We start from the raw sequence: 94,878 nt of genomic DNA on the forward strand, positions 1-94,878 counted from the left end.
ATCAAGCTGATCGACCTCGTCCTGGCCGCGCTGGGCCTGCGATGACGGCGTCCTATCGTGCTCGCGAAGGAGCGTGACGTATGCGGCGTCAGATCTATCCGTCGATCATGATGACCATCCTCTCGACCGTGTTGTTCGGATTGATCTACCCGCTCGCGATCACCGGGGTCGCGCAGGTGCTCTTTCCGAAGCAGGCCAACGGCAGCCTCATCGTCGACGGCGGCAGGGTCGCCGGTTCGACCTTGATCGGCCAGCCGTTTTCCGACCCGAAATACTTCTGGGGACGTCTGTCCGCGACGTCGCCCTTTCCATATAGCGCCGCGGCCTCCAGCGGCTCCAACCTGGGGCCGACGAACCAGGCGCTGATCGACGCGGTCAAACAGCGGATCGACGACCTCCGCAAGGCCGACCCGGGCAACGCGGCGCCGATTCCGGTGGACCTTGTAACCGCCTCGGCGAGCGGATTGGATCCTCACATCAGCCCCGCGGCGGCGCGGTATCAGGCCGCCCGCGTCGCGCGGGTACGCCGGCTTCCGCCGGACACGGTCGACCGTCTGATCCGGGAGCATACCGAGGGCCGGCAGTTCGCCATCCTCGGTGAGCCGCGCGTGAATGTGCTAGAGTTGAACCGAGCGCTGGATCAAACGAGGTGACCTTGTATCGGATACGCCGGCGAGGCGGAACGCCCGCGTCCTGAGGCCTTTCTAAAGGAAGCCGAGACCGAAGAGCGCCGGCACCGCCGAGGCAAGCTCCGGATCTTTCTCGGGTACGCCGCCGGCGTCGGCAAGACGTACGCGATGCTGCTTGCGGCCCGCGAGGCGCAGGCCGAGGGGCGGCGCGTCGCGCTCGCCTACGTGGAAATCCATGGGCGGGCCGAGACCGAGGCGCTCGTCGCCGGCTTCACGGTCATCCCCCGCTGGAAGATCGCCTATCGCGGCGTGACGCTCGAGGAGATGGACCTCGACACCGTCCTCAGCGAGCATCCCGACCTTGCCGTCGTCGACGAGCTGGCCCACACCAACGCGCCGGGGTGCCGGCACGCCCGGCGGTCCCAGGACGTCGACGAGCTCCTCGAAGCCGGGATCGACGTCTACACGACGCTCAACGTCCAGCACATCGAGAGCCTCAACGACGTCGTCGCCCAGATCACCGGCATCACCGTCCGCGAAACGGTCCCCGACCAGATCCTCGAGCAGGCGGACGAGGTCGGCCTGGTCGACCTGCCCCCGGACGAGCTGATCCAGCGCCTGCATGAAGGCAAAGTCTACATCCCCGAGCAGGCGAGCCGGGCGATCGACAAGTTCTTCCGCCCCGGCAACCTGACCGCGCTGCGCGAGATCGCGCTCCGGTATCTCGCCGGCCAGGTCGATCATCAGATGCGGGCCTACATGGAGAGCCACGCGATCCCGGGCCCGTGGCCGGCCGGGGAGCGGGTGCTGGTCTGCATCGACGCGGATCCGCTGGCGGAGCGTCTCGTCCGGACGGGTCGGCGCATGGCCACCGGCCTGGACGCCGAGTGGATCGTGCTCCACGTCGAGACGCCCGAGTACGCCACGCTGCCCGAGGCGGCGCGCGATCGTATCGCGCGGACGCTGCGTCTCGCGGAGGAGCTCGGAGCCAGGACGGTCAGCCTGCCCGGGACGAAAGCCTCCGAGGAGATCATCCGGTACGCGCGCGCCCAGAACGTGTCGAAGATTCTGGTCGGGGTGTCGCACCATCCCCGGTGGATCCAGCTGATCCACGGCTCGGTGGTCGACCGCATCATGCGGGCGGCCGGCAACATCGACGTGTACGTGATCAGCGCGGCCCGCGAGCGGCAGCGCGCTTCCGAACCCGCCGCTCCGGAATGGCCGGGGCTCTTCAGCAAACCCTATCTCTACGGCGCGGCGGTCGTCGCCCTGGCCGTCGTCATCGGCGCGCTGGTGCACGGGGTCTGGGCCCAGGCGAACGTGACGATGCTCTTTCTGCTTGCGGTCGTCGTGACCGCGCTGCAGTGGGGGCGCGGCCCCGCGACGCTCGCGGCGGGCGTGAGCCTCGCGGCGTTCGCGTTCTTCTTCGGGCCGCCGTCGTTCACGTATACCATGGCCGACACCCAGTATCTCGTCACCGTGGCGGCGCTGCTCTTCGTCGGTCTCGTGATCGGCACCCTGGCCAGCCGCACGCGTGAGCAGGCCCAGGCGGCGCGCAGCCGCGAAGCGTACATGGCCGCGCTGCACGCCCTGAGCGGAGAGCTCGCCGCGACCAACGACCTCGACGCGATTCTCCAGGCGGTGGGCCGCCACATCGCGGCGACGTTCGGACGCAGTGTCGCGATCTTCCTGCCGAAAGGCGAGACGCTCGAGCCCCGGCTCATGACGCCCGGGTTCCCGCTGACGGAGAACGAACGGGCGGTTGCCGACTGGGTGTTCCGGCGCGGCCACTCGGCCGGGTACGGCACCGACACGGTGCCGGCGGCCGCCGCGCGGTACATGCCGCTCAAGACCGCGCAGCGGATCGTCGGCGTGCTCGGCGTGCAGCCGCCGGCGTCGGGCCCGCGGCTCAATCCCGAGCAGCGCCGGCTCCTCGACGCGTTCGCCAGCCAGGCGGCGCTCGCGATCGAGCGCGTGGAGCTGGCGGAAGAGGCGCGCCGCGGCGACATCGCCCGCGAGACGGAGCGGTTGCAGACCGCGCTCCTGAACTCGATCTCGCACGATCTCCGCACGCCGCTCGCCTCGATCACCGGGGCGCTGACGACGCTCGGCGATCACCCGCCCGCGGACGAGGCCGTGCGCCGCGAACTGCTGCAGAACGCGAGGGAGCAGGCCGAACGGCTGAACCACCTCGTCGGGAGCCTGCTCGACATGAACCGGCTCGAGGCCGGGACGCTGCGGCTCCGCATGGAGCCCGGCGACGTGGAGGACCTGATCGGCGCGGCGATCGCGCAGCTCGGCGACACGGCGCAGCACCGTGACATCCGGGTCTCGGTCGACCCGAAACTGCCGCTCGTGCCGATGGACTTCGCGCTCATCACCCAGGCGCTCGTCAACGTGCTCGACAACGCGCTGCGCTACTCGCCGCCGGACGCTCCCATCGAGGCCGGCGCGCGTCTCGTGGGAAACGAGGTGCAGATCCGCGTCGAGGACCGCGGGCCCGGCGTGCCGCCCGGCGACGTCACGCGCATCTTCGACAAGTTCTACCGCATCCAGCACGACGGCGCGGGGCACGGCGCGGGTCTCGGCCTCGCGATCAGCCACGGCATCATTGACGCGCACGGGGGCCGGATCTGGGCGGCCAACCGCCCCGACGGCGGCGCCATCGTCGCCTTCGCGCTGCCGGTTCGGCCGCCGGAACCTTCCGGAGGTCTGTCCCCGCAAGCGGAAGACTCACACTCGCGCGGGCCAAGCGGGCGGACGGCCGGCGGGGATCGCGCGTCGCAATGGGCGACACCGGGCCGCGCGTCCTAGTCGTCGACGACGAGCTCGCGATCCGCCGGTTCCTGCGGGCGTCGCTGTCGGCGCAGGGGTACCAGATGTTCGAGGCCCCGTCCGCGCGCGAGGGGCTGGACGCGGCGGCGACCGTGCGTCCGGATCTCATCATTCTCGATCTCGGCCTGCCGGATCTCGACGGCGTGGAGGTCACGCGGCGGCTTCGCGAATGGTCGAAGGTGCCGGTGCTGATCCTGTCTGTGCGTGGGCGGGACGAAGAGAAGATCGCGGCACTCGACGCCGGCGCGGACGACTACCTGACGAAGCCGTTCAGCATCGGTGAACTGCTGGCCCGGATGCGCGTCGCCATGCGGCATGTCGCGCAGCCGGCCGACGAGCCGGTCGTGACCGCGGGCGACCTGACGGTCGACGTGGCGCGCCGCCTCGTCACGGTCGGCGAACGCGAGATCACCCTGACGCCCGTCGAGTACACGCTGCTCAAGACCCTGGCGCTCCACGCGGGACGTGTGATGACCCACGGCCAGCTGCTCCGCGAGGTGTGGGGGCCGGGCTACAATCAGGGCGGCAACCTGCTCCGCGTCAATATCAGCAAGCTCCGCCACAAGGTCGAACCGGACCCGGCCCGGCCGCACTACATCGTGACCGAGCCCGGCGTCGGCTACCGGCTGCGGATGGCGACCTGATCGTCGCCGGCCGACCCATGGCCGGCCGCTTACTTTTTCGGGTCGAGCTTCAACGCCGCGGAGTTGATGCAGTAGCGGAGTCCGGTCGGCACCGGGCCATCGTCGAATACATGCCCGAGGTGGGCGTCGCAGCGCGCGCACAACACTTCGGTCCGGATCATGCCGTGGCTCCGGTCGGTCTCCTCCGCAATCGCGGCGTCCTGGGCCGGACGTGTGAAGCTCGGCCATCCGCATCCCGCGTCGAACTTGGCGTCCGACTCGAAGAGCTCCGCACCGCAGCACACGCACCGGTAGGTGCCGGGCGTCGTCGTCTTCTCGTACTCGCCGCTGAACGGCCGCTCCGTCGCTTTGCGCCGCGTGACGGCGTACTGCTCCGGGCTCAGCAGCCGGCGCCATTCCGCGTCGCTCTTTGTCACCCTCTCGGAGGCGGGACCTCCCCTGTCTGACGCAGGACCTCCGGCCGCGTCTGAGCCTGCGGCGCGGACCAAAGATGCGCCTCCTGCGGGCGCGTCTGAGCCTGCGGCGCGGGCCAAAGATGCGTCTCCTGCCTTCTCGCCTTGCTGTGCCATCGAGGCTCCCTCACCTATGCTTCAACCGAAGTTTCTGTCGCTTCCACGATATCTCCGCGGCGGATTGTCCGCAAGCCGGCCGCCGGCCGCGGCGTCCGGTCTTCACAACTTCCCGCTCAAGTTCCCCGGTCTTGGGCATCACAACACACAAGACTCGGGGCACGTTGCGGTAAGGGCGGCCGACGAAATCCCGAGACACCGGCCGCCTGAGAGGATGTTTCATATCATGCCGCGTCTTGCGGGGCAGGGGGAGCCGCAGCGCGTCGCGGAGACGCAGGAAATTCACCGGGACGCGAACGTCGAACTGCGCGCGACGCTGATGGCGCGCTTGGTGGCCGTCAGCGAAACCCTGCGCGGAAGTGCGTCGACGGAGGCCGCCGCCGCGGCGGTCGGACGGGCCCTGCTCATGTTGACCGGTGCGGCGCGCAGCGCCGTCTTTCTCCGCTCGCAGAACGGCATCGTCACGTGTCCCTGGTCGCACAACCTGTCGGAAGAATACGTCGCGCGGCTGCGGACGCCGGACGGCGCCAATCCCTGGGCGCATCTCTCCCGCCATCCCGAACTCGCGTGCATGGACCTGCCGGCGCGCGGCCGCATCAAGGCCGCCGTGCCCGCGATCGTCGAAGACGTTCGAACGCTGCCGGCCGGCAACGAGATCCGCCGCGCCGCGGAGCGCGAGCGCATCCGCGCGTTCTGCTCGTGGCCGCTCAGCCGCGGCGGGCGCGTGTTCGCAGCGGTCGCGTACTATTTCGAGGCGCCGCACGCGTGCGCGGCCGCCGAGCGCGAGGTCGTCCTGGCTTTTGCGCTGCAGGCGACCGCGACACTCGAGCAGGCGATCGCCGCGGAGGCGCGCGGGGAGGGGGCCGCGGAAGCCGAGGCCGCCGGGGCCGAGGCGGAGGCCCGGCTCGAGATCGAGGCGGCTCGACTCGCGGCGCTGCAGCGCGCGCTGGATGCCGAAAGCGCGCGTCTCTCCGCGGAGCGAACGGAGCTCGCGGTGGAGGACGAGCGGCTCGGCGGCGCGCGGCGTGAGCTCGACGCCGACCGCGAACGGCTGGTCGAGACGCGGCGCGCACTCGAGAACGAATCCGAGCGGTTTGCCGCCACGCGCGGCGAGTTGGAGGCGGACCGGAAGCGGCTCTCGGACCTCCGTCGCGAGGCGGAGGCGGAGCAGGCGCGGCTGGAGGCGTTCCGCCGCGAACTCGACCTGGAGCGGTACCAGATCGACCGGCTCCGCGAGGAGATGGACGGCGCGCGCAAGCTGCTCACGAAGGATCAGGCGGAGCTCGATGCTGCGCGTGCGGATGTCACCAAGCACCGGACGGAGCTCGAGGCCAAGCGTGCGGCCATCGCCAACGACCGGGCGGATCTCGACGCGGATCGCGCCGGGGTCGTCAAGGCGCGGGCGGATATCGAGGTCGAGCAGGCGCACGCTGCCGAGGACCGAGTGGATCTCGACGCGCGGCAGGCGGCCGTCGCCAAAGCCGGGGCCGATCTCGAGGCCGGGCAGGCGGCCGTCACCAAAGCCCGGGCCGAGCTCGAGGTCGAGCAGGCGGCCGTCACCAAAGCCCGAGCCGAGCTCGAGGCCGGGCAGGCGGCCGTCACCAAAGCCCGAGCCGAGCTCGAGGCCGAGCAGGCGGCCGTCACCAAAGCCCGAGCCGATCTCGAGGTCGAGCGCGCCAAGCTCACCGAGGCTCGGCGGGCGTTGGAGGCCGAGCGGCTGCGGTCTGCGGAGTCCACAGGGGCCGCGCCCGACAGCGACGCGGCGGAGCGCGCGCGGGCCGCCGCCGAGCTGGAGCAGGAGAAGAACCGCCTGATCGAGGCGCACGGCGAGCTCACGGCCGCGGAAACCGAGCTGGCCCGGACGAGGGCCGCACTGGAAGCCGAGACCGCGCGGCTCGCGGAGGCGCGGCGAGAACTCGAAGGGGATCGCGCGCGTCTCACGGAGGTCCAGCGTGTCGTCGAGGAGGATCGGGCACGTCTCTCGGACGTCCAGCGGGCGCTTGAGACAGACCGCGCGCAGTTGGCGGAGATGCGGGCGGCCTTCGACGCGTCCAGCGCACGGCTCGCCGACGCGCAACGAGGGTTCGGGGTCGAGCGGGAACGCCTCGCGGACGTCTGCCGCGCGCTCGACGGCGAGAAAGCTGAGCTGAAGGCCGCTCAGGGCGGCCTCACCGCGGAGTGCGCGCGCCTATCGGCCGCCGTCGCCGCGCTCACCGACCCGGCGCCTGCCTACTCCCCGGCCGTTGCCGGGCCGGCGACCGAGGCCGCGCGGCCTGTCCGCACCGCCCCGTCCGGCCCGGCGAATGGCAAGCAGGGCCCCACCAAAGACGTCAGAGCGGGGAAGCCTGTCGTGCCGCCGGTTCCGTCCGCGCCTTCGTCACAACTCCCGAGCGCTACCGGCGGACCTGCCGCCGGTCCTCAGCCGGGACCGGTCAACTCGGTCATCGGCCGGCAGACGACGCCGGAGAAGTATCGCGAGCGTCTCGCCGGATGGGCCGAGGTCGCTGCGAAGGCGCTCGGCTGCAAAGAGCCCGAGGTGCTCGACCTGCGCCGGGCCGCGCTGCTTCAGGGGGTCTCCGCGCCCGCCGGAGGCGCCTTGCCCCGGGGCGTCGCGGTGATCCTCAAGCACCGCGAGGAGCGCTGGGACGGGACGGGGACGCCCGACCATCTGAAAGAGGACGCGATCCCGCTCGGCGCGCGGATTCTCGCCGTGGCCACCGCCTACGCGGACATGGTCACCGGCGGGCCCGGCTCCCCGATGCTCTACTACCTGGACGCGAAAGCGCATCTGCGGCGGAACGCCGGCGCCGCGTTCGATCCAAAGATCGTGGAGGTGTTCTGCCGCGTCGTCGATCGCGGCTGACGTTCGAGCAGGCATTCCCCGATCCTCCATGGAAACCGGCGAGGCATCATGGCGCCGCTCCTCTCCATCGAAGGGGTGACCAAGGAGTTTCTGGTTCGCGGGACGCGGATCGCGGCGCTCGATGCGATCAGCCTTGCCGTCGATGAGCGCGAGTTCGTCACCGTCATCGGTCCCTCCGGCTGCGGCAAATCCACCCTGCTCAACCTCGTGGTCGGCCTCGCGGCGCCCACCGCCGGCCGCATTGTCTTTCGCGGCCGCCCGATCGCCGGGATTACGCCGGCGATCGGCTACGTCACCCAGCGCGACAATCTGCTGCCGTGGCGAACGCTGGTCGGGAACGTCGAGATCGCGCTCGAGATCCGAGGCGTGGCCCGCGGCGAGCGCCGCCGGCGCGCCGCGGGCCTCATCGCCCAGGTCGGGCTGGCCGGCTTCGAGTCGCACTATCCCCACGAGCTCTCCGGCGGGATGCGCCAGCGCGCCAACATCGTGCGCACGCTGATCTACGAGCCGGACCTGATTCTGATGGACGAGCCGTTCGGCCCGCTCGACGCGCAGACCCGGATCGTCCTGCAGGACCAGCTTCTCCGGCTGTGGGCCTCCACCGCCAAGACGATCATCTTCATCACGCACGACCTCGTCGAGGCGGTGGCGCTCGCCGACCGCGTCGTCGTCATGAGCTCGCGTCCCGGGCGGATCAAGTGCGTGGCGGACGTGCCGATTCCGCGGCCGCGGGACCTCTACCGAATTCACGAGCACCCCGGCTTCGCGCCGGTCTACGGCGCGCTGTGGAACGAGCTGCGGCCCGAAGTGACGGTCGCGCAGGCCTGAGAGGAGGGATCGCGATGGTCCGGCGGGTGGCGGGGGCGTTTCTCGTCCTGGTGTGCGGGCTGCTGCTCGTCCCGGGCGCCGCATCACCGCAAGGCCTCAAGAAGATCAGCATCACGATGCCGGTCACGGCCCTCTCCATGCTGCCGGTCTATCTCGCCAAGGCGAACGGCTACTTCGCCGCCGGTGGCCTTGACGTGGAGATGATCATGACCAGCGGCGCGGGGCCCGACGTGAAGGCGCTGATCTCCGGGGACGTGGACTTCGCGTTCACGCCCGGCGACAACGTCATGCTGGCGTACCAGGAAGGCAAGCGCGTGGTGATCGTGATGAACGGCTTCCGCCGGCTGCTGATCAACTGGGCGATGCGGACCGACGTGGCGCGCGCCCACGGCATCACCGAGGCGACGCCGCTCGCGCAGAAGATCAAGGCCCTCAAGGGACTCACGATCGGCGTCACGCAGGCCGGCGCGCTGACCGCACACCTCGCGACGTTCGTCGTGCGCCGCGCCGGCTACTCGCCGCAGCAGGACGTGACGCTGGTCCCGATCGGCGCCGGCCCGACTTGGCTCGCGGCCCTGCAGAACCACAAGGTGGACGTGGCCCTCACGGCCACGCCGGTCCCCGAAACCGCGATCAGCCAGGGCTACGCGATGATGTTCATCAACAACGCCAAGGGCGAGGACCCGTCGGTGCCGGAGTTCCTGATGGAGTGCCTGATCACGCGCCCCGACGTGGTGCAGAAGAACCCCGATCTCGTCCGCCGGATGGCCCGGGCCCTCATGCAGTCCAACATCTGGGCGCTGCGCCACCAGCCCCAGGAGATCGCCGACGCGGTCAAGCCGTTCCTCGGCCAGACGCCCCCCGCGGTGCTGCTCGCCGGCGTCGAGTCGACCCTGCCGGCCCTCAGCCGCGACGGGCGGGCGACGGAACGCGCCGTGCAGATCACGCAGGACGTCCTCCAGCAGGCCGGGATCCTCAAGACCCGTCCGGCGTACGCGGACGTCGTGGACAACGACTTCCTGCGATGACCCGCGGGCGGCTCCTCGCCTACCGCGCGCTCTTCGGCCTGGCGCTGCTCGCGGCGTGGCAGGCCGCGTCCGGGCGGCTGATCGATCCGTTCTGGATCTCGAGCCCCGACAAGGTCGGCGCGTTTCTGTGGCAGCTGATCCGCGACGGCTCGATCTGGGGCCACCTGTCGGTGACGCTCTACGAGACCGCGACCGGCTTCGTCATCGGCGCCGCGGCCGGGATCGCGACCGGTTTCCTCCTCGCCCCCCAGCGCACGCTCGCGCAGATCCTGGATCCGTACATCGTGGCGTTCAACGGCGTTCCGCGGATCGCGCTCGCGCCGCTGTTCATCATCTGGTTCGGCATCGGCCCGAACTCCAAGGTCGTGCTCGTCGTGACCGTGGTGTTCTTCCTGACCTTCTTCAACACGTACTCCGGCGTGCGCGGCGTGGAGCACGAGTACGTCAACGTGCTGCGCATCATGGGCGCGAGCCCGCGGCAGATCCTCTGGAAGGTCACCGTGCCCGCGACGGTACCCTGGATCACGACCGGCCTCAAGATCAGCGTGCCCTACGCGATCGTCGCGGCCATCGTAGGGGAGTTCATCGCGGCGAGCCGCGGCCTCGGGTATCTCATCAACTACTACACCGGTCTGTTCTCGACGACCGGCGCGCTTGCGGGAATCATCATTGTAGCGTTGATCGTCGTACTGTCCAGCGAGGCGATCAACTGGGCGGAGGCGTATCTTCTCCGCTGGCGCCCCACCGCGGAGACGCGTCCGGCAGCAGGCGCCGCAGCCGCCGGAGGTCCTGTGTCAGCCGCCGAAGGTCCTGCCCGCGGACCCGCCGCGGGCCACGATCTCATCTAGGCACGAGGCGGGGAGCGCGAAGTCTATTCACCAGGAGGCAGGTCATGCCCGACACGCCAGAAGTCGCGACACCATCCGCGGCACCACAGCCATCCTCGACGCCTTCCGCGGCGGCACTGACGCCGCTCGAACAGCAGGCGCTCGAACACATCTGGATCCACACCGCGCGGTGGCTCGATCTCGCCGAGCGCGACGGCCTGCGTGTGCTGGTCCGCGGCAAGGGCTGCAACCTGTGGGACGCGCGCGGCCGCCAGTATCTCGACAGCCTCGCGGGACTCTACGTGGTGAACGTGGGGCACGGCCGGGCGGAGATCGGCGAAGCCATGGCCCGCCAGGCCGGGGAGCTCGCCTACGTCTCGGCCGCCTCCTACACGAGCCTGCCGGCGGTGCAGCTGGGGGACGTGCTGGCGGGGCTGACGCCGGGCGATCTCAACCGGTTCTTCTTCTGCTCCGGGGGATCGGAAGCGGTCGAGACCGCGATGAAGATCGCCAAGCAGATCCAGGCGATGCGGGGCTTCCCGAAGCGGTACAAGATCATCGCGCGGGTCGGCGGCTACCACGGGGCGACGTTCGGCGCCCTGAGCATCACGTCGTCGCGCAACGAGACCTACTTCGGGCCGTTCATGCACGGCGTGTCGTTCGTGCCCTCGCCGGACCGCTATCGCGCGCGGTTCGGCCTCGGCGGCGAAGCCGAGGACCTGGCGTGCGCGGACGCCATTGACTACGAGATCCGCGCGCAGGGACCGGAGACGGTCGCCGCCGTGATCGGCGAGCCGGTGTCGGCCGCCAACGCCACGCACGTGCCGTCTCCCCGGTACTGGCAGCGCGTGCGGGAGATCTGCGACAGGCACGGTGTGCTCTTGATTCTCGACGAGGTCATCAACGGCTTCGGCCGCACGGGCACGATGTTTGCGACCGAGCAGTTCGGCATCGCGCCGGACCTCATGACCATGGCCAAGGGGCTGTCGTCGGGCTACGCGCCGATCGGCGCGGTGGCCGTCACCGACCGTCTCTACACAGAGTTCAAGCAGAAGGACGTCGGCTTGGCGCACCTCCTGACGTTCGGCGGACAGGCGGTGTCGTGCGCGGCGGCGCTGGCGAACCTCGACATCATCCGCCGCGAGGATCTACCGCGCCGGTGCGCGGAACAGAGCGGGTATCTCGACGCGCAGCTGCGGCGCCTCGGTGCCCATCCGACGGTCGGCGACGTGCGCGGCATCGGCCTGCTCTACGCGGTGGAGCTCGTCCAGAACAAGGAGACGAAGGAGCCGTTCGGCTGGGGCCCGGCCGCGGCCGCGCATCCGTTCAGCCGGCGCCTCATGGCGGCGATGGATGAGCGCGGGCTGTTTGGGCGCGTGTTCATGTCAATCCAGATCTCCCCGCCGCTGATCATCACCCGCGAGGAAATCGACCGCATGGTGTCGATCATCGACGAGAGCCTGACCGTGACGGAGCGTGAGTTCGGCTTCGCCTAAACGGTCCGCCGGACGCTACGCCGGCCGGTAGCGGCCGACAATCCGCCGCACCTCGTCGAGCGGCATCGCCTCGACGGTGCCGTGGAGCCCCGTCATGGTTTCCGCCGCGGTCAGGGCGTTCAGGATCGACTCCTCGGTGGCCTCCGCCACGGCCTCGAAGAACGGGTCGATGTGCTCGTGCGGGATCATCGCGAGCGCGTACGGCTTCGTCGGCGGCGCCGCAAGCTCGTTCCCGGTCGCGAACGCGAGGAACAGGTCGCCGCTCGTATTGAACCCGTGGCCCCCGACGCGCGCCAGGCCGACCGTCGCGCGGCGCGCCAAGCGGGTGCACTGGATCGGAAGGAGCGGCGCGTCCGTGGCGACGATCACGATAATCGAGCCTTTCGGCTCGGGGCCGCCGCGACTCGTCTCGATCTCGCGTCCCACCGGCACGCCGTCGACGCGCAGGTGCGGCATCCGGCCGTAGTTCGCCTGCACCAGCACCCCGACGGCGTAGCGGCCGCCGAGCACCTCGACGACGCGCGACGAGGTGCCGATGCCGCCTTTGAAGCCGTGACACCGCATGCCCGTCCCGCCGCCCACGTTGCCCTCCGGCACCGGGCCGCCCGCGGCCGCCGCCAGCGCCTCATAGACGTGCTCGCGCGTTACAGGGAACGCGTCGATGTCGTTGAGGAAGCCGTCGTACGTCTCCGAGACGACGGGCAGATGGAACCGGTGGCTGTAGCCGTGCTCCACGGCGTAGCCGATCAGCGCGTCTCGGACGATGCCGACGGCGTAGGTGTTGGTGATGGCGATCGGCGAGCCCAGCAGCCCGGATTCTTCCAGCCACGGCAGCCCCGTCATCTCGCCGTTTCCATTGAACGAAAAGGCCCCGGCGAACGCGTAGTTGCTCCAGATCGCGCCGCTGCGGGGCACGATCACGGTGACCCCGGTGCGCGTCACGTGGGGCGCGTCGGCTATCAAGGTGCGGTGGCCGACCAGCACGCCGCCCACATCGGTGATGCCGTTGAGCGGCCCGGTGGGCAGTCGCCCGATCGTGACGCCGAGGTCTCGCACACGCGCGCGTCCCATACCGATCCCTCCAGTCAAGGCGGGTGAATCGAGCGGATTCGATACGTGCTTCGTGTTCGACGCGGGGGTCTCCCCAACCGTCCGGCGAGCGTCCCTAGGAACGCCGGGTGTTTGCGGAATGTTGCCCCGCCTTGGAGCCGTTGATATAAGATAGCGAGAACGGCCGCCGCGCGCGCGGCGCGCCGGCCCGAGCGTGGCGGGCGATCGAACCCGGCGGATGGTGATCGATGCGGATTGACCGGCTGCTCCACGGACGTCTGTACTACGGATGGATCGTCGCCGGCGTGACGTTTCTCACGCTGCTTGCGGCCGCCGGCGTGCGGTCGACGCCGGGCGTCCTGATCGTCCCGCTCGAGCACGAGTTCGGCTGGAACCGCGAGGTCGTCCCGGCGGCGGTGTCGATCAGTCTGCTCCTGTACGGTTTCTCCGGGCCCTTTGCCGCGGCGCTGATGGACCGGTTCGGCGTGCGGCGGATCGTGCTGTTCTCGCTCGTCTCTGTGGCGGCCGGCGTGGGCCTCACGACGGTCATGCGCAACTCCTGGCAGCTCGATCTGCTGTGGGGCCTGGTCGTCGGTCTCGGCACCGGGTCGATGGCCATGACCCTCGGCGCCTACATCGCGACCCGGTGGTTCGTGGAGCGCCGCGGACTGGTTATGGGCCTGTTCAGCGCGAGCAGCGCGACCGGTCAGCTCATCTTTCTGCCGCTGCTGGCCTCGCTCGTGGTGCTGCACGGCTGGCGCGCCGCGTCCATCACCGTGTCGGCGGTCGCGCTCGCGATGATCCCGATCGCCGCGCTGTTGATGCGCAACGATCCGGCGGAGATCGGCCTCCGTCCGTTCGGCGCGCCCGCCGGCGCCGGCCCCGTCCCGGACGTGCCGCGATTCGCGGCGGCGGAGCAGGGGCCGGCCCAGGCGGCCGCGGAGGCGCCGCGCGCGGTCCGGCCCATCAATCCGGCGGTCGCGGCCGTCAGGGCGCTCACGGACAGCATGGGGGTGCGCAATTTCTGGCTGCTCGCCGGGTCGTTCTTCGTATGCGGCGCCAGCACGAACGGCCTGATCGGCACGCATCTCATTCCCGCGTCGATGGAGCACGGCATTCCGGAGGTGACGGCCGCCGGCATGCTCGCGACGATCGGCGTGTTCGATCTCATCGGCACCGTGTGCTCCGGCTGGTTGACCGACCGCTGGGACAGCCGGTACCTGCTGTGCTGGTACTACGGGCTGCGCGGGTTATCGCTGCTGTTCCTCCCCTATGCGCTGGGAACGTCGTTCGCTCCCATGGCCGCGTTCGCCGTCTTCTACGGGCTCGACTGGGTGGCCACGGTGCCGCCCACCGTGCGGTTGACGGCGGACATCTTTGGCAGGCAGCGCGTCGGCGTCGTGTTCGGATGGATCTTTGCGTCGCACCAGCTCGGCGCGGCGACCGCCGCGTTCGGCGCGGGGGCGCTGCGCACGTGGTTTGGCACCTATCAGGGCGCCTTCATGGGCGCCGGGCTGCTCTGCCTGATCGCGTCGGGATTGGTGATGCGCATCACGTCGCCGTCCCGGGGTGTGACGGCGCCGCTGCGGCCGGCTGAGGCGGGGGCGGTATAAACCGGCCGCAGGGCCCGCGGGTTCGCGCCCTCCCCGCCGCGACGGCCGCGCCCCCCGTGTTCGGTGCAGGGCGGCCGGCCGCGGCACTTGCCGTCATCGCCCTCTGCGTGCTGCTCGGGCGGCTCCCCGTCGTATCGGCGCACGCTGTTCTCCTCCGCGCAGAGCCTACAGATTTGTGCCTCCTGCCGGGCGGCGAGAGCCTGCCGTCCGATTCACCGATCTGTCGCGCGGGCGCGGTGCTGTCGCAGCCGCCGCGCGCGGTGCGTCTGGTCTTCAACGAGCCGGTGCAGCCGATCGGCCGGGGTCTGCGCGTCATCGGACCGGACGGGCGGCGTGTGGACCAGGGGCCGGTCGGCGTCGCCGGCGCCACGGTGGCGGTGAACGTGGACGCGCGCGCGCCCGGAACCTACCGGGTCGTCTGGTCCGTGATTTCTCCCGACACGCATCCCGACTTTGGCACGATGGCCTTCAGCGTGCTGCGTCCAGGCGGTGTGCTCGCGGAAGGAACGCCGGCCGGCGGAGGCGCCGCCGTTTGGGGAACTATCCTTGGAGCGCTTGCGCATCTCTTGCATTTTGCCGGTTACGCGCTCGGGTTCGGAACCCTTGCGGCGGTGTGGCTCGCGGGCCGGGCCGATCCGCCATCCCGCGTCTCCGGCGCGCCGGAGCTTCTGTGGCGTCTCACCGGTGTCGGCATCGCGCTGCTGCTGTTTGCCGAGCCGATCGGGTTTGCGGCGGAGTCCGTCGCCCTCGGCGCGGCGGGAGGCGGTGCCGACCCCGCGGTCGTCGGAGCCGTGCTCGATTCGAGTTTCGGCCGCGTGCTCGCGCAGCGCCTCGCGGCCGCGATTTTGTTATGGGTCCTCGCGGGGGCGCTCCAAAGCGGCGCGCTGCGCGCCGCCTGGACGGTGCCGCTGCTCGGCGCCGGGCTCGCGTTTATCGACGGGCAGGCCGCGCACGCGAGCGCCGTGCGCCCGGTCTGGTGGGGCCTAGGGATCAACGCCGTTCACGTGGGCGCGATGGGACTGTGGGGCGGCACCCTGGCGTTGGCCCTGCTGTCCCGTCCCGCGGCCGCGAGCCGGCCGCCAACCGTGACGGTGCGGCCGGTGGCTTCGGTGGGGCGGCTCGCGCTGGCCGCCGGTATTGCCGCCGTCGCGAGCGGGGTCGTGATGGCGTTCCAGCACCTGGCCGGGTTCCGGGATTTTGTCGCGAATCCGTACGGGCGGACGCTTGCGGTGAAGATCTGCGCGGTTGCGGCGGCGGCGGGACTGGGATGGTTCGGCGTCCGCCGGCAGACGGCGCGGCGGCTCCTCACGTGGGAGGCGGCGGCGATGCTGGTGGTCTTCGCCCTGGCGGGAATACTGGTGCTGCTGCGGCCGCCCGTACCGTGAGCGTGCCCGCGCGCATGTGGGGGTGGCCGTCGTGCGGTTGATCGTCAGCCTGGCCGGAATATGCCTGATCGTCTCGATGCTCTGGGACGCCTTCGAAACCGTCGTCCTGCCGAGACGGGTGTCCCGCCGCGTCCGCGTGGCTTTCTACATTGGGTACCTGTGGCGCGCGTGGGTCGGGATCGTCGGCCGCATACAGCGAAGAAGCCGGCGCGAAGCCTACCTCGCGTATTTCGGACCCCTCGTGACGCTGAGCCTGCTGGCCGTGTGGGCCCTGGGTCTGATCCTCGGGTTCGCGATGCTGCACTGGGGCCTCGGCTCGCAAATGAGCGCGCCGGAAAGCCATCCCGGGTTCGGTACGGACGTGTACCTCAGCGGGACGACATTCTTCACGCTGGGGCTCGGGGATGTCGTGCCGAAGTCCGTGCCCGCGCGGATTGTCCTCGTGGTGGAGGGCGGAGTCGGATTTTCGTTCCTGGCCTTGATCATTTCGTACCTGCCGGTAATCTACCAGGCGTTCTCCCGCCGGGAGTCGCGGATCTCGGTTCTCGATGCCTGGGCCGGGTCTCCGCCGAGCGCCGGGGAACTGCTGCGGCGCGCCGGGGGCGACCGCGCGCTGCTCGAGCCGTTCCTGCGCGAGTGGGAGGGATGGGCGGCCGAGTTGCTCGAGAGCCATATCTCGTACCCGGTGCTGGTGTACTTTCGGTCCCAGCACGACAACGAATCCTGGCTCTCCGCGCTGACGGCGATCCTGGACACGTGCGCGCTGGTCATCGGCGCGGTCGAAGGAGCGCCGCGGCGGGTGGCGGAGCTCACCTTCGCCATGGCGCGCCACGCCGTCGTCGACATCAGCATCATGTTCAACCAGCCGCCCGATCCGCCGCGGCAGGACCGCCTGCCGGAGGCCGACCGGGCCGCGCTCACGGCGATGCTGCGGGTCAACGGGTGCAAGCTCCGCGATGACGCGGAGGCGACGGCGCGCGTCGACGAACTGCGCCGGATGTACGAGCCGTACGTCAACGCGCTCTCGCGCCGCCTCGCGATGCCGCTGCCGGCCTGGCTCGGGGTGCAGGGTGCGCGCGACAATTGGCAGAAGAGCAGGTGGCGGTGATCGTCCTGGCCTCCGCTTCGCCGAGGCGCGCCGAACTGCTGGCGTCGGCGGGGCTGCCGTTCGTCGTCGTTCCAAGCAGCGTCGTTGAGGAACGCCTGCCCGATGAGCCGCCGGACGCCTTCGTCCGCCGGCTGGCCGCGGCGAAGGCGCGAGACGTCGCCGCCGCGCGGTCCCGCTCCACGCGGGACTTCGTGCTCGCGGCGGACACGGACGTCGTGCTCGACGGCGACGTCCTCGGCAAGCCGCGCGACGAGGACGACGCACGGGCGATGCTCGCGCGGCTGTCCGGACGCGTCCACGACGTGGTGACGGGATACGAAGTGTACGATGCCGCGGCCGGCCGGGCGGACGGCGCCGTCGTGCGAACGCGCGTGGAGTTCGCGGCGCTCGGCCGCGGAGAGATCGACGCCTACGTGGCGACGGGCGAGCCGATGGGCAAGGCGGGCGGATACGCGATCCAGGGGAGGGCGGCGGGAATGATCCGGCGGATCGAAGGATCCTACACGAACGTCGTGGGGCTTCCACTTCGCGAGGTGCTGGAGACGCTGGCGCGGATGGGAGCGCTGTGACGGCCGCGCAGCCGCATGCGGCAGGTGCGGCGCGGACGGTCCCGGTGCTCATCGCGTCGTACCTCGAACCCGAGCTCGTCGAACGGATTCGCGCCGTCCCGGGCGTCGAGGTGATGTACGAGCCGGATCTGCTTGCGAAACCCACCTATCAAGGACAGCACCACGGGCAGCCCTTTTCGCGGGGCGCGCAGGATGAGGCGCGGTGGCGCGCGCTGCTCGCGCGCGCGGAAGTCCTCTTCGACTTCGACTTCACGAATCTCGACCGCATCCCGGCGCTCGCGCCGCGCGTCCGCTGGATCCAGGCGTCGAGCGCCGGCATCGGCGAGATGCTGGTCCGTACCCGGCTGATCGACTCCCCGATCGCTTTTACGACGGCGGCCGGCGTCCACGCGAGCGCGCTCGCCGAATTCTGCGTCATGGGGATGCTCGTCTTCGTCAAGGACCTCTTCCGCTTGAAGGCCGAACAGGCCGCGCATCACTGGGAACGCTACTGCGCCCGCGAGGTGCGCGGCATGACGCTCGGCATCATCGGTCTCGGCAGCGTGGGCCGGGAGGTCGCGCGCATGGGCCACGCGCTCGGCATGCGGGTCATCGGGACGAAGCGCACCATCCCGCCGGACGGCGTGCCGCACGTCGAGCGCGTCCTCCCCCCGGACCGGACCGAGGAGGTCGTGCGGGAGGCGGACGTTCTCGTCCTCATCGTGCCGCAGACGTCCGGGACGCGCCGGCTGTTGGGCGAGCAGGAACTGCGGAGCATGAAGCGGGGCGCGATTCTCGTCAACATCGCCCGCGGCGCGATCGTCGACGAGCGGGCGATGATCGCGGCGCTGCACGACGGACACCTGGGCGGCGCGGTGCTCGATGTGTTCGCCAAGGAGCCGCTGCCCGAGGACAGCACGTTATGGGATCTGCCCAACGTGATCGTGAGCCCGCACTCGGCCAGCACCGTTCCGGGCGAGAACTCCCGGCTGACCGACCTGTTTTGCGAGAATCTGCGCCGCTATCGGGAGGACAGGCCCCTACTCAACCTCTTTGACCGGGAGCGGCTGTATTGAGCGGGGCCGGAGGTCCGGGCCGCCCGCCCGAACCACCGGCCCATGACGCCTTACAGGACCGGGACCTGAAGCGTTTCTTCGACGCTCGAGGTTCCCACCGCGCCGGCCGGCAGGTTGACGTTACCGCCGTGGATCAAAGCGCCCGCCGCGAGTCCCACCGGACCGAGGAGGATCGCGCCGGTCAGGCTCGTCGCCCCCGCGGCGCCGACATCTCCGACCTGCCTGACCGAGCTGGGAGTCACGTCCAGCGGGGCCAACCGCACCGGCCTTCCATCCACCGCGTTGGCCTGGATGTAGGCGATGTGCACCCGCGCGTTCTTGCCGAAGATGCCGGGTTTGGAGACGTCCGTCACGATGCCTTGGGCCGGCGTCCCCTGCCTGAATGCCACCGCCCGTCCGATCAGAACGTCCGTGGCGACCGTGAACTTGACCGCGGCGCCCTCGGTGACGGTGCTGGAATCGACCGGGGTCTCGAACCGGAGCAGCACTTTCGTCCCGGCCGGAACCGTGAGGACGGACGCGGCGTGGGCGGGCACCAGGGCGAGGGCGGTGACGAGAATCGCGACGACGGAAATGCCAATGCGCATAGGCGGCCTCCTTTTTGTCGTTCGTGAGTTCGACGTAAGGTCCGTTCGGTAGTTCCGCGAGTGAGGCAGCGCCGGCCGGGTCCTGAGCCTGCGGCTCGAGCCGCAGCGTACCGGCCATGATGAGCCGGGAGAGTGATTCGCCGTCCGCACGGGGATTCCCGCCCACCGCGAGCGAGCGTGGCGGCTCACGCGGTGGCCGCCGAGACGTCCGTACCCGTGTCGGGGACAATCGCGTGAAAAACCCATCAAAATAAGGGCTCGAACGCGTAACTCCTGAAGGAAACCACTCAAGCCCCACGAACCCCTATGGGCCGAGTGCAACGACGACAAATGGGAGGGAGACATGACGAAGGCTCAGTTCACGGCGAGGCTCGCCGACAAACTCAAACTAAAGAAGGCCGAGACCGGCCGGATTGTCGACGAGTTCACCGATCTGATTATCGGCACGATGAAGAAAGGCGACCGGGTCCGGTTCCCCGGGTTCGGGACGTTCAAGATCTCCAAGCGGAAGGCGCGAGTCGCCCGCAACCCCCAGACCGGCGAGCCGGTGAAGGTGCCGGCGCGGACCGTTCCAAGGTTTACGGCTGCCAAGGAACTCAAGGAGGCCGTGAAGCGCGCGTAGCTCGCGTACGGTAGGAATCATTTCGGGCCCGCGGGGCGCACGCCCCGCGGGCCCCTGTGTCTGTTAAGGGGCATCCTGGCGCTTTGGCGGGAGACCTGCTACTATATACTGCCGGTGGTAATTAAAGCACGGTCATAACGAACTCGAGCCGCGACGCTCGGGGGAGACGGAATCCTCGCGCCTCGCCCACCGCCTTCGGCTCCGGTGGAGGCAACTGTCACCGATGCAGATCAACCGAATGAAGCTGCTCGTCGGCGGTGTGCAGCTTCGCGACGGCGTCTCGACGATTACCGACATCCTGGGGCGCCTGCTGACCCGATCCGGGCTCCACGTTTGGGCCGTAGAACGCGGATTTGCCTCGACGATCTACGGCGCGCACCAATACGACCCGCTCGTCATCTCGACCGAACCCCCGGTCTCCTGGGGCGACGCGCGGGTCGATATTCTTGTCGGCCTCGAATACGACGCCAACCCCGATTCGAAAATCCAGCCCAACCGCGACACGCTGCTGCGGCACGCCGGTGAGCTCAACGACGGCGGCGTCTGCCTCTACGACAGTTCGACCGGCGTCGTTCCGACGGACGATCTGGAAGCCCGCGGGGTGCGGGTGTTCCCGATCCCCGCCCGGCAGATCGCTCAGCGCGACCTGAAGAAGGAAGTCGTTAAGAACGTCGTGATGACCGGCGCCCTGTTCCGGCTTCTCGAGTTCGACCAGGACGAGACGCGGCTGCGGCAGCTGCTCGAAGAGCGGTTCGCCAAGCGCGGCGGCGGGCTCGTCGATCTGAACCTCGAGGCGGCCCGGCGCGGCCGGGCGGCGGCGGAGGCGATCCTCAAGGAGCGCGGATGGCGCGACATCGGCTACCGGCTCGAACCGGTCGCCGGCCGCCCGCCCGCGGTGTACATCGGCGGCAACGAAGCGTTGGCGATCGGCGCGATTCAGGCCGGCGTGCGGTTCTACGCCGGGTACCCGATCACGCCGGCCACGTCCATCCTCGAGTTCATGCAGCGCCACCTGCCGCGGTACGGCGGCCGCGCGCTCCAGGGCGCGAACGAGCGCGAGTCGATCCGCGCGGCGCTCGGGTCGGCCGCGGCCGGCGTGCTCAGCATGGTCGGGACCAGCGGTCCCGGCCTGTCGCTCAAAGTGGAAGAGATCGGCGTCTCCGGTATCACCGAGACGCCGCTCGTCATCGTCGACACGATGCGCGCCGGCCCGTCCACGGGGATGCCCACCAAGCCCGAACAGGGCGATCTCTGGCTGGTGACCGGCGGGGGGCACGGGGAAATTCCGCGCATTGTCCTGGCGCCGTCGACGATCGAAGAGTGCTGCTCGATGATGCGCGACGCGGTGCGGCTGTCGGACAGATATCAATGTCCGGTGTTCTTCATGACCGACCTCAACCTGAGCGAAGGCCGCGCCACGGTGCGGGAGGACGCCTTCCGCGACGGCCGCCGGGTCGAGCGCGAGCTGATGAGCGACACCGACGTGCACGGCGAACGGTATCTCCGCTACCGCCTCACCGACTCCGGGATTTCGCCGCGTCTCGTGCCCGGCACCCGCGGCGTCACCGCCAAGGTGAACAGCACCGAGCACGACGAGGCCGGCTTCGTCTCGACGGACCGGCCGATGCGCGTCGCGCAGATGGACAAGCGCATGCGCAAGATGACGGAATACTTGAATCACGACGCCAAGCCGCCCCAGGTGTACGGGACGCTGGGCAAGGGGCCGATCCTGGTGGGGTGGGGGTCGACCAAAGCGGTCCTGCTGGACGCGCGCGAGCGGCTGCGCGCCGAGGGCGTCGACGCCGCGGTCGTGCACTTCACGCACCTGTGGCCGTTCCCGACCCACCTCGCGAAGCCGCTGCTCGATCGCGGCGTGCCGGTGGTCGTCTGCGAGCACAATTACCTGGGGCAGTTCGCCGGGTTGATCCAGGCGCACTGCATCATCCCGACGCGGCGCGTGCTCAAGTACAACGGGCGCCCGCTGCATCCGTCCGAGGTCGTCCGCGCCGTGCACGAGGTCACGCGCAACGGCGCCGGCACGATTCGCCTCGGTGGCAAGGATGCGGTGAAGGTCGAGGTGATGCTCGATGTCTGACACGAAGCCGGCGCAGCCGGTGAAGTCGGTCTGGGAGCAGAACGCGGCGCCGCGGCACCGGATTCAGTGGTGTCCCGGCTGCGGCGACTACGCCGTCCTGAACGCGCTCAAGGCGGCGCTGACGAGCCTCGAACTGACTCCGTCGGAAGTGTTTCTCGTCGGCGGGATCGGCTGCTCCGGTCAGATCCGCAACTACTTGAACGGCAATACCTTTTACGGGACTCACGGTGGAGCGCTCGCCTACGCCCTCGGCGCGAAGATGGCCAATCCGGACCTGAAGGTCATCACGCTTGCCGGCGACGGCGACACGCTGGCGATCGGCGTGGAGAATTTCGTGCACATCTGCCGGCGCGATCCGGATATCACCCTCGTGATCATGGACAACGGCGTCTACGGCCTGACGAAGGGGCAGGATTCCCCGTCGTGGGGCCTCGGGCAGCCCGAGATGAAGGTCTCCGAGGAGCACCCGCCGTTTCTGGACCCGCTGAAGCTCGCGCTGGCGTCCGACGCGACCTTTGTCGCGCAGTCGTTCTCGGGCGATCCGAAGATGACGACCCAACTGATCGTCGAAGCGGTCCGGCACCCCGGCTTCGCGATGCTCAACGATTTTTCTCCCTGCGTGACCTACAACAAGCTCAACACATACGACTGGTTTCGGGATCATGTCGAGCCGGTGCCGGACGGCCACGATGTCACCAGCCAGGAGGCCGCGGAGCGGCTCATCCACGACTTCGACCGCCGGCAGAAGCTTCCGGTGGGCATCATTTACCGTCATCCGCGCGCGAAGCTGCCGGCCAAACGTCTGCCGCTGTGGCCCGCCGAGCTCGCGAACGTCGATGCCGAGCCGATGCTCCAGGGATTCAGGTAAGGAGCGCCGGTTCGGGACGATCGCGTGAGCACGAACGCGACGCCGGACCCGCCGGCGGAGGGCTTTGACACCGGGGCGCTTCTGGCGGATCGTGACTACATCAAGGTCACCACGCAGGCATTCCCCGCGGCGCTGACCCGGCAGGTTCTGCAGGCACTGAACGAGCGGCGCCGTGCCCGCCGGTTGGCCCCGGAAGACTCCACGGAACTGCCGGAAATGAGCCTGGCCGAGATGCAGCGCGAAATCGCCTGGCGGGCCGGCACACTGCCGCCTGAGGACGCGCGGGCAATTGCCGCCCTCGTTCGTCGCCTGGCGTCCGCAAGCTCGGAACGGTCAGGTTCTCGTCCGGGCTGAGCGCAATCTTCGGAAAAACCTCCATCAAATGTCGACCCATGGAGAACGGAAACCGCGTCGCCCGTCTGGGGGCGTCAATTTCGCGGGCATGATATAGTCCATGATATAGCCAATGCAGGGCCGTCAATTCGGGGGGATCGCGGAAGGAATGGGGCAAGGGTTATTGAACTTATCTACGGTATGGTCTGGGCGGGTGGGAGCATGGCGGTCTACCATACCGCAGATCCCCGGGGTGCCCATTGGGCAGCGGAGGGGAGGACATCGAAGTCGCCGCACGAGCGGCGAACGATTGTTTCTCGAGTGGGTGGGGTGCACAGCGAACGCACTCTGTTCCACACACTCGCAAGTGATGTCATGCACGGCGACGGCGGCTGCTAGTTACGTAATTCCGCCTACGCGGCACTCACCGAGGTGGGTGCCGTGAGTACTAACCCACCCGACCCCAGACCGGGTTCCCTCGGCTCACCGTCCGGCGCGTTCGCGATGCTCCGCACCTGGATGCGGACGGTCGTGGAATTGAACAAGCGGCCGGACGATGTGCATGAGGAATTTACCAACCCTCCGAACTGGCTGCGCCGCGCCCTCCTCGTCGCTCTGGCGCTCGAACTCTACGCGCTCACGCGGCTCTCCCTACGGGATCTCCCCGTGATCATCGCACTGACAATTGTGTACGTGCTCACGATGCTCATCCCGCCGGTTCCAAGTCCGCTCGGATACATCCGCACCCCTCGAGTCGCGTTCATCGTCACGTTGATCCTGTTGTGGTCGCCGCTGCACGTGCTGCTCGTCGTGGCCTTCGGAACATTGCTCGGCGTCGTCCTCCTCCGGCTCTACGAGCCGTGGAGGGCGCTCATCAACACCGTGCTCTGGGCGTTCCCCGCCGCGCTGGCTTCTTGGATCGGCCACGCGATCCTGGGCGCGATCCCGGGACGCCTGATCGGTCTCACGGTGGCGAGCCTGACGATTTTGGTGGTCTATCTGGTCGTCAACTTCGCGCTGCTGGCGCTCTACAATCACTTTCGGCGGGGCGTCGCCTTTTTTCCCTATTGGTGGAGCTGCGTGACGGAGAACCCGCTCTCGCAGGTGCTCGCCGCTCCGCTGCCGATACTGCTCGGCGCCGTCGCGCTCGGTGTCGACCGGGGGCCGTGGATGGCGCTGCTTCTCACCGCCCTCTCCGCCGTCACGATGCCGGCGAGCCGCGCCCAACTCGCGGTGTTCCTCGCGTCGCAGCGAACGGTCCAGGATATCGTTGGCGCCCTGATGATCGGGCTGGAACGCTCCGTGCCGGGGGCGCACGCCCACGCTCGGCGCGTCAGCGATCTCGTGGACGGGATGGGCCGGCGCATGCGGATCCCTCCGGCCACCCTCGAATCGTGGCGTACGGCCGCGCTGCTGCACGACATCGGCCTCATCGACGCGGACAGCCGGACGGCATCCCCGATGAGCCACGCGATCGCCGGCGCGCGGATCCTGGCGTCCTACCCGGACGCGATCGTCGCCGACATGGTCCGCGAACATCACACCCCGTGGTCCGCGGTGACGCCGCGGCTGCGCGGGGCGGGGGGGCTCGGGGCGCGCGTGCTTGCCGCGGCCGAGTGCTATGACGAACTGCGCCACGGCACGCCGGCGACCCCCGGCCGGGTCACCCACGCGGCGACCGCGGCCGCGCTTCGGCCGCTGATCGGGTCCCAGCTCGACCCCCGGATCACATCGGTTCTCCTCGAGACGGCCGAGCGACTCGAACGGAAGGCGGCGTCATGACGCTGGGCGGGCGCACCGTCGGTCCCGCGGCGGTCTTTTTGGCGATGTCCGCGGCGGCGCTGGCCGTGTTTGGACTTCACCCGCGCGCGACGCCGGCCGATCTGACATTGCTCGCGGCGACCGGGGCCGCCGTGGCCTGGCTCGCCGCGTACCCCCTGCGGATCTCGCCGAGCGACGATTTTCCGCTTGTCGTTGTTCCCGTCGTCGTCGCGCTGGGCGTCGGCCAGCCGAGCGTCGCGCTGGCCGGCGCCGCCGCCGGCCTCGCGCTGGCGGCGGGGTTGGAACCGGAGCGGTGGGGCGGAGTACGCGCGATCGAGGAAGCCACGGCGCTGGCCGGCTCCGTGCTGGCCGCGGCGCTGCTCCCGTTCCCCGACGGGCCCCACCGGCTGGGGGGCCTCGCGCTGGCGGCGGCCGTCTACGCGGCCATCCGGACGCCGCTGGTCGCGACGCGGATCGCGCGCAGCGAGGGCATGAACTGGACCAGGTCTTTCCTCGTCGTGGGCAACGTGGGCGCGACGCCCTTCGCCATTTCGACGCTGCTCGCGCTCATCACGGTGGCCGTGGCGCGCATTTGCCTTCCGGAAACCGGCCCCGTCGCGCTGAGCGCGCTGCCCCTCTTGGCCGGCGGAGTCGTGCTCCACGTATTTCACCCGCTGTCCATGAGCGGCCGCGAGGAGCGCCGCGTGCTCGCCACGACGGCGGTGCTGGCGGACGCGATGGACGTCAAGGACTCCTTGACCGGCCTGCATTCACAGGCCGTCGCGCAGCTCTCGAAGCGAATCGCCCGCGCCGTCGGCGTCAGTGAGCGCTTCGCGCACGACGCCTTCCTGACGGGTCTCCTGCACGACATCGGCAAGGTCGCGGTCCCCGATGCGATTCTCCAGAAGCCCGGCCAGCTGCGGCCTGAAGAGTGGGACGTCATGCGGTCTCACGTTATCGACAGCGCGGCCATGGTCGCGTCGATCGCGGGCCTCTCCCGGATCGCGCCGATGGTGCGCGCGAGCCACGAACACTTCGACGGCACGGGCTACCCGGACGGGCTCAACGGCCGCGAGATCCCGATCGCGGCGCGAATCGTCGCGATCGCGGACGCGTATCACGCGCTGACGAGCGACCGCGTCTATCGATCGCGGCGGGGTCCGGAGGCGGCCCTCGCCGAGCTCGACCGCTGCAGCGGCACTCAATTCGATCCCGTCCTTGTGCGGGCGCTGCGACAGCTCGTCGGACGAGCGGCGCAGACCCGCGCGCCGGCCGAGGTCCGGGCGGTTCCGACGTGGCTGACCGTCCTGCGCCGTCCGGCCTTCGCCCTCTTGTGGATGGGCGAGATGGTGTCGTTTCTCGGCGACGAGGTGTTCTTCATCGCGATCACGCTGTGGGTGTACGCGCTGACCGGATCGGCGATGACCCTGGCGGCGGCCCTCTCGGCAGGGTACGTGGCCCAGGCGGTGTTCAGCTTCCTCGCCGGCGCGATCGCCGACCGCGTCGACCGCCGGGCCGTCGTAGCCTTCTCCGATGTCGGCCGGGCGATCGTCGTGGCGGCGCTCCCGTTTGTCCTGCCGAAGTCGCTGCCGCTCGGGCTGATCCTGCTCGGGGTTTTGAATGTGGGGTCCGTCTTTTTCCGGGCGGCGGTCAACGCGCTGCTGCCGTCGATCGCGGACGCCGACGAACTGCCGACGGTCAACGCGCTCTTCCAGACGACCGAGCGAATCGCCGAGATCGCCGGCGGCGTGCTCGGCGCCGCGGCCGTGCTGGTGCTCGGGTATGTCGGCGTGATGTTCGCGGACGCCGCGTCCTTCCTCGTGAGTGCGGCCTGCATTCTGCTGATGCCGCTGGCGTGGGGCGCCGGGCTGGGCGCGAAACGGGGCGCCACGATCACCGCGGACCTGGTATCCGGGCTCCGGTACCTGTGGCAAACGCCGTTCCAGCGCTACTTCGCGCTGCTCATTCTGCCCGGCTACCTGACCCTGGCCTTCGAGGTTCTGCGCGCGCCGATGGTCATCCACACGGCGCACCTGTCACCGGCCGCCTACGGCGTCGTGAACAGCACGCTGGGTGTCGGGAAACTGGCCACGGCCCTCGTCCTGGCGGGCCTGACGAAACGGTGGGCGACGCCGGGCCTGGCGGTCTTCGCATATCTGCTGGCCGGGTTCGGGGTCGCCGTCTTCGCGTCGGTGCCGTGGTATCTCGGATTGGTCGTGGGCGCGTTCATTTTCTCGGTCGGCAACATGCTCTCGAATATCGTGAACGCCACGCTCGTGATGCAGGTGACGCCGCAGGCGCTCCTCGGGCGCGTCCTCGGAAACCGTCAGATGCTTCTTCAGGGAACGCGGCTAATCGGCGCCCTCGCCCTCGGACGCGTGGCCGACGCCGCTTCACCGCCGGTCGCGCTGTGGCTGATGGCCGGCGCGTGTATCTTCGGCGTTCTGTTGATGTGGGTGCTGACCGGCCGGTTCCTGGCCGCGCCCTCCGTGCCGGCGCCGGCGCTGGCCTCGGGCGCCGCCCGGCCCGTCGCCGAACCGGAGCCGCTTCGGGTCAATCAAGTCGTCTGAGGCGGGGAGACGCATGCCGCTCCGGCTCACCCTGTTGCTCGCCGCCGTCGCGGCCGGTCTGCTCGTCGCGTTGGCGGCCGTTCCGCATCTCGTGCCCACGGACTCGCCCTTCGCGCTCGGCGCCTTTACCCTCGTGGCGTTCGCGGCGGCGATCTGGATGGCCCGCGCGCGCGCCGGGTGGGGGCGGCGCCGCGACGTCGAGCAATTGCACACCCTACTCGCCTCGGTGGTCGAGGCGTCGGACGATGCCATCTTCAGCCAAGCTCCGGACGGGACGATCCAGACCTGGAACGGCGGAGCGGAGCGGCTCTACGGATACTCGGGGGCCGAGGCGATCGGCCGGTCTGTGGCGATGCTCATACCGGCGGAGCGAGCGCAAGAGACCGGGATTCTCGCGGACGGACAGCGGCGCGGACAATCGTACCGGTACGAGACGGTCCGCATACGAAAGGACGGCAGCCGCGTCGATGTCGCGCTGACCGTCTCGCCGGTCAAAGACGGGTCCGGGCGCGTGGTCGGCTCGTCCACGATCGCGCGCGACATCACGGCGCGCAACCAAGCCGATGCGCAGCTCCGCGAGCACGGCGAGCTTCTCGACCTGTCCTACGATGCGATCTTCGCGTGGGAGCTTGACGGCGGCATCATTTCGTGGAACCGCGGCGCGGAGGCGCTGTACGGATTCTCGCAGGCCGAGGCGGTCGGGCGTGTCACCAACGACTTGCTCCGGACGGTCCGGCCGGCCGGCCCCGGCGGCGTCCTGGAGACGATGCTGCGCACGGGCCGCTGGGAAGGCGAACTCCGCCATTGGACGAAGGACGGCCGCGAACTGGTCGTGGACAGCCGCCATCAGTTGATCGAGCGCGGCTCGCAGCGTCTCGTCCTGGAGATCACGCGCGACGTCACCGCGCGCCGGCACGCGGAGGAGCGCCAGCGGGTGCTCGCGGAGGCGAGCGCGCGGCTTGCCGGCTCGTTGGACGTGACGGCGACGCTCGACGCCGTGGCGGGCATCGCCGTCACGACCGTCGCCCACGTATGCGGTGTCCACGTGATTCGGGACGGGACGGTGCTTCGCCGGTTCGCCGCCGCCGCCGCTGATCCGGTGAAGGCCGCCGTGGTGCGCGAGTTGGAAGAACACTACCCGGACGGCATCGACGCGCCGCACGGCATCCCCAGTGTGCTCCGCACGGGCAAGGCCGCGCTGTACCCCGAGATCACCGAGGAGATGCTGGCCGCGGCCGCGCCGGAGGGCGGGCTGCTGGCCGCCGTGCGCCGGGCCGGCTTCCGATCGGGAATTTTTGTGCCGCTGATCGCCCGCGGACGCACGCTCGGGGCGATGAGCCTCATCACGACCGGACCCGGGCGGCGGTACGGTGCCGACGATCTCGCGCTGGCCGAGGACCTGGCGCACCGCGCGGCGCTCGCCCTCGACAACGCGCTGCTGCACGAGGCGGAGCAGGCCGCCCGGCGCGAGGCCGAGCGCGCCGCGGACCGCATCACCCGGCTGCAGAGCGTGACCGCGGCGCTCTCCCGGGCGCTGACCCCGCACGAGGTGGCCGGGGTGATCCTGGCGCAGGGCATCGCCGTCCTCGGCGCGGACGCGGGCGCGGTCTATCTCCTCGACGCCGAGAGCACGTCGCTCGAGATGATCCGGAGCGTGGACTATCCGGAGGAGGTCCTGCGCGACCACCAGGTGACGCCGCTTTCCGCCGCCACCCCGCTCACCGAATCCGTCAAGGCGGGCTCGGCGTTCTATCTGGAATCTTCGGGCGAGGTGCTGCGGCGGTACCCGGCGGCCCGGGGCCGGCTCCATCCGTACTCCGGGGCACGCGCGATTGTGCCGATGATCGTTCGCGGACGGCCGGCGGGCACGGTCGTGTTCATCTTTCGCGCCCCCGGCCGGTTCGCCGCCGCGGACCGGGAGTTCGTCGAGGCGCTGGCCGCGCAGTGCGGCCAGGCGTTCGAACGCTCGGCGCTGTACGCGCACGAACATGAGGTCGCGGCGACCTTGCAGCATGCGCTGCTGCCGGCCGCTCTCCCGTACGTCCCCGGCGTCGTGATCGACGCGGCGCACCGCGCCGGTACCCCCGGCGCCGAGGTCGGCGGAGATTGGTACGACGCGTTTCGGCTGCCGGACGGACGGATCGTCGTGGCCATCGGCGACGTGGTCGGCCGGGGGCTGGAGGCGGCGGTGACGATGGGTCAGGTCCGCCAGGCGGTTCGCGCCGCGGCGCTGGAAGGCCACGCACCTGCGGACGTGTTGGCGCTGGTGGGCCGGATGCTGCCGCTCGCGGCCACGGGGCGGGATATGACGACGGCGATCGTGGGCGTGTTGGATTCCCTCGTCGGACGGTTCACGTACGCCGCGGCCGGGCACCCGGCGCCGCTGCTGGCAACGCCGGGGCGCGTCGAGACGCTGCCGTCCGGCGGACTCCCGCTCGGCTTCACCGACCGGCGCCCGCCCCCGTCGTGGACCGTCGAGCTCCCCCCGGGGGCGCTCCTGGTCCTCTACACCGACGGTGTCATCGAGTCACGGCGCGATGCGACGGCCGGGCTCGCCGCGCTCTGCGCCGCCGTCGAGCAGCAGCGGGGGGAGCGGGGGCCGGCGCCCGCCCGCGCGATTCTGGACCGGCTCGACGTGCGCGACGCGCCGGACGACGTTGCGCTGGTCGCCGTGGCCGTGGACGCGGATCCGGTGGACCGGCTGGATCTCACCGTACCGGCCGAACCCGACAGTCTTGCGGTCATCCGCCATGCGCTGCAGCATGTGGTCCGCGGACTGGCGCTCGATGAGCAGCGGGCGTTTGCCTTGACGATCGCCGTCGGCGAGGCGGTGAACAACGTCATCGAGCACGCCTACGTTATCGCGGCCGGCTCGGTGTCGGTGCGGGCATGGCGCGACGGCGCGATGCTGCGGGTGGAGGTCGCCGACCGGGGCCGCTGGCGGCCGGTGCGCCCACGAAGCGAGGGCGGACGCGGCCTCATCGTGATGCGGGCGCTCGTCGACACCGTGGACGTGGAGACCACAGACGCCGGCACCGCGGTCCGGCTCGCCGTCGCCCTCGCGGCCGAGACAGCGGGGCCGTCCTCGCCGGCGCGCGCCGCGCACGATGACGCCCTGACCGCGCTGCGGACGCCTGCCGCTGCCGTGACCGCCCTGGACAGTCCCGCGCCCGTGTTGCCGGACGGGCAGTTCCCAATGCGCGTCGTGGGAAGCGCTTGCCTTGTGGAGATCGGCGGTGAGGTCGACATGAGGACGGTCGGTCGCTTCTCGGCGGCGCTCGAGCACGCGGCGGCGCAGGTCTCAGGACCGTTGATCGTCTCGCTCGCGGGGGCGACGTATCTCGACAGCCACGGCGTGGCGGCGCTGTTTCACGCGGCGACGCGCCTGCGGATCAACCGGCGCGCCCTGTTCCTTGTCGTGTCCCCGGGCTCGCCCCTGCGCGACATTCTGAGCGCGGTGGACCTCGCGGCCCTCTGCCCGGTCTTTGGGTCCGTGGACGCCGCCGTCAGCGCGGTCTCGGAACCGGCGACGTAGCTCGCTCGCCGGCTGCGCCCGGCCACGCGCCCCGGCGGGCGTCGAGCACGGCGTGGACCTCTGCGCGGCTCGTCTGCGGATGCGTGTCGATCACCGTCACGGCACGGATCTCATAGCCGTCCGCGGCCGCGGCGCCGAGGACTTCGGCAAGCCGCCCCGGAGAGCTTGCCAGCAGCACCAGCCGCTCGACGCCGGCGCGGTGGAGTGCCTCGAACGGCACGGCGTCCTGCGTCACGGGCACGAGCGCGCGCTGGATCGGCTCGTGCGCGCGGAGAATCCGGCGGAGCGTCTGGGCGGCCCGGTTCACGAACACGGCGTTTGACGCGCGGTTCCACGCCGCGTTGTGTCGGGCCGTGTCGAGGTGTCCGGCGGCGGTCCGCCCGACGACCAGGCGCGCCTTCGCCGCCGCGGGAAGCGTGTAGGCGCCGATTCCCGCGTCCATCTCGAGCAGCGTCGTCCGGTCGTCGAGGGCAAGGGCCTCGATCGCCGTGGTGATCGCGCCGGCGGCCGCGCGGCCCGTCACCGGGAACGGGGCGAAGACGGGCACGTGATACCATCGATCCAGAATCGCCTCGACCACCCCGCGGCGGCCCCACCGCAACCCGCTCAATGACCCGCCCGCCCGCGGCAGCGACCGGGCGGGCTTGCCTGTGATCTCAACGACGCGCGCGACGCGGGTGCTGATGACGTCGACGATGGCGTCACGCGCGGGCTGCGTGAGCGGGCCGTCGTGGATCAGGCCGACCGCGACTTCGCGCGACGCGTCCCCGACCCTGATGCGAATCTGCCGGCACGACAGCGCGCGCATGCCGGCGTCTTCCAGCCTCGAGGCCAGCGCGCGCCAGGCCTGCCGCATCTCTTCGAAGGCGGCCGCGAGCGCCGGGGCCTGAACGAGGCAGGTGTGAATCGGAACAGGCAGCGGCCCGGCCGCCGCGTGGAGGCCGAGGGCCGGCCCGCCCTCATCGACCGCCGGCACGTAGGTGCCGGCGGTGCGGTATCTCCACGCCGCGGCCGCGGGCACGATGCCCACCGGAACCGCGCCGAAGCCGATCGCGGCGAGTGCGCGCCGCACGAGCGCGCCTTTGTAGTCGGCGTGGGCGCCGCCGTCGAGCCGCTGCCACTGGCATCCGCCGCACCGCTCGAAGTGGGGACACAGGGGAGCCACCCGGCGCGGCGAGGGGCGGACGAGCGAGACCATGCGTCCGCGATACGCCCCGTCGCGGTGCTCGCGCAGCTCGATGTCCGCGAGATCGCCCGGAACCGCGTCCGCGACGCCGACGGTCCACGGACCCACGCGGGCGAGCGCCCGGCGCCCGTCCGACATCTCCGTGAACTCTGCCCGGACGCGGGTGCCCGGCGCCGGCCGGGGTGCGCTGTGCGAAGTCGTCCCGATCGATGCACCCTCCCGGCGACTCCATACGCGTCGCGCGTTCTCCTCGCGTATGCGTTCCTTCGTTACAAGGTGGGGGCGGGAATTCCTCGCGTCATCGCCCCGGCGTTTCCCGCAACGGCGCGAGTGCTCGCCGCGATCGGGCGGGGCGGGAATGGCAGGCGGAGGGTGGAGGGAACGAAGGCGAGGTCAATCGTACATTCGTTCGGTAGGTATTTGTACAAGCAATGCTCAACTTGCCTGAGGATGCGCAGGAGCTGCTTGCCGCACGACATCGGACCCACATCTGTACCTCGGAATTCCTTCGACGGTTCGACAAGCGCTCGACGTGGCCGTCCGGCCGAACTTACTGGGGGGTGTTACGGGATGCGGACGATCTTCGCGATTATTGCGGTTCTCGCAGTGTTGACGCTCGGGGGCATCAGCGGGGCAGGGTTCCAGGTGGGCCATTCTTACAACGCCGATCAGATCGCAGCCGACGGCGAAAATGGGGGCGGCGGTTAGCTCGGCCCGACGGAAAAGCACGACGTTATCGGTAGGTCGATGCCGGCCGGACGGCCACCTACCGGCGATGAAGGAGTGGCGGGTCCTCCCGCCCAATAGTCAAGGGCGCGTTGACGCCCCGGGGGGACCGTGCAATGCCTCAGTTGACCTTCGGGCAACTGCTGAAACAAGCCCGCACTGCGCGCGGCCTCAGCCAATCCGAGGTCGCGGCTCCGGTTCTCACCAAAGCGTTTATCAGCCTTCTCGAACGTGACGGCGCTCGGCCGTCGCTCGGCACCCTCCGGCACCTCGCGGAACGGCTCGATCGGCCGCTCGTGTACTTCCTCGACGGACTCGATCCGCGCACGCTCGAGCGCGCGCTCCGCGAACTCGACGAGCGCGGCCAGTTGGCGCTCCGCCAGCACCGCTGCACCGCCGCGCAGGCGGTCTTTGAAGAGCTGCGCGACCTCGCCGCGAGGACGGGGGTGTCTTCCGCGGCCGCCGGCGCGACGCTCGGAGCCGGCGAGGCGCTGCTGGAGCTCCACCGCCTGCCGGAGGCCGAGCCGCTGCTGCGGGACGCGCTCGAGGAGGCGCGCCGGCGCGGAGACCGGCTGATGGAATGCCGGGCGCTCCGCGGCCTTGGGCTCGTCGCGCATCGAGCCGGCCGGCTGCACGACGCCGTCACGATCTATCGAACGGCCCTGGCGCTGATCCCGGCGCTGCCGAAGCCCGCGCCGGCGCTCCATGGAGAGCTGCTTCTGTACCTCAGCACGATGCAGTTCCGCCTCGGTCAATACGACGAATCCCACGCCAGCGCGATGGAATCCCTCGCGCTGCTGCAGGCATCGGCGCCGGCCCGCACCGCCGAAGTGCGGATGAACCTCGGCGTGGTCCATTACCGGACCGGCGATTATCCCAAGGCGCTCGACGAGTATCATCAGGCCTTGCGGACGGCGGAGCAGTACGAAGACCTGCAGACCACGTTCCGCGTGCGCAACAACCTGGCGATGGTGCTGATCGAGTCGGGCCAGCCGGACGGCGCGTTGGAGCATCTGACGCTCGCGGTGACGATGGCGCGGCGGCTGTCGGACGTGCTCGGCGAATGCCGCGCGCTCACGGAGCTGGCGCGGTGCTATCTGGCGCTCGGCACGCTCCCCGAGGCGCGGGAGGCGGCGGAACAGGCGGTGGGCCGCAGCCACGCCTGCGGGCTCGCGGACGAAGTCGCGCGTGCGAGCATCGTGCTCGGCGTGGTGTCCGTCGCCGAGCGGCGGATTCAGAAGGGGCTGCGGTATCTCACGAACGCGTATCAGCACTGCACGCAGGCCGGCATGACGACCGAGGTCATCACGGCGGGCCACGCGCTCGCGCACGTGTTGGCGCGCTGGGGCAAGTCCGCCGACGCGTACCGGGTGCACAACGAGGTGTTTGCCGCGCTCGGCCGCCTGTCGTCGCAGGACGCCTACGGCGTCATGCGGATAACGAAAACGCTCGACGGCGCGCTCGATCGCGCGCCGTCGGCATCGGCTGTTCGCGTCGGCTAGACCGGCCGCCCCTCCGCTTCACGGTCCGCCCGGCCGGCTTTGCGGCCGGTTGCCATCACGCCCGTTCGGACGGGCGATCCTGTCTAGTGGTACCAGGCCGTCAGCCAGCTCCGCAGCGTGGCCGCGTCCCTGGCGTCTGCCGCCGCGGCGTTCGCCGCGAACGCGCGCAGTTCCGGACGGTCGGCTCTCTGCGCCGCGAGCCTCGACAGCGCGACGCTCCGGTCGAGGTGTTGGGTCATCATCGTGATATACGTTCGCTCGAGCGCGGCCCCGCGCAGCGACCGCAGCTTCTTCACCGGCGCGGTGGCCACGCCTTCGTTCCGCTGCCCCGGCTGCGCGCCGAGGTTCCCGAGCAGTGCGACCATTTTCTGAATCTGTGCGTGTTCCCGTTCGGTGAAGTCCTGGTTCCAATGGAGTAGGTCCGGATGGTCGGCGTACAGCGTGGCGGTCATCGCCATTTCCACGGACTCGTCGTCCACCGGAATGACGTCCCGGAGATAGGCCACGTCGAAGGCGTGGCCGTGCAGGATGGAGACTTGGGCGACCACGGGATCGGCCGACGCGCCGGCGGTCGCGAACGACGCCGCCGCGGGCACCAGCATCGCCAGCATGACGAAAGCTACTACGCGTGCGCTGCGCATGGGGCACCTCTCAACAACGGTCTGCCCGCGGCCGGATGACGCCCCGGCGCGGTCATACGCCCTTATGCCCAGCGGGTGCGGCGGACAGACCGCGGGTCGGCGCTCGTCTCATGACGGCCGGCCGGCTATCGCCGAAACATCGCCCGGCCGTCCTCGTATACGTCGCCGCCGTGGCAGTCGTTCGCGACGACGACCGGGAACCGCTCCACCACCAGCCGGTAGACGGCTTCCGCGCCGAGGTCGGGAAAGGCGACGACTTCCGCGCTGCGCACACAGCGCCCCAGCAGGGCGGCGGTTCCTTCCACCGCCGCGAAGTACACCGCGCCGAAACGCCGGATCGCGTCCTTGACCGCGGCCGAGCGGCGGCCTTTTCCAATCATCCCGCACACACCGTGCTCGAGCAGCGCCGGCGTATAAGGATCCATGCGGGAGGCCGTCGTCGGTCCGGCGGAGCCGATCGGCCGCCCCGGACGGGCCGGGGTGGGGCCGCAGTAGTAGATGATCTCGCCGCCGAGGTCGACCGGCAGGGGATCGCCCGCGGCGAGCAGGCGGGTCAGACGCTCGTGGGCCGCGTCGCGCGCGGTGTAGATGACGCCCGACAGCAGCACCTCGTCGCCGGCGTGAAGACGCTCGATCTCGGCGCGTGCAAGCGGCGTCGCGAGTGCCCTGGGAGTCGCATCCCCGGCTTCGCGGGGCGGGACTGCCGGCGCGGCGCTCACAAGACCGCCTGTCCGGCCCGGTGAGAATGGCAGTCGAGGTTTACGGCGACGGGCAGGCTCGCAATGTGGGTGGGATGCTGCTCCACGTGCACGGCGAGGGCCGTGATGCGGCCCCCGAACCCGCCGGGGCCGATCCCGAGGTCGTTGATGCGCCGGAGCAGTTCGGCTTCCAGCGCGGCGGCGTCCGGCTCGGGCGACGGGTCGCCGACGCGCCGCAGCAGCGCCCGCTTCGCGAGGAGCGCCGCCTGCTCGAACGTGCCGCCCAATCCGACGCCGACGATGAGCGGCGGGCTCGGATTGGGCCCGGCCTCGGCGATCGTGCGCGTGACAAACTCGACGACGCCCTCGCGCCCCTCCGCGGGCGTGAGCATCGCGAGCCGGCTCATATTGTCGCATCCCGCGCCCTTTGCGAGGACCGACAATGTGATCCGGTCGCCCGGCACGATGCGCGTGTACACGATCGCCGGCGTGTTGTCGCCGGTGTTCTGCCGGGTGAGCGGCCCGCGCACCATCGAGGCGCGGAGATAGCCCTCGCGGTACCCGCGGCGGACGCCTTCGTCGATCGCCTTGTCCAAGTCTCCGCCGTCCACGTGGACGTCCTGCCCGAGGTCCAGGAACACGACCACGGTGCCGGTGTCCTGACAGATCGGGAACCATTCCTCGCGCGCCACCCGCGCGTTCTCGAGCAGACGCGCGAGCACCGCGCGGCCGATCTCGGATTCCTCGGCGGCCCGGGCGCGCTCGAGGGCCGCGAGCATGTCGGCGCCCATCCGGTGGTTCACGGTGATGCAGAGATCGCGCAGCGCCGCGGTGATCGCGCCGGCCGGCACGGTTCGCACGGTCAGACGACCCCGTCGGCGCGGAGCCGTTCGATCTCCGCGGCGTCGAGCCCGAGCCGGCCGCCGTAGACCTCACCGTTGTGCGCGCCGAGCGCCGGACCGGTGTGCCGCACCGCCCCGGGGGTGTCCGAGAACTTCGGCACCACGCCGGGCATGCGAAGCTCTCCCGCGTCGGGGTCGTGCACCGTCGCGATGTCCTCGCGCGCGGCGTAGTGGGGGTCGTCGACAATCCGCGGCACGTCGTACACCGGGCCCGCGACCGCGCCGGCATATTCGAGCTGCGCGAGAGCCTCCGCTTCGGGATGGGCGCCGAACCATTCGGCGAGGATCGCGTCCAGGGCTTCGTGGTGGCGGACGCGGGCGGGGTTGTCGCGAAACCGCGGATCGTCGACCAGCCCCGGCCGGCCGATCGCCGCGGCCAGCCGTTCGAAGACCCGCTGACTGGTGGCGGAGATCGCGATCCAGCCGCCGTCGGCCGTGCGGTAGAGATTGCGGGGCGCGGCGTCCGGAAAGTGGTTGCCGGTGCGCCGGGCCACGATCCCGAGCGCGGTGTACTGTGTGACGTGCGGAATGAGCAGACGGAAGAGGGGTTCGTAGAGGCTGACGTCGATGACTTGGCCGGCGCCGCGATCGTCCCGCGCGCGCAGCGCGGCGAGGATCGCGAAGGCCCCCATCAGGCCGGCCACTTCGTCGGCCAGCGGCATCGGCGGCGCGAGCGGCGGCGAATCGGGGAATCCGCTGATGGCGACGACCCCGCTCATGGCCTCGGCCACGGTGCCGAAGCCCGGCCGGTGGCGGTAGGGGCCGGTCTGCCCGAACCCGGAGACACGCAGCACGATCAGGTTCGGATTCGCGGCGTGAAGACGGTCCGGCCCGAGGTTCCACCGCTCGAGCGTGCCCGGGCGGAAATTCTCGACCAGCACATCGGCGTGTTTCACGAGATCGAGCAGCAGCTGCCCGCCGCGGGGCCGGCTCAGGTCGAGTGTCACCGATTTCTTGTTGCGGGCCATGATCTTCCACCAGACGGACTGGCCCGCGACGAACGGCCCCCACGTGCGCAGCGGATCGCCGCCCCGCGGGTGCTCCACCTTGACGACGTCGGCGCCGAAGTCGGCCAGCATCGATGTCACGGTGCCGCCGGAAACGATCGTCGACAGATCGAGGACGGTGAGGCCGGTGAGCGGCCCGGCGTTCGGAGGCATCGTGGCGGATGGATTCCGCGCGCCCGCGCACGCGTCCCTGCCGGAATCAGACCTGCGCCCGTCAGCGCCGTCAGACCCGGGCCCGATGGAAGCCGCGGCGAGCCGGCGATATGGTGGAGGTGAAAGGGAGGCCCGTGCGATGAAGCATCGTCTGCAGCGTGCCCTCACGTGGTCCGCCGTGACGGTGGCGCTTGCCGGCACCGCGTACGGAATGCGGGCCTGGAGCCGGACGGCCCAGATGGCGCATGAGTAACGCGCGCGCGCGATTTCTGAGCGAAGTTGCGCGCGCGGGCCTGCCGTCACATCCCGGGCCGGCCGCCGTGGTCACGGACGCAGAACTGGCCCGCCTACCCGAACCGGCCCAGCGCTACCTGCGATTCATGGGAGCCGTCGGCCGGCCGCGAGACTGGTCCTTTCGTCTCGAGTTTGCCGGGCGATTTCGGTTGAAGCCGGGTCAAGCCTGGATGGCGTGCCGGACGTGGCAGTATAACAGCAGACCCGCGATCGCGCGGATCTTCCAGATCCGCATCCGTATGGCCGGCGTGATTCCCGTCGTGGGACGGGACACGTACGTGGACGGCCGCGGCCGCATGCAGGTGCGGTTGCTCGACGTGCTCACGGTCGTCGACGGCCGCGGCCCCGAGTATGATCTCGGAGAGCTGGTCACCTATCTGAACGATGGCGTTCTAATCGCACCATCGATGCTGCTCGTTCCCGCGGTGACCTGGCAGTCTGTCGATGCCGATTGCTTCGATATCGCGCTGACTGATCACGGCCGGACTGTGACCGCGCGGGTGACCGTGGACAACAAGGGCGCCGCGACCGACTTCAGCACCACCGATCGCTTCTGCGTCGACCCGGACGACCCGAAGCGGTCGACGCGGACGCGGTGGACGACGCCCGTCACGGGATGGCAGACCGTCGACCGCCGGCAGGTCCCGGTGCAGGGTCGGGCCACGTGGCACCTGCCCAAGGAAGATTTCACGTACGCCGACTTCCGCCTCATCCCCGAAGCCGTCGCGTTTAACGTGGAGCCCGGCAAGTAGCGGCCGTTCTCGTTCCCCGCTCCCTACTCAACCGGTGTGCGCAAGATGGCCTCTCGCCCGACCCGCGCGGCCGCGGCCAGCGGCGAGTCCGGCACGTCTTCGATCTGCATCAGGATCTCGGCGGCCTGCCACGCGAGCCGCTGCAGGTCGCCTTCGGCAATCTCAAACGTGCGCGTCACCTCTGCCCAGGCGCGCCCGGACGCCCACGCGGCGACAACCGCGGCGCGCCAAACGGCGGCCGGCGGCTCGTGGCCCTCTCCGGCGAATTCGGCCTCGAGCGGATCGAGGGGCAGGTTCGCTTCCTTGAAGTCTTCGTTGAACCGCGCGACGATCCGGCGCAGCGTCATGAGCGCGCCCCGCGAGGCCGGGGGAACCTGAACCCCCGACGGGCGACGATCCGCATGGAAGGCGGGAGGACGGCGGTAGCGATCACCGCGGCGATGGAACCCCGAATCGACCCGGCCGATACGCGTTCGGACGGGTGCCGGACGCTCCGTGCCGAGCGCGCCGCCGACCGCGGCGAGTGCCGCCGGATCGTCGGGAAGGGCCCCGGCGCGCAGCGCTTCCGCGAGCACGATCATGCGAGGGTGGCGGATGCGCGCCGCGACGCGGCCCCAGGCCGTGGGCCGGTATTCCGCGTCGAGATATCCGTGCGCCCGCAGAACGCCGGCGCGCCGCCGAAACGGCTCGACTTCCCGATCCTTCAGCGCCGCGAGTTCCCGTTCGAGCGCCTGCCGCTCGTGCTCGACGGCGCGCAGGTCGGGCAGACTCGCAAGGCAGCGTTCCGTCACGCGGCAGCCCGTGCACGGCATGGTGACGAGCTCCTCGCCTAGCCGGGTGAGCTCGGCCGTCGCGTCGGGACCGTGCCGCGCGCGCCGAAGGCGCCGCAGCAGATCCTCGAACCGGTGCCGCGTCGCGAGTCGATCGCCGCACGGCCGTTCCGTCAGCGGGTCTTGGGGAAAGGCGGCGAGGTGCCGCCGGATCGCGTCCACTTCCGGGGCGCGCGCGTACGCGGCGAACGACCGGCGCACAATGCCCTCGGCCTTCGGCAGGCTGGACCGCGAGAGCAGGTTGAGGACCTGCGCGTCGCTCGCCGCAAACGCCGAGCGGATCGGCTCGGGCGCGGCGTCCGAAAGTACAAGACCTTCCTCCGCGTCGTCGGGGATCGGGGCGACGATGACCGTGATCCCGAGCGTGTCACGGCCGCGCCGGCCCGCGCGGCCCGTCATCTGATGAAACTCCGTCGCGGTGAGCGATTCCGGCCCGGCCGGCCCGTGGCGGTGGAGGGTGGAGAGCACGACGGTGCGGGCGGGAACGTCGAGACCGGCCGCGAGGGTGGTGGTCGCGCAGACGAAGCGCACAAGCCCCGCTTCGAGGAGCTCTTCCACGCACATTCGCCACCCGGTGAGGTGTCCGGCGTGGTGGGCGGCGACCCCGCTTCGCCGCAGGCCTGGAAGGAGCGGGTGGCCCGCCAGTTGCGGCACGCGCCGGACCCACTGCTCGATACGCCGGGCGCGCTCGGGCTCGCCGGGCGTGACGTGCGTGCCGAGCCGGCGCGCCGATTCGTCGCATTCGCGGCGGCTGGGAAAGAAAAGGATCGCCGGTGTGAGCCGGTTCCGGACCAGTCCGTCGGTGACGGTCGCAAGCCACTGCGGGTGCCGCCGGCGAGTGCGGATCCGGGCCGGATCGGGTGGATGAAGCCGCCCGTCGCCGTCGGCGAGCAGATATTCGAGCGGCACCGGGCGCGTCTCCAGCGTGATGACCTCGGGCCGCCGCCCGCGGACCGTGGCCATCCAGTCGGCCAGCTGCGCGGCGTTCGGAATAGTCGCCGAAAGCAGCAAGAGGCGCGTCGCGGGCGCGGCCAGCAGCAGGATCTCCTCCCACGCGGTGCCGCGCTCGGGATCGGCGAGATAGTGCGCCTCGTCGAGTACGACGACGTCGGAGAGGCCGCGGTCGTCCCCGTAGAGCGCGTTCCTCAAGATCTCCGTCGTGGCGACGAGGACGGGCGCGCGCGCGTTCAGCCGGCGCTCGCCGGTGAGGAGCCCGACGCGGTCCTCGCCGTACATTGCCTGGAACCGGCGAAATTTTTGGTTGGACAGCGCCTTGAGCGGCGTCGTGTACCAAACCCGCGGCGTCCCGGTCCCGGACGGGTCGAGCAGCCGGGCGATTTCCTGTTCCGCGATCCAGGTCTTGCCGCTGCCGGTCGGCGCGGACACGAGGACGTCGCCGCGCCCCAACGCGTCGAGCGCGGCTTGTTGGAAGGGCGCCGGTGCAAAGGGCGCGGCCGGCGGCTCGCCCAGGTCGCGGAGAATCTCCGCGATTCCCCTCACTGTCGGGCGCCCGGCACAGGAGGGCGATTTTGCGGCGTCGAAACGCAGGCACGCGCGTTCATCGCAGGGAAACCCGCGGAGTCCGCCGCACGGCGGTCCACGGGACACGGGGTTCCGCTCGAGAGGATACAGTGGCCAGGCAGACCGGCTTTTCCGCCGACGAAAAACGTTTTCTGGCAAGCCTGATACGCCAGGTCTGGCGCGCCTGTCAGGGATTCGTGGCGGTGGTGGTTGAGCGCGGCCCGGGCGAAGCCGTCTACGTTCTCGATAATCTCGTCGACTGGTCCAGCGCGCAAACCGCGCGGCTGCGCGCCGCCTCGTGCCGGTCGAAGGTCATCGGGCCGGAGGCGCGCCACGTCTCCGTCGAGCTGCTCCGCGACGTTCGCGCGTTCTGCAGCGGCATCGGCGACCATCTGGGTAACGTGCATCAGACGCTCGACCCCGATGAGGTCGAAGACGAAGCCCTGATGATGATCGAGGGATTCCTCTCCTGGACGACATTGATGGCGGGTCAGCTCGGCATCTCCCGCAACCTGAAGCCCCAAACCCTCTGGCACGAGCGTTGACCGCGCGCCCCCTGGGCGGGCGGCGCCGCGATGTCTTGCGCGGATCGGAGCGGCGGCATGTGCCGCTCCTTGGCGCGTATTCTAACAGACAGGAAGAACGCCGACAAAGAAACAATAGTCCAATTGTTGCGTAAGAGGAGCGGCTCCGGCTCAAAGAGCGGCACGGCGCCCGCGAACCACCGTCCCACACCGAGGAGGTAAGGCGTTTGGGCACGTTCATCGACCTTTCAAGCGACACCGCGACCAGACCGTCCGAAGGGATGCGCGAGTTCATGCTGCGCGCCCCCGTGGGCGACGAGCAGAAACTCGAAGACCCATCGGTCAACGCGCTTCAGGAGCGCGTCGCGGCGCTCCTCGGCAAGGAGCAGGCCTGGTATCTCCCGTCGGCGACGATGGCGAACGAGATCGCGGTCAAGGTCCACACCAAGCCCGGCGACGAGGTGGTCATCGACCGGACCGCGCACATCGTGAACGCCGAAGCCGGCGGTCCGGCGCTGCTTTCCGGCGTCATGATCTATACGGTCACCGGCGAGCGCGGCGTGTTTGCCGGCCGCGACGTCGAGGAGGCGATCCGCAAGGACGACCCGCACTGCCAGCGCACCCGGCTCGTTTCGGTCGAGCAAACCTCCAACGGCGGCGGCGGCACGGTGTGGCCGGTCGCACGGCTCCGCGAGGTCGCCGAGGCGGCGCGGCGGCACAACCTCCGCACGCACATGGACGGGGCCCGGCTCATGAACGCGGTCGCGGCGTCCGGCGTGCCGGCCGCCGAGCAGACGAAAGGGTACGATTCGGTGACGTTCTGCCTCACGAAGGGCCTCGGCTGTCCCGTCGGCGCGCTCGTGGCGGGCGACCGCGAGTTCGCCAAGGAGGCGAGGCGCTACAAGCATCTCTTCGGCGGCGCGATGCGGCAGGCCGGGATCATCGCCGCGGCCGGGCTGTACGCCCTCGACCACAACGTCGACCGGCTTGCCGAGGACCACGCCAACGCCAAGATCCTGGCGCGCGGGCTCGCGGAGATCCCGGGCATCCGCATCGACGTCGAGCATACCGAGACCAACCTCGTGTTTTTCGACGTCACGGGCCTCGGGATGACGGCGCCCGAGGTGGCGAAGCGCCTCGCCGACGCCGGCGTGCGGATGGGCGCGACCTCGAAGACGCGGATCCGCGCGGTCACGCATCTCGACGTCTCGCGCGCGGACGTGGAGCGCGCGGTTGCGATCGCGCAGGCGACGCTCGGCAAGGTGAAGGCGGGAGCGCCCGGCGGCTAAGGGCGTCCGGCATCGGCGGAAACGGTTCGGGCCCGGCGGCTGTGGCCGCCGGGCCCGCGTCGTTCAGCCGCCCGGAGAGATTTAGGGGTTGCGGCCGTGCTTGGCCGCGAACTCTTCCTTGCTCATCTTGAAATAGTCGGCGTTGATCTCGTTGAAGTTCTTCCACTGGTCGGGTACGTCCGCTTCGGCGAAGATCGCCGTCACCGGACACACCGACTCGCACGCCCCGCAGTCGATGCACTCGTCCGGGTGGATGTAGAGCATCACTTCGCCCTGATCCTCGTCCGTCTTGGGGTGGATGCAGTCCACCGGGCAGACTTCCACGCACGAACGGTCTTTGACGTTGATGCAGGGCTCGGTGATCGTGTAGGTCATCCTACGTGCCTCCTTCTCTCCCTCGGGGACTCCCGTTGCCGACCCCAATTATACCCCGAGGTTTCCGCAATGTCCTCCAGGGTTGCCGGGAGGTAGTGAGTCAGTTGGAATGGATTCCTGCCGGCCGGGCCCAAGGGTTCATCCGTGTTGCGTCGAACAAGGGGAGCCAACGCTCTTCCGATGCGGCGGGAAACAGACAAACCCACATGACTTCGGATTCCGCCAAGAGCCGCGACCTCATGCCAGGATCCGACAACTCCCGTGTCACCGACGCAATGTTTGATGCCGGGTCCGACAATCGGGCCATCCCGGAGCAAATCCCACGCACGCGGGTGCCGGCGCTCGACGCGATCCTCGGCCGGCCATTCAAAGTTCTCGATGACGGCTTCGTCCGCGTGCTCGACTACATGGGCGACGATACCGCGGTTGTGCAGGCCGCGCGCATCTCCTACGGCGCCGGGACTAAGCAGATCCATCAGGACCGCGGTCTGATCCGTTATTTGATGCGTCACAGACACTCGACCCCTTACGAAATGTGTGACATCAAGTTCCACGTACGCGTGCCGATGGATACATGGCGGCAGTGGATCCGACATAGAACTAGCTCGACGAACGAGTACAGCACTCGCTATTCCGTCGCCATCGACGCGACGCAGCAGACGCCGCCCGACCGGTGGCGCGCGCAGTCGGCGCTCAACCGCCAGGGCAGCAGCGGCACGCTGCCGGTCGAGATCGGGGAGAAGCTGTCCGCCGCTGAGCGCGCGCTCCAGGACGAGGCCCGGCGCGTCTACGAGGAACGGCTCGCCGCCGGCGTCGCGCGCGAACAGGCCCGCAAAGACCTGCCGCTGTCCACGTACACCGAGGCGTACTGGAAGATCAACCTGCACAACCTGCTCCACTTCCTCGATCTGCGCATGGACGATCACGCGCAGGAGGAGATCCGGACCTACGCCCGCGTGATCGGCGAGGAGATCGTCGCCGCGTGGGTGCCGATCGTGTGGGAGGCCTTTCTCGACTACCGGCGCCGGGCGCTGCACCTCTCCGGCATCGAAGCCGAGTTGATCCGCCTGCTCAACATGAACGACCGCGCCGGCGCGATCGCCGCCGCGGAACGGCACGGCCTGCTCGCGCGGCGCAAGGACGGGAGTCTCGCGCGCAATCGCGAACGCGCGGAGCTCGAAGCAAAGCTCGCCGCGCTCGGTCTCACGGCGCCCTGGGCCTGATCGCGCGTTCGAACGCGTCCTTTCTCGTTCGGCGGCGTCCGTGGTATCATGGCGTCGTCCCCGTTATGAAGGAGGATATGGTGATTCCGAACCCCGATTCCGGCGCGCGGCCGGAACGCCCCGCGAAGCCGGGAGTGGATGCGCTGTTGTCCGATCCCGAATCCCTGTACCGGCACATCCGCACCGTGCTCGACCGTCCCCGCCAGATCTCGCCGCTCGGCGCGGGCCTGCGGCGCGCCGCGGTGCTGCTGCCGCTCGTCGTGACACAAGCCGGGCCGGCGCTCGTCCTGACCCAGCGCACCGATCAGGTCGAACATCACAAAGGGCAGATCTCGTTTCCAGGGGGCGCGCTCGACAACGGCGAGGAGCCGCTCGCGGGCGCGCTCCGCGAAACGCATGAGGAGATCGGCGTCCCTCCGTCCGACGTGCGGGTGCTCGGCGGGCTCGACGACGAGGAGGCGGCCATTTCCGGGTTCATGGTGTCGCCGTTCGTGGCGGCGCTGCCGTATCCGGCGCGCCTGCGCGTCAGCGAGGACGAGGTGCACGCCGTGATCGTCGTGACGTTGCGCACGCTCCTCGATCCGCGCAACGTGCGGGCGGAGTTGTATCGCCGGCCGCGCGGCGACAGCGTCGTGATGTACTATTATCAGGCAGGGTCCAGCGTGATCTGGGGCGCCACGGGGCGGATTGTGGCGCGGTTTCTTGAAGCGGTCTTCGACGTGCCGCTGGTCCAGGCGGGCAGCGCCCGGTAGGAGACAATGCGGGTCGCGATCTTCTCGGACGTACACGGGAACGCGGCCGCCCTCGAGGCGGTGCTGGCGGACATCGGCGCCCGCGGGCCCTTCGACCGCATCCTGAACGGCGGCGACTTTGCGTTCGGCGGCCCGCGCCCCCGGGAGGCCGTGGAGCGGCTGATCGAGACCGGTTACCCGGCGGTGATCGGCAACACGGATGAGATGGTCGCGGCCTCGCCCGAGGGGGCGGTCGGCGCCGTCGCGGCCTGGGCCCGGACGCGGCTCACGCCGGAGCAGGTGGACTGGCTCCGTGCACTACCGCGGCTGCGGCGGATCGAGCCGCCCGGCGGACCGCCGCTGGTGCTGGTGCACGCGACGCCCTGGTCGACCACCGACATGATCGACCCCGCGTCGCCGGCGGCGACCGTGACACGCGCGTTCGAACAGGCGGAGACACGGACGCTGGTCTACGGGCACATTCACCGCGCCTATATTCGTGAGGTGGCCGGCGGGCTGATCGTGAACGCCGGCAGCGTCGGGTTTCCGTTCGACGGCGATCCGCGGCCGGCGTGGGCGGTCCTGACGCTCGAGCGCGGGGCGTGGCGGGCCGAGATCGTGCGCACCGAGTACGATCGCGAGGGGGCCGCCCAGGACCTGCTGACGAGCGATCATCCGGACGCGGAAACCTTTGCGCGCCGCGTGCGCACCGCCCGCCTGTGACGGCGATGGCCCCGAACGCGCGCCCGGATTACCACATCCACCTCGAACGCGGTCCCTGGACGCTCGAGTGGCTGGAGCGCTTCGTCGAGACGGCGCGATCGCGCGGGCTCACCGAGATCGGCTTCAGCGAGCACCCGCACAGGTTTCGCGAGTGCCGCGCCATGTATCCGCCGCGCGACGCGGTGTCGGGGTGGGTTGACGAGCAGTGCACCGAATCGCTCGACGACTACCTGCGGCTCGTCGAGGCGGCCCGCAAGGCGGGGCTGCCGGTGAAGGTCGCGCTCGAATGGGACTACCTGCCCGGCTACGAGCGCGAGCTCGAGCGGTTGATGGGCCTCTATCCCTGGGACTACGCGATCGGGTCGGTGCACTGGATCCCGCCGGAAGAGCGCGGCGGGATGTGGTGGGGCTTCGACGACCTGTCGCGCGCCGAGGAGTGGACGCGCCGCGACGTGCTCGACGCCTACCGGCAGTACTTTGCGCTGATCGCCGCGGCGGCCGGTACGCGCTTCTTCGACTTCATCGGACATGCGGACGTGATCAAGGTGTGCGGGTACCGTCCCGCCGCGGACATCCTCGACCAGTACGAGGCGGCCGCGGAGGCCTTTGGCCGCGCCGGCGTGTGCGCGGAGATCAACACCGCCGGGCTGCGGAAGCCGGTGGGCGAGTTGTATCCGGCGCCGGCGTTTCTGGCCGCCTGCCGCCGGGCCGGCGTCCCGACGCTCATCAACTCCGATGCGCACACGCCCGAGGATGTCGGCCGGGACTTCGACCGCGCCGCCGCGCTGGCGCATGCCGCGGGGTACGGCGAGGTGGCGACGTTCGCCGGGCGGCAGCGCACGATGGTGCCGCTGCCGTGAGCGCTCCGCGCGGGAGCGGCCGCGGCGAAGACGAGGGCGGCGACGCGGCGGCTCTCGCCCGCCGCCTGAACGAAGCGCGGTTCACCGCCACGGCGCGCGCGTATTCGTCGAGTTCGGTCGCCGAGCGGCGCGACGAGAACGCGGCGCTGCTCCGCCTGGCGGCGCCGGCTCCGGACGACCGGGCGCTCGACGTCGCCTGCGGCCCGGGAGCGGTGCTCGCGACGCTGGCGCCTTTCGTGCGGCACGCGGCCGGGGTCGATGTCACCGCCGCGATGCTGGAGCAGGCGCGGCGCCGGCTTCGGGATCTCTCCACCTCTACGCCCGTCGGGGCGGTGTCGCTGGTCCGGGGCGCCGCGGAGCACCTGCCGTTTCGGGACGGGGTATTTTCTCTCGCGGTGACCACCTACGCGCTGCACCACTTCGGCGAGCCGCGCGTGGTCGTGCGGGAGATGGTGCGCGTCGTCGGGTCGGGCGGACGGGTGATCATCGGCGACCTCGTCGGCGCGGACGACGACGGCGCGCGGGCGCTGCAGAACGAGATCGAGCGGCTGCGCGATCCCGCGCACATGAAGATGCACAGCGCGCGAGAGATCGAGGGGCTGCTCGCCGGCGAGGGCTTGACCGTCACCGGCCGCGCCGCGGGGGCGACGGGCCGGGAGTTGGGCGAGTGGCTGCGCCTGGCCCACACGCCGCCGGACCGTGCGGCGCTGGTCCGCGGCCGGCTGCTGGAGACGCTCCCGGACGACCGCGCCGGCATGAACGCGTCCCTCGACGGCGACGCCGTGCGATTCATCCACCGCTGGGGGATCGTGGCCGCGCGAAAGCCCTAACATCAAAGCATAACAACATCTTAACGCCGAACATCCCCGCCCGATCGGGCGTTCCTGGTATACTAGCCGGTACATCGCTCATCGTTGGGGGCGTGGTTTGCTATGGGCCATCTCACCGCACCGCTGCTGCAACCGCGCGTCGTCGCCGACATGATCGGGCTGTCGCCCGCCTCGTTGCGGCGCTGGGACGCGGCGCTGCTGCCGGGCGCCGACCGGCGTCCGCGGCGTTACTCCTGGGCGGAAGTGGAGATCCTCCAGCGCGCCGTCCATCAGGCCTCGGGCCGAGGAGGCACCCCCGCGGCGTTCCAGGGCATGCGTGCCGTCCCGTCGCCGCGCGCAGGAGGCGCATCTTTGGCCCTGGGCCTAGGGCGTGAGCCGAAGACGCCCGCAGGCCCAGACGCGGCCGGAGGTCCTGCGCCAGACCGGGCAAGAGGCCGCGCGCGGGCCACCGGGCGGCGCCGCCGGGCCCGGCGCAGCATCGTGATCGTCGGCCTTCCGCGAAGCGCCCGCCGGCGCGAGCGCCGCGCGCCGCACTGACGGCGGACCACCCCGCGGAGAACGACCGCATGAGGGTGTACCTCGACTACGCGGCCACGACGCCGGTAGACCTGCGCGTGCTCCAGGCGATGCTGCCGTACTTCACCGAGCACCCCGGCAACGCGAGCAGTCTGCACGGGTTTGGCCAGGAGGCGCGCGCCGCGGTCGACCGCGCCCGCGTCGAGGTGGCCTCGCTCCTCGGCGCGCGTCCGGGCGAGATCGTGTTTACCAGCGGCGCCACCGAAGCGGACAATCTGGCGGTCGTCGGCGTCGGCTCGGCCCCGTCTGCGCGGGGCGGTGCGCCCCGTGGCCGGCACATCATCACGTCCGCGATCGAGCACCATGCGGTCCTTGAAGCGTGCCACGTCCTTCAGGAGCGCGGCTACGAGCTGACCGTCGTCCCGGTCGGGTCTTCGGGCATCGTGGACCCCGACGACGTCCGCCGGGCCGTGCGGCCGGACACGTCGCTCATCTCGATCATGGCCGCCAACAACGAGATCGGTACGCTGCAGCCGCTCGCGGAAATCGGGACAATCGCGCGCGAGCACGGCGTGCCGTTTCACTCGGACGCCACGCAGTGGGTCGGCGCCCTGCCGGCGCGCGTCGACGACCTGCGCGTCGATCTCCTGTCGCTCTCCGGACACAAGCGGTACGGACCGAAAGGCGTCGGCGCGCTGTACGTGCGCACCGGGACGCCGCTCGTTCCGCTGCAGCGCGGAGGCGGGCACGAGCGGGGACGGCGCGGCGGCACGGAAAACGTGCCGGGCATCGTCGGCCTGGGGGCGGCGCTGCGCATCGCCGGCGTCGAGATGGACGATGAAGCCGAGCGGCTCACCGCGCTGCGCGACCGCCTGATCGCGGGGGCGTTGGCGATTCCGGGCGTCGTGCTGAACGGCGATCCTGCGCGCCGGCTGCCCAACAACGTCAACCTGTCCGTCGAGGGCACCGACAGCCAGTCGCTCGTCATCGCCCTCGACCTCCGCGGCGTCGCGGTGAGCGCGGGGTCGGCGTGCTCGTCCGGGACCCTCGAAGCGTCGCACGTGTTGAGCGCGCTCGGGGTGCCGGCGGAACGCGCGATGTCCGCGGTGCGCCTTACGCTCGGCCGTCCCACCACGACCGTTGAGATCGACGAGGCGCTGGCGACGCTGCGAACGGTAGTGGCGCAGCTCCGGCAGGCCGCGTAGGCCGCGCCCGGGACGCAGTCCGGCCTCGCCGCCTGAGGCCGCGTTGACACACCTTAGCGCTTCTGCAATTATGAACTTTGAGCGTCGTCGGGCGCGCCGCTCACAGCGTTCTCTTCCAGAGGGGCACATCGATGTCGGGCTATATCCCCGTTCTGGTGCACTTCGCGCTCGCGCTTCTCCTCGCCGGCACGCTGATGGGGCTCCACATGGCGGTCGGAGGCCGGCGCGCGACGCTGCAGAAAGGCCTGCCGTATGAAGCCGGGGTGTGGCCGGCCGGCAGCGCCCGCCGCCGCGTCCCCGTACGCTACTATCTCATTGCGATGCTCTTCATCCTGTTCGACGTCGAGATCGTCTTTGTCTATCCGTGGGCGGTCTTGGTCCGGGAGCTGGGGCCCGCCGGAATCGCCGAGATGTTCACGTTCCTCGGGCTGCTCGCAGTCGGCTATCTCTACGTCCTGAAGCGGGGGGCCCTCGAGTGGGAGTGATCCAGTCGGAGCGCGACGTCGAGCGGAACGTCCTCACGACGACCGTCGACCGGGTGCTCAATTGGGCGCGCGCGGGCTCCGTGTGGCCGGTTCAGTTCGGCCTGGCCTGCTGCGCGATCGAGATGATTGCGAGCGCCGCCTCGCGCTTCGACATCGCGCGGTACGGGTCAGAGCTGTTCCGTGCCTCGCCCCGGCAGGCCGATCTGATGATCGTGGCCGGCCGCGTCAGTCAGAAGATGGCGCCGGTCCTGCGGCACATCTACGACCAGATGCTCGAGCCGAAGTGGGTCATCGCGATGGGCGACTGCGCCAGCACCGGCGGACTCTACAACAACTACGCGGTCGTGCAGGGCGTCGACAAGGTGGTGCCGGTGGACGTCTACATCGCCGGCTGCCCGCCGCGTCCCGAAGCGCTCCTCCACGGCCTCGGCCTTCTCCAAAATTTGATCGCGCGCGGCGCGACCGCGAGGCAGCTGCGATGACATCGTGGCCGGCGGCGCCGGTTTCTTGGTTGCCGGCGCGTCCTTGGGTGGCGCCGCAGGCCCAGGGTCGGCCGACACTGACTACCGGATGGATCGCCAAGCCGTGAATCACGAGTCGCTCCTCGACCGGCTGCGCCCGCACGTGCCGTGGGGCCTCACGACGCCGCGGGAAGAGCGGGGCCGCTCGATCATCTTCGTGACGGTCGGCGCGCTGCTCGACGTGCTCGGCGCCGCCCGGGACCGCCTCGGCCTCGACATGCTGGTCGATCTCACGGCATGGGACCGCATCCCCGCGTCGCCGCGGTTCGAGGTCGTCTACCTGCTCGGCCGCGCCGGCTCCGCCGACCGGCTGACGGTGAAGGTGCAGGCGGACGGCGACCCGCCGCGCCTGCCGACCGCGACGGGTCTCTACCGCGCGGCCGCTTTCGCCGAGCGCGAGGTCTACGACATGTTCGGCGTCGTCTTCGACGGCCACCCCGATCTGCGGCGCATTCTCATGCCGGACGACTGGGAAGGCCACCCGCTGCGGCGCGACTATTCGCTGTCCGAGGAGCCGGTCGAGTTTCACGGCCACACGCCGAAGGTGCCGAGCGCGATCATTCCTTACTTCCCGCCGGGGAGCGGATCCGGATCGGGAGGCACGACGCCGCCCGGCGGCCCGCAGCCATGAAATCAACGGCGGCCGGCACAGGCACGAACCATGCCGAAGGCGAGGTGCTGACGCTCAACGTCGGGCCGCAGCACCCGGGGACCCACGGCGTCCTCCGCGTGGTCGTCGAGCTCGACGGCGAGATCATCCGGCGCGCGACCCCGGAGATCGGGTATCTCCACACCGGCATCGAGAAACAGATGGAGGCGCGCACCTACCTCCAGAACGTCACGCTCGTCGACCGGATCGAGTACCTCGCCAGCTACAACGAAGAGATGGCGTTCTATCAAGCGGTCGAGCGGCTGCTCGGCGTCGAGCCGCCGCCGCGGGCGCGCGCAATCCGGATTTTGATGTGTGAGTTGAACCGGATCGGCAGCCATCTCATGTTCCTCGCCGCGGGCACGCTGGACGTGAACGTCACCAGTGTGTTTATGTACGCGATGACCGACCGGGAGAAGTACCTCGATCTGTCGGAGATGTTGTCGGGCCAGCGCATGATGCCCGGCTACTTCCGGCCGGGCGGCGTCGCCCAGGATCTGCCGGACGGCTTTGTCGCGGCGGCGCGGACGTTCCTCGACGGTCTGCCCGGACGGCTCGACGAGTACGAGCGGCTTCTCAGCGACAACCTCATCTGGCGGGAACGGCTCGAGGGCGTGGCGCCGCTCGCGCGGGAAGACGCGATCGCGCTCGGCGCCACGGGGCCGGTGCTCCGCGGGTCGGGGATCGCGCACGACTGCCGGAAGCTGCTGCCGTACGGCGGCTACGACGAATACGACTTCGACGTTCCGGTCCGCGCGGAAGGCGACGCGTACGCCCGCTATCTCGTGCGCATGGAGGAGATGCGCCAGAGCCGGCGGATCGCGCTACAGGTGCTCGACCGGCTGCCGGACGGGCCGATCATCGTCGACGACCGCAAGATCGCGCTGCCGCCGCGGGCGGAGCTTGCGCGCAGCATGGAGGCGGTGATCCATCAGTTCAAGCTGGTGAGCGAGGGGATTCATCCGCCGGCCGGGGACAGCTACGTGGCGACCGAATCGCCGCGGGGGGAGAAGGGCTACTTCGTCGTGAGCGACGGCAGCAACAGGCCGGTCCGGGCGCACGTCCGCGCGCCGTCCTTCTACAATTTGCAGACGCTGCCGGCGATGATCGAAGGCCATCCGCTCTCCGATCTCGTCGTCGCGATCGCGAGCATGGACATCGTGCTCGGAGACATCGACCGCTGATGGCCCGGATGCTGACCGCGGAGACCCTCGAGGCGATCGCCCGGGCCCGCGCGCGGTATGCGCGCGCGCAGTCCGCGCTGCTGCCCGCCCTGCACGCCGCGCAGGCACAGGTCGGGTACCTGCCGGAGCCGGCGCTGGCCGACGTCGCCGAGGCGCTCGGCGTGCCGGTCACCGAGGTCGCCGCGGTCGCGACGTTCTACTCGATGTTCCACACCGAGCGGGTCGGTCGGCACGTCGTCCGCGTGTGCACGAACCTCGCGTGCCATCTCAACGGCGCGGATCAGGTGATGGACCGGTTGTGCGACCGGCTGGGGATCCGGGCCGGCCAGACGACGCCGGACGGCGTGGTCTCGCTGGAAATCGCGGAGTGTCTGGCTGCGTGCGAAGAGGCGCCGGTGCTGCTCGCCGACGCCGACCGCGTCGCGCGGGTCACACCCGAGGGGGTGGACGATCTGGTCCGGAGGCTCCGTGCCGATGGCTGAGCTGATCGTGACCCGGCACCTCGGGCCGGAGCGGGCGTCCATCGACGCGTACCTGGCCACCGGCGGGTACCGGGCGGCGGCGCGCGCGCTCAAGGAGCTGACGCCCGACCAGGTGACCGACATGGCGGAGCGGAGCGGCCTGCGGGGCCGCGGCGGCGCGGGCTTCCCGACCGGCCGGAAGTGGAAGCTCACGCCGAAGCGCGAAGGGGAGACGCGGTATCTGGTCGTCAACGCGGACGAGGGCGAGCCCGGCACCTTCAAGGACCGCACGCTGATCGAGGGCGATCCGCACGCGATCCTCGAGGGCAGCCTCATCGCCGCTTACGCGAACGGCGTGCACCACGCCTACGTCTACCTGCGCGGCGAGTTCTTCCTCGGATTTGAGCGATTGAGCCGGGCGCTCGCGGAGGCCTACGGGCGGGGCTACTTCGGGACGAACATTCTCGGCACCGGCTTCGACCTCGAGCTGACGATTCACCGCGGCGCCGGCGCCTACATCTGCGGCGAAGAAACCGCGCTGCTCGAGAGCCTGGAGGGCCGGCGCGCGTTCCCGCGGCAGAAGCCGCCGTACTATCCCGCGGTGCGCGGCCTCTACGACCGGCCGACGGTGCTCAACAACGCCGAGACGATGGCGCACCTCCCGCACGTCATTGCGATGGGGCCGGAGGCGTACAAGGCGGCGGGGCCGCCGATCCTTTACTCCGTATCGGGCCACGTCGTGCGGCCAGGCGTGAAGGAGCTGCCGATCGGGACCTCGCTTCGCGAGATCATCTTCGAGCATTCGGGCGGCCTGCGTCCGGGCCGGACCCTCAAGGCCGTCTATCCCGGCGGCTCCTCGTCGGCCATCCTGCTGCCGGAGCATCTCGACGTCCCGGCGGACTTCGACTCGCTCGCGAAGATCGGGACGATGCTCGGGTCGAGCGCGATCATCGTGATGGACGACACGGCCTGCATCCCGGCGGTGATCGGGCGGGCCGTGGAGTTCTACCGCGATGAATCGTGCGGGAAGTGCACGCCGTGCCGCGAGGGCACCGTGTGGCTCGGCCAGATCTTCGAGCGCATCCTCGACGGCCGCGGCCGGATGGAAGATCTCGACCTCCTCGACGGCATCAGCCGCAACATGACGGGCACGTGCTTCTGCCTGCTCGGCGAGAGCGTGCCGCCGAGTCTGCGCGCGTCCCTCAAGTATTTCCGCGACGAGTACGTGCAGCTGATCGAGGCCGGCGGCCGCGGGGGGGCCGCGGCCTCCCGGCGCGGGGAAAGCGTGCCGGCGTGAGCCCCGAGGACCGCGGCGGTCCCGATGCCGGCGGGCGCGCCGCACCGGCGCCCCGGACCGGCCCCACGACCGGGCAGGGGACCGAGGCGACACGGCGGCCGGTTCCGGCCGCGCCCGCGGCCGGAGGTCCAGCCGCGGATCGGGCGGGCGGCGGGGCGGGGCCGGCCGTGCCGATGGTGCACCTGACGATCGACGGCCGCGCGGTGGCGGTCCCGAAGGGCACGACGGTATGGCATGCCGCGCGGCAGCTCGGCATCGAGATCCCGGTGTTCTGCTACCACGACCACATGCCGCCGATCGGCGCGTGCCGGATGTGCTTCGTCGAGGTAGAAAAGATGCCGAAGCTCGCCACCTCGTGCACCCTCGAGGCAGGCGAGGATATGGTCGTGCGCACGAACACCGAGCGCGTGAAACAGGGACAGCAGGGCATCCTCGAATTTCTCCTGGTCAACCATCCGCTGGACTGCCCGATCTGCGACAAGGGCGGCGAGTGTCCGCTCCAGGACAACACGCTCAAATTCGGGCCCGGCGCGAGCCGCTTCGTCGAGACCAAGCGTACCTACGGCAAGCACGTGCGCATGGGGCCGGCGCTGGTGCTGGACCGCGAGCGCTGCGTGCTGTGCTGGCGGTGCGTCCGCTTCGGCGAGATCATCGCCGGCGACGACGCGTTGAAGGGCTTCGAGCGCGGGTATCACAGCCAGATCGCCACGCCCTTCATGGACCCGGTGGAGAGCAAGTTTATCGGAAACACGATCGCGATCTGTCCGGTCGGCGCGCTGACGAGCGCCACGTACAGGTTCCGGTCGCGTCCGTGGGACAACCGGCACGCCCAGAGCGTGTGCCCGCACTGCGGCTGCGGGTGCGCGACGACGCTCGACGTGCGCGACAACGACGTCACGCGGATGCGGGCGCGCGAGCATCCCGAGGTCAACGACGTCTGGCTGTGCGACAAGGGGTTCTTCGGGTACGAGTTTACCGGCGCCGCCGACCGGCTGCGCACGCCGCTCGTGCGGGACGGTGGAAGGCTGCGTGAGGCCGTCTGGGACGAGGCCCTGGACCGGATCGCGGCGGCGCTGCGCAAGACGCCGCCCGACCAGATCGGCGTCATCGGCGGGGCGTCCGGCACGAACGAAGACGCGTATCTGTTGACCCGCCTGTTCCGCGGCGTGGTCGGCACGAACTCGATCGACTTCCGCGACGATACCGCGTTCCCGCATCCGGCCGCCGAGGCGCCGTGGGGCCTCGGGTTCCCCATCGCCGACGTGGAGCGCGCCGACGTGATCGTTCTGCTCGGGTGCGATCTCACGGAGGAGTATCCGATCGTGTGGCTGCGGGTGAAGAAGGCGGTCGACCGCGGCGCCCGCCTCGTGATCGCCAACCCGTGGACGCCCGAGATCGCCCGGTGGGCACGGCGCGCGTTCACGTACCGCCGCGGGAGCGAGCCCGCGATTGTCGAGGCGCTCAGTGGGGGCGCCGTGGACGGCGCCGCCGCCGGCACGGAGGCGCTGCGCGATGCGGCGGCGCTGTTCGGCGCCGCGGAGCGGCCGCTCGTGCTCGTCGGCCGCACCGCCCTCGAGCAGCCGGAGGGGGTGGCGGTAGTCGCCGCGCTCGGCGCGCTTCGGGAAGCGCGGCCCGCGGTCGCGGTGGGCCTTCTGCGCGGCCGCGGCAACGCCGGGGGGGCGCAGGCGCTCGGACTGCTGCCCGATATGCTGCCGGGCTACCGGCCGCTCGCCGACGCGGCCGCGCGCGGGGCGGTGGAAGCCGTATGGGGCCGGCCGGTGCCGGCCGCGCCGGGACGCACCGTCCGGGAGATGCTGGCCGCGGCCCGCGCCGCCTCCCTGCGGATGCTGTACGCGGCCGGCGCCGATCCGGCCGCTTCATATCCCGACGCGGGCGCGTGGCAGGCCGCGCGGGAGCGGCTCGAGCTGCTCGTCGTTCACGAGACATTTCTCACGCGGACCGCGGCGTCCGCCGACGTGGTGCTCCCTGTGCTCACCTACGCGGAGCGGGCCGGCACCGTCGGCAATCTCGAGGGACGCGTGCAGCGCCAGGACCAGGCGGTGCTCGGCCCGGGAGAGGCGCGCTCCGATTCCGAGATCTGGACCGCGCTGGCCGCCCGGCTGGGCGACCCGTTCGCATTTTCGTCGTGGGAAGACGTCTCGGCTGAGATCGCGCGGCTTGTCCCCGGGTGGTCCGAGGATGCCCGCGTCGCGCCCCCGCCGATCCCGGCGCGCGCGCGGGACGCCGCGGCGCTCGCGGGAGCGCGCGGCGCGGCCCCCTCCGGCGACGGCGGGCCGAACGGCGCGCTGCTCCTGGTGACGGGCACGCGGCTGTTCGACCGCGGCACGGCGGCCCGACGGTGTCCCGGCATTCGGAGCCAGGCGGGCGAGCCATTCGTGGCGCTCGCTCCCGGGGACGCCGCACGGTTGGGGATCGCCGACGGCGGCCTGTGCGAGGTGCGGTCCGCCCAGGGCGCGCTGCGGCTCGCGGCGCGCGTGTGGCCGGGGCTGCATCCCGGGCACGCCTACGTGCCCTGGGGGTACGACGCGGCGCCCGTCGCGACGCTGCTCGACGAGGGCGGGCCGGGGTCGGTCACCGTGCGGGCGCTGCTGCCCGCGGGGCGGTAGGCGCTCGATGGCAACGACGGTGCTGGTCGCCGCGATCAAGAGCGCGGTGGTGCTCGGCGGGGTGCTGACCGCGTTCGCCTACACGACGCTGCTCGAGCGCCGGCTGCTGGCGCGGTTCCAGCTGCGGGTCGGGCCGAACCGGGTCGGGCCGTGGGGGCTCCTGCAGCCGCTCGCCGACGGGATCAAGCTCATCTTTAAGGAAGATTTTCGCCCCGCCGGAGCGGACGCCGTCGTGTATCTGGCCGCGCCGCTGATCTCCGTCGTCGCGGCGCTGTTCGTTTACGCGGTGATCCCGATCGGCCCGCCGGTGCGCCTGTTCGGCCGCGAGGTCACGCTGTACATCGCCGACGTCAACATCGGTATCCTGCTCGTGCTCGCCGCGAGCAGCATCGGGGTCTACGGCGTGATCCTGGGCGGCTGGTCGTCCGACAGCAAGTACTCCTTGATCGGGGGGCTGCGCTCGAGCGCCCAGGTGCTGTCCTACGAGCTGTCGCTCGGCCTCGCGGTGCTCGGGGTGATCATGGCCGCCGGGTCGCTGAGCCTCGTGGACATCGTCGACGCGCAGGGGAGGGGCTGGTTCATCTGGCGCCAGCCGCTCGCGTTCGTGCTGTTTCTGATCGCGGCGTTCGCCGAAACGAACCGCGCGCCGTTCGATCTGCCCGAGTCCGAACAGGAGCTGATCGGCGGATTTCAAACCGAGTACGGCGGCTTCAAGTTCGCGATGTTCTACGTCGGCGAATACGTCGGCGTCATTACGATGGGCGCGCTTGTGACCACGTTGTTTCTCGGCGGGTGGCGAGGGCCGTTCCTGCCGCCGGTGCTGTGGTTTCTGATCAAAGTCTTCCTGGTGGTCTGCTTCTTCATCTGGGTCCGGGCGACGCTGCCGCGGGTCCGCTACGATCATCTGATGGCGCTCGGCTGGAAGATCCTCATCCCGGCGGGGCTGCTCAACGTCGCGGCGACCGCGTGCCTCATCGTGTGGGCCGCGCGGTGACCCGGCGCCTCCGCCAGGCTTGGTCCATGCTCAAGGGGCTCGGCGTCGTCGGCCGCTATCTGTTCCGGGCGCCCGTGACGACGTCGTACCCCGACCGCAAGCCGGGCGTGCAGCCGCGGTTCAAGGGCCGGCACTACCTGACCCTCTTCGCCGACGGCATGGAACGGTGCGTCGGCTGCGAATTGTGCGTCATCGTTTGTCCGAGCCAGTCGATCTTCGTGCGCGCGGCCGAGAACGACCCGCTGGCGCCGCACTCCAAGGGCGAGCGGTACGCGACCGACTTTCAGATCAACATGCTGCGCTGCATTTTCTGCGGCTTCTGCGAGGAGGCGTGCCCGACCGGGGCGATTGTGCTGGGGCATGAGTACGAACTGAGCGGCACGACGCGCGGTGACCTGATCTACACGAAAGACCGCCTGACCGAGCGGCACCCGGGCGAGTCCGGACGCGATCCCGCCCGTGAGGTGTAGGTAGCGTGGACGTGGTCCTGTTCGGGATCACGGCCGTCTGCGCGCTTGCCGGGGGCGCCGGCGTGGTGCTGTCGCGGCGGCCCGTGCACAGCGCGCTCGGCCTGCTGCTCGTGCTGATGAGCCTGGCCGTCGACTACCTGCTGCTCGGCGCGCAGTTCATCGCCGCGGCGCAGGTCATCATTTACGCCGGGGCGATCGTCGTGTTGTTCGTCTTCATCATCATGCTGCTGGGCGAGAGGGGCGAGTACCTCGGGGGCGGCGCCTTCACCGGTCCCGCGGGGGTGCCGCTCGTCGTCGCGCTGTGCGCGCTGCTCGCCGCCGGCCTCATCGACCTCGTGGCGCGTGCGTATCCTCCCGCCGCCTCGCCCGCGTCCTCGTTCGGAACCATCCAGGACGTGGGACGCGCGCTGTTTGGACGGTACCTGCTGCCGTTCGAGGCCGCGTCGCTCGTGCTGCTGGCCGGCATGATCGGCGCGGTGGCGCTGGGGCGCCGCCTGGGGCCGCGAACATGAGCGTTCCCGCGGCGTACTATCTCGGGCTGAGCGCGGTGCTGTTCGCCATGGGCGCCGCGGGCGTGCTGGTGCGCCGCTCCGCGCTCATCGTCTTCATGTCGATCGAGCTGATGCTCAACGCGGTCAACCTCACGTTGGTCACGTTCGCGCGGCTTCACGGCTCCGTCGACGGGCAGGTGCTCGTCTTCTTCGTGCTGGTGGTGGCCGCGGCCGAGGTCGTGGTCGGCCTCGCGATCATCGTGGACGTGTTCCGGTCCCGTGAGACCGTGGACGTCGACGACGCGGACGCGCTCCGCGGATGAATCTCGTGACGGCCGCCGCCGTCTTGATCCCGCTGCTGCCGCTCGCCGGCTGGGCCGTGCTCGGCCTATGGGGCGGCCGGTGGCCGGCCCGCGCGGCGGGGTGGTTTGCTTCCGCCACGGTGGCCGCGTCGTTCGCGGCCGCGGTCGCGCTGTTCCAGGCTCTCGCGGCGCTGCCCGCGGCGTCGCGCAGCGTCGAGGTCGACGTGTACCGGTGGATCACCGCCGGCCCCGTCGTCATCCCGTTTCGCCTGCTCGCGGACCCGCTGTCGGCGGCGATGGCCCGCGTCGTCGCCGGCGTCGGTACCTTGATCCACATCTATTCGATCGGCTACATGGCGGGCGATCCCGGGTTCGCCCGCTACTTCGCGTACATGAACCTGTTCATGGCGGCGATGCTGCTGCTCGTGCTGGCCGGCAACCTCGCGGTCATGTTCATCGGCTGGGAGGGCGTCGGTCTCTGCAGCTACCTGCTGATCGCGTTTTGGTTCGACCGGCCGGCGGCCGCCCGGGCAGGGGTCAAGGCGTTTGTCGTCACGCGCCTGGGGGACGTCGGCTTCCTGCTCGGCATCTTCGCCGCGTTCGGGGTGTTCGGCACGCTGGATTTCACCGCGATCACGCGGGACGCCGCCTCCCGGCTGGCCCTCGGCGGTAGTGGGGCCACCGCGATCGCGCTGCTGCTGTTTCTCGGCGCGGTGGGCAAGTCGGCGCAGCTTCCGCTGTACGTCTGGCTCCCCGACGCGATGGAAGGCCCCACACCCGTCAGCGCGCTCATTCACGCCGCCACGATGGTGACGGCCGGCGTCTACATGATCGTCCGTCTGCACGCCCTCTATCTGCGGGCGCCCTTCGCGCTCGACGTCGTGGCCGTCACCGGCGCCGTCACCGCGATCTTCGCGGCCTCCGTGGCGCTCGTGGAGCCGGACCTGAAGCGCCTGCTGGCGTACTCGACGATCAGTCAGTTGGGGTACATGTTCCTCGCGGTCGGCGTCGCCGCATGGGGCGCCGGCATGTTTCACTTGATGACGCACGCGTTCTTCAAGGCGCTGCTGTTCCTCGCCGCCGGCGCGGTGATGCACGCGCTCGGCGGGGAGACCGACATGCGCAAGATGGGCGGCCTCGGCCGCCGGCTGCCGAAAACGGCCGCGGCCTTCGGCGCGGGCGCGCTCGCGCTCGCCGGGATTCCGCCGCTCGCCGGCTTCTTCAGCAAGGAGCAGATCCTCGGCGACGTGTTCGCGGCGGGGCACGTGTGGCTGTGGGCCGTCGGGCTCATCACGGCCGGCCTGACGGCGTTCTACATCACCCGCGCCTACGTGCTCACGTTCGGGGGCTTTGAGTTCATGGTTGCCGACCGCGGGTCGGCCGGCACCGGCGCTTCGGCGGACGGCCCCGCCCGGTCCGCCGGCGGGGCGCATGCCGCCGGATCCGCGCCGCACGACCCCCCGCCGGTGATGTGGTGGCCGGTCGCGGCGCTGATCTTCCTCACGGTCGTCATGGGGATCATCCTCGAGCATGTCATTCCGCTCGCCGCGTGGCTGCGGCCGGCGCTCGAGGCCGGGGTGCCGCGGGCCGCCGGGTCGGCCGTGCCGGCCGAGCAGCAGGGTGCGATGCACGCGCTGCTTCTGCTCGCGGGCATCGCGGTAGCGGTGGCCGGCATCGTCCTCGGATGGCTTGTCTACGCGCGCGGGGCAATTCGTGGGCGGGCACCGGGACTCGGAACGCTCCTCGCCCATCGTTTCTTCATTGAGGATCTCTACGCCGTCGCCGTGGTGGCGCCGTCGAGAGCGGTCGCGGCCGGGGCCGCGGCGTTCGACCGCGCCGTGCTCGATCGGGCGGTCCTCGGCGTCGCCGGCGGCATCGGGCGCAGCGGCGCGGCGCTCCGCCGCCTCCAAAGCGGGTACCTCCGGCAGTACGCGGCGTTCGTCCTGATCGGCACGCTGCTGATCCTCGCGTATTGGCTGTGGCGGCCGTGAGCGCCTGGGCGCTCAGCGCGCTGATCGCGCTGCCCATCGCGGGCGCCGTCGCCGTGGCCGCCGTTCCGAGGCACCGGCCCGGCGCCGCGCGCGCCGTCGGGTTCGCCGCCGCCGGCCTCGCGTTTCTGCTCGCCGCGTGGGTCTGGACCGCGTTTCGCCCGGGTCAGTCCGGGCTGCAGTTCGAAGAGCGCGCCGCGTGGGTGCCCGCGGCCGGCATCGGCTACCATCTCGGCGTCGACGGCCTCTCGGTCAGCCTGACGGCGCTGGTCGCGCTGCTGGTGCCGCTGGCGATCGTGGTCTCGGCCGACCAGGTCAAGGAGCGCGGCCAAGGATTCGTGCTGACGCTGCTGCTGCTCGAGGCGGGCCTCCTGGGGACGTTTCTGGCGCAGGATCTCGTCCTGTTCTACGTGTTTTGGGAAGCGATGCTCATTCCGATGTACTTCCTGATCGCGTTGTGGGGCGGGCCGGCGAGGCGCGGCGCCGCGATCAAGTTTCTCCTGTACACGCTGTCCGGCAGCGTGCTGATGCTGCTGGCGATCATCGCCGTTTATCTGCAGGGCGGGCGGGTCCTCGGCGCGCCGACGTTCGATCTGCCGGCGCTGCTCGCCCGGCCGCTCGGCGTGTCCCCGGCGTTCGAGGCGCTGCTCTTCGGCGCGTTCGCGGTGGCGTTCGCGATCAAGATGCCTGTCTGGCCGCTGCACACCTGGCTGCCCGATGCCTACGCCGAGGCCCCCCCGGTGGTGACGGTGCTGCTCGCCGGGCTGATGGCCAAAGCCGGCGCGTACGGCCTGCTGCGGTTTTGTCTGCCGCTGTTTCCCGACGCCGTGCGCGTGTGGGGGCCGCTGCTCGCGTCGCTCGGAGTGGCCGGGATTTTGTACGGCGGCGCGGTGGCGTGGGCGCAGGACGACCTGCGGCGGCTGCTCGCGTACGGGAGCCTCAGCCACATGGGCTTCATTCTGCTCGGCATCTTCGCGCTTAACGTTGAGTCCGTCCAGGGCAGCGTCCTCCAGATGATCAACCACGGCGTCAGCACGGGGGCGTTGTTCGTGCTCGCGGGGATGCTGATCGGCCGGACCGGCCACGCGCGCACGGACGCATACGGCGGGCTCGCGGCGGCGACCCCGGCGCTCGCGGCGGTGACGCTGATCGTCGTCGCGTCCTCGCTCGCGCTGCCGGGCACCAACGGGTTCGTGGGCGAGTTTCTGATCCTGCTCGGCGCGTTCCAGACGCACCCGGTCCACGCGGTACTGGCCACGCTCGGGATCGTACTCGCCGCGGCGTATCTGTTGGCCTTCGTCGGCCGGATCTTCCACGGGCCGCTGCGCGCCGATCTTCGGGGCCTGCCGGATCTCCGCCCGCGGGAATACGCGGTGCTGGCGCCGCTCATCGCGATTATCTTCTGGGTAGGGTTCGTGCCCGGTCCGCTGCTCGACCGCAGCGAGGCGACGGTGAGGGCGCTGCTCAAGCCGCCCGCCACGTCCACGCCGATTCCGGCGATGGCGTCGAGACCGCCCCGGGGCCCGGTGGTCCGGCCGTGACCTGGAACGACCTCGCCGCGGCGGCGCCGGAGGCGGTCCTCGTCCTGACCGCGTGCGCCGTGCTGCTCCAAGATGCCTGGGCGACCGGCGGCGCGCTCGAAGCCGAGCGCCGCGGCGCGGTCACCACGTGGCTCACGGTGGCGGGGGTGTGTGTCGCCGCGATCGCCGCCGCCCCGGTCCCGCCGGCCGAGATCGCGGCCTTCGGCGGCATGTACGTCCGCGACGGTATCACGCGCCTCGCCGATCTCATCACGCTCGGAACCGCCGGCGTCGGCGTCCTGCTCGCCGACGGATACGTCCGCCGCATGCGGCTGCCGGCCGGCGAGTTCTGCGCGCTGCTCCTCCTCAGCGCCGTGGGCGCGATGCTGATGGCCGCGAGCCGTAATCTCATCGTGCTGTTTCTCGGTCTCGAGGTCCTCAGTCTGCCGCTCTACGTCCTGGCGGCGATCGCCCGGCGCAGCGCACGCTCGCAGGAGGCCGGCCTGAAATACCTCCTGCTCGGCGCGTTTGCGACCGCGTTTTTCGTGTACGGCGTGGCGCTGGTGTACGGCGCGGCGGGCACGCTCGACCTGCGGGCCCTCGGCGCGGTGCCGGCGTCGCCGCTGCTCGGCGGCGGGCTCGCGCTGCTCACGATTGGACTCGGCTTCGAGGCCGCGCTGGTGCCGTTTCACAACTGGGCGCCGGACGTGTACGAGGGTGCGCCGCTCCCCGCCGTGGCCTTCATGTCGGTCGCGGCCAAGGTCGGCGCGTTCACCGGGCTGATCCGGGTCTTTCCGCAGGGACTCGCGCACTTGGCGCCCGTCTGGGGGCCGATGCTCCAGACGCTCGCGATCGCGACGATGGTGCTTGGGAATCTCGCCGCGCTGCCGCAGACGAACGTGAAGCGCCTGCTGGCCTACTCGAGCGTCGCGCACGCCGGCTATCTGCTGATCGGTGTGGCGGCCGGCGGGCCGGCCGGCGCCGGCGCGGTGCTCTTCTACCTCGCGGTGTACGGAGCGATGAACTTGGGGGCGTTCGGCGTGCTCGTGCTGCTGGAGCGCCGCGGGGCGGAGGCCGACCGCCTCGACGACCTCGCCGGCCTCGCGGGCCGGGCGCCGTGGGCGGCGTGGACGCTCGTCGTCTGTCTCGTCTCGTTGGCCGGGCTCCCGCCGGCCGGCGGCTTCATCGGGAAACTGTATCTGTTCCGGGCGGCGCTCGCGGCCGGCCAAACCGGCCTCGCGGTCGTGGGCGTCCTCACGAGCGTGGTGTCGGTGTTCTATTATATGCGCGTCGCCTACACCGTGTTCTCCGGCGAGGCGCCGGCGGACGTGACGGTGCGGCGGAGCGCGATGGCCGGGGCGGCGCTGGCCGCGGCCGCCTCCGGCGTACTGATCTACGGGATCGTTCCCGCGCGGCTGACCGCCGCCGTCCAGCAGGCTGCCGCGCTGCTCAAGTAGAACTTACCGGGTACGCTATGCCCACCGTGTTGCGCGCCGTGGCTCTGATCCTCTTAATTGTTCTTGCCGGCGCAATCTTCCTCAGCAAGCTTCATCGTATCTATCGGCTCATTCGGCTGGGACGCGGGCCCGTGCCGCTCGCGCCGCTGTCCGCGCGGCTGCGGGACTTGGCGGTGCAGGTGCTCTTGCACCGGAGGGTGCTGCGGCGGCCGCTGTTCGGGCTGCTGCACCTGTTCATCTTCTGGGGGTTTCTCGTGCTGCTGACCACGATCGTCCAGGCCGCCGGCGAGGTCATTCAGCCGGGCTGGACGCTGCCGTGGATCGGGGCGTCGCCGCTTCTCGCCGTGGTGCAGGACGTCTTCATCGCCTTGGTGCTGGCCGGCGTCGGGATGGCGGTGTGGTCCAGGGTGGTGCTCCGGACCAAGCGTCTCGAAGGGCAGGATCGCCGCGGCGCCTATCTCATCCTGATCCTGATCGCCGGCATCATGGTCACCCTGCTGGTCTCGCGCGGCGCCCAAGTCGTGCTCGAGCGGCCGGCGTGGGGGCCGAGTGCCTGGCTGTCGAGCCTTGTCGCGCGGCTCTTCGCCGGGGCGACGGCGGCGTCCGTGCGGGCCGTCTACGAGACCGCGCTGTGGGGGCACCTGCTCATCGTGCTGTACTTCCTGACGTTGATCCCCGACGGAAAGCACCTGCACCTGGTGAGCCTCGTCCCAAACATCATGCTGCGCAAGGAGCGCCATCGAGGCGCCCTCGAGCCGATCGACATCGAGCACGCCGAGGTGGTCGGCGTTTCATCGCCGGAGCATCTGACCTGGAAGGATCTCCTGGACACCTTTGCCTGCATGGAGTGCGGCCGCTGCACCGAGGTATGCCCGGCCAACAGCACCGGCAAGGAGCTCGACCCCCGGCGGCTCCACACCGATCTGCGCAAGATGCTCGCCCGGACCGGCGACGCCGCCCCCGCGCTGGTCGGCGGAGTGTTTTCCGACGATTTTCTCTGGCAGTGCCTGACCTGCGGGGCGTGCGTGGAAGAGTGTCCGGCAACGAACGACCACATCGACAAAATCGTGGGCATGCGCCGGCACCTGATGATGGAGCAGGCGCGCGTGCCCAAGACGATTGAAGAGGCCAATCGGAGCCTCGACGTGCGGGGCACGCCGTTTCGCGGCGCCGGGATCACCCGCACGGCGTGGGCGGACGGCCTGGACGTTCCGATCGTGAGCGACGGTCAATCCCCGGAGTGGCTGCTGTGGGTCGGCTGCGCCTCCGCGTTCAACGAGCGAAATCACGCGCCGCTCCGAGCCCTCGTGGACCTGCTGCGGCGGGGAGGCGTGGAGTTCGCGATCCTCGGGGATGCCGAGCAGTGCACGGGAGACCCGGCGCGGCGGATGGGCAACGAGTACCTGTTTCAGACCCTCGCCCAGAAGAACATCGACACGCTGCGCCGCCACGGCGTCTCTAAGATCCTCACGGTCTGCCCGCACTGCTACAACACCCTGAAAAACGAATATCCGCAATTCGGCGGGTCGTTTGACGTGCAGCACTCCACGCAGATGCTGGCGCGGCTGGTGGCCGAGGGGCGCCTGACGCCGGGCGCTTCGGTGGAGGGCACGATTACATACCACGATCCGTGCTACCTCGGCCGGCACAACAGCGAGTACGAAGCGCCGCGGCAGGTGCTGGGGGCGCTGCCCGGGGCGCGCCTCGTGGAAATGGAGCAGTGCCGCGAGCGGGGCTTCTGCTGCGGAGCCGGCGGCGGTCTCTACTGGGTGGACGAGCGCGTGGGGCGGCGCGTCAACCACGTGCGGGGCGACCACATCACCGAGACCGGCGCGGACGTCGTGGCGACGGCGTGTCCCTTCTGCATGATGATGCTGGAGGAGAGCAAGGCGGCCAAGGAAGCCGCGTGGCGTCCGATGGACGTCGCGGAGCTCGTGCGGAAAAGCGTCGCCGACTGACGGACGACGGCCCTTCCGGCCTGCGTTTCGCAGGCCATAGGAAGGGCCGCCATGGCTACCGTGCTACTGCATACCGGTTTCGTGGTCTTGCAGGACACCCCAGGAGATCAAGTCGCTGTCCGTAGTAGAGGCGTTGATGTTCGGGGCGACGTCTTGGCCGCTGCCACCGTGCGCGAAAACGGGGGCCGCCATCAACACCAGAAACACCGCGAGCACCAGCAAGCCCAGTGCCTTGCGAATCGTATTCATAGCGGTTCCTCCTCCTTTCACGAGATATTCATTTTGCCCGGCGGATGGGTTGAATCAAACGTGTCGTGGGGGGAGGAACGGCGTGGACCGAGGAAGCGGGCGGCCCTCCCGGGGGTGGGGGGCTGTGCGGAAGGGCCGCCGCGCCTCGGATTGCATCAACCGAACCTAGCCTCGAAGTTCGCTGCCGAACCCGGCGGGAGCCTCGCCCCGAAGTTCGCTGCCGAACCCGGCCGGAGCCTCGCCCCGGACCTCGCTGCCGTAGCCGATCGAAGTCTCGCCCCGAACCTCGGTGCCGAACCCGGCCGGAGCCTCAGCCAGGTTGATCTCGTGACCGTCGATGACCGGCGACAATGCCACGTTGTTGTCGTGCTCGACGTACGGCGCGTTCGCCTGACTGAGGTCGTGCTCGACGAACACCGGAGAGCCCGACGCCGCCAGCACGATCGCCACCACGGAGAACCCGATCGCCTTCCGGATCGTTTCCATTGTCCTGCCTCCTCCCGATTTGGGCGGTTCGTTTTTGTTGACGGGGCCATCGTACTCGTCTCGGACCGGCACGGCGATGAACCCGCGCACCGCGCGGGCGTGAAACGCATCACACGATCGCCGGAGACGCGTCCGGCAGCGCAGGATCGCTCCGGGGAAGGTCGAACAGGCGCCACGGATGACGCCGCGAGAGTTACTGGTCCGCAGCCCGCTGTTCGCCCAGCTCTCAACGGCGGAGCTGGAGAAGGTCGCCGCGCTCCTGCGGCGCCGCCGCTACCGTCCCGGTGAGCCGGTCTTCCGCGAGGGGGATCCGGGCACCGCGCTCTACGTCGTGGAGACCGGCGAGGTGAAGATTGTCCTCGGCGGCGCGGAGGGCAAAGAGGTCGTGTTGTCGCTGCTCGGGCCGGGCGAGTTCTTCGGGGATCTCGCGCTCCTCGATGGGGAGCCGCGATCAGCCGATGCGGTCGCGACCGGGCCCACCCAAGCGCTCGTTCTGCCGCGCGAGGATTTTCTCCGGCTTCTCCGCGAGTCGCCGTCGGTGGCGGTGAACGTTCTCGCCGCCTTGAGCCGGCGGCTGCGGCGCACGGATCGTCTGGTGCACGACGCCGCGTTTTCGGACGTGCGGACGCGGGTGACTCGTCTTCTTGTCGAACTCGCCGAGACGCGGGGCAAACCCGTCCCCGGCGGCGTGGTGATCGGGCCGCGCCTCACCCAGGGCGACCTCGCCAGCATGGTCGGCGCCACCCGCGAGAGCATCAACAAGTGCCTGCGATATTATGTCGCGCAAGGCCTCGTCCGTCTCGAGCGCGGGCGCCTGGTGCTGACGAACATCGAACGGCTGCGCGCGCAGATCCTCTAGGCCTCGACCTACTGCGCCGCCGATGCCGGGCGGCGGGTGCCCGCCAACGCAAGCGCGCGCAGTCTCGCCGTGACGCGCCTCACCGCCGGCCCCTTCTTGGGCTTGACCACGGCAGCCTGTGACGCCAGTCGCTCCCGAGCCGCGGTCTTTATCGCCTCCGCGCGAACGTCCTCCACGATCTTTTGCACGCTGTAGTAGTCCGTCATCTCCGCCCTCCTCACGCACCGTTGAGTCAATCATTACCACGAGCCGGCCGGGCGCGCTGTGAGCCGGTTCATAGCCGCGCGTCCGTGTTCGCCGTACGCTTGGGCCGTGATTCGACAGCCGGGAGGCGATGGCGATGTGGCCGGAACTGTTTGGCGCGGGGTGTGGACTCGGGCTATTCGTGGCGGCGACGGTAATGGCCGCGCTCGGAGGGTTTGTCTGGTTTGCGATGCGAAGCGCCCGGCCGCTGGGGCCGGATCCCGTGGCTGATCTGTGGGCGCGGTACGAGCACGGTGATTTGACATCCTGGGAGGCGGCCCGGCTCTTCCGGATCGTCGAGGGTCAACAGGCGGCCGCCCAACGGGCGGAGCGGGGGAACTCCCTCATCGCCGGGCGGGCGGAAGCCGAGGGTGCCCGGCGGGGGCTCAGTCCGTCATGGGCCACGGAGCCGGTCGAGCCCGGGTTCGCCGGCTACAGGGTGCGGGCGAGATAGTCCGCGGTCCGAATCGCGAGCGCCACGATTGTCAGGGTCGGGTTGACGGCCGCGGGCCCGACGAAGATGCTGGCGCCGACGACGAACAGGTTCGGACAGCCGTGCACCGCGCCGAACGAATCGACGGCGCCGTCGCCGGCGTCGCGGCCCATCCGGCACGTACCCATGTGGTGCCCGCCGGAGTAGACCGTTTCGATCCCGCGGAGCTGCGCGTCGACGGCGCCGGTCGCCTTGGCAAACCGGTCGAACAGTCCCTGCCCGTAGGCGTACGTCGCTGTGTCGAACTGACTCAGGTTGTAATGGACATGCGCGTACGGATCCCCGAACCGGTCCCGCGCGGAGGATAACGTCACGGTCCGCCCCGGTTCGGGCGCGGTCTCGCTGTGCAGCGTCACGTTCCGCAGCATCGTCAGCGGCGCGAACCGTTCGAGCACCTCGGCGCCGCTTCGGGCGCCGGCCGCGGCGTCCTCCGACCACGGCACGATGTTCGCGGAGAACTCGACCTTTACGGCGCCGTGCCGGCCGCGCGTCGGAGGTCTCAGGAACTGGTGGCTCTGGCCCGTCCATCGGCCGAGCCGGCCCGGCATCATTCGCTCGGCGTAGCGCAGGCTGCCGCTCCAAAGATGGTGGAAGGTCAGACGCCGTCCCACCACATCCGTAAGCGGGACACCGTCCGGGTGGCGGTCGCGGTCCGACAGCAGCAGCAGGCGGGCGTTCTCGATCGCGCCGCCGGCAAGTACGATGGCGGGCGCCCGGAACTCCCGATCGGCGGCGGCCCCATTCGGGCGGTAGACGAGCGACGCCGCGCGCCCGCCGGTGGGGCCCGCGACGATCCGCCTCACGGACGTCTCGCGGTGGATCACGCAGCGGCCGGTGGCGACGGCGCAGGCCAGATGGTAATTCGGGGAGTAGCGGACCCCGATCGGACAGACGTCGCAAGCGCCGAAATTCTGGCAGCCGGGCCGGTCGCCGTAGGCGGCGCGCGTCGCGGCCTGCGGCGTCGTGTGCAGCACGATCCCGGCCGCGCGAAGCCGCGCGGCGAGAATCCGGTCCTCGTAGCCTAACTCGAACGGCGGCAGCGGGAACGGCCGCGAGCGCCGCGGCGCGAACGGGTTGTCCGCGTCGGTGCCCGACACGCCGAGCAGCGCCTCCGCCCGGCCGTAGTACGGCTCCAGATCATCGTATCCGATCGGCCAGTCGTCGCCGAACCCGTAAAGCGTTTTGGTCCGGAAGTCTTCCGGCATCATGCGAAGCGTAATCCCGGCCCAGTGCGTCGCCGTTCCACCGATCACCATGTGACGCTCATGGTCGACGTCGCCGCCGTACGTGCCGGACACCGTCAGACCTTGAAGATCGGACGGCAACCGGTAGGCGGGGTTGTCATAGCGGTGGAAGAAGCGGTCCTCGAACTGCGGCACGTGCGGGTACGGATAGGCCGGGCCGCGCTCGAAGATCTCGACCCGATGTCCACGGGCGGTGAGGAGATAGGCGATCGCGGCGCCGGCGATGCCGGACCCGACAATCGCGACCGCGGGCCGATCAGCGCGGGGCACGGCGGTAGCGGTCGAGTCCGCGCGGTGTCCCCGGCCATCCCTCGTACCCTGTCAGGATCCACGCGTCCGTGACGGCGAACAGCGCGAGCGCCTCGTCGAGGATGAATCGGTCATACGCGGCCCAGGCTCGTCCGCCGGCCGCCATCCAGGCGGCGTCGAGCACCGACCGGGGGGCGCGGGCGCGCGAGGCGGGCCGGAGAACGCGCGCCTGGGCGGCCGTTCCGCAGCCTGCGAAGGCGCAACCGGCCGTGCGCCGCGCGTCGCGATCGATCCGCGCCGCGAAGCGCTCGTACAGCGTGCGGTACCCCGGCAGATGCTCCGCGCGCCACCTGAAATACTCGGCGTAGTGCGCCGGGTCGATGGGCCGGCCGATGACTGTACGCGCGGCGGCCACGAGGGTCGCGAGCGTCGCGTCCGCCACCGGTCCGGGTGCGGTCGCCGTAAGGGCCGGCGACCAGGCCGGACCGCCCGGCTCATTGAGCCACCGCCAGACGCCGAGCGCGGCGGCGGCGCACGCCGCCGCCGCGGCGCCGAGCAGCGTCCGGCGCGAGAGCCGGCGTCTTGGGGGCATCAGGCCAGGGTAGGCCTCCGGTCGGCCCACGGCTGCCTCGCTTCGAACGCCGCGGCCGCGCGCAGGACCGCCGCATCCGCAAACCGCGGGCCCACTATCTGCAGACCGACGGGCAGGCCCGCCGCGGTCCAGCCGGCCGGCACGGTGATCGCGGGGTATCCGGTCATGTTGATCGGGAACGTGAACGCGAGCCAGCCGAGCGCGCCGACCGCCTTGTCTCCGATCTCCTCGTACATATGCCGCCCGAGCGGCAGCGGCGGCGCGGCGAGCGTGGGCGTGAGCAGGAGGTCGTACGTTTTGAAGAATTCGCGGAACGCGTCGTTCAGCGTGCGCCGGACGTTGGCGGCCTGGATGAAGTCGACGGCGCTCGGGCGCTGGCCCATCTCGATGTAGCGGACGAGGCCGGGGTCCATCTTCGCCCGCCACTCCGCGAGATAGGGGATGAGACGCGCGGCGACCGACGCCGGAAAGAGCGCGTTGAACGCGTCCGACGGATCCGTGAAACGGGGCGAACCCTCATCGACGCGGGCCCCGGACTCCTCGAGCCGGCGGGCTGCCGCCTCGGCGAGGCGGCGCACCTCCGGATCGACGGGCGCGTAGCCCCAGTCCGGCGTCCAGGCGGCGCGCACGTTCGTGAGGTCCCCCTCGGCCGCGCGGGCCCAGTCTGTGCCGTCATCCGGCAGCGACGCCAGGTCGCGTGGATCCGGCCCCGCGATCACGGACATCGCGAGCGCCGCGTCCCGCACGGTGCGGGTCATCGGTCCCGCGTGCGAGAGCGTCTCCAGTCCTCCGAAGACGGGCGCCATCGGCACGCGTCCGAGCGTCGGTTTGAAGCCGACGATCCCGCAGCAGCTCGACGGGATCCGGATCGACCCGCCGGCGTCCGTGCCGATCGTGAGCGGGCCCATGCCCGCCGCGACGGCGGCGGCGCCGCCGCCCGTGGATCCGCCCGGCGTGTGATCGAGACTCCAGGGGTTGCGGGTCGCGCCGAAGACCGGATTGTCGGTCGTCGCACGGTAGCCAAACTCGGGCGAGTTCGTCATGCCGACGATCACCGCCCCCGCCGCGCGAAGCCGTTCGACCGCGGGCGCGTCCTCGGGCGAGACGAACCGTTCGAAGATCCGCGACCCCCACGTGGTCCGCACGCCTTTGACCATGATGAGATCTTTGATCGTGACGGGCACGCCCGCGAGCGGGCCGGCCGCCTCGCCGCGCGCGAGGCGCGTCTCGATATCGCGCGCCGTCGCGCGGGCCAGGTCCTCCGTCACGGTCACCAGCGCGTTGATCGACGGGTTCACCGTGGCGATCCGGTCGAGGACCGCCTCGACCGCCTCCGTGGGCGAGACGCGTTTGGCGCGGATGGCGGCGGCGAGCTCCGCCGCCGGCAGGAAACACAGCTCGGTCGCGTTCACGGGCGCACCTCGCGTTGAGTGGGCGGCACGGGCACCATCGTGTTCGGCTCCGCCGCGTTCGACTCCGCGGGGCGGGAGCCCGTCCGGCGCCGGCCGATCCATAGAAACCAAATACCCCATCCGAGCAAGACCACCGCGGCGATCTGGCCGAGCGTCAAGAATAACGGGGTGCGGTCTTCGGGGCGCAGGAGGTCGAGCAGAAATCGCAGCACGGACGAGGCAATGATCGCGGACCACCAGACCGCGCCGTCGAACGGCCGCCTGCGCGCCGCCGCCAGGACGCCGGCGAGGATCGCGAGCGTTCCGGCGATCTCGTAGAGCGGCAGCGGATGCCGGGGGCCGCCGGGAAGGCCCGACACGGCGACGCCCCACGGCAGCGACGTCGGCGCTCCGAACAATTCGCCGTTCATGAAGTTGCCCCACCGCACCAACACGATCGCGACGAGCACCGCCGGCGCCATCGCGTCGAGCAGCCGCCACACCGGCACCCGGTGCCGGGGACACCACCAGGCGAGAAAGACGAGTCCCGCCGCGATCGAGCCGTGCGAGGCGAGGCCGGCGTAGGGCGGCAGGACGGCCGCGAGCGGGCGGCCGGCGAACTCCGAGAGGTGTGAGATGACGTATCCGGCCCGCGCCCCGACGACGAGGACGGCGAGGAACGGCACGGCGATCGCATCGACGACGGCCCGGTCGATGCCGAAGCGCACGGCGAAACGCGCGGTGATCGGAATCGAGAGAAGCAGGGCGAGGCCCATCATGACGCCGTACCACCGCACGGTCAGCGGGCCGACTTCGAAGAGCACCGGGTGCATCGCCGACAGTATAGCATCGGCATGCGGTTGGGCGCGGCCCAGTTGGGCGCGCGCCAATTGACACCCCGGGTGGTGTATGCTAACGTAGGCACCAACTGAATAGCAACTCTTATCCAGAGTGGTCGAGGGACGGGCCCGATGACACCCGGCAGCCTACCAGGTTTTCCCGCCTGGTGTGGTGCTAAATCCCGCGGAAGAACCAATTCCGGTAGATAAGAGGGAGAGATCCCCCTCGGAGTTGGGAGGGGGATTTTTGTTGCGTCCGGATGCGGACGCGGCACCAGATGGGAGGGGAGAGATGGGAGCAACGGAGCTGGTGTGTCGCGAGTGTGGCCGGCGGTACGCGCTCGATCCGATCTTCGTATGCGATGCCTGTTTCGGCCCGCTTGAAGTGCAGTACGATCACGACGGGCTGAACGGTGAGGCGCTGCGGACGCGGATACTCTCCGGTCCGGCGTCGATCTGGCGGTACCAGGATTTTCTTCCGGTCCAACGCGTACCGGCTTGGGACCTCGCTCCCGGCTACCACCCGCTCGTTCGGGCCGAACGGCTCGGCCGGGCCCTCGGGCTCCGCAACCTGTACCTCAAGAACGATACCCGCAACCCCACGTGGTCGTTCAAGGACCGCGTCGTGGCGTGCGCGCTGGCCGCGGTGCACACGTTCAAGTTTGACGTGGTGTCGTGCGCGAGCACCGGCAATCTGGCCAACGCCGTCGCCGCGCACGCGGCGAAGGCCGGCCTCCGGGCGGTCGTCTTCATCCCGACGGGCCTCGAGCGGGCGAAGGTCATCGCCACGTCGGCCTACCGCCCGATGATCGTCGAGGTGGACGGCACGTACGACGACGTCAACCGGCTCTGCCTCGAGATCGGAGAAGAGCACCGCTGGGCGATCGCCAACGTCAATCTGCGGCCGTACTATTCCGAGGGCGCCAAGACGCTCGCGTTCGAGGTCGCGGAGCAGCTCGGCTGGCGCGCGCCGGACCGCGTCGTGGTCCCGGTCGGGTCGGGCAACATGTTCGTGAAGATCCAGAAGGGCTTCGAGGAGTTCCAGCGGCTCGGGGTGATCCCGCCGCACACGGTCCGGATGACCGCGGCGCAGGCGGAGGGATGCGGCCCCATCGCGACCGCCTACCACGCGCAGACCGAGACCGTGGTCCCGGTGATCCCCAACACCGTTGCCAAGTCGCTGGCGATCGGCAACCCGGCCGACGGGCCGTACGTGCTCGACATCGCGCGCCGGACGGGCGGGGCCGTCGAGGCCGTCTCGGACGAGGAGACGGTCGAGGCGATCCGCCTGCTCGCCGAGACCGAAGGAATCTTTACGGAGCCGGCCGGCGGCGTCACGGTCGGTGTGCTGCGCAAGCTGGCGGTCGCCGGCGCGATCGATCCGGACGAGACGGTGGTCGCCTACATCACCGGGATCGGGCTGAAGGCGCTCGAGGCGGTGGAGTCGCGGCTCGAAGCGCCCGTGCGGATCAAGCCGACGCTGGCCTCGTTCGAAGAGCGGGTGCTGCAGGCGGCGTCCGCGTAGATCGGGATTGGAGGAGAGAGTTCTCATGGCGGTACGTGTACGGATTCCCACGCCGCTGCGCCAATTGACGAACGGCGAGCGGTTGGTCGAGGTCGGCGGGGCCGACCTCGCGCAGGCGATCGACGAGCTGGACCGGCGATTTCCCGGCCTTCGCGCGCGGATCGTCGACGAGCAGGGTGAAGTGTTGCGGTTCGTCAACATCTTCGTCAACGAGCGCGACATCCGGTTCCTCGGCGGGCTCCGGACGCCGCTCGCCGACGGCGCGGAGGTGTCGATCGTCCCCGCAATGGCCGGCGGTTAGAGCGCGGCCCGGCAGGAGGCCGCGAAGCGGGCGGAGGTCCTGCGCAAGACAGGGTCCGAGGAGCCCGGCACCCCGCGCCGAAGGCAGACCCGTGACGGCGAAGTCCCACCACGAGCGGACGCGCGGCCGCGAAGCACCCTCGGACGTCCGCCGCCGGATCGAGGCGCTGCGCGAGCAGATCCGCCACCACATCCATCAATACTTTGTGCTCGACGCCCCGGAGATCTCGGACGAGGCGTACGACGCGCTCGTCCAGGAACTGCGCGATCTCGAGGCCGCCCACCCGGACCTCGTCACGCCCGATTCACCGACGCAGCGGGTCGGCGCGCCGCCGTCCGCGGCGTTCCAGACCGTTACGCACCCGTACCCCATGCTCAGCCTCGCCAACGCGTTCGGCGAGGACGAGCTGCGGGCGTGGCATCGCCGCGTCGTGGCCGCGCTCGGCGGGCCCGAGACGCGGATCGCGTTCGTCTGCGAGCTGAAGATGGACGGCGCGGCCGTCTCGCTGGTGTACGAGCGCGGCGTGTTCGCGCGCGGCGCCACACGGGGCGACGGCGTGCGCGGCGAGGACGTCACGCCGAACCTCCGGACGGTCGCGCCGCTCCCGCTGCGCCTGCGCGGGGGCGAGACAGGGGCGCCGGAGTTCGCCGAGTTTCGCGGCGAGGTCTACCTTCAGACGCGGGAACTGGAGCGGGTCAACGAGGAGCGGGCCCGCGCCGGCCAGCCGCTGTTCGCCAATGCCCGCAACGCCGCGGCGGGCTCGCTGCGGCAGCTCGATCCCGCGATCACGGCGTCGCGTCCGCTCGGCCTGTTCATCTACCAGGTCGGCGCCGTGCCGGGCGTCCGCTTCCGCACGCACGTCGAAGCCCTGCGGTGGGCCGAGAAGCTCGGCCTGCCGGTCAACCCGCACGTGCGCCGGCACGAGACGCTCGACGACGTGCTGCGGTACGTCGAGGAATGGCAGACGAAGCGGGCGGCGCTGCCGTACGGCACTGACGGGGTGGTCGTCAAAGTGGATTCGCTCGATCAGCAGGCCGAGTTGGGGGCGACCAGTCAGGCGCCGCGCTGGGCGATCGCGTACAAGTTCCCGGCCGAAGAAGCCGAGACGCGGGTGGCCGACATCTTCGTCAGCGTCGGCCGGACGGGCGCGTTGACGCCGGTCGCGGACCTGGATCCCGTGCGGGTGTCGGGCGTGATCGTGCGCCGGGCAGGCCTGCACAACGAAGACGAGATGCGGCGCAAAGACGTGCGCATCGGCGACCGCGTGATCGTGCGGCGGGCCGGCGAGGTCATTCCCGAGATCGTCCGGGTGCTGACGGAGAAGCGCACGGGCGAGGAGCGGCCGTTTGAGATGCCGGCGACGTGTCCGATCTGCGGCTCGCCGGTTGAACGGCGACCGGGTGAAGCGGTCGCGCGCTGCAGCGGCGGCGCGATCTGTCCGGCGCAGATTCTGAACCGTCTGATCCACTTTGCCTCGCGGGGCGGCGTGAACATCGACGGCGTGGGCCCCCGATTCTTACAAGGGCTGCTCGACCGCGGGCTGATCGAGGATCCCGCGGACCTCTACCGCCTGACGAGGGAGCAGATCCTCACCCTCGAGCGCATGGCGGACAAATCGGCGGAGAACGTGATCGCGGCGATCGACCGGAGCCGGCGGCCGGCGCTCGGCCGCCTGATCTACGCCCTCGGGATCCGGCACGCCGGCGAGCACGTCGCGGAACTGCTGGCGGCGCGCTTTCGGACGCTCGAAGCGCTGGCGGCCGCGTCCGCGGAGGAGATCGCGGCCGTGCCGGGAATCGGGCCGACGATCGCCGAGAGCGTCGCGGCATTCTTCGCCAAGGACGAGTCCCAGGCGCTCGTACGCAAGCTGCGGCAGGTCGGCGTCGAGCCGGCGCCGCCCGCGGCCGCCGTGGCGGGGCCGCTCGCCGGGAAGAGCGTCGTCTTTACCGGGACGCTCGCCGCGATGTCGCGCCGGGACGCCGCCGCCCGCGTCGCCGCGCTCGGCGGAGCCGTGATCGAGAGCGTGACCAAGAACACCGACTACCTGGTGGCGGGGGAGGAGCCGGGCAGCAAGCTCGCGCGCGCGAAGAAGGCCGGTGTGCGGGTGCTGGACGAGGCGGAGTTCCTGCGGCTTCTGGACGAGGGATCCTCGTGAGCCCTCGCCCGCACCGGCGCGGCGGCCGCCGCGCCGGCCGCCGCCGGGACCGGCCGGTTTTGATGTGGATCGCCGTCATCGCCGCGCTGGTCGCGACCGCGGTCGTCGCCGGCCGGTCGCTCCGGGTGATCCAGCCGGGACACGGCCCTGCGACGGGCCCCGCCCGCACCGAGGTCCAGGTGTTCTTCGTGCGCACCGAGGCGGGTGGCCGTTCACAGACTCTGGCCGCTGTCCACCGGCGCGTCGTTGTCGGACCGCGGGAGGCGCTTGCGGCCGAGGCGCTGCGGGCGCTGCTCGACGGGCCCTCCCGCGCGGAGCGCGCGCGCGGTCTCACGACCGAAATCCCGCCGGGCACCACTCTGCGCGCCCTTACCCTCGCCGGCGGTGGTGCGACCGTCGATCTCGGCGTGGCCTTCGCGCAGGGCGGCGGGTCGAGCAGCATGCTCGCGCGCGTCTGGCAGGTCGTCTATACCGCGACCCAGTTCCCGGGCATCACGTCCGCGCAGCTGCTAATCGGCGGCCGCCGGGTGGACACGCTCGGCGGCGAAGGGCTGCTTATCGGCGCGCCGATGCTCCGCCCCGCCGCGATGCCGACGTTCTGACAGGAGGCGCGAATGCGCCGGAGGTCCCCCGTAAGAGGGGACAGGAGGCGCGAATGCGCCGGAGGTCCCGTAAGAGGGGGAGGGACCGCTTCCGGCATGGGAGAATAGGCGGCCCATGCCCCGCGAAATCTTCGCCGACGAGATCGAGCGGTTTCTGGAAGGGCTCGACGGCGTGTCCTCCGCGCGCGTCCTCACGGGTCCGGCGGGCGACATTTCGTACGTCTACGTGACGACTGAGAACGCCTCCGACAGCCGCGGGCTGCGCCACGGCGTTCTCGCGGCGCTGCAGTCCCGGTTCGGCATTCCGATCGACGACTGGCGGGTACGCGTCACGCAGCTGCGGGCCGGCGTGCAGCCGAACGAGATCCCGCATTTTCGCGTCGCCCGCGTCGAGGAAACGGCGACGACCGCCGACCTCGCCGTCACGGTGAAGCTGCAGTGGACGCGCGGTTCCGACGTGCGGTCTGCGACGGGCCAGGCGCGCGGGCGGGGTGGGGCGGCGCAGCGCCCCCGCGCGCTGGCCGCGGCCACGATCGCCGCGGTGCGCGACGCGCTCGACGTGCCGCACGGCGACCTGAGCCTGGACCGCGTCGGCACGGTGACGTTCCTCGACCGGCCGGTGGTGCTCGTGGCCCTCTCCGCCCGCGCGGGCCCGCCGGGGCGCGGCGCCGGCGAGCCGCAGACGTTTGTCGGGACGGCCTTCAACGACGCGGCATTCGCCGCGGGGGCGGCCGTGCCGGACGAGAGGGTCGAGCCGGCGATCACGGCCGCGCTCGATGGCGTGACCCGGTGGCTGCTGGAGGCCGCGTTCGTCGTCGAGCCGTCGCGCTCGCAGCAGCGGCGGGACCGGCTCGAGTCGATGCGCCACTTCGTACAGGACGCGGCGCCTGATCCCGGCCCCGGTCCGCGCCGGGATCCGCAGCACGGCGGGCCCGCGGCCTCCGCGGAGTTTCACGACATCGCCGCCGACGGCGGCCGCGGGGAGTCGCGGATCGCGCCGGTGCACGCGCTGCCGCCACGGCGTCTCGATGCCGTCCACGGCGGGCCCGGCCGCGTCGATCCGCCGGCCCGCGAATCCGGCCCGATTGACGGCGGTCCGCGGACCGGTCCGCGGGCGACGGGGCCGCAGGCCGGAGGCCCCGCGTCGGACGGGGCAGGAGGCGCATCTTTGGCGCTGGGCCTACGGCGTGAGCCAAAGACGCCCGCAGGCACAGGAGCGGCCGGAGGTCTTGCGTCAGACGGGGCAAAGGGGGGGATGGAGATGGCCGTGCAGCACGACACGCCGGAATCGGGATCCGGGGTACGCGCCGGGCGCGGCTCCGGCGTCGAGGACGGATTCTACCGGTCGCTGATTGTCGAACGGACGCCCGTGCACCTGCGCTGCCGCGACGGCTACGAGGTCGCCGGCGCGATCGTCCGGGACGCCGGCACCTACGCGCTGCTCATCGAGACCGCGGACGGGCTCGAGCTGTTCTTCAAGCACGCCATCATCTCGATTCGCGTCCTGTCCAAGCCGGCCGCGCAGGCATAGGAGAGCCGCGGGGTGTCGGAGCCGGCGGACCGGCGCCTCGAAGAACTGCGCGCGCGCCGCGCCCGCGCCGAGTCGGGCGGCGGGACGGAGCGGATCGCCCGGCAGCACGACGCGGGCAAACTCACCGCGCGCGAGCGCGTCGCCGACCTCCTCGATCCCGGCACCTTCGTCGAACTGGACCGCTTCGTGGCCCACCGCGCCATGGAGTTCGGCATGGACAAGACGGAGGCTCCGGGCGACGGCGTCGTCACCGGGTACGGCGCCGTCCACGGGCGGCTCGTCTACGTCTTTTCTCAGGACTTCACGGTCCTCGGCGGCTCGCTCGGAGAGGCGCACGCCGCGAAGATCTGCAAGATCATGGATCTCGCCGTGCGCAACGGCGCGCCGGTGATCGGCCTCAACGATTCCGGCGGCGCCCGCATCCAGGAGGGCGTCGCGAGCCTCGGCGGCTACGCCGAGATCTTCCTGCGCAATACGCTCGCCAGCGGCGTGGTGCCGCAGATCTCGGCCATTCTGGGGCCGTGCGCGGGCGGCGCGGTCTACTCGCCGGCGATTACGGATTTCACGATCATGGTGCGCGGGACGAGCTACATGTTCGTCACCGGGCCGCAGGTCGTCAAGACGGTGACGCGCGAGGAGGTCACCCTGGAGGACCTCGGCGGCGCGGAGGTCCATGCCGCCCGCAGCGGCGTCGCGCATTTCGTCGCGGACTCCGACGAGGACGCGCTTGCCCTGATCCGGAGGCTGCTCGCGTTTCTCCCGCAGAACAACCTCGACGAGGTGCCGCGCGCGGATGCCGCGGACGATCCGCGGCGGATGGACCCGTCGCTCGATACCCTCGTACCGGCGGATCCGAACCGGCCGTACGACATGCGCGACGTGATCACGCGCATCGTCGACCGGGGCGACTTTCTCGAAGTCCACGAGTTGTTCGCGCCGAACCTCGTGGTCGGCTTCGCGCGTCTCGGCGGCCGCTCCGTCGGCGTGGTCGCGCAGCAACCCGCGGTCCTGGCCGGCGTCCTCGATATCAACAGTTCCGTGAAAGGCGCGCGGTTCGTCCGGTTCTGCGACGCGTTCAACATCCCGCTCGTGACCTTTGTCGACGTCCCGGGGTTCCTGCCCGGCACGGCGCAGGAACACGGCGGCATCATCAAGCACGGGGCCAAGCTGCTCTACGCGTACTGCGAGGCCACGGTGCCGAAGCTCGCCGTGATCACCCGCAAGGCCTACGGCGGCGCCTACGATGTGATGTCGAGCAAGCACATCCGCGGCGACCTCAACCTGGCGTGGCCGACCGCCGAGATCGCCGTGATGGGGCCCGAAGGCGCGATCGACATCGTCTTCCGCCGCGAGCTCGACGCCGCCGCCGACCGGGAAGCGATGCGGGCCCGTCTCGCCGCGGAGTACCGCGCCAAGTTCGCGACGCCGTACGTCGCCGCGTCCCGCGGATACATCGACGACGTGATCGAGCCGCGCGAGACGCGGCCGCGTCTCATCTCCGCGCTCGAGATGCTGGCCGGGAAGCGCGACCGCAACCCGCCGCGCAAGCACGGCAACATCCCGCTGTAGCGGCCCCTCACCGGGCCGTTGCGGTCAATCGTCCCGAGTCCGCATCGCAGCCCGGCCCGCTCGACACAACGTCATAATGGCCCGATAGAGTTCTCGGCGCACCGTTCGTAACGGTCACCTCAAACGTCGATCGGACGGTCCCCTCGGGACCGTCCGCGGTGAGGACGTACGCATTGCCGCGATAGTAGCTTCCCGACACCCGCAGTTCGCCCATGCAGGCGATCCCGCGGAGTTCCATCCTTCCGGTTACTTCGGCGCCACCCCACCAGACCGGTTTGGCCGCCAAGGCCGCCGAAAAGCGTCCCTTCGCCGCGGAGCGCGCGCTTTGCCATGTTCCCGCCCAACTGCCGGCGAGACCGGTGGCGGAGGTTGGCGGCGCAGCGACGCCCGGGGCCCCGCCGGCGAGCGAGATCGAGATGACGAGGGCGCCCCCGAGGCGCCCCAGAGGCGGCACACCGCTCCGGCACCGTCGCATCGGACGCCTCCCTTCCGGCCAGGATGATCGAACGGTGTCTCTTCGGCCCGCAATTGGCGGTGATCCGGCGAGGGTCCTGTGGCGGCCCGGCCGCCCGCACTTCGCCCGGCATGACTCCGCAGCGCGCGGCGCGAACAGCCTGATCGTGAACCGCCCCGAGCGCCCGAAGAGCCGCCCCCTCCGCCGCGTGCTCGTCGCCAACCGCGGCGAGATCGCGCTGCGGGTGATCCGCGCCTGCCGCGTGAGCGGGCTTGGGGCTGTCGCGGTGTACAGCGACGCGGACCGCACGGCCGCGCACGTCGCGGCGGCCGACGAAGCCCACCGGATCGGGCCGCCGCCGGCCGCGCAGTCGTACCTCTCGGTCGGCGCGATCATCGACGCGGCGCGCACCGCCGGGGCCGACGCCGTGCACCCGGGCTACGGCTTTCTCGCCGAAAACCCGGCGCTCGCGCAGGCGTGCGCGGACGCGGGGCTGGTGTTCGTCGGGCCGCCCGCCGCGACGCTCGAGCGGTGCGGCGACAAGGCCGAGACACGGCGGGCGGCCCGCGGCGCCGGCGTCCCGATCCTTCCCGGCACCGATCCGCTCGACGACGCCGCTCTCGCACGGGAAGCCGGCCGGATCGGGTTTCCCGTGCTGCTCAAGGCCGCGGGCGGCGGCGGCGGCAAGGGCATCCATCTCGTGCGCGCGGCGGCCGACCTCGCCGACGCCGTCCGGCTCGCCCGCGGCGAGGCCCGGGGCGCCTTCGGCGACGACCGCGTCTACGTCGAGAAGTGGCTCGACCGCGCGCGGCACGTCGAGGTCCAGATCCTCGCCGACGCCGCCGGATCGCTCGTCCATCTCGGCGAGCGCGAGTGCTCGATCCAGCGGCGCCACCAGAAAGTGATCGAAGAAGCGCCGTCGCCTGCCCTCGACGCGTCCCTGCGCGACGCGATGGGGCGGGCGGCGGTCGCGGCCGCGCGCGCCGTCGGCTACGTCAACGCCGGGACGGTGGAGTTTGTCGTCAGCGGCCGCGAATTCTATTTTCTCGAGATCAACGCGCGCCTGCAGGTCGAACATCCGGTGACCGAAATGGTGACCGGCCGCGATCTGGCGTGCCTGCAGCTCGCGATCGCGGGCGGCGCGCCGCTGGGGTTCGGCCAAGACGGCGTCGCGGTGCGCGGCCACGCGATCGAGGCGAGGATTTCGGCCGAGGACCCCGACGCCGGCTTCGTGCCGTGGGTCGGGCGAGTCGGCGAGGCCGTCCTGCCCGGCGGCCCCGGGGTGCGCGTCGACGGCGCGCTCGTCGCCGGCATGGAGGTGACACGCTTCTACGATCCGATTCTGGCCAAGGTGATCGCCTGGGGCGAGACGCGGGCGGATGCGATCGCGCGCCTCGCGCAGGCGATGCGCGAGACCGTCATCACCGGAGTGCCGACCACGGTGCCGTTTCACCGCTGGGCGCTCGCGCATCCCGTCTTCCGGGAGGGCTCGTACACGACCCGATTCGTCGAGACGGAGTGGGAGAGCCGCGACCGTACTCCGCCGGATGGGGCGGCGGAGGCCGCCGCGACGCTGGCGCACCTCGCCGGGCGGGCGGTGCCGGCGCCGGTCTCGCGGGACGGGGGCGCCTGGGCGCAGGCAGCCCGGCGCGACGCGCTGTCGTGAAGACGTATCACATCCGGGTGGACGGCATCGCGCTTGAGGTCGGCATCGAGGAGACGCCCGGCGGCCTCCGCGCCGCGGTCGTTCGCCGGGGTGACGATCCCGCGGCGGCCGACGACGGTCTCCCTGTCGGGCGGCTGCGCCGCGTCGACCTCGCCGAGCTCGTGCCGGGCTGTTACTCGTTCCTGCTCGACGGCCGCTCGCACGTGCTGATCGTCGCCGCCTGGCGGCGCGGTGCCCCGATCGGCGGGCACCGCGCCGAGAGTCCGGCCTCCGGCGGAGGCGCCGGCCCCATGCATCTGCTTTTCGACGGCGCCGCGGTCGCCGCGGACGTCGGCCGGTCCCGGCGCGTCCGGATTGGCGCACCAACCGGCGGGGGGGCGGCCGGCCAAGTTCGCGCCCCCATGCCGGGGCTCGTCGTGGCCATCCAGGCTGAGCCCGGGACCGCGGTCGTGCCGGGGCAGCCGCTCATTATAATGGAGGCGATGAAAATGCAGATGGAGATCCGGGCACCGCATGCCGGGGTCGTCCGCGAGGTGCGGGTGAGCCCGGGACAGGACGTGGCGGGCAACGATCTGCTCGTAACGGTGGACTAGGGGGAATCGTCCAGGTGCCGGACGGACGCGAGGAACCCCGCGAGACGGCGTCGGGCATCCCTGTGTCCCGCGTGTACGACGAGCACGATGTCGCCGGGGTCGATCCGCGGCGCGATGTCGGCGCGCCGGGAGAATACCCGTTTACGCGCGGCATCTACCCCACGATGTATCGGGGCCGGCTTTGGACGATGCGCCAGTACGCCGGCTACGCCACGGCCGAGGAGTCCAACCGGCGATTTCGCTACCTGCTCGAGCAGGGCCAGACGGGGCTGTCGATCGCCTTCGATCTGCCGACGCAGATGGGCTACGACTCCGATCACCCGCTGGCCGAGGCGGAGGTCGGCAAAGTCGGCGTGGCCATCGACTCGCTCGCCGACATGGAGGTGCTCCTCCAGGGGATTCCGCTGGACCGCGTCAGCACCTCGATGACGATCAACGCGACCGCGGCGATTCTCCTCTGCATGTACCAGGCCGCCGCGGAGCGGCAGGGCGTTCCCCCCGACCGGATCGACGGCACCACGCAAAACGATATCCTGAAAGAGTACATTGCGCGCGGCACCTACATCTATCCGCCCGGCCCGTCGATCCGGCTCGTCACCGATACGTTCGCCTACTGCGCGGAGCGCCTGCCGCGGTGGAATCCGATCAGCATCAGCGGCTACCACATCCGGGAGGCCGGCGCGACCGCGGTGCAGGAAGTCGCCTTCACGCTCGGCAACGCGATCGCGTACCTGCGTGCCGCCCAGGATGCCGGCATGGACGCCGATCGGCTCGCGCCGCGGCTCGCGTTCTTTTTCGACGCCCAGATGGACTTCTTTGAAGAGATCGCCAAGTTTCGCGCGGCGCGGCGCCTGTGGGCGCGCACGATGCGGGAGCGGTTCGGCGCCCGCGATCCGCGGTCGTGCATGCTGCGATTTCACACCCAGACCGCGGGCGTCGCGCTGACGGCGCAGCAGCCCGACAACAACGTCGTTCGCGTGGCGATTCAGGCGCTGGCGGCGGTGCTCGGCGGCACACAGTCGCTCCACACCAACGCGCGCGACGAGGCGCTCGCGCTGCCCACCGACGAGGCGGCGCTGCTGGCGCTGCGGACCCAGCAGATCATCGCCCACGAGACCGGCGCGGGCTCCACGGTGGATCCGTTCGGCGGATCGTACTACGTCGAGGCGCTGACGGCGGAGATCGAGCGCCGCGCCGCGGACTATCTCGACCGCATCGATCAGATGGGGGGCATGCTGCCGGCGATCGAGCAGGGCTTCGTGCAGCGGGAAATCGGGGAGGCGGCGTACCGCGAGCAGCAACAGGTCGAAGCGGGCCGGCGGATCATTGTCGGCGTGAACCGGTTCCAAACCGGCGCGGAACGCATCCCGCCGATTCTCCGCGTCGATCCCTCCGTCCCCGATGGGCAGCGCGCGAGACTGCGCCGCGTGCGGGCCGAGCGGGACGGCGGCCGGGTCCGCGCGGCGCTCGGAGCGCTCGCGGATACGGCGCGCGGCCGGGAGAACCTGCTGCCTTCGATCCTGGAGTGCGTGCGCGCCTACGCCACGGTCGGCGAGATCTGCGAGACCCTCCGCGGATGCTTCGGAGTCTACCGGCCCTCGGCCGTCGTGTGAGCCGTCCCGCCCCTCGTCTCGCCCATCTCGCGATCATTGTCCGGGATCTTGACGCGCAGACGGTCGTCCCGCTTGCGGCGCTCGGCCTCGCCGTCCGGGATCGCACGGCCGTGCCCGGGGAGGGCGTAGCCGTCTCCTTTGTGCCGGTGGGAGCGGCCGAGGTCGAGCTCGTCCAGCCCCTGTCGCCCGGCGGACCGCTCGGGCAGTTTATCGACCGCCGGGGCGAGGCGATTCATCACCTCGCACTCGGTGTCCCCGATCTCGAGGCGGCGATCGCCCGCGCTACCGCCGCTGGGCTGCGCTTCGCCGGGCAGGCGCCGAGAACCGGTGCCCACGGCACCCGCATCGCCTTTGTGCACCCGTCGTCGCTTCAGGGGCTGCTGCTCGAGCTTGTAGAACTCCGTTAGGGTGTGAAGGTTTGTCGGAATAGCCTCACGGGGTTGCTGTTTGCATTGAGTCCAGTCTATATGTTATAGTCCCGACCGTAGACTGGAGTCTATAGGTTTTCGGGTTCCAGGACACCCTCCTCACGTCGCACCAGGACTCGACGCCTTGCCGGTCGGCAAGGATGTGGACTCATTTATTTTTCATGTGCGTCGCCGGGCGCGGTCCGTGCGGACCGCGGCACGAGGCGTGAGTCCGCCGAGAGGGGGGATATATGCCGCCACATTTGCTGACGCTGCCGGCTCGGGCCCCCCGCGCCGGAAGTGTCCGTCAGGCTATCCTGACGTGCCTGTTGGTTAGTCTCTTATACCCCGTCTATCTTGCGATCGACACCTGGGGCTTGCCCTTCGGTCGTACTGTTCACATCCAAGCCGACGGCCGTGAACTGACGTTCCGGTCGTTTCGCCACACGGTCGGCGATGCCGTGGAGTCTGCTCAAATTCCGCTCCAGCCTGGTGATCGGACGCTTCCCGACGTGCGGACGTTCCTCTGGCCGGGTATCGACATCAGCGTTATCCGGGCCGTCCCCGTGACCCTCCGGTTCGGTGAGACGGCGTCGTCGGTGCGGGTGGCCGCCACGTCGGTGGGTGACGCGCTGCGCGTGCTCGGCGTCACGCTTGGGCCGATCGACCGTGTCTACCCCCGTACGACCGACGCGGTCTACCCGGGGATGCAAATCACCGTCGAGCGGCGCGCATGGCGCACCTGGGTCGAACAGCGGCCCCTCGCGTATCCGTCCCGCGTCGTCGCCGACCCGCAGTTGTACAAGGGCAACCGCACGGTCCGCACCCCCGGCCGGCCAGGGGTGGATCAGCGCATCATCCAGGCGCTGTATGCGAATGGCCGTCCCGCGTCGGTGGTCCCGCGTCCGTGGACCGTCGCGCAGCCCCCTGTTCCGGAGGTCATCGCGGTGGGGACGCGCGAGATGGTCGCCTCGCGCGGCGACTTCGCCGGGCATGAGTACCTGATGCTCGAAGCCACCGCCTACTACTCGGGTCCGAACAATTTCGGCGGTGCGATCGGGCCCCGGACCGCGACCGGGCTTCTGGCTCAGCGCGGCGTGGTGGCGGTCGACCCGTCCGTGATTCCCCTCGGCAGCCGCCTCTTTATCGAGGGCTACGGCTACGCGATTGCGGGGGACACCGGCGGAGCGATTCAGGGGATGCGCATCGATCTGTGCTTCAACTCCTACGACGAGGCGATCCACTTCGGACGCCGGACGGTCAAGGCCTACATCGTCGATCGGCGCTAGCCCGGCGGCCGCGACGCCGGCCGGCGCGCGCGAGCTGCTCCGGCGGTTTGGGATCCGGCCCACCAAACGGTGGGGCCAGCACTTCCTCGTCAGCACCCGCGCGCTCGCCTCGATCCTTGCCGCGGCCGAACTGACCCGCGACGACGCGGTATTGGAAGTGGGCGCCGGGCTCGGCACCCTCACCGAGGCGTTGGCGGCGCGCGCCGGCGTCGTGACCGCGATCGAGGTGGATCGCCGGCTGGTCGAGGTGCTGCGCGCGCGGCTCGGCGGACTCCCGAACCTCCGGATCGTGCAGGGCGACGCGCTCCACGCCGATCTGCCGCCGCTCTTCGCCGGAGCGTCCGTGCGCAAGACGGTGGCGAACCTGCCGTACAATATCGCGGCGCCGCTGCTGCTTCGGCTGCTCGACCCCGCGCTGTCGATCGCGCGGCTCGTCGTCACCGTGCAGCGGGAGGTGGCCGAGCGCGTGGTCGCCCGGGCCGGCACGCCGTCGTACGGACGGCTGTCGATCGCCGTGCAGTACCGGGCCGCCCCCCGGATCGTCGCGCGCATACCGCCCGGCGCGTTCCTGCCGGCGCCGGATGTGGAGTCCGCGATCCTGGCGCTCGCGCCGCACGCGCGGCCGCCGGTCGCGGTCGAGGACGAGGCGGCCCTGTTCCGGGTGGTCGCGGCGGGGTTCGGCCACCGGCGCAAGACGCTCGCCAACGCGCTTGCGCACGGGCTCAAGATCACGCCGTCCGCCGTCGAGGCGGCGTGCCGGGCGGCCGGGGTGGATCCGCGCGCGCGGGCGGAGACGCTCGACCTCGAGGCGTTCGCGGCGCTGACGCGGGCCCTGTCGGGAACCGCCTGACTACCGGGTCGGCGGCGGGACGACCCGGTCGTCGTAGTCGCGGCCGAGCACGACCGTGAACTGGGCGCCGCCGGCGCCCACCGGGGCGCCGGCGGAGGCGATTTGCGCGATCCGCGTCGCGCCGGCAATGACGGCCGCCACGCGGACGTCCCCGCCGTGCACGATGATCGCGCTCTCCGCGGCATCGGGCGCGGACGTGACGCGCACCAGCCGAACCCCCAGCGCATCGAGCCGTGCCAACCCGTCGCCGACGGCGCCGCGGCCGGCGCCGGAGGTGACGACCTCGACCGTGGCCTGCGCGAGATCCGCGGCGTCCATCCCGTAGAACATCCGCGCCACGGCCGCGCGGTCCTCGGCCGGAACCGGCAGCCAATCGGCCGCGCCGAACCGTCCCGGCAGCGTTTCCCGGTCGAGCGTGCCTTTGGGCAGACGCGCGCTGAACCAGCCGAGCGCGATCAGCTGCTCGGGCCGGAGGTTGGTGTTGATGTCTTCCCCGAACACCCGCAGAATGCGGCCGGCGTGAAAAACGACCTGCGGGCGCCGCAGCTCCGTGATCAATGCGTCTGCGACCTGCTGCTGGCGCGTGATGCGGCCGATGTCGCCGAGCGCGTCGTGCCGGAAGCGCGCGTATTCGATCGCCGCCTTTCCGCCCAGCCGGCGGTTCCCCTTCTTCAGATGGATATGCAGGCCGTCCCAGTTGTCGTCGTAATTGAGGTCTTTGTCGATGCGGACGGTGACGCCGCCCACGGCGTCGATCAGATGCACGTAGCCTCGCGTCTGGAGCGTAATGTAGTAGGGGAACGCAACCCCGGTGAAGTTCTCGACGGTGCGCCGCGCCAGCGCTTCTCTGCCGTACGCGTACGCCGCGTTGATCTTGTCGGTGCCGTGCCCCGGGATTGCCGCGCGGGTGTCGCGCGGAATGCTGAGGAGGTGGACCTGCCCGCCGGCAGGATCGAAGCTTACGGCGATGAGCGTGTCGGTGCGGCTGACGGGATACACGACGTTCGGATTCTGGTCGCTGACGGTCCGGTCGAGCCCCATGACGAGGACGTTCGTTCGTCCGGTCACGCGGAACGGCCATGCGAACGTCGGCCCTGAAGGCTGCGCATGCAGGGCGGCGATGACGATGCCGGCGACGAGGACGGCGGCGAAGGTGATGAGGACGGCACGGAGGGCGCCCGAGGCGATGCGCGCCCAGAGCGACCGCGGCGACCGGCGGGACCGGGCCGGCGGCGGCGTGCCCGGCGGCGAACCGTCCGGGGTCTCGGGGACCGGGGGGGACTGTGTAGACATGCTCACCATACTAGGCGCCGGACGGGCGCCGTTTCAAGGCCTGTGTTCTATACTCCGCTCAGGCCCGGCGGGTTCCTAATGGGGCCGCCGGCAGGCCCGCGAAAGACGAAAGGAACGTTAACGTTCTGGGAAGGAACGATAATGAGAGGGGCGAAGTGGTAGCGCACAGAATTGACCGTCCCTGGTACGGGGTGACGGATGCGAGGTTCACGCACAGCACCGATTGCCACGAACGTCTCGTTCGTGGGGCAACCCGCGGAACCGCCATGTGGCGGACCGCGGGTTGTGTGTTAGTAGCGCCTGTTACGTGGAGGAGGCTGCCGCGGTGAAGGAACTGCACCTCAACGCGTACGCCAAGATCAATCTCACGCTTGACGTGCTCGGCGACCGTCCGGACGGATACCACGACATCGAGACGATTCTGCACACCGTTGAACTCCACGACTCGATCACGCTCCGCGAGAACGGTGAGACGATCACCGTGCGGTGCGCCAGTCCGGACGTGCCCGCGGACACGCAGAACATCGTCCATCGCGCGGCGTCGCTGCTCAAGGACACGTTCCACGTGCCGCGCGGCGTCGAGGTCGAGTTGACCAAATGCATTCCGATCGCGTCCGGGCTGGGCGGCGGGTCGAGCGACGCCGCGGTCACGCTGCTCGGTCTCGCGCAGATGTGGAAGCTGCGGCTCGGGGAGCGGCAACTGTTGGATCTCGCCGGGCAGATCGGCTCGGACGTGCCGTTCTTCCTCGCAGGCGGCGCCGCCCTCGCGATGGGGCGGGGGGAGCGCATCCGGGTGCTGCGGCCGCTGCCGACCACCTGGGTTGTGCTCGCGCGTCCGCCGCTGCAAGTTCCGACCGAGTGGGCCTACCGCGAGCTCAACCACGACACGCCGCGGCGGCGGCCCGACACGGGCGCGGTCCTGCGCGCGCTGGACGCCGAGAATCCCGCGGAGGTCGGCCGCCTGCTCTGCAACGTGTTCGAAGATGTCGTCGAAACGCATCATCCGGCGGTCCGAGCTCTTCGGGAGCGCATGACGGCGCAGCATCCGCTCGGCGTCTCCATGTCGGGCACCGGACCCGTTCTGTTCGCGCTCGCGGCCAAAGAATCGGAGGCGCGCAGCCTCGGCGAGGCTCTCGCGGGGGAGGCCGGGTACGAGGTCTTCGTAACGCGGACCTTCGCCGAAGAACGGTAACGGCTGGGGTGCCGCCCGGCGGGGGCAGCCCGGCCGCCTTGCCCCGCGAGGACGGGGTTGATGCGGTCGTGCTCGCCGGCGGTCCGCCGGACGCGGCGCTGACCGGCGGGGTTTCACCGAAGGCATTTGCCATGGTCGGCTCTTCGACCATGGTCGAGCGTGTCATCGCGGCGCTCCGTGGTGTCCCGCAGATCCGCCGCATCGCCGTCGTGGGCCCCGATCCGCTGCCCCCTGCCGTGGCCGCCGCGGCGACGCTCGCGGTTCCCGCGGCGGGGAGACTCCTCGATAATCTCTCCGCGGGCCTTGCCGCGCTCGAGCAGGACGCGCCGCGCGGCGCCGTGCCCGTGCTCGTGGCGGCCGCGGACGTGCCGCTCTTGACGGCCGCCGCGGTGGCAGAATTTCTCCAGGCCGCGCAGGCCTCGGGCGCCGACGCCGCCTACGCGGTCGTTCCCCGGGACGTGGTCGCCCGCGCGGCGCCCGGCGTGCGCAAGACGTTCGTGCGCCTGGCGGACGGAGAGTTCACGGGCGGCAGCCTCGTGCTGCTGCGTCCCGGAGCCTTTGCCCGCGCCCGGCCCGTGATCGAGCGCGCGGTGCGGGCGCGCAAGCGTCCATGGGACCTGGCGCGGCTGTTCGGTCTCGCCACGCTCGCCGGGCTCGCGACAGGCCGGCTTCGGATCGCGGCGCTCGAGCGGCGGGCGGAGACCCTCGCCGGGCTGCGGGCCCGCGCCGTCGTGTGCCGCGACGCCGGTGTGGCCCTGGACGTCGATACCCCCGAGATGCTCGCGCTCGTCCGGCAGCGCCTCGCCTCCGCCCCCGACCGGGCGGCCGGGCACCCCGCGTCGCGCGGAGCGGCGGGAGAGGTCTCGTGAGGCGCCTGCGCCGCGGGGACCGCATGGTCTTGATTGCACAGCGCCTTTTTCAGGAGCCGCACAAGGTCTTTCCGCTCAGCACGTTCACGGAGTCGCTCGGCGCCGCGAAGTCGACGATCAGCGAGGACCTGTCGGCTCTGCGCGCGTTGTGTGAAGAGTTCCAGCTGGGCCGAATCGAGACCCTCGCCGGCGCCGCGGGCGGCGTGCGCTACACGCCGTTGTGCACGCCGGCGCAAATCGCCGCGATCGCGGAGGATCTCGCCGCGCGGCTGCGCCAGCCGTCCCGCATCCTCCCCGGCGGCTTCCTGTACATGACCGACCTGCTCTCGCTGCCGTCGGTGACGTCCCGGCTCGGCGACGTCTTCGCGACGTTCTTCGCCGACCGGCGTCCGGGCGTGGTGCTGGCGATGGAGGTCAAGGGCATCGCGCTCGCGCTCATGACCGCGCGCGCGTTCAACGTGCCGCTGGTGACGATTCGCCGCGGCGGCCGCGCGATGGAAGGCGCCGAAGGCGCGTCGGTCACGGTGAACTACGTCTCGGGCTCGTCGCGCGCGGTGCAGCCGATGACGCTGCCGCTTCGCGCCGTGGCCCCCGGCGCGCGCGCCCTGTTCATCGACGATTTTCTGCGCGGCGGCGGGACCGCGCGCGGCGTGCACGATCTGATGCGGGAGTGCCGCGCCGAAGTCGTCGGGATCGGCGTGTTGATCGAGACGAGCCAGCCCCGCGAGAAACTCGTGGACGAGTACGTCGCACTGCTCACGTTCGACGGCGTCGACGAGGCGGCCGGCGTCGTGCGGATCAATCCGAGCCGCCGGGCCCTCCACCGGGTATCCGCGGCCGCGTCCGGGGACCCCACGGCCGGCTCGGGGCCTGCGGCGCACGCCCGGGGCGCGCCGGCCAGCATGAAACTGAAGCCGCCGGCCGCCGTGCCGCCCAAACCGGCCGAACGGTCCTGACGCCCGGGGTTCCGTTCTGACGTCCGGGGTCCGCGGGGACGCAGCCGCTGCGGCCGACGAGCTCATCGAAGCCGGTCTCGTGGCTGCCGCGGCCGCTTACGTGCGGCAGGGGGGCGGTGAGGTCCACGAGGAATCCGCGCTGACCTGGCTCTCCACCGGAACCCGCATTCCGTTTTACAACGGCGTGGTGCGAACGCGCCTCTCCGACCAGGATGCCGACCGCGTCATCGACGCCGTGGTCGCCGAATTTCAGGCGCGCGGGTGGCTCACGGGATGGTGGGTCATGCCTCCGAGCCGCCCGGCCGACCTCGCGGCGAGGCTCGCGGCCCGCGGCTTCACGTCGTGGACGGGAGATCTCGGCATGGCCGCGGACCTTGCGGGGGTGCCCGAGACCGTGCCGCTGCCGCCGGACGTCACGATCGAACGAGTGCGCACCATGGCGGCGCTCGAAGACTGGCTGCGGGCATTCGGCGCAGGGTTCGGCGTTCCTGAGTGGGGCCTCGCGATGTATCGCCGGCTGCCGCTCGGCGTTCCGCCGGCCGAGTCGCGGTTTCGCTTTTATCTCGCGCGTTCCGGCGGCGCCCCCGTGGCCACGTCGATGTGGTTTCCGGCCGAGCGTGCCGCCGTGCTCGATGAGATCGCCACGATCCCGGGGATGCGGCGGCGCGGCATCGGGACCGCGGTCACCCATGCCGCGCTTCAGGACGCGCGCCTGGCGGGATACGACACCGCCGTGCTGGTCGCGTCGGAGGCCGGCACGCCGGTGTACCAGCGGCTCGGCTTCCAGGCCCACGGGCGCCGTCAGATCTATCTCCGGGCGACCTCCCCGCGATAAGACACCGGCCAGGCCCCGCGCGTGCGAGCCGTTCTTCGCCCTTGACATTTTGCTAACATCGTTAGATTATTTGATTGAGGTGAGATTCAATCATGGGTGTACGCGAGCGGCGGCAGCGGGAACGTCAGGAGCTTCGCCGGGCGATCCTGGACACGGCGCGTGAGATCGCGGCGGCGGAGGGCTGGGCGGCGGTCACGATCCGGCGGGTGGCCGAGAAGATCGAGTACAGCCCCCCCGTTCTCTACGAGCACTTCAGCAGCAAGGAAGAGATCGTGGTCGAGCTGCTCCGCGAGGGCTTCCGCCGCATGCTCGCGGAGATGCGCGCGGCGCGGGACGCGCGCAAAGATCCGGTCGAATCGCTCCTCGCGATCGGGCGGGCGTACTGGTCCTTCTCGGTTGCCCACCCGGAGATGCACCTCGGGATGCACGGTGAGACGGCCTTTGAGGCCTGTATGGTGCGGCCGTACATGGCGGGGGCGAAGAACGGCCAGGACTCGCCCGCGCCGCCGCCGCGTCATCACCCGTTCGAGGAAGTCCACGACCGCAAAGAGTGGGACGAATTTTTCCGGTCGCGCTCGGCAAAGATCCCCGCGGACGAGCCGTTCCCCGAGACGCGGGAGATCTTCCTGACCGTGCGCGACGCCGTGGAACGTGCCCTCGGCGCCCGCGCCGGCGACCTGGAGAGCCTGTCGTGGAAGGTCGTGACCCTGTGGGGGTCGACCCACGGCATCGTGACACTGGCGATCGCGGGGCTCATTCCAAACGGCCGTGACGCGGGCGGCCGTCTGGTCGAGAAAATGCATCGCGACCTGCTGGCCGCGTGGCGCGCGGAAATCAAGCCGTGGCGCCCGGGCGCCGGCCGCGGGACCCCGCGGACGAAATCGCGGGCGCGATGACCTTGTCGATCGGATGAGCAATATGCGCCGCTCCGGGCCAAAAGCCCTCGGGCGCGACGGGATGGGGGAACCGGACATGCGGACGCGGGTCGTAATCGTGGGGATCGTCTTGATGGCCGCCCTGGCGTTGTCCATGGTGGTCCGGGGCATGGGGCGGCCCGTTCCCTCCAAACCGGGGGCCGCGGCGCCCGATGTCGCGCCCGTGACCGTCGTCGCGGCGACATCCGGCGACGTCGTGGTCCGCGTGCTCGCGACGGGGACGATCACGAGCATCCGCGACGCGAAGCTCGGGTCCAAGCTGTCGGGCCGCGTCGCCGCGGTGCTCGTCGAGGAAGGCGACCGCGTCGCCGCCGGCGCGCCGCTCGTGCGTTTGGACACGAGCGATCTGCTCGCCCAGCGCGCGCAGGCGCAGGCCAGCGCGGCGGCGGCGCAGGCGCAGCTGCAGAAGGTGCTCACCGGCGCCCGTCCGGAGGAGCGGCAGCAGACCGCGGACGCCGTGCAGCAGGCGCGGGCCAACCTGGACTCGGCGCAGGCATCGGTGCGGTGGGCGCAGATGACCGTGGATCGCGACCGCGCGCTGCAGACGCAGGGCGCGATTGCCCAGCAGGACCTCGACCAGGCCATGACACAGCTGCGGGTGGCGCAGGCGCAGGCCGCGCAGGCGCAGGCCGCGTACGACTCCGCGGTGCAGAACGCCTCGCTCGTCCGCATCGGTGCCCGCGACGAAGACATTCAGGCCGCGCGGGCGCAGGCGGCTCAGGCACAGGCAGCCCTGGCCGCGATCGACGTCCAGCTGCGCGACGCGACGATTCGGGCGCCCTTCGCCGGCACGATCACGAAGCGCGATGTGGAGCCGGGGCAGATCGTCTCGCCGGCGACGACGTCCACGAACCCGCTGTTGGTGCTGAGCCAGGTCGACGACGTCTACGCCGAGTTCGTCGTGCCCGCGCAGCACCGCTTCGAGCTGCAGCCCGGCCAGACCGCGCTCCTCGGTGTCGACGGGCTTCCGGGACAGACCTTTCAGGGGAGAGTCGAGCTGGTCCGGCCCGCGGCCGACGCGCCGAGCCGAACGTTCGGCGTGCGCATCCTGGTGCACAACGTGAACGGGGCGCTGCGCCCGGGGATGTTCGCGCGCGGCGCGATTACCACGGGCGTCCGGCATCAAGTGCTGCAGATTCCGGAAGGCGCCGTCGTCACGGCGGCTTCGGGCCCGATGGTGTTCCTCGTCCGCGACGGCCGGGCGGTCCGTCGCCCGGTGACCGTCGGCGCGCACCACGACGGCATGGTCGACGTGGCGGCCGGCCTCGCCGCGGGCGAGACGGTGGTTGTTCAGGGGCAGGACGCCCTCACGGATAACCAGCCCGTCTCGGTCCGCCGGTAACCGGTAAGAGGAGGGCGCCCCGATGCAGTGGATCGCCGGTCTGTCCGTCCGCCGTCCCGTTCTGGCCGCGGTCATCATCCTCGCGATGGTGTTCCTCGGCGCGTTCTCCTACGCGGGCCTCAAAGTCGAGCGCTTCCCGAACGTCGACATCCCGTTCGTCATCGTCACGGTCGTCGATCCCGGCGCGTCGCCGGAAGAGATTGAGACCGACGTTACCAACAAGATCGAAGACGCGGTGAGCTCGATCAGCGGCATCGACCACACCCAGTCGACGTCGGCCGAAGGCATCTCCATCGTGGCGATCCAGTTCGTCCTGGAGAAGAGCATCGACGTCGCGGCCCAGGACGTCCAGAACAAGATCAACGGGATCCCCGATCTTCCCGCCGGCATCGACCCGCCGACCGTGTTGAAGTTCGACCCGAGCGCGATTCCGATCATGACGGTCGCGCTCTCGGCGAACCGGCCGGTCCGGGATCTCTCCGAGTACGCGGACA

86 protein-coding genes and 1 riboswitch (1 of these 87 only partly in view) are annotated in these 94,878 nt (G+C 70.7%); of the genes, 68 read left to right on the top strand and 18 right to left on the bottom strand.

The window, feature by feature from the left end:
- The 4 genes in view from kdpB to VKT83_14945 are tightly spaced (at most 35 nt apart) and all read left to right on the top strand, a layout consistent with a single transcriptional unit that may run on beyond the window.
- On the top strand, nt 1-45 hold the final stretch of the coding sequence (kdpB, locus tag VKT83_14930) for a potassium-transporting ATPase subunit KdpB (protein HLY23756.1). The gene continues 2,046 nt to the left of window position 1, outside the view; 45 of the gene's 2,091 nt are visible here — the last part of the coding sequence; the start codon falls outside the window, past its left edge; its stop codon occupies nt 43-45.
- A 35-nt stretch (nt 46-80) separates the two neighbouring features.
- Entirely contained in the window at nt 81-653 is a 573-nt protein-coding gene (kdpC, locus tag VKT83_14935; protein HLY23757.1) for a potassium-transporting ATPase subunit KdpC, read from the top strand.
- 6 nt (nt 654-659) lie between these two features.
- A complete protein-coding gene (locus tag VKT83_14940) occupies nt 660-3,443 on the top strand; it encodes a sensor histidine kinase KdpD (protein ID HLY23758.1) in 2,784 nt (927 codons plus the stop codon).
- Nucleotides 3,416-4,108: a response regulator gene (locus tag VKT83_14945; protein HLY23759.1), complete on the top strand. Its 693-nt coding sequence runs from the start codon at nt 3,416-3,418 to the stop codon at nt 4,106-4,108. The genes VKT83_14940 and VKT83_14945 overlap by 28 nt, the downstream gene beginning before the upstream one ends.
- Before the next feature lie 29 nt (nt 4,109-4,137).
- On the opposite strand, the gene msrB is transcribed toward VKT83_14945, so the two are convergent.
- Nucleotides 4,138-4,524 carry a peptide-methionine (R)-S-oxide reductase MsrB gene (msrB, locus tag VKT83_14950; protein HLY23760.1) on the bottom strand — a complete coding sequence of 129 codons (387 nt, stop codon included), beginning with the start codon at nt 4,522-4,524 and terminating at the stop codon, nt 4,138-4,140.
- A gap of 379 nt (nt 4,525-4,903) precedes the next feature.
- On the opposite strand from msrB, the gene VKT83_14955 reads away from it, so the two are divergent.
- Genes VKT83_14955 through VKT83_14975 form a run of 5 tightly spaced genes read left to right on the top strand, consistent with a single transcriptional unit; the run spans nt 4,904 to nt 11,719 of the window.
- The gene (locus VKT83_14955; protein ID HLY23761.1) at nt 4,904-7,540 is read left to right on the top strand and encodes an HD domain-containing phosphohydrolase; all 2,637 of its coding nucleotides are present in this window, start codon (nt 4,904-4,906) and stop codon (nt 7,538-7,540) included.
- 48 nt (nt 7,541-7,588) lie between these two features.
- Nucleotides 7,589-8,368, top strand: a complete 780-nt coding sequence (locus tag VKT83_14960; GenBank protein ID HLY23762.1) for an ABC transporter ATP-binding protein — start codon at nt 7,589-7,591, stop codon at nt 8,366-8,368.
- Nucleotides 8,369-8,382: 14 nt separating this feature from the next.
- Nucleotides 8,383-9,396, top strand: a complete 1,014-nt coding sequence (locus VKT83_14965; GenBank protein HLY23763.1) for an ABC transporter substrate-binding protein — start codon at nt 8,383-8,385, stop codon at nt 9,394-9,396.
- The gene (locus VKT83_14970) at nt 9,393-10,244 is read left to right on the top strand and encodes an ABC transporter permease (protein ID HLY23764.1); all 852 of its coding nucleotides are present in this window, start codon (nt 9,393-9,395) and stop codon (nt 10,242-10,244) included. The genes VKT83_14965 and VKT83_14970 overlap by 4 nt, the downstream gene beginning before the upstream one ends.
- Nucleotides 10,245-10,288: 44 nt before the next feature.
- Nucleotides 10,289-11,719, top strand: a complete 1,431-nt coding sequence (locus tag VKT83_14975) for an aspartate aminotransferase family protein (GenBank protein HLY23765.1) — start codon at nt 10,289-10,291, stop codon at nt 11,717-11,719.
- 15 nt (nt 11,720-11,734) lie between these two features.
- On the opposite strand, the gene VKT83_14980 is transcribed toward VKT83_14975, so the two are convergent.
- The gene (locus tag VKT83_14980; GenBank protein HLY23766.1) at nt 11,735-12,790 is read right to left on the bottom strand and encodes a P1 family peptidase; all 1,056 of its coding nucleotides are present in this window, start codon (nt 12,788-12,790) and stop codon (nt 11,735-11,737) included.
- 227 nt (nt 12,791-13,017) lie between these two features.
- Here VKT83_14980 and VKT83_14985 point away from each other — a divergent pair, with 227 nt between their 5' ends.
- Genes VKT83_14985 through VKT83_15005 form a run of 5 tightly spaced genes read left to right on the top strand, consistent with a single transcriptional unit; the run spans nt 13,018 to nt 18,499 of the window.
- Nucleotides 13,018-14,382, top strand: coding sequence for an MFS transporter (locus VKT83_14985; GenBank protein HLY23767.1), 1,365 nt, complete (start codon nt 13,018-13,020; stop codon nt 14,380-14,382).
- 56 nt (nt 14,383-14,438) lie between these two features.
- Entirely contained in the window at nt 14,439-15,767 is a 1,329-nt protein-coding gene (locus tag VKT83_14990; GenBank protein ID HLY23768.1) for a copper resistance protein CopC, read from the top strand.
- A gap of 31 nt (nt 15,768-15,798) precedes the next feature.
- The gene (locus tag VKT83_14995; protein HLY23769.1) at nt 15,799-16,875 is read left to right on the top strand and encodes a potassium channel family protein; all 1,077 of its coding nucleotides are present in this window, start codon (nt 15,799-15,801) and stop codon (nt 16,873-16,875) included.
- A complete protein-coding gene (locus VKT83_15000) occupies nt 16,851-17,444 on the top strand; it encodes a Maf family protein (protein HLY23770.1) in 594 nt (197 codons plus the stop codon). Before VKT83_14995 ends, VKT83_15000 begins: the two co-directional genes overlap by 25 nt.
- Nucleotides 17,441-18,499, top strand: coding sequence for a D-2-hydroxyacid dehydrogenase (locus VKT83_15005; GenBank protein ID HLY23771.1), 1,059 nt, complete (start codon nt 17,441-17,443; stop codon nt 18,497-18,499). The genes VKT83_15000 and VKT83_15005 overlap by 4 nt, the downstream gene beginning before the upstream one ends.
- Nucleotides 18,500-18,549: 50 nt before the next feature.
- Here VKT83_15005 and VKT83_15010 read toward each other — a convergent pair whose 3' ends face one another.
- Nucleotides 18,550-19,086 carry a hypothetical protein gene (locus VKT83_15010; GenBank protein ID HLY23772.1) on the bottom strand — a complete coding sequence of 179 codons (537 nt, stop codon included), beginning with the start codon at nt 19,084-19,086 and terminating at the stop codon, nt 18,550-18,552.
- A 343-nt stretch (nt 19,087-19,429) separates the two neighbouring features.
- On the opposite strand from VKT83_15010, the gene VKT83_15015 reads away from it, so the two are divergent.
- The 7 genes from VKT83_15015 to VKT83_15045 all read left to right on the top strand — a co-directional run bounded on the left by VKT83_15015 (nt 19,430) and on the right by VKT83_15045 (nt 30,870).
- Nucleotides 19,430-19,708: an HU family DNA-binding protein gene (locus VKT83_15015; GenBank protein ID HLY23773.1), complete on the top strand. Its 279-nt coding sequence runs from the start codon at nt 19,430-19,432 to the stop codon at nt 19,706-19,708.
- A 223-nt stretch (nt 19,709-19,931) separates the two neighbouring features.
- Entirely contained in the window at nt 19,932-21,803 is a 1,872-nt protein-coding gene (locus VKT83_15020) for a 2-oxoacid:acceptor oxidoreductase subunit alpha (GenBank protein ID HLY23774.1), read from the top strand.
- Complete coding sequence (locus VKT83_15025) at nt 21,796-22,671, top strand: thiamine pyrophosphate-dependent enzyme (GenBank protein ID HLY23775.1); 876 nt, start codon at nt 21,796-21,798, stop codon at nt 22,669-22,671. The genes VKT83_15020 and VKT83_15025 overlap by 8 nt, the downstream gene beginning before the upstream one ends.
- A gap of 24 nt (nt 22,672-22,695) precedes the next feature.
- Nucleotides 22,696-23,025 (top strand): hypothetical protein, encoded by a 330-nt coding sequence (locus tag VKT83_15030; GenBank protein ID HLY23776.1) that lies wholly within the window; start codon nt 22,696-22,698, stop codon nt 23,023-23,025.
- A gap of 420 nt (nt 23,026-23,445) precedes the next feature.
- Nucleotides 23,446-24,786, top strand: coding sequence for an HD domain-containing protein (locus tag VKT83_15035; protein ID HLY23777.1), 1,341 nt, complete (start codon nt 23,446-23,448; stop codon nt 24,784-24,786).
- On the top strand, nt 24,783-27,335 hold the full coding sequence (locus VKT83_15040) for an MFS transporter (GenBank protein HLY23778.1): 2,553 nt from the start codon (nt 24,783-24,785) through the stop codon (nt 27,333-27,335). The genes VKT83_15035 and VKT83_15040 overlap by 4 nt, the downstream gene beginning before the upstream one ends.
- Before the next feature lie 13 nt (nt 27,336-27,348).
- Complete coding sequence (locus tag VKT83_15045) at nt 27,349-30,870, top strand: SpoIIE family protein phosphatase (GenBank protein HLY23779.1); 3,522 nt, start codon at nt 27,349-27,351, stop codon at nt 30,868-30,870.
- Here the strand turns inward: VKT83_15045 and VKT83_15050 are convergent.
- Complete coding sequence (locus VKT83_15050; GenBank protein ID HLY23780.1) at nt 30,842-32,194, bottom strand: hypothetical protein; 1,353 nt, start codon at nt 32,192-32,194, stop codon at nt 30,842-30,844. The two genes, VKT83_15045 and VKT83_15050, sit on opposite strands and share 29 nt — an antisense overlap.
- 704 nt (nt 32,195-32,898) lie before the next feature.
- Between VKT83_15050 and VKT83_15055 the strand changes: the two genes are divergently transcribed.
- Nucleotides 32,899-34,284 (top strand): tetratricopeptide repeat protein, encoded by a 1,386-nt coding sequence (locus tag VKT83_15055; GenBank protein ID HLY23781.1) that lies wholly within the window; start codon nt 32,899-32,901, stop codon nt 34,282-34,284.
- Between the two features lie 83 nt (nt 34,285-34,367).
- On the opposite strand, the gene VKT83_15060 is transcribed toward VKT83_15055, so the two are convergent.
- The 4 genes from VKT83_15060 to VKT83_15075 all read right to left on the bottom strand — a co-directional run bounded on the left by VKT83_15060 (nt 34,368) and on the right by VKT83_15075 (nt 37,685).
- Nucleotides 34,368-34,925, bottom strand: coding sequence for a DUF305 domain-containing protein (locus tag VKT83_15060; protein ID HLY23782.1), 558 nt, complete (start codon nt 34,923-34,925; stop codon nt 34,368-34,370).
- 125 nt (nt 34,926-35,050) lie between these two features.
- Nucleotides 35,051-35,644 carry a FumA C-terminus/TtdB family hydratase beta subunit gene (locus VKT83_15065; protein ID HLY23783.1) on the bottom strand — a complete coding sequence of 198 codons (594 nt, stop codon included), beginning with the start codon at nt 35,642-35,644 and terminating at the stop codon, nt 35,051-35,053.
- On the bottom strand, nt 35,641-36,483 hold the full coding sequence (locus tag VKT83_15070) for a fumarate hydratase (GenBank protein ID HLY23784.1): 843 nt from the start codon (nt 36,481-36,483) through the stop codon (nt 35,641-35,643). The genes VKT83_15065 and VKT83_15070 overlap by 4 nt, the downstream gene beginning before the upstream one ends.
- A 2-nt stretch (nt 36,484-36,485) precedes the next feature.
- Complete coding sequence (locus tag VKT83_15075) at nt 36,486-37,685, bottom strand: CoA transferase (GenBank protein ID HLY23785.1); 1,200 nt, start codon at nt 37,683-37,685, stop codon at nt 36,486-36,488.
- Between the two features lie 245 nt (nt 37,686-37,930).
- Here VKT83_15075 and VKT83_15080 point away from each other — a divergent pair, with 245 nt between their 5' ends.
- Nucleotides 37,931-38,731, top strand: coding sequence for a DUF6544 family protein (locus VKT83_15080; GenBank protein ID HLY23786.1), 801 nt, complete (start codon nt 37,931-37,933; stop codon nt 38,729-38,731).
- A 23-nt stretch (nt 38,732-38,754) separates the two neighbouring features.
- On the opposite strand, the gene VKT83_15085 is transcribed toward VKT83_15080, so the two are convergent.
- Nucleotides 38,755-41,061: a DEAD/DEAH box helicase gene (locus tag VKT83_15085; GenBank protein ID HLY23787.1), complete on the bottom strand. Its 2,307-nt coding sequence runs from the start codon at nt 41,059-41,061 to the stop codon at nt 38,755-38,757.
- A 131-nt stretch (nt 41,062-41,192) separates the two neighbouring features.
- Between VKT83_15085 and VKT83_15090 the strand changes: the two genes are divergently transcribed.
- Both VKT83_15090 and VKT83_15095 read left to right on the top strand, forming a co-directional pair.
- The gene (locus tag VKT83_15090; protein HLY23788.1) at nt 41,193-41,627 is read left to right on the top strand and encodes a hypothetical protein; all 435 of its coding nucleotides are present in this window, start codon (nt 41,193-41,195) and stop codon (nt 41,625-41,627) included.
- A gap of 206 nt (nt 41,628-41,833) precedes the next feature.
- Complete coding sequence (locus tag VKT83_15095) at nt 41,834-42,895, top strand: GntG family PLP-dependent aldolase (GenBank protein HLY23789.1); 1,062 nt, start codon at nt 41,834-41,836, stop codon at nt 42,893-42,895.
- 81 nt (nt 42,896-42,976) lie between these two features.
- On the opposite strand, the gene VKT83_15100 is transcribed toward VKT83_15095, so the two are convergent.
- Nucleotides 42,977-43,270: a ferredoxin family protein gene (locus tag VKT83_15100; protein HLY23790.1), complete on the bottom strand. Its 294-nt coding sequence runs from the start codon at nt 43,268-43,270 to the stop codon at nt 42,977-42,979.
- Nucleotides 43,271-43,545: 275 nt separating this feature from the next.
- Here VKT83_15100 and thyX point away from each other — a divergent pair, with 275 nt between their 5' ends.
- From thyX to VKT83_15210, 22 genes are all read left to right on the top strand, one after another.
- Nucleotides 43,546-44,493, top strand: a complete 948-nt coding sequence (gene thyX, locus VKT83_15105) for an FAD-dependent thymidylate synthase (GenBank protein HLY23791.1) — start codon at nt 43,546-43,548, stop codon at nt 44,491-44,493.
- Between the two features lie 77 nt (nt 44,494-44,570).
- On the top strand, nt 44,571-45,245 hold the full coding sequence (locus VKT83_15110) for a CoA pyrophosphatase (GenBank protein HLY23792.1): 675 nt from the start codon (nt 44,571-44,573) through the stop codon (nt 45,243-45,245).
- Nucleotides 45,246-45,251: 6 nt separating this feature from the next.
- Nucleotides 45,252-45,947 carry a metallophosphoesterase family protein gene (locus VKT83_15115; protein ID HLY23793.1) on the top strand — a complete coding sequence of 232 codons (696 nt, stop codon included), beginning with the start codon at nt 45,252-45,254 and terminating at the stop codon, nt 45,945-45,947.
- A 5-nt stretch (nt 45,948-45,952) separates the two neighbouring features.
- Complete coding sequence (locus tag VKT83_15120; GenBank protein ID HLY23794.1) at nt 45,953-46,807, top strand: histidinol-phosphatase HisJ family protein; 855 nt, start codon at nt 45,953-45,955, stop codon at nt 46,805-46,807.
- Nucleotides 46,804-47,637 carry a class I SAM-dependent methyltransferase gene (locus VKT83_15125; GenBank protein ID HLY23795.1) on the top strand — a complete coding sequence of 278 codons (834 nt, stop codon included), beginning with the start codon at nt 46,804-46,806 and terminating at the stop codon, nt 47,635-47,637. Before VKT83_15120 ends, VKT83_15125 begins: the two co-directional genes overlap by 4 nt.
- Before the next feature lie 102 nt (nt 47,638-47,739).
- A complete protein-coding gene (locus VKT83_15130; GenBank protein HLY23796.1) occupies nt 47,740-48,174 on the top strand; it encodes a hypothetical protein in 435 nt (144 codons plus the stop codon).
- Nucleotides 48,175-48,203: 29 nt separating this feature from the next.
- On the top strand, nt 48,204-49,358 hold the full coding sequence (locus VKT83_15135; protein ID HLY23797.1) for a cysteine desulfurase family protein: 1,155 nt from the start codon (nt 48,204-48,206) through the stop codon (nt 49,356-49,358).
- A gap of 131 nt (nt 49,359-49,489) precedes the next feature.
- Nucleotides 49,490-49,843: an NADH-quinone oxidoreductase subunit A gene (locus VKT83_15140; GenBank protein HLY23798.1), complete on the top strand. Its 354-nt coding sequence runs from the start codon at nt 49,490-49,492 to the stop codon at nt 49,841-49,843.
- Nucleotides 49,840-50,325 (top strand): NADH-quinone oxidoreductase subunit B family protein, encoded by a 486-nt coding sequence (locus VKT83_15145; protein ID HLY23799.1) that lies wholly within the window; start codon nt 49,840-49,842, stop codon nt 50,323-50,325. Before VKT83_15140 ends, VKT83_15145 begins: the two co-directional genes overlap by 4 nt.
- Before the next feature lie 103 nt (nt 50,326-50,428).
- Nucleotides 50,429-50,995, top strand: a complete 567-nt coding sequence (locus VKT83_15150; protein HLY23800.1) for an NADH-quinone oxidoreductase subunit C — start codon at nt 50,429-50,431, stop codon at nt 50,993-50,995.
- A complete protein-coding gene (locus VKT83_15155; GenBank protein HLY23801.1) occupies nt 50,992-52,197 on the top strand; it encodes an NADH-quinone oxidoreductase subunit D in 1,206 nt (401 codons plus the stop codon). Before VKT83_15150 ends, VKT83_15155 begins: the two co-directional genes overlap by 4 nt.
- Nucleotides 52,197-52,679: an NADH-quinone oxidoreductase subunit NuoE gene (gene nuoE / locus VKT83_15160; protein ID HLY23802.1), complete on the top strand. Its 483-nt coding sequence runs from the start codon at nt 52,197-52,199 to the stop codon at nt 52,677-52,679. Before VKT83_15155 ends, nuoE begins: the two co-directional genes overlap by 1 nt.
- Nucleotides 52,672-53,955 (top strand): NADH-quinone oxidoreductase subunit NuoF, encoded by a 1,284-nt coding sequence (gene nuoF, locus VKT83_15165; GenBank protein HLY23803.1) that lies wholly within the window; start codon nt 52,672-52,674, stop codon nt 53,953-53,955. The genes nuoE and nuoF overlap by 8 nt, the downstream gene beginning before the upstream one ends.
- Entirely contained in the window at nt 53,952-56,582 is a 2,631-nt protein-coding gene (gene nuoG, locus VKT83_15170; protein ID HLY23804.1) for an NADH-quinone oxidoreductase subunit NuoG, read from the top strand. Before nuoF ends, nuoG begins: the two co-directional genes overlap by 4 nt.
- Nucleotides 56,583-56,589: 7 nt before the next feature.
- Complete coding sequence (nuoH, locus tag VKT83_15175; GenBank protein HLY23805.1) at nt 56,590-57,576, top strand: NADH-quinone oxidoreductase subunit NuoH; 987 nt, start codon at nt 56,590-56,592, stop codon at nt 57,574-57,576.
- The gene (gene nuoI / locus VKT83_15180; protein ID HLY23806.1) at nt 57,573-58,046 is read left to right on the top strand and encodes an NADH-quinone oxidoreductase subunit NuoI; all 474 of its coding nucleotides are present in this window, start codon (nt 57,573-57,575) and stop codon (nt 58,044-58,046) included. Before nuoH ends, nuoI begins: the two co-directional genes overlap by 4 nt.
- A 5-nt stretch (nt 58,047-58,051) precedes the next feature.
- Nucleotides 58,052-58,558, top strand: a complete 507-nt coding sequence (locus VKT83_15185) for an NADH-quinone oxidoreductase subunit J (protein HLY23807.1) — start codon at nt 58,052-58,054, stop codon at nt 58,556-58,558.
- Nucleotides 58,555-58,860: an NADH-quinone oxidoreductase subunit NuoK gene (gene nuoK / locus VKT83_15190; GenBank protein ID HLY23808.1), complete on the top strand. Its 306-nt coding sequence runs from the start codon at nt 58,555-58,557 to the stop codon at nt 58,858-58,860. The genes VKT83_15185 and nuoK overlap by 4 nt, the downstream gene beginning before the upstream one ends.
- Nucleotides 58,857-60,830 carry an NADH-quinone oxidoreductase subunit L gene (nuoL, locus tag VKT83_15195; protein ID HLY23809.1) on the top strand — a complete coding sequence of 658 codons (1,974 nt, stop codon included), beginning with the start codon at nt 58,857-58,859 and terminating at the stop codon, nt 60,828-60,830. Before nuoK ends, nuoL begins: the two co-directional genes overlap by 4 nt.
- On the top strand, nt 60,827-62,368 hold the full coding sequence (locus VKT83_15200; GenBank protein HLY23810.1) for an NADH-quinone oxidoreductase subunit M: 1,542 nt from the start codon (nt 60,827-60,829) through the stop codon (nt 62,366-62,368). Before nuoL ends, VKT83_15200 begins: the two co-directional genes overlap by 4 nt.
- Nucleotides 62,365-63,804 (top strand): NADH-quinone oxidoreductase subunit N, encoded by a 1,440-nt coding sequence (locus VKT83_15205; GenBank protein HLY23811.1) that lies wholly within the window; start codon nt 62,365-62,367, stop codon nt 63,802-63,804. The genes VKT83_15200 and VKT83_15205 overlap by 4 nt, the downstream gene beginning before the upstream one ends.
- Nucleotides 63,805-63,821: 17 nt before the next feature.
- Nucleotides 63,822-65,762 carry a heterodisulfide reductase-related iron-sulfur binding cluster gene (locus VKT83_15210; protein ID HLY23812.1) on the top strand — a complete coding sequence of 647 codons (1,941 nt, stop codon included), beginning with the start codon at nt 63,822-63,824 and terminating at the stop codon, nt 65,760-65,762.
- Between the two features lie 63 nt (nt 65,763-65,825).
- On the opposite strand, the gene VKT83_15215 is transcribed toward VKT83_15210, so the two are convergent.
- Together VKT83_15215 and VKT83_15220 are read right to left on the bottom strand one after the other, a co-directional pair.
- Nucleotides 65,826-66,011: a hypothetical protein gene (locus tag VKT83_15215; GenBank protein HLY23813.1), complete on the bottom strand. Its 186-nt coding sequence runs from the start codon at nt 66,009-66,011 to the stop codon at nt 65,826-65,828.
- A gap of 165 nt (nt 66,012-66,176) precedes the next feature.
- Nucleotides 66,177-66,497, bottom strand: coding sequence for a hypothetical protein (locus VKT83_15220; protein ID HLY23814.1), 321 nt, complete (start codon nt 66,495-66,497; stop codon nt 66,177-66,179).
- Nucleotides 66,498-66,675: 178 nt separating this feature from the next.
- Between VKT83_15220 and VKT83_15225 the strand changes: the two genes are divergently transcribed.
- Complete coding sequence (locus VKT83_15225; protein HLY23815.1) at nt 66,676-67,356, top strand: Crp/Fnr family transcriptional regulator; 681 nt, start codon at nt 66,676-66,678, stop codon at nt 67,354-67,356.
- A gap of 8 nt (nt 67,357-67,364) precedes the next feature.
- Here the strand turns inward: VKT83_15225 and VKT83_15230 are convergent, their stop codons facing one another.
- On the bottom strand, nt 67,365-67,562 hold the full coding sequence (locus tag VKT83_15230; GenBank protein ID HLY23816.1) for a hypothetical protein: 198 nt from the start codon (nt 67,560-67,562) through the stop codon (nt 67,365-67,367).
- A 134-nt stretch (nt 67,563-67,696) separates the two neighbouring features.
- On the opposite strand from VKT83_15230, the gene VKT83_15235 reads away from it, so the two are divergent.
- Complete coding sequence (locus VKT83_15235; GenBank protein HLY23817.1) at nt 67,697-68,053, top strand: hypothetical protein; 357 nt, start codon at nt 67,697-67,699, stop codon at nt 68,051-68,053.
- On the opposite strand, the gene VKT83_15240 is transcribed toward VKT83_15235, so the two are convergent.
- From VKT83_15240 to VKT83_15255, 4 genes are read right to left on the bottom strand one after another with little or no spacing between them, the layout of a single operon-like run.
- A complete protein-coding gene (locus VKT83_15240; GenBank protein HLY23818.1) occupies nt 68,032-69,606 on the bottom strand; it encodes a GMC family oxidoreductase in 1,575 nt (524 codons plus the stop codon). The genes VKT83_15235 and VKT83_15240 overlap by 22 nt on opposite strands.
- Nucleotides 69,593-70,177 carry a twin-arginine translocation signal domain-containing protein gene (locus VKT83_15245; protein HLY23819.1) on the bottom strand — a complete coding sequence of 195 codons (585 nt, stop codon included), beginning with the start codon at nt 70,175-70,177 and terminating at the stop codon, nt 69,593-69,595. Before VKT83_15245 ends, VKT83_15240 begins: the two co-directional genes overlap by 14 nt.
- Complete coding sequence (locus VKT83_15250) at nt 70,177-71,589, bottom strand: amidase (GenBank protein HLY23820.1); 1,413 nt, start codon at nt 71,587-71,589, stop codon at nt 70,177-70,179. Before VKT83_15250 ends, VKT83_15245 begins: the two co-directional genes overlap by 1 nt.
- Nucleotides 71,586-72,401 carry a prolipoprotein diacylglyceryl transferase gene (locus tag VKT83_15255; GenBank protein ID HLY23821.1) on the bottom strand — a complete coding sequence of 272 codons (816 nt, stop codon included), beginning with the start codon at nt 72,399-72,401 and terminating at the stop codon, nt 71,586-71,588. The genes VKT83_15250 and VKT83_15255 overlap by 4 nt, the downstream gene beginning before the upstream one ends.
- A gap of 106 nt (nt 72,402-72,507) precedes the next feature.
- A riboswitch (SAM riboswitch) is annotated at nt 72,508-72,620 on the top strand.
- Between the two features lie 79 nt (nt 72,621-72,699).
- Between VKT83_15255 and thrC the strand changes: the two genes are divergently transcribed.
- From thrC to rsmA, 12 genes are all read left to right on the top strand, one after another.
- Nucleotides 72,700-73,932 (top strand): threonine synthase, encoded by a 1,233-nt coding sequence (gene thrC, locus VKT83_15260; GenBank protein HLY23822.1) that lies wholly within the window; start codon nt 72,700-72,702, stop codon nt 73,930-73,932.
- Nucleotides 73,933-73,957: 25 nt separating this feature from the next.
- Nucleotides 73,958-74,233: a MoaD family protein gene (locus VKT83_15265; protein HLY23823.1), complete on the top strand. Its 276-nt coding sequence runs from the start codon at nt 73,958-73,960 to the stop codon at nt 74,231-74,233.
- Nucleotides 74,234-74,324: 91 nt separating this feature from the next.
- Nucleotides 74,325-76,388 (top strand): NAD-dependent DNA ligase LigA, encoded by a 2,064-nt coding sequence (ligA, locus tag VKT83_15270; protein ID HLY23824.1) that lies wholly within the window; start codon nt 74,325-74,327, stop codon nt 76,386-76,388.
- On the top strand, nt 76,385-76,990 hold the full coding sequence (locus VKT83_15275; protein ID HLY23825.1) for a GerMN domain-containing protein: 606 nt from the start codon (nt 76,385-76,387) through the stop codon (nt 76,988-76,990). Before ligA ends, VKT83_15275 begins: the two co-directional genes overlap by 4 nt.
- A gap of 115 nt (nt 76,991-77,105) precedes the next feature.
- Nucleotides 77,106-78,521, top strand: coding sequence for a hypothetical protein (locus VKT83_15280; protein HLY23826.1), 1,416 nt, complete (start codon nt 77,106-77,108; stop codon nt 78,519-78,521).
- A gap of 12 nt (nt 78,522-78,533) precedes the next feature.
- A complete protein-coding gene (locus VKT83_15285; GenBank protein HLY23827.1) occupies nt 78,534-80,090 on the top strand; it encodes a carboxyl transferase domain-containing protein in 1,557 nt (518 codons plus the stop codon).
- 620 nt (nt 80,091-80,710) lie between these two features.
- A complete protein-coding gene (locus VKT83_15290; protein HLY23828.1) occupies nt 80,711-82,210 on the top strand; it encodes a biotin carboxylase N-terminal domain-containing protein in 1,500 nt (499 codons plus the stop codon).
- The gene (locus VKT83_15295; protein HLY23829.1) at nt 82,207-82,803 is read left to right on the top strand and encodes a biotin/lipoyl-containing protein; all 597 of its coding nucleotides are present in this window, start codon (nt 82,207-82,209) and stop codon (nt 82,801-82,803) included. Before VKT83_15290 ends, VKT83_15295 begins: the two co-directional genes overlap by 4 nt.
- A gap of 5 nt (nt 82,804-82,808) precedes the next feature.
- Nucleotides 82,809-84,416 (top strand): methylmalonyl-CoA mutase family protein, encoded by a 1,608-nt coding sequence (locus VKT83_15300; protein ID HLY23830.1) that lies wholly within the window; start codon nt 82,809-82,811, stop codon nt 84,414-84,416.
- On the top strand, nt 84,413-84,823 hold the full coding sequence (locus VKT83_15305) for a VOC family protein (protein HLY23831.1): 411 nt from the start codon (nt 84,413-84,415) through the stop codon (nt 84,821-84,823). Before VKT83_15300 ends, VKT83_15305 begins: the two co-directional genes overlap by 4 nt.
- A gap of 512 nt (nt 84,824-85,335) precedes the next feature.
- Nucleotides 85,336-86,112: a 3D domain-containing protein gene (locus VKT83_15310; GenBank protein HLY23832.1), complete on the top strand. Its 777-nt coding sequence runs from the start codon at nt 85,336-85,338 to the stop codon at nt 86,110-86,112.
- Between the two features lie 52 nt (nt 86,113-86,164).
- The gene (gene rsmA / locus VKT83_15315; GenBank protein HLY23833.1) at nt 86,165-86,962 is read left to right on the top strand and encodes a 16S rRNA (adenine(1518)-N(6)/adenine(1519)-N(6))-dimethyltransferase RsmA; all 798 of its coding nucleotides are present in this window, start codon (nt 86,165-86,167) and stop codon (nt 86,960-86,962) included.
- Here the strand turns inward: rsmA and VKT83_15320 are convergent, their stop codons facing one another.
- A complete protein-coding gene (locus tag VKT83_15320; GenBank protein ID HLY23834.1) occupies nt 86,963-88,255 on the bottom strand; it encodes an LCP family protein in 1,293 nt (430 codons plus the stop codon).
- A gap of 325 nt (nt 88,256-88,580) precedes the next feature.
- Here VKT83_15320 and ispE point away from each other — a divergent pair, with 325 nt between their 5' ends.
- From ispE to VKT83_15355, 7 genes are all read left to right on the top strand, one after another.
- On the top strand, nt 88,581-89,447 hold the full coding sequence (gene ispE, locus VKT83_15325) for a 4-(cytidine 5'-diphospho)-2-C-methyl-D-erythritol kinase (GenBank protein HLY23835.1): 867 nt from the start codon (nt 88,581-88,583) through the stop codon (nt 89,445-89,447).
- An 8-nt stretch (nt 89,448-89,455) separates the two neighbouring features.
- The gene (locus VKT83_15330; GenBank protein ID HLY23836.1) at nt 89,456-90,316 is read left to right on the top strand and encodes an NTP transferase domain-containing protein; all 861 of its coding nucleotides are present in this window, start codon (nt 89,456-89,458) and stop codon (nt 90,314-90,316) included.
- Nucleotides 90,313-91,272, top strand: a complete 960-nt coding sequence (gene purR, locus VKT83_15335; GenBank protein HLY23837.1) for a pur operon repressor — start codon at nt 90,313-90,315, stop codon at nt 91,270-91,272. The genes VKT83_15330 and purR overlap by 4 nt, the downstream gene beginning before the upstream one ends.
- Nucleotides 91,273-91,351: 79 nt before the next feature.
- Nucleotides 91,352-92,107 carry a GNAT family N-acetyltransferase gene (locus VKT83_15340; protein HLY23838.1) on the top strand — a complete coding sequence of 252 codons (756 nt, stop codon included), beginning with the start codon at nt 91,352-91,354 and terminating at the stop codon, nt 92,105-92,107.
- 92 nt (nt 92,108-92,199) lie between these two features.
- Nucleotides 92,200-93,003, top strand: coding sequence for a helix-turn-helix domain-containing protein (locus VKT83_15345; GenBank protein HLY23839.1), 804 nt, complete (start codon nt 92,200-92,202; stop codon nt 93,001-93,003).
- A 76-nt stretch (nt 93,004-93,079) separates the two neighbouring features.
- A complete protein-coding gene (locus tag VKT83_15350) occupies nt 93,080-94,384 on the top strand; it encodes an efflux RND transporter periplasmic adaptor subunit (protein ID HLY23840.1) in 1,305 nt (434 codons plus the stop codon).
- 22 nt (nt 94,385-94,406) lie between these two features.
- Nucleotides 94,407-94,878: efflux RND transporter permease subunit (locus VKT83_15355; protein ID HLY23841.1), on the top strand; the 472-nt coding region annotated here is incomplete at its 3' end.

This window comes from bacterium (assembly GCA_035308905.1).
Taxonomy (GTDB): Bacteria; Sysuimicrobiota; Sysuimicrobiia; order Sysuimicrobiales; family Segetimicrobiaceae; genus DASSJF01.

What these genes read in the sequence shown, in the direction of transcription:
- kdpC (HLY23757.1), top strand. Translation starts at nt 81, where the DNA reads ATGCGGCGTCAGATCTATCCGTCGATCATGATGACCATCCTCTCGACC.
- VKT83_14945 (HLY23759.1), top strand. Translation starts at nt 3,416, where the DNA reads ATGGGCGACACCGGGCCGCGCGTCCTAGTCGTCGACGACGAGCTCGCG.
- VKT83_14955 (HLY23761.1), top strand. Translation starts at nt 4,904, where the DNA reads ATGCCGCGTCTTGCGGGGCAGGGGGAGCCGCAGCGCGTCGCGGAGACG.
- VKT83_14960 (HLY23762.1), top strand. Translation starts at nt 7,589, where the DNA reads ATGGCGCCGCTCCTCTCCATCGAAGGGGTGACCAAGGAGTTTCTGGTT.
- VKT83_14965 (HLY23763.1), top strand. Translation starts at nt 8,383, where the DNA reads ATGGTCCGGCGGGTGGCGGGGGCGTTTCTCGTCCTGGTGTGCGGGCTG.
- VKT83_14970 (HLY23764.1), top strand. Translation starts at nt 9,393, where the DNA reads ATGACCCGCGGGCGGCTCCTCGCCTACCGCGCGCTCTTCGGCCTGGCG.
- VKT83_14975 (HLY23765.1), top strand. Translation starts at nt 10,289, where the DNA reads ATGCCCGACACGCCAGAAGTCGCGACACCATCCGCGGCACCACAGCCA.
- VKT83_14980 (HLY23766.1), bottom strand. Translation starts at nt 12,790, where the DNA reads ATGGGACGCGCGCGTGTGCGAGACCTCGGCGTCACGATCGGGCGACTG.
- VKT83_14985 (HLY23767.1), top strand. Translation starts at nt 13,018, where the DNA reads ATGCGGATTGACCGGCTGCTCCACGGACGTCTGTACTACGGATGGATC.
- VKT83_15010 (HLY23772.1), bottom strand. Translation starts at nt 19,086, where the DNA reads ATGCGCATTGGCATTTCCGTCGTCGCGATTCTCGTCACCGCCCTCGCC.
- VKT83_15015 (HLY23773.1), top strand. Translation starts at nt 19,430, where the DNA reads ATGACGAAGGCTCAGTTCACGGCGAGGCTCGCCGACAAACTCAAACTA.
- VKT83_15020 (HLY23774.1), top strand. Translation starts at nt 19,932, where the DNA reads ATGCAGATCAACCGAATGAAGCTGCTCGTCGGCGGTGTGCAGCTTCGC.
- VKT83_15025 (HLY23775.1), top strand. Translation starts at nt 21,796, where the DNA reads ATGTCTGACACGAAGCCGGCGCAGCCGGTGAAGTCGGTCTGGGAGCAG.
- VKT83_15040 (HLY23778.1), top strand. Translation starts at nt 24,783, where the DNA reads ATGACGCTGGGCGGGCGCACCGTCGGTCCCGCGGCGGTCTTTTTGGCG.
- VKT83_15045 (HLY23779.1), top strand. Translation starts at nt 27,349, where the DNA reads ATGCCGCTCCGGCTCACCCTGTTGCTCGCCGCCGTCGCGGCCGGTCTG.
- VKT83_15050 (HLY23780.1), bottom strand. Translation starts at nt 32,194, where the DNA reads ATGTCGGACGGGCGCCGGGCGCTCGCCCGCGTGGGTCCGTGGACCGTC.
- VKT83_15055 (HLY23781.1), top strand. Translation starts at nt 32,899, where the DNA reads ATGCCTCAGTTGACCTTCGGGCAACTGCTGAAACAAGCCCGCACTGCG.
- VKT83_15060 (HLY23782.1), bottom strand. Translation starts at nt 34,925, where the DNA reads ATGCGCAGCGCACGCGTAGTAGCTTTCGTCATGCTGGCGATGCTGGTG.
- VKT83_15075 (HLY23785.1), bottom strand. Translation starts at nt 37,685, where the DNA reads ATGCCTCCGAACGCCGGGCCGCTCACCGGCCTCACCGTCCTCGATCTG.
- VKT83_15080 (HLY23786.1), top strand. Translation starts at nt 37,931, where the DNA reads ATGAGTAACGCGCGCGCGCGATTTCTGAGCGAAGTTGCGCGCGCGGGC.
- VKT83_15100 (HLY23790.1), bottom strand. Translation starts at nt 43,270, where the DNA reads ATGACCTACACGATCACCGAGCCCTGCATCAACGTCAAAGACCGTTCG.
- thyX (HLY23791.1), top strand. Translation starts at nt 43,546, where the DNA reads ATGTTTGATGCCGGGTCCGACAATCGGGCCATCCCGGAGCAAATCCCA.
- VKT83_15110 (HLY23792.1), top strand. Translation starts at nt 44,571, where the DNA reads ATGGTGATTCCGAACCCCGATTCCGGCGCGCGGCCGGAACGCCCCGCG.
- VKT83_15115 (HLY23793.1), top strand. Translation starts at nt 45,252, where the DNA reads ATGCGGGTCGCGATCTTCTCGGACGTACACGGGAACGCGGCCGCCCTC.
- VKT83_15120 (HLY23794.1), top strand. Translation starts at nt 45,953, where the DNA reads ATGGCCCCGAACGCGCGCCCGGATTACCACATCCACCTCGAACGCGGT.
- VKT83_15130 (HLY23796.1), top strand. Translation starts at nt 47,740, where the DNA reads ATGGGCCATCTCACCGCACCGCTGCTGCAACCGCGCGTCGTCGCCGAC.
- VKT83_15135 (HLY23797.1), top strand. Translation starts at nt 48,204, where the DNA reads ATGAGGGTGTACCTCGACTACGCGGCCACGACGCCGGTAGACCTGCGC.
- VKT83_15140 (HLY23798.1), top strand. Translation starts at nt 49,490, where the DNA reads ATGTCGGGCTATATCCCCGTTCTGGTGCACTTCGCGCTCGCGCTTCTC.
- VKT83_15155 (HLY23801.1), top strand. Translation starts at nt 50,992, where the DNA reads ATGAAATCAACGGCGGCCGGCACAGGCACGAACCATGCCGAAGGCGAG.
- nuoE (HLY23802.1), top strand. Translation starts at nt 52,197, where the DNA reads ATGGCCCGGATGCTGACCGCGGAGACCCTCGAGGCGATCGCCCGGGCC.
- nuoF (HLY23803.1), top strand. Translation starts at nt 52,672, where the DNA reads ATGGCTGAGCTGATCGTGACCCGGCACCTCGGGCCGGAGCGGGCGTCC.
- nuoH (HLY23805.1), top strand. Translation starts at nt 56,590, where the DNA reads ATGGCAACGACGGTGCTGGTCGCCGCGATCAAGAGCGCGGTGGTGCTC.
- nuoK (HLY23808.1), top strand. Translation starts at nt 58,555, where the DNA reads ATGAGCGTTCCCGCGGCGTACTATCTCGGGCTGAGCGCGGTGCTGTTC.
- nuoL (HLY23809.1), top strand. Translation starts at nt 58,857, where the DNA reads ATGAATCTCGTGACGGCCGCCGCCGTCTTGATCCCGCTGCTGCCGCTC.
- VKT83_15210 (HLY23812.1), top strand. Translation starts at nt 63,822, where the DNA reads ATGCCCACCGTGTTGCGCGCCGTGGCTCTGATCCTCTTAATTGTTCTT.
- VKT83_15215 (HLY23813.1), bottom strand. Translation starts at nt 66,011, where the DNA reads ATGAATACGATTCGCAAGGCACTGGGCTTGCTGGTGCTCGCGGTGTTT.
- VKT83_15220 (HLY23814.1), bottom strand. Translation starts at nt 66,497, where the DNA reads ATGGAAACGATCCGGAAGGCGATCGGGTTCTCCGTGGTGGCGATCGTG.
- VKT83_15225 (HLY23815.1), top strand. Translation starts at nt 66,676, where the DNA reads ATGACGCCGCGAGAGTTACTGGTCCGCAGCCCGCTGTTCGCCCAGCTC.
- VKT83_15230 (HLY23816.1), bottom strand. Translation starts at nt 67,562, where the DNA reads ATGACGGACTACTACAGCGTGCAAAAGATCGTGGAGGACGTTCGCGCG.
- VKT83_15235 (HLY23817.1), top strand. Translation starts at nt 67,697, where the DNA reads ATGTGGCCGGAACTGTTTGGCGCGGGGTGTGGACTCGGGCTATTCGTG.
- VKT83_15245 (HLY23819.1), bottom strand. Translation starts at nt 70,177, where the DNA reads ATGCCCCCAAGACGCCGGCTCTCGCGCCGGACGCTGCTCGGCGCCGCG.
- VKT83_15255 (HLY23821.1), bottom strand. Translation starts at nt 72,401, where the DNA reads ATGCACCCGGTGCTCTTCGAAGTCGGCCCGCTGACCGTGCGGTGGTAC.
- thrC (HLY23822.1), top strand. Translation starts at nt 72,700, where the DNA reads ATGGGAGCAACGGAGCTGGTGTGTCGCGAGTGTGGCCGGCGGTACGCG.
- VKT83_15265 (HLY23823.1), top strand. Translation starts at nt 73,958, where the DNA reads ATGGCGGTACGTGTACGGATTCCCACGCCGCTGCGCCAATTGACGAAC.
- VKT83_15280 (HLY23826.1), top strand. Translation starts at nt 77,106, where the DNA reads ATGCCCCGCGAAATCTTCGCCGACGAGATCGAGCGGTTTCTGGAAGGG.
- VKT83_15320 (HLY23834.1), bottom strand. Translation starts at nt 88,255, where the DNA reads ATGTCTACACAGTCCCCCCCGGTCCCCGAGACCCCGGACGGTTCGCCG.
- VKT83_15345 (HLY23839.1), top strand. Translation starts at nt 92,200, where the DNA reads ATGGGTGTACGCGAGCGGCGGCAGCGGGAACGTCAGGAGCTTCGCCGG.
- VKT83_15350 (HLY23840.1), top strand. Translation starts at nt 93,080, where the DNA reads ATGCGGACGCGGGTCGTAATCGTGGGGATCGTCTTGATGGCCGCCCTG.